The 112,463-nt window shown below is 67.9% G+C and carries 115 protein-coding genes and 1 pseudogene (2 of these 116 cut by a window edge); 57 read left to right on the top strand and 59 right to left on the bottom strand.

All coding sequences use genetic code 11. From position 1 onward, the window contains the following. The 3 genes in view from SLQ33_RS28650 to SLQ33_RS28640 are tightly spaced (at most 1 nt apart) and all read left to right on the top strand, a layout consistent with a single transcriptional unit that may run on beyond the window. On the top strand, window positions 1-274 hold the final stretch of the coding sequence (locus tag SLQ33_RS28650) for an MMPL family transporter (protein WP_319457294.1). 2,051 nt of this gene lie to the left of the window's left edge; the window shows 274 of its 2,325 coding nt (coding positions 2,052-2,325); its start codon lies beyond the left edge, outside the window; its stop codon occupies window positions 272-274. A 1-nt stretch (window position 275) separates the two neighbouring features. Then, window positions 276-959 carry a TetR/AcrR family transcriptional regulator gene (locus tag SLQ33_RS28645; protein WP_319457293.1) on the top strand — a complete coding sequence of 228 codons (684 nt, stop codon included), beginning with the start codon at window positions 276-278 and terminating at the stop codon, window positions 957-959. Further along, window positions 952-1,581, top strand: coding sequence for a class I SAM-dependent methyltransferase (locus SLQ33_RS28640; protein ID WP_319457292.1), 630 nt, complete (start codon window positions 952-954; stop codon window positions 1,579-1,581). The genes SLQ33_RS28645 and SLQ33_RS28640 overlap by 8 nt, the downstream gene beginning before the upstream one ends. Here SLQ33_RS28640 and SLQ33_RS28635 read toward each other — a convergent pair. Beyond that, the gene (locus tag SLQ33_RS28635; protein ID WP_319457316.1) at window positions 1,578-2,294 is read right to left on the bottom strand and encodes an NAD-dependent deacylase; all 717 of its coding nucleotides are present in this window, start codon (window positions 2,292-2,294) and stop codon (window positions 1,578-1,580) included. The genes SLQ33_RS28640 and SLQ33_RS28635 overlap by 4 nt on opposite strands. A 37-nt stretch (window positions 2,295-2,331) precedes the next feature. Between SLQ33_RS28635 and SLQ33_RS28630 the strand changes: the two genes are divergently transcribed. Beyond that, a complete protein-coding gene (locus tag SLQ33_RS28630) occupies window positions 2,332-2,697 on the top strand; it encodes a GntR family transcriptional regulator (RefSeq protein ID WP_319457291.1) in 366 nt (121 codons plus the stop codon). On the opposite strand, the gene SLQ33_RS28625 is transcribed toward SLQ33_RS28630, so the two are convergent. After that, on the bottom strand, window positions 2,694-3,521 hold the full coding sequence (locus tag SLQ33_RS28625; protein ID WP_319457290.1) for a class I SAM-dependent methyltransferase: 828 nt from the start codon (window positions 3,519-3,521) through the stop codon (window positions 2,694-2,696). The genes SLQ33_RS28630 and SLQ33_RS28625 overlap by 4 nt on opposite strands. After that, window positions 3,518-4,033 (bottom strand): DUF1697 domain-containing protein, encoded by a 516-nt coding sequence (locus SLQ33_RS28620; RefSeq protein ID WP_319457289.1) that lies wholly within the window; start codon window positions 4,031-4,033, stop codon window positions 3,518-3,520. Before SLQ33_RS28620 ends, SLQ33_RS28625 begins: the two co-directional genes overlap by 4 nt. Window positions 4,034-4,125: 92 nt before the next feature. On the opposite strand from SLQ33_RS28620, the gene SLQ33_RS28615 reads away from it, so the two are divergent. After that, window positions 4,126-4,569 (top strand): PPOX class F420-dependent oxidoreductase, encoded by a 444-nt coding sequence (locus tag SLQ33_RS28615; protein WP_319457288.1) that lies wholly within the window; start codon window positions 4,126-4,128, stop codon window positions 4,567-4,569. A 40-nt stretch (window positions 4,570-4,609) separates the two neighbouring features. Beyond that, a complete protein-coding gene (locus tag SLQ33_RS28610; RefSeq protein ID WP_319457287.1) occupies window positions 4,610-4,780 on the top strand; it encodes a DUF5302 domain-containing protein in 171 nt (56 codons plus the stop codon). A 12-nt stretch (window positions 4,781-4,792) separates the two neighbouring features. On the opposite strand, the gene SLQ33_RS28605 is transcribed toward SLQ33_RS28610, so the two are convergent. Further along, complete coding sequence (locus tag SLQ33_RS28605) at window positions 4,793-6,142, bottom strand: acyltransferase (RefSeq protein WP_319457286.1); 1,350 nt, start codon at window positions 6,140-6,142, stop codon at window positions 4,793-4,795. A gap of 70 nt (window positions 6,143-6,212) precedes the next feature. Further along, window positions 6,213-7,361, bottom strand: coding sequence for a flavin reductase (locus SLQ33_RS28600; protein WP_319457285.1), 1,149 nt, complete (start codon window positions 7,359-7,361; stop codon window positions 6,213-6,215). A gap of 206 nt (window positions 7,362-7,567) precedes the next feature. Between SLQ33_RS28600 and SLQ33_RS28595 the strand changes: the two genes are divergently transcribed. After that, complete coding sequence (locus tag SLQ33_RS28595; RefSeq protein WP_319457284.1) at window positions 7,568-8,557, top strand: Gfo/Idh/MocA family oxidoreductase; 990 nt, start codon at window positions 7,568-7,570, stop codon at window positions 8,555-8,557. A gap of 98 nt (window positions 8,558-8,655) precedes the next feature. Next, on the top strand, window positions 8,656-9,954 hold the full coding sequence (locus SLQ33_RS28590) for a PucR family transcriptional regulator (RefSeq protein WP_319457283.1): 1,299 nt from the start codon (window positions 8,656-8,658) through the stop codon (window positions 9,952-9,954). Window positions 9,955-9,968: 14 nt separating this feature from the next. Here the strand turns inward: SLQ33_RS28590 and SLQ33_RS28585 are convergent, their stop codons facing one another. Together SLQ33_RS28585 and SLQ33_RS28580 are read right to left on the bottom strand one after the other, a co-directional pair. Beyond that, the gene (locus SLQ33_RS28585) at window positions 9,969-11,249 is read right to left on the bottom strand and encodes an alpha/beta hydrolase (RefSeq protein ID WP_319457282.1); all 1,281 of its coding nucleotides are present in this window, start codon (window positions 11,247-11,249) and stop codon (window positions 9,969-9,971) included. Further along, the gene (locus tag SLQ33_RS28580; RefSeq protein WP_319457281.1) at window positions 11,242-12,327 is read right to left on the bottom strand and encodes an LLM class flavin-dependent oxidoreductase; all 1,086 of its coding nucleotides are present in this window, start codon (window positions 12,325-12,327) and stop codon (window positions 11,242-11,244) included. The genes SLQ33_RS28585 and SLQ33_RS28580 overlap by 8 nt, the downstream gene beginning before the upstream one ends. Window positions 12,328-12,614: 287 nt before the next feature. Here SLQ33_RS28580 and SLQ33_RS28575 point away from each other — a divergent pair, with 287 nt between their 5' ends. The 4 genes from SLQ33_RS28575 (at window position 12,615) to SLQ33_RS28560 (ending at window position 16,402) form a co-directional block, all read left to right on the top strand. Next, a complete protein-coding gene (locus SLQ33_RS28575; protein ID WP_319457280.1) occupies window positions 12,615-13,667 on the top strand; it encodes an ABC transporter substrate-binding protein in 1,053 nt (350 codons plus the stop codon). An 89-nt stretch (window positions 13,668-13,756) separates the two neighbouring features. Beyond that, on the top strand, window positions 13,757-14,596 hold the full coding sequence (locus tag SLQ33_RS28570) for an ABC transporter permease (RefSeq protein ID WP_319457279.1): 840 nt from the start codon (window positions 13,757-13,759) through the stop codon (window positions 14,594-14,596). After that, entirely contained in the window at window positions 14,593-15,666 is a 1,074-nt protein-coding gene (locus SLQ33_RS28565; RefSeq protein ID WP_319457278.1) for an ABC transporter permease, read from the top strand. Before SLQ33_RS28570 ends, SLQ33_RS28565 begins: the two co-directional genes overlap by 4 nt. Continuing rightward, window positions 15,659-16,402 (top strand): ABC transporter ATP-binding protein, encoded by a 744-nt coding sequence (locus SLQ33_RS28560; protein WP_319457277.1) that lies wholly within the window; start codon window positions 15,659-15,661, stop codon window positions 16,400-16,402. Before SLQ33_RS28565 ends, SLQ33_RS28560 begins: the two co-directional genes overlap by 8 nt. 16 nt (window positions 16,403-16,418) lie before the next feature. On the opposite strand, the gene SLQ33_RS28555 is transcribed toward SLQ33_RS28560, so the two are convergent. Both SLQ33_RS28555 and SLQ33_RS28550 read right to left on the bottom strand, forming a co-directional pair. Continuing rightward, entirely contained in the window at window positions 16,419-17,300 is an 882-nt protein-coding gene (locus tag SLQ33_RS28555; RefSeq protein ID WP_319457276.1) for a fumarylacetoacetate hydrolase family protein, read from the bottom strand. Next, window positions 17,297-18,358, bottom strand: a complete 1,062-nt coding sequence (locus SLQ33_RS28550; protein WP_319457275.1) for an Ldh family oxidoreductase — start codon at window positions 18,356-18,358, stop codon at window positions 17,297-17,299. Before SLQ33_RS28550 ends, SLQ33_RS28555 begins: the two co-directional genes overlap by 4 nt. Window positions 18,359-18,402: 44 nt before the next feature. On the opposite strand from SLQ33_RS28550, the gene SLQ33_RS28545 reads away from it, so the two are divergent. Beyond that, on the top strand, window positions 18,403-19,479 hold the full coding sequence (locus tag SLQ33_RS28545; protein WP_319457274.1) for an amidohydrolase family protein: 1,077 nt from the start codon (window positions 18,403-18,405) through the stop codon (window positions 19,477-19,479). Between the two features lie 47 nt (window positions 19,480-19,526). Here the strand turns inward: SLQ33_RS28545 and SLQ33_RS28540 are convergent, their stop codons facing one another. The 10 genes from SLQ33_RS28540 to SLQ33_RS28495 form a co-directional block, all read right to left on the bottom strand. Beyond that, a complete protein-coding gene (locus SLQ33_RS28540; protein ID WP_319457273.1) occupies window positions 19,527-20,621 on the bottom strand; it encodes a Gfo/Idh/MocA family oxidoreductase in 1,095 nt (364 codons plus the stop codon). A gap of 14 nt (window positions 20,622-20,635) precedes the next feature. Further along, complete coding sequence (locus SLQ33_RS28535) at window positions 20,636-21,784, bottom strand: Gfo/Idh/MocA family oxidoreductase (RefSeq protein ID WP_319457272.1); 1,149 nt, start codon at window positions 21,782-21,784, stop codon at window positions 20,636-20,638. Continuing rightward, entirely contained in the window at window positions 21,781-22,797 is a 1,017-nt protein-coding gene (locus SLQ33_RS28530; protein ID WP_319457271.1) for an amidohydrolase family protein, read from the bottom strand. The genes SLQ33_RS28535 and SLQ33_RS28530 overlap by 4 nt, the downstream gene beginning before the upstream one ends. Before the next feature lie 113 nt (window positions 22,798-22,910). Then, window positions 22,911-24,095 (bottom strand): MFS transporter, encoded by a 1,185-nt coding sequence (locus tag SLQ33_RS28525; protein ID WP_319457270.1) that lies wholly within the window; start codon window positions 24,093-24,095, stop codon window positions 22,911-22,913. Window positions 24,096-24,167: 72 nt separating this feature from the next. Beyond that, the gene (locus SLQ33_RS28520; protein ID WP_319457269.1) at window positions 24,168-25,799 is read right to left on the bottom strand and encodes a cation acetate symporter; all 1,632 of its coding nucleotides are present in this window, start codon (window positions 25,797-25,799) and stop codon (window positions 24,168-24,170) included. Beyond that, entirely contained in the window at window positions 25,796-26,146 is a 351-nt protein-coding gene (locus SLQ33_RS28515) for a DUF485 domain-containing protein (protein WP_319457268.1), read from the bottom strand. The genes SLQ33_RS28520 and SLQ33_RS28515 overlap by 4 nt, the downstream gene beginning before the upstream one ends. 196 nt (window positions 26,147-26,342) lie before the next feature. Continuing rightward, on the bottom strand, window positions 26,343-28,079 hold the full coding sequence (locus SLQ33_RS28510) for a cation acetate symporter (RefSeq protein WP_319457267.1): 1,737 nt from the start codon (window positions 28,077-28,079) through the stop codon (window positions 26,343-26,345). Beyond that, the gene (locus tag SLQ33_RS28505) at window positions 28,076-28,447 is read right to left on the bottom strand and encodes a hypothetical protein (RefSeq protein WP_319457266.1); all 372 of its coding nucleotides are present in this window, start codon (window positions 28,445-28,447) and stop codon (window positions 28,076-28,078) included. Before SLQ33_RS28505 ends, SLQ33_RS28510 begins: the two co-directional genes overlap by 4 nt. Continuing rightward, the gene (locus SLQ33_RS28500) at window positions 28,440-29,231 is read right to left on the bottom strand and encodes a LytTR family DNA-binding domain-containing protein (RefSeq protein ID WP_319457265.1); all 792 of its coding nucleotides are present in this window, start codon (window positions 29,229-29,231) and stop codon (window positions 28,440-28,442) included. Before SLQ33_RS28500 ends, SLQ33_RS28505 begins: the two co-directional genes overlap by 8 nt. Further along, entirely contained in the window at window positions 29,228-30,439 is a 1,212-nt protein-coding gene (locus SLQ33_RS28495) for a sensor histidine kinase (protein WP_319457264.1), read from the bottom strand. Before SLQ33_RS28495 ends, SLQ33_RS28500 begins: the two co-directional genes overlap by 4 nt. A gap of 48 nt (window positions 30,440-30,487) precedes the next feature. On the opposite strand from SLQ33_RS28495, the gene SLQ33_RS28490 reads away from it, so the two are divergent. Together SLQ33_RS28490 and SLQ33_RS28485 are read left to right on the top strand one after the other, a co-directional pair. Then, window positions 30,488-31,066 (top strand): HhH-GPD-type base excision DNA repair protein, encoded by a 579-nt coding sequence (locus SLQ33_RS28490; protein WP_319457263.1) that lies wholly within the window; start codon window positions 30,488-30,490, stop codon window positions 31,064-31,066. 144 nt (window positions 31,067-31,210) lie between these two features. Then, the gene (locus SLQ33_RS28485; protein ID WP_319457262.1) at window positions 31,211-32,776 is read left to right on the top strand and encodes a GMC family oxidoreductase; all 1,566 of its coding nucleotides are present in this window, start codon (window positions 31,211-31,213) and stop codon (window positions 32,774-32,776) included. 31 nt (window positions 32,777-32,807) lie between these two features. Here the strand turns inward: SLQ33_RS28485 and SLQ33_RS28480 are convergent, their stop codons facing one another. Further along, the gene (locus tag SLQ33_RS28480) at window positions 32,808-33,464 is read right to left on the bottom strand and encodes a nitroreductase family protein (RefSeq protein WP_319457315.1); all 657 of its coding nucleotides are present in this window, start codon (window positions 33,462-33,464) and stop codon (window positions 32,808-32,810) included. Between the two features lie 34 nt (window positions 33,465-33,498). On the opposite strand from SLQ33_RS28480, the gene SLQ33_RS28475 reads away from it, so the two are divergent. Next, complete coding sequence (locus SLQ33_RS28475) at window positions 33,499-33,648, top strand: DUF1059 domain-containing protein (RefSeq protein WP_319457261.1); 150 nt, start codon at window positions 33,499-33,501, stop codon at window positions 33,646-33,648. Window positions 33,649-33,734: 86 nt separating this feature from the next. Here the strand turns inward: SLQ33_RS28475 and SLQ33_RS28470 are convergent, their stop codons facing one another. After that, on the bottom strand, window positions 33,735-34,700 hold the full coding sequence (locus tag SLQ33_RS28470; protein ID WP_319457260.1) for a hypothetical protein: 966 nt from the start codon (window positions 34,698-34,700) through the stop codon (window positions 33,735-33,737). A 44-nt stretch (window positions 34,701-34,744) separates the two neighbouring features. Continuing rightward, a complete protein-coding gene (locus SLQ33_RS28465) occupies window positions 34,745-35,398 on the bottom strand; it encodes a hypothetical protein (protein WP_319457259.1) in 654 nt (217 codons plus the stop codon). Between the two features lie 150 nt (window positions 35,399-35,548). Between SLQ33_RS28465 and SLQ33_RS28460 the strand changes: the two genes are divergently transcribed. Next, window positions 35,549-36,763, top strand: coding sequence for a mannosyltransferase (locus SLQ33_RS28460; protein WP_319457258.1), 1,215 nt, complete (start codon window positions 35,549-35,551; stop codon window positions 36,761-36,763). Here the strand turns inward: SLQ33_RS28460 and SLQ33_RS28455 are convergent. Then, on the bottom strand, window positions 36,705-36,992 hold the full coding sequence (locus SLQ33_RS28455; protein WP_319457257.1) for a 4a-hydroxytetrahydrobiopterin dehydratase: 288 nt from the start codon (window positions 36,990-36,992) through the stop codon (window positions 36,705-36,707). The genes SLQ33_RS28460 and SLQ33_RS28455 overlap by 59 nt on opposite strands. A 37-nt stretch (window positions 36,993-37,029) precedes the next feature. On the opposite strand from SLQ33_RS28455, the gene SLQ33_RS28450 reads away from it, so the two are divergent. Beyond that, complete coding sequence (locus SLQ33_RS28450) at window positions 37,030-37,458, top strand: (deoxy)nucleoside triphosphate pyrophosphohydrolase (RefSeq protein WP_319457314.1); 429 nt, start codon at window positions 37,030-37,032, stop codon at window positions 37,456-37,458. Here the strand turns inward: SLQ33_RS28450 and SLQ33_RS28445 are convergent. Further along, window positions 37,455-38,237, bottom strand: a complete 783-nt coding sequence (locus tag SLQ33_RS28445; RefSeq protein ID WP_319457256.1) for a hypothetical protein — start codon at window positions 38,235-38,237, stop codon at window positions 37,455-37,457. The genes SLQ33_RS28450 and SLQ33_RS28445 overlap by 4 nt on opposite strands. 45 nt (window positions 38,238-38,282) lie before the next feature. Here SLQ33_RS28445 and SLQ33_RS28440 point away from each other — a divergent pair, with 45 nt between their 5' ends. Beyond that, entirely contained in the window at window positions 38,283-39,374 is a 1,092-nt protein-coding gene (locus tag SLQ33_RS28440) for a hypothetical protein (protein ID WP_319457255.1), read from the top strand. Between the two features lie 18 nt (window positions 39,375-39,392). On the opposite strand, the gene SLQ33_RS28435 is transcribed toward SLQ33_RS28440, so the two are convergent. After that, complete coding sequence (locus SLQ33_RS28435; RefSeq protein WP_319457254.1) at window positions 39,393-39,665, bottom strand: hypothetical protein; 273 nt, start codon at window positions 39,663-39,665, stop codon at window positions 39,393-39,395. A gap of 60 nt (window positions 39,666-39,725) precedes the next feature. Next, window positions 39,726-39,893, bottom strand: coding sequence for a hypothetical protein (locus SLQ33_RS28430; RefSeq protein ID WP_319457253.1), 168 nt, complete (start codon window positions 39,891-39,893; stop codon window positions 39,726-39,728). Between the two features lie 64 nt (window positions 39,894-39,957). Between SLQ33_RS28430 and typA the strand changes: the two genes are divergently transcribed. Both typA and SLQ33_RS28420 read left to right on the top strand, forming a co-directional pair. Further along, entirely contained in the window at window positions 39,958-41,853 is a 1,896-nt protein-coding gene (gene typA, locus SLQ33_RS28425) for a translational GTPase TypA (protein ID WP_319457252.1), read from the top strand. A 38-nt stretch (window positions 41,854-41,891) separates the two neighbouring features. Continuing rightward, a complete protein-coding gene (locus tag SLQ33_RS28420) occupies window positions 41,892-43,781 on the top strand; it encodes an ABC transporter family substrate-binding protein (RefSeq protein ID WP_413467727.1) in 1,890 nt (629 codons plus the stop codon). A gap of 451 nt (window positions 43,782-44,232) precedes the next feature. On the opposite strand, the gene SLQ33_RS28415 is transcribed toward SLQ33_RS28420, so the two are convergent. Beyond that, on the bottom strand, window positions 44,233-45,462 hold the full coding sequence (locus SLQ33_RS28415) for a chloride channel protein (RefSeq protein ID WP_319457250.1): 1,230 nt from the start codon (window positions 45,460-45,462) through the stop codon (window positions 44,233-44,235). Window positions 45,463-45,484: 22 nt separating this feature from the next. Here SLQ33_RS28415 and mshB point away from each other — a divergent pair, with 22 nt between their 5' ends. Together mshB and SLQ33_RS28405 are read left to right on the top strand one after the other, a co-directional pair. Next, entirely contained in the window at window positions 45,485-46,366 is an 882-nt protein-coding gene (mshB, locus tag SLQ33_RS28410; RefSeq protein ID WP_319457249.1) for an N-acetyl-1-D-myo-inositol-2-amino-2-deoxy-alpha-D-glucopyranoside deacetylase, read from the top strand. A 116-nt stretch (window positions 46,367-46,482) separates the two neighbouring features. Beyond that, on the top strand, window positions 46,483-46,929 hold the full coding sequence (locus tag SLQ33_RS28405) for a hypothetical protein (RefSeq protein WP_413467723.1): 447 nt from the start codon (window positions 46,483-46,485) through the stop codon (window positions 46,927-46,929). Here SLQ33_RS28405 and SLQ33_RS28400 read toward each other — a convergent pair. Continuing rightward, on the bottom strand, window positions 46,926-48,014 hold the full coding sequence (locus SLQ33_RS28400) for a hypothetical protein (RefSeq protein ID WP_319457248.1): 1,089 nt from the start codon (window positions 48,012-48,014) through the stop codon (window positions 46,926-46,928). The two genes, SLQ33_RS28405 and SLQ33_RS28400, sit on opposite strands and share 4 nt — an antisense overlap. A 184-nt stretch (window positions 48,015-48,198) precedes the next feature. Here SLQ33_RS28400 and SLQ33_RS28395 point away from each other — a divergent pair, with 184 nt between their 5' ends. From SLQ33_RS28395 to SLQ33_RS28380, 4 genes are all read left to right on the top strand, one after another. Next, window positions 48,199-50,778: a bifunctional FO biosynthesis protein CofGH gene (locus SLQ33_RS28395; protein WP_319457247.1), complete on the top strand. Its 2,580-nt coding sequence runs from the start codon at window positions 48,199-48,201 to the stop codon at window positions 50,776-50,778. A 164-nt stretch (window positions 50,779-50,942) separates the two neighbouring features. Beyond that, window positions 50,943-51,401 carry a DUF2231 domain-containing protein gene (locus SLQ33_RS28390; protein WP_319457246.1) on the top strand — a complete coding sequence of 153 codons (459 nt, stop codon included), beginning with the start codon at window positions 50,943-50,945 and terminating at the stop codon, window positions 51,399-51,401. 40 nt (window positions 51,402-51,441) lie between these two features. Further along, window positions 51,442-52,305, top strand: a complete 864-nt coding sequence (locus tag SLQ33_RS28385) for a carbon-nitrogen hydrolase family protein (RefSeq protein ID WP_319457245.1) — start codon at window positions 51,442-51,444, stop codon at window positions 52,303-52,305. Window positions 52,306-52,413: 108 nt separating this feature from the next. Further along, window positions 52,414-52,962, top strand: a complete 549-nt coding sequence (locus SLQ33_RS28380) for a YceI family protein (protein ID WP_319457244.1) — start codon at window positions 52,414-52,416, stop codon at window positions 52,960-52,962. 69 nt (window positions 52,963-53,031) lie between these two features. On the opposite strand, the gene SLQ33_RS28375 is transcribed toward SLQ33_RS28380, so the two are convergent. Continuing rightward, window positions 53,032-55,074 carry an NADPH-dependent 2,4-dienoyl-CoA reductase gene (locus SLQ33_RS28375; protein ID WP_319457243.1) on the bottom strand — a complete coding sequence of 681 codons (2,043 nt, stop codon included), beginning with the start codon at window positions 55,072-55,074 and terminating at the stop codon, window positions 53,032-53,034. Beyond that, entirely contained in the window at window positions 55,067-55,654 is a 588-nt protein-coding gene (locus SLQ33_RS28370; RefSeq protein ID WP_319457242.1) for a PadR family transcriptional regulator, read from the bottom strand. Before SLQ33_RS28370 ends, SLQ33_RS28375 begins: the two co-directional genes overlap by 8 nt. 271 nt (window positions 55,655-55,925) lie before the next feature. On the opposite strand from SLQ33_RS28370, the gene fdxA reads away from it, so the two are divergent. Together fdxA and dapC are read left to right on the top strand one after the other, a co-directional pair. Continuing rightward, complete coding sequence (gene fdxA / locus SLQ33_RS28365) at window positions 55,926-56,249, top strand: ferredoxin (protein WP_319457241.1); 324 nt, start codon at window positions 55,926-55,928, stop codon at window positions 56,247-56,249. 26 nt (window positions 56,250-56,275) lie between these two features. Beyond that, a complete protein-coding gene (gene dapC, locus SLQ33_RS28360) occupies window positions 56,276-57,358 on the top strand; it encodes a succinyldiaminopimelate transaminase (protein ID WP_319457312.1) in 1,083 nt (360 codons plus the stop codon). Here dapC and SLQ33_RS28355 read toward each other — a convergent pair. From SLQ33_RS28355 to SLQ33_RS28340, 4 genes are all read right to left on the bottom strand, one after another. After that, the gene (locus SLQ33_RS28355) at window positions 57,348-57,971 is read right to left on the bottom strand and encodes a response regulator transcription factor (RefSeq protein WP_319457240.1); all 624 of its coding nucleotides are present in this window, start codon (window positions 57,969-57,971) and stop codon (window positions 57,348-57,350) included. The two genes, dapC and SLQ33_RS28355, sit on opposite strands and share 11 nt — an antisense overlap. Continuing rightward, the gene (locus SLQ33_RS28350; RefSeq protein WP_319457239.1) at window positions 57,968-59,146 is read right to left on the bottom strand and encodes a sensor histidine kinase; all 1,179 of its coding nucleotides are present in this window, start codon (window positions 59,144-59,146) and stop codon (window positions 57,968-57,970) included. Before SLQ33_RS28350 ends, SLQ33_RS28355 begins: the two co-directional genes overlap by 4 nt. Before the next feature lie 9 nt (window positions 59,147-59,155). Next, complete coding sequence (locus SLQ33_RS28345) at window positions 59,156-60,637, bottom strand: carotenoid oxygenase family protein (protein WP_319457238.1); 1,482 nt, start codon at window positions 60,635-60,637, stop codon at window positions 59,156-59,158. Between the two features lie 83 nt (window positions 60,638-60,720). Continuing rightward, window positions 60,721-62,292 carry a PucR family transcriptional regulator gene (locus tag SLQ33_RS28340; protein ID WP_319457237.1) on the bottom strand — a complete coding sequence of 524 codons (1,572 nt, stop codon included), beginning with the start codon at window positions 62,290-62,292 and terminating at the stop codon, window positions 60,721-60,723. Between the two features lie 83 nt (window positions 62,293-62,375). Between SLQ33_RS28340 and pruA the strand changes: the two genes are divergently transcribed. Continuing rightward, window positions 62,376-64,004: an L-glutamate gamma-semialdehyde dehydrogenase gene (gene pruA / locus SLQ33_RS28335; RefSeq protein WP_319457236.1), complete on the top strand. Its 1,629-nt coding sequence runs from the start codon at window positions 62,376-62,378 to the stop codon at window positions 64,002-64,004. Continuing rightward, window positions 64,004-64,966, top strand: coding sequence for a proline dehydrogenase family protein (locus SLQ33_RS28330; RefSeq protein ID WP_319457235.1), 963 nt, complete (start codon window positions 64,004-64,006; stop codon window positions 64,964-64,966). Before pruA ends, SLQ33_RS28330 begins: the two co-directional genes overlap by 1 nt. Before the next feature lie 68 nt (window positions 64,967-65,034). Here the strand turns inward: SLQ33_RS28330 and SLQ33_RS28325 are convergent, their stop codons facing one another. The 5 genes from SLQ33_RS28325 to SLQ33_RS28305 form a co-directional block, all read right to left on the bottom strand. Further along, window positions 65,035-65,430, bottom strand: coding sequence for a YybH family protein (locus SLQ33_RS28325; protein WP_319457234.1), 396 nt, complete (start codon window positions 65,428-65,430; stop codon window positions 65,035-65,037). Window positions 65,431-65,648: 218 nt separating this feature from the next. Further along, window positions 65,649-66,884, bottom strand: coding sequence for a type II toxin-antitoxin system HipA family toxin (locus SLQ33_RS28320; RefSeq protein WP_319457233.1), 1,236 nt, complete (start codon window positions 66,882-66,884; stop codon window positions 65,649-65,651). Beyond that, window positions 66,881-67,099: a helix-turn-helix domain-containing protein gene (locus SLQ33_RS28315; protein ID WP_319457232.1), complete on the bottom strand. Its 219-nt coding sequence runs from the start codon at window positions 67,097-67,099 to the stop codon at window positions 66,881-66,883. The genes SLQ33_RS28320 and SLQ33_RS28315 overlap by 4 nt, the downstream gene beginning before the upstream one ends. A gap of 226 nt (window positions 67,100-67,325) precedes the next feature. After that, complete coding sequence (locus SLQ33_RS28310; protein WP_319457231.1) at window positions 67,326-68,174, bottom strand: endo alpha-1,4 polygalactosaminidase; 849 nt, start codon at window positions 68,172-68,174, stop codon at window positions 67,326-67,328. Next, window positions 68,171-68,737 (bottom strand): NUDIX hydrolase, encoded by a 567-nt coding sequence (locus SLQ33_RS28305; RefSeq protein WP_319457230.1) that lies wholly within the window; start codon window positions 68,735-68,737, stop codon window positions 68,171-68,173. Before SLQ33_RS28305 ends, SLQ33_RS28310 begins: the two co-directional genes overlap by 4 nt. A 42-nt stretch (window positions 68,738-68,779) precedes the next feature. On the opposite strand from SLQ33_RS28305, the gene SLQ33_RS28300 reads away from it, so the two are divergent. Next, complete coding sequence (locus SLQ33_RS28300) at window positions 68,780-70,186, top strand: acyl-CoA synthetase (protein ID WP_319457229.1); 1,407 nt, start codon at window positions 68,780-68,782, stop codon at window positions 70,184-70,186. After that, window positions 70,183-70,530: a VOC family protein gene (locus SLQ33_RS28295; RefSeq protein WP_319457228.1), complete on the top strand. Its 348-nt coding sequence runs from the start codon at window positions 70,183-70,185 to the stop codon at window positions 70,528-70,530. Before SLQ33_RS28300 ends, SLQ33_RS28295 begins: the two co-directional genes overlap by 4 nt. Window positions 70,531-70,540: 10 nt before the next feature. On the opposite strand, the gene SLQ33_RS28290 is transcribed toward SLQ33_RS28295, so the two are convergent. Next, window positions 70,541-72,043 carry an aldehyde dehydrogenase gene (locus SLQ33_RS28290; protein ID WP_319457227.1) on the bottom strand — a complete coding sequence of 501 codons (1,503 nt, stop codon included), beginning with the start codon at window positions 72,041-72,043 and terminating at the stop codon, window positions 70,541-70,543. A 172-nt stretch (window positions 72,044-72,215) separates the two neighbouring features. On the opposite strand from SLQ33_RS28290, the gene SLQ33_RS28285 reads away from it, so the two are divergent. Next, window positions 72,216-73,463 carry a glycoside hydrolase family 27 protein gene (locus tag SLQ33_RS28285; protein WP_319457226.1) on the top strand — a complete coding sequence of 416 codons (1,248 nt, stop codon included), beginning with the start codon at window positions 72,216-72,218 and terminating at the stop codon, window positions 73,461-73,463. Between the two features lie 10 nt (window positions 73,464-73,473). On the opposite strand, the gene dapD is transcribed toward SLQ33_RS28285, so the two are convergent. Continuing rightward, entirely contained in the window at window positions 73,474-74,418 is a 945-nt protein-coding gene (dapD, locus tag SLQ33_RS28280; protein WP_319457225.1) for a 2,3,4,5-tetrahydropyridine-2,6-dicarboxylate N-succinyltransferase, read from the bottom strand. Window positions 74,419-74,446: 28 nt separating this feature from the next. Between dapD and dapE the strand changes: the two genes are divergently transcribed. Next, a complete protein-coding gene (gene dapE, locus SLQ33_RS28275) occupies window positions 74,447-75,520 on the top strand; it encodes a succinyl-diaminopimelate desuccinylase (protein WP_319457224.1) in 1,074 nt (357 codons plus the stop codon). On the opposite strand, the gene SLQ33_RS28270 is transcribed toward dapE, so the two are convergent. Beyond that, entirely contained in the window at window positions 75,521-75,796 is a 276-nt protein-coding gene (locus SLQ33_RS28270; RefSeq protein ID WP_319457223.1) for a hypothetical protein, read from the bottom strand. Window positions 75,797-76,068: 272 nt separating this feature from the next. On the opposite strand from SLQ33_RS28270, the gene SLQ33_RS28265 reads away from it, so the two are divergent. Beyond that, a complete protein-coding gene (locus SLQ33_RS28265) occupies window positions 76,069-77,688 on the top strand; it encodes an ABC-F family ATP-binding cassette domain-containing protein (RefSeq protein WP_319457222.1) in 1,620 nt (539 codons plus the stop codon). Here SLQ33_RS28265 and SLQ33_RS28260 read toward each other — a convergent pair. Next, window positions 77,685-78,659, bottom strand: coding sequence for an ESX-1 secretion-associated protein (locus tag SLQ33_RS28260; RefSeq protein WP_319457221.1), 975 nt, complete (start codon window positions 78,657-78,659; stop codon window positions 77,685-77,687). The genes SLQ33_RS28265 and SLQ33_RS28260 overlap by 4 nt on opposite strands. A gap of 66 nt (window positions 78,660-78,725) precedes the next feature. Beyond that, a pseudogene (locus tag SLQ33_RS28255) lies at window positions 78,726-79,964 on the bottom strand (tetratricopeptide repeat protein); the annotation flags it as partial. 87 nt (window positions 79,965-80,051) lie between these two features. Here SLQ33_RS28255 and SLQ33_RS28250 point away from each other — a divergent pair. From SLQ33_RS28250 to SLQ33_RS28220, 7 genes are all read left to right on the top strand, one after another. After that, the gene (locus tag SLQ33_RS28250; protein ID WP_319457220.1) at window positions 80,052-80,621 is read left to right on the top strand and encodes a TIGR00730 family Rossman fold protein; all 570 of its coding nucleotides are present in this window, start codon (window positions 80,052-80,054) and stop codon (window positions 80,619-80,621) included. Between the two features lie 33 nt (window positions 80,622-80,654). Then, a complete protein-coding gene (gene fadD6, locus SLQ33_RS28245) occupies window positions 80,655-82,433 on the top strand; it encodes a long-chain-acyl-CoA synthetase FadD6 (RefSeq protein ID WP_319457219.1) in 1,779 nt (592 codons plus the stop codon). A 123-nt stretch (window positions 82,434-82,556) separates the two neighbouring features. Then, on the top strand, window positions 82,557-83,381 hold the full coding sequence (gene folP, locus SLQ33_RS28240) for a dihydropteroate synthase (protein ID WP_319457311.1): 825 nt from the start codon (window positions 82,557-82,559) through the stop codon (window positions 83,379-83,381). A gap of 50 nt (window positions 83,382-83,431) precedes the next feature. Continuing rightward, on the top strand, window positions 83,432-84,328 hold the full coding sequence (locus SLQ33_RS28235) for a glucosyl-3-phosphoglycerate synthase (protein WP_319457310.1): 897 nt from the start codon (window positions 83,432-83,434) through the stop codon (window positions 84,326-84,328). 58 nt (window positions 84,329-84,386) lie between these two features. Then, on the top strand, window positions 84,387-84,761 hold the full coding sequence (locus SLQ33_RS28230; RefSeq protein ID WP_319457218.1) for a DivIVA domain-containing protein: 375 nt from the start codon (window positions 84,387-84,389) through the stop codon (window positions 84,759-84,761). Beyond that, window positions 84,758-85,348, top strand: a complete 591-nt coding sequence (locus tag SLQ33_RS28225) for a DNA-3-methyladenine glycosylase I (protein WP_319457217.1) — start codon at window positions 84,758-84,760, stop codon at window positions 85,346-85,348. The genes SLQ33_RS28230 and SLQ33_RS28225 overlap by 4 nt, the downstream gene beginning before the upstream one ends. Before the next feature lie 178 nt (window positions 85,349-85,526). Then, window positions 85,527-85,694 (top strand): DUF3117 domain-containing protein, encoded by a 168-nt coding sequence (locus tag SLQ33_RS28220; RefSeq protein ID WP_003406247.1) that lies wholly within the window; start codon window positions 85,527-85,529, stop codon window positions 85,692-85,694. Window positions 85,695-85,701: 7 nt separating this feature from the next. Here SLQ33_RS28220 and glgA read toward each other — a convergent pair whose 3' ends face one another. Further along, on the bottom strand, window positions 85,702-86,865 hold the full coding sequence (gene glgA, locus SLQ33_RS28215; protein WP_319457216.1) for a glycogen synthase: 1,164 nt from the start codon (window positions 86,863-86,865) through the stop codon (window positions 85,702-85,704). A 135-nt stretch (window positions 86,866-87,000) separates the two neighbouring features. Here glgA and glgC point away from each other — a divergent pair, with 135 nt between their 5' ends. Next, on the top strand, window positions 87,001-88,215 hold the full coding sequence (glgC, locus tag SLQ33_RS28210; protein ID WP_319457215.1) for a glucose-1-phosphate adenylyltransferase: 1,215 nt from the start codon (window positions 87,001-87,003) through the stop codon (window positions 88,213-88,215). Window positions 88,216-88,379: 164 nt separating this feature from the next. Continuing rightward, window positions 88,380-89,288, top strand: coding sequence for an SAM-dependent methyltransferase (locus SLQ33_RS28205; RefSeq protein ID WP_319457214.1), 909 nt, complete (start codon window positions 88,380-88,382; stop codon window positions 89,286-89,288). A gap of 1 nt (window position 89,289) precedes the next feature. On the opposite strand, the gene SLQ33_RS28200 is transcribed toward SLQ33_RS28205, so the two are convergent. The 7 genes from SLQ33_RS28200 to SLQ33_RS28170 all read right to left on the bottom strand — a co-directional run bounded on the left by SLQ33_RS28200 (window position 89,290) and on the right by SLQ33_RS28170 (window position 94,873). Continuing rightward, window positions 89,290-89,880 carry a DUF4126 domain-containing protein gene (locus tag SLQ33_RS28200; RefSeq protein ID WP_319457213.1) on the bottom strand — a complete coding sequence of 197 codons (591 nt, stop codon included), beginning with the start codon at window positions 89,878-89,880 and terminating at the stop codon, window positions 89,290-89,292. A 16-nt stretch (window positions 89,881-89,896) separates the two neighbouring features. Next, entirely contained in the window at window positions 89,897-90,088 is a 192-nt protein-coding gene (locus SLQ33_RS28195; RefSeq protein WP_319457212.1) for a hypothetical protein, read from the bottom strand. Window positions 90,089-90,146: 58 nt separating this feature from the next. Next, window positions 90,147-90,821: an isoprenylcysteine carboxylmethyltransferase family protein gene (locus SLQ33_RS28190; protein ID WP_319457211.1), complete on the bottom strand. Its 675-nt coding sequence runs from the start codon at window positions 90,819-90,821 to the stop codon at window positions 90,147-90,149. A gap of 10 nt (window positions 90,822-90,831) precedes the next feature. Then, the gene (locus SLQ33_RS28185) at window positions 90,832-92,475 is read right to left on the bottom strand and encodes an ABC transporter permease (protein WP_319457210.1); all 1,644 of its coding nucleotides are present in this window, start codon (window positions 92,473-92,475) and stop codon (window positions 90,832-90,834) included. Next, on the bottom strand, window positions 92,472-93,398 hold the full coding sequence (locus SLQ33_RS28180; protein ID WP_319457209.1) for an ABC transporter ATP-binding protein: 927 nt from the start codon (window positions 93,396-93,398) through the stop codon (window positions 92,472-92,474). The genes SLQ33_RS28185 and SLQ33_RS28180 overlap by 4 nt, the downstream gene beginning before the upstream one ends. Window positions 93,399-93,401: 3 nt before the next feature. Next, window positions 93,402-94,055: a TetR/AcrR family transcriptional regulator gene (locus SLQ33_RS28175; RefSeq protein ID WP_319457208.1), complete on the bottom strand. Its 654-nt coding sequence runs from the start codon at window positions 94,053-94,055 to the stop codon at window positions 93,402-93,404. A 170-nt stretch (window positions 94,056-94,225) separates the two neighbouring features. Further along, the gene (locus SLQ33_RS28170) at window positions 94,226-94,873 is read right to left on the bottom strand and encodes an O-methyltransferase (protein ID WP_319457207.1); all 648 of its coding nucleotides are present in this window, start codon (window positions 94,871-94,873) and stop codon (window positions 94,226-94,228) included. 174 nt (window positions 94,874-95,047) lie between these two features. On the opposite strand from SLQ33_RS28170, the gene sigE reads away from it, so the two are divergent. The 6 genes from sigE to tatB all read left to right on the top strand — a co-directional run bounded on the left by sigE (window position 95,048) and on the right by tatB (window position 101,294). Next, the gene (sigE, locus tag SLQ33_RS28165) at window positions 95,048-95,842 is read left to right on the top strand and encodes an RNA polymerase sigma factor SigE (RefSeq protein ID WP_319457206.1); all 795 of its coding nucleotides are present in this window, start codon (window positions 95,048-95,050) and stop codon (window positions 95,840-95,842) included. Window positions 95,843-95,930: 88 nt separating this feature from the next. After that, the gene (gene rseA / locus SLQ33_RS28160) at window positions 95,931-96,326 is read left to right on the top strand and encodes an anti-sigma E factor RseA (RefSeq protein WP_319457205.1); all 396 of its coding nucleotides are present in this window, start codon (window positions 95,931-95,933) and stop codon (window positions 96,324-96,326) included. 57 nt (window positions 96,327-96,383) lie between these two features. Then, entirely contained in the window at window positions 96,384-97,820 is a 1,437-nt protein-coding gene (locus SLQ33_RS28155; RefSeq protein WP_319457204.1) for a S1C family serine protease, read from the top strand. Window positions 97,821-97,822: 2 nt separating this feature from the next. Continuing rightward, window positions 97,823-99,316, top strand: coding sequence for a S1C family serine protease (locus tag SLQ33_RS28150; protein ID WP_319457203.1), 1,494 nt, complete (start codon window positions 97,823-97,825; stop codon window positions 99,314-99,316). 84 nt (window positions 99,317-99,400) lie between these two features. Then, a complete protein-coding gene (locus SLQ33_RS28145; RefSeq protein WP_319457202.1) occupies window positions 99,401-100,888 on the top strand; it encodes a S1C family serine protease in 1,488 nt (495 codons plus the stop codon). Window positions 100,889-100,892: 4 nt separating this feature from the next. After that, the gene (tatB, locus tag SLQ33_RS28140; RefSeq protein WP_319457201.1) at window positions 100,893-101,294 is read left to right on the top strand and encodes a Sec-independent protein translocase protein TatB; all 402 of its coding nucleotides are present in this window, start codon (window positions 100,893-100,895) and stop codon (window positions 101,292-101,294) included. 10 nt (window positions 101,295-101,304) lie between these two features. Here tatB and SLQ33_RS28135 read toward each other — a convergent pair whose 3' ends face one another. The 4 genes from SLQ33_RS28135 to SLQ33_RS28120 form a co-directional block, all read right to left on the bottom strand. Beyond that, a complete protein-coding gene (locus tag SLQ33_RS28135; RefSeq protein ID WP_319457200.1) occupies window positions 101,305-102,447 on the bottom strand; it encodes an Mrp/NBP35 family ATP-binding protein in 1,143 nt (380 codons plus the stop codon). Between the two features lie 61 nt (window positions 102,448-102,508). Next, entirely contained in the window at window positions 102,509-103,726 is a 1,218-nt protein-coding gene (locus SLQ33_RS28130; protein WP_319457309.1) for a lytic transglycosylase domain-containing protein, read from the bottom strand. 132 nt (window positions 103,727-103,858) lie between these two features. Beyond that, window positions 103,859-104,359 carry a DUF1003 domain-containing protein gene (locus SLQ33_RS28125; RefSeq protein WP_319457199.1) on the bottom strand — a complete coding sequence of 167 codons (501 nt, stop codon included), beginning with the start codon at window positions 104,357-104,359 and terminating at the stop codon, window positions 103,859-103,861. Continuing rightward, window positions 104,356-105,681, bottom strand: a complete 1,326-nt coding sequence (locus tag SLQ33_RS28120) for a magnesium transporter MgtE N-terminal domain-containing protein (RefSeq protein WP_319457198.1) — start codon at window positions 105,679-105,681, stop codon at window positions 104,356-104,358. The genes SLQ33_RS28125 and SLQ33_RS28120 overlap by 4 nt, the downstream gene beginning before the upstream one ends. 25 nt (window positions 105,682-105,706) lie before the next feature. Here SLQ33_RS28120 and SLQ33_RS28115 point away from each other — a divergent pair, with 25 nt between their 5' ends. Continuing rightward, the gene (locus SLQ33_RS28115) at window positions 105,707-106,663 is read left to right on the top strand and encodes a CoA ester lyase (protein ID WP_319457197.1); all 957 of its coding nucleotides are present in this window, start codon (window positions 105,707-105,709) and stop codon (window positions 106,661-106,663) included. Here the strand turns inward: SLQ33_RS28115 and SLQ33_RS28110 are convergent. From SLQ33_RS28110 to SLQ33_RS28100, 3 genes are read right to left on the bottom strand one after another with little or no spacing between them, the layout of a single operon-like run. After that, a complete protein-coding gene (locus SLQ33_RS28110; protein ID WP_319457196.1) occupies window positions 106,660-107,202 on the bottom strand; it encodes a DUF4190 domain-containing protein in 543 nt (180 codons plus the stop codon). The genes SLQ33_RS28115 and SLQ33_RS28110 overlap by 4 nt on opposite strands. Then, on the bottom strand, window positions 107,196-107,477 hold the full coding sequence (locus SLQ33_RS28105) for a DUF4190 domain-containing protein (RefSeq protein WP_319457195.1): 282 nt from the start codon (window positions 107,475-107,477) through the stop codon (window positions 107,196-107,198). Before SLQ33_RS28105 ends, SLQ33_RS28110 begins: the two co-directional genes overlap by 7 nt. 43 nt (window positions 107,478-107,520) lie before the next feature. After that, on the bottom strand, window positions 107,521-108,087 hold the full coding sequence (locus SLQ33_RS28100; RefSeq protein ID WP_319457194.1) for a DUF4190 domain-containing protein: 567 nt from the start codon (window positions 108,085-108,087) through the stop codon (window positions 107,521-107,523). A 152-nt stretch (window positions 108,088-108,239) separates the two neighbouring features. On the opposite strand from SLQ33_RS28100, the gene SLQ33_RS28095 reads away from it, so the two are divergent. The 5 genes from SLQ33_RS28095 to SLQ33_RS28075 all read left to right on the top strand — a co-directional run. Next, window positions 108,240-108,740: a general stress protein gene (locus SLQ33_RS28095; protein ID WP_319457193.1), complete on the top strand. Its 501-nt coding sequence runs from the start codon at window positions 108,240-108,242 to the stop codon at window positions 108,738-108,740. A 157-nt stretch (window positions 108,741-108,897) separates the two neighbouring features. After that, window positions 108,898-110,295 (top strand): ABC transporter substrate-binding protein, encoded by a 1,398-nt coding sequence (locus tag SLQ33_RS28090; RefSeq protein WP_319457192.1) that lies wholly within the window; start codon window positions 108,898-108,900, stop codon window positions 110,293-110,295. Continuing rightward, a complete protein-coding gene (locus SLQ33_RS28085) occupies window positions 110,292-111,209 on the top strand; it encodes a sugar ABC transporter permease (protein WP_319457191.1) in 918 nt (305 codons plus the stop codon). Before SLQ33_RS28090 ends, SLQ33_RS28085 begins: the two co-directional genes overlap by 4 nt. Before the next feature lie 12 nt (window positions 111,210-111,221). Continuing rightward, a complete protein-coding gene (locus SLQ33_RS28080) occupies window positions 111,222-112,046 on the top strand; it encodes a carbohydrate ABC transporter permease (RefSeq protein ID WP_319457308.1) in 825 nt (274 codons plus the stop codon). Between the two features lie 3 nt (window positions 112,047-112,049). Further along, window positions 112,050-112,463: the start of a sn-glycerol-3-phosphate ABC transporter ATP-binding protein UgpC gene (locus SLQ33_RS28075; RefSeq protein WP_319457190.1), read on the top strand. The gene runs 762 nt beyond the window's last position; the window shows 414 of its 1,176 coding nt (coding positions 1-414); it begins with the start codon at window positions 112,050-112,052; its stop codon lies off the right edge, out of view.

Genomic DNA, 112,463 nt, shown 5'->3' with positions numbered 1-112,463 from the left:
CACGTTCGCGGCGCTCATCGCCGCACAGGTGTCGTTCATGAGGATGTTCGGCGTCGGGCTCACCTTGGCGGTGCTCGTCGACGTCACCCTGGTGCGGGTGATGCTGGTGCCCGCCTTCATGCACCTCGTTGGCGGTTGGAACTGGTGGGCGCCCAAGCCACTGGCCCGCCTGCACCAGCGGATCGGCATCAGCGAGTCCGGCCCGGACGACGATCAGGACACCGACCCGCCGAATTCCGACCGCTCCATGGTCTCCGTGACGGACACTCGATAGCGTGACGGTCCAGCCCCTGCGACGTCGGCGCGCCCCCCGTGGCTCGGGTGACCAGCTTCGCGACGAAATCCTCGACGCCGCAACCGATCTGCTGATGGAGACGGGTCACGCGAAGTCGGTGTCGATCCGCTCGGTGGCCCAGCGGGTCGGTGTCACGTCGCCGTCGATCTACCTCCACTTCGCCGACAAGGACGCGCTGCTGGATGCGGTGTGCGCCAGGTACTTCGAGCGTCTCGACGAGGTGATGCAACAGGTCGCGGACGATCAGCCGTCGAACCTCGACCGGCTCCGTGCGCAGGGCCTGGCATACGTGCGGTTCGCCATGCAGACACCTGAGCTCTATCGCATTGCCGCCATGGGGGAGCCCAGGCCCGGCAGCAACGTGGACGTTGCGCTGAACAGCTCGGCGTTCGTGCACATGTGCAACTCGGTGGAGTCGTTGATGGCCGACGGCATCTATCCGCCCGGTGATGCCATGACTGCGGCCCTGGAACTGTGGACAGTCGCACACGGGGTGGCCTCGCTGCTGATTTCGCGGCCGGACCTGCCGTTCGGCGACGCCGAGGAGTTCGCCGACCGGGTTCTGAGCGCGGTCTGCTGCGGGCACATCGCGTGGGGCGCGATGGGCCCCGACGTGTCACCACAGGAGGCCGTCGCGCGGCTGAAAGGATTGGCAGATGCCTGAGCTCGACAATCCGTTCTTCGCGCGGCTGTGGACGGCGCTGTCCACCCGCGAACCCGAGTCGATCCGACGGTTGCGGCGCGAGAACCTCGCCGGGCTGACCGGACGCGTGCTTGAGGTGGGTGCGGGCACCGGCACCAACTTCGAGCTCTACCCCGACACGGTCAGCGAGGTCGTGGCCGTCGAGCCGGAACGCAGGCTCGCCGACATCGCGATCCGGGCCGCCGAGAATACCCAGGTGCCAGTCACAGTCACCACGGACACCATCGAGCACTACGCGCCCGGTGAGCAGTTCGACGCCGTCGTGTGCTCGCTGGTGCTGTGTTCCGTTGGCGACCCCGATGACGTGCTGCGGCAACTATTTTCGCGCTTGCGGCCCGGCGGGGAACTGCGCTATCTGGAGCACGTGGCGAGTACCGGCCTGCGGGCCAATTTCCAACGGGTCGCCGACGCCACCGTGTGGCCGCGGCTCCTAGGCAACTGTCACACTCACCGCCACACCGAGCAGTCCATCGCGGACGCAGGCTTCGAAGTCCGCGAATCCCGGCGCGAGTGGGTGCTCCCGGCGTGGATTCCGGTGCCCTCCTCGGAAGCCGCGATCGGGCTGGCGGTCCGGCCCGCCTAGCCGAGCAGCGCGGGCAACCGCTGCAGCAATTCGGGCAGCGCCGTCGCCGCGTTCTCGCGCAACGAGATCGTCGCCCTGTCCGACAAGGGAGTCCGCTCCGGGTTGACCTCGATCACCGGAACGCCCTCCGCTAACGCCAGTTCAGGCAGGCTGGCCGCCGGGTAGACGATGGACGACGTGCCGACGACGACCGCCACGTCGGCCTCAGCCACGGCCGCGAGCGAACGGTCCCAGGCCTCCGTCGGCAGCTGCTCGCCGAACCACACGACGTCGGGCCGGATCAGCCCACCGCAAATGGGGCACGCTGGCGGCTGCACGGCCTCGACCGGCTCCGGCATTGCTGGAAGTTCCCCGTCGTACGCGGATTGACAACGGTCGCAACGGAAGTGGAACAGGCTACCGTGAAGGTGGTAGACCTGCGTGCTGCCGCCGCGCTCATGGAGGTCGTCGACGTTCTGGGTGACGACGTGCACGTCGGCGTAGTCCTGCCAGGCGGCCACCGCGCGGTGTCCGGCATTCGGTTGGACCGCTTTCATCATGTAGTGCCGCCACAGGTACCACGCCCAGACCTTCTCGGGATGACGTCGCCAACCGTCCGCACTGGAGATCTCGTACGGGTCGACGTGGGCCCACAGGCCGGTCTCGACGTCCCGGAACGTCGGGACCCCGCTCTCGGCGGACATCCCCGCGCCGCTGAGCACCGTTACTCGCACGTTCACCAAACTAGCGGGTTTTTGTGATACTGGGCACGTGGCCAATCTGGGGGATTGGGTGCGCATTGATTCTGAGGCTGCGAGGCCTCTGTTCGATCAGCTGCGGACCCAGATCATAGGGGGAATCAGGGATGGCCGGCTGTCGCCGGGCACCCGACTGCCGACGGTGCGCGAGCTCGCCGCCGAGTTGAACATGGCGGTGAATACGGTGGCGCGGGCGTACCGCGAACTGGAGAGCGCCAGCGTCGTCGAAACACGCGGCCGCTTCGGCACTTTCGTGGCGCGGGCGGATCCATCTGACGCCGCGATGGCGACCGCCGCGCACGCCTATGCGACGACCGCGAGGTCGTTGGGCGTCGCCAAGGCCGACGCGTTGCGCTACATCGAGACGGCGTTGAGTTAGCCAAACTCCAGCAGCGTGAACGCCGGACGGACCGGGTCGAACAGCGGGATTCGCTGCACGGCCCACGCCACGGTGTTCCACACCCGGCCACGGCCAGGGGGAAACGGGACGTCGCGGACGGCGCGGACACCCGGCACCGAGTTCACCAGGTCCGCGGCCTGCGCCGCCGACATGGTGAACGGCATCGGTGGAACGCGGTAGCGCGCCGTCGTCCGCACTCCGCGCCTGATCAGGCCTGCGAACCAGGGCGGGGGAAGGTCGAACATCATCTGGCCGCCAGGAAACCGGCGCGCGCACTCGGCGATCAGCCCCATGGCCTCTTCGGGTTGCAGGTACATCAGCAATCCCTCGGCGGTGATGAAGACGCCGTTGGAGTCGTCGACCCCATCCATCCAGGCGTAGTCCAACGCCGACTGCGCGCACACCGTCACGTGGTCCGACGGCGGCAAGAGTTTGTTCCTCAACTCGATCATGGGCGGCAGGTCGACGGTGAGCCAACGGAATTGGTCGCTGACCCCGCTGGCCTCGATCCGGTAGTAGCTGGTCTGCAGGCCCTCGGCCAGCGCGACGACCGTTGCTGCCGGATGGTCGACGAGATAGCGCCGGGTGGCCCCGTCGAAGGCCAACGCCCGCAGCGCCATGTCCTGGCGTCGGCTGAACCCGAACTTGGCGAAGTCGAACTCGATGGAGTCGACGAGCACGATCGCCATCGGGTCGTCGATGATCGAGTCGGGCCGCCGTGCCTCGTTCGCTCGCACCTGAAGGGTCAACAACGCCGTCTCGGACACCCCGGTCAGCACGGCGTCGACCTTCTTGGGGTTCACCGCAGCAGCTTTTCGACGGTGCGCAGGTTCCGCGTCGTCGTCGACGACTTGTATCGCTTCTTGCCCATGGTCTTGCCGATGGTGCTGTCGAGCGTGCTCATCTTGGGCACCTGCCAATAGACGACACCCTCGCCGCGCTCGATCTTCTCGTCGTCCCCCGCCGCCAGTCCGGCGAGCTCGTCGAGCACGTCGGGGTCGGAGACGAAGGTGACGTAGGACTGAATCCCTTCGACCTCACGCTCGAAGGGGAACCCTTCCGAGATCGCGCGCACGACGTCGAGGTCGTACGCCAGCACCCACGCGTCGTATCCGAACCCGTTGCGCAACGCGGTCTCGGCGGTCTTGCGCACCGTGGCCACCCCCGACCGGCTGGTCAGCAGCACGTTGCCGCTGGCCAGGATGGTCTTGACGTCGGTGAATCCCGCGTCCGTGAACGCCTTGGCGACGTCGGCCATCTTGAGGTTCACCCCGCCAACGTTGACCCCGCGCAACAGCGCGGCGTAGCGCGTCACCCGAAGTCCAGCTGCAGGGTCATGGTGTCAATGGTAGGGAGCCGACGCGCAAAGCCGGTGGGCCACGTGGCCGACAGTCGTACGCTCGGGGGATGACCCGTCACGTGTTCGACGACAAGCTGTTGGCCTTGATCAGCGGCAACTCGTTGGGAGTGCTGGCCACCATCAAGCGCGACGGTCGGCCGCAGCTGTCGAACGTGTCGTACCACTTCGATCCGCGCGGCGTCGCCATCGCCGTGTCGGTCACCGAGCCGCGTGCCAAGACCCGCAACCTGCGCCGCGACGGGCGGGCGTCGATCTACGTCAGGTCCGACGACGGCTGGGCCTACGCGGTCGCGGAGGGCGACGCGGTTCTGACGCCGCCCGCCGCCGACCCCGGTGACGACACCGTGGAGGCGTTGATTGCGTTGTACCGCAACATCGCCGGTGAGCACCCCGACTGGGACGACTATCGCCAGGCGATGGTCCAGGATCGCCGCGTGGTGCTGACCATTCCCATCAGCCACCTGTACGGACTGCCTCCGGGCATCAGGTAAACCACGCGACGCGTCCAACGCGGCGCGCTACGCTGCCGTCATGGCCGAAGAACCCGAGGACGAGACCAAGCGCAAGTTCCGCGAAGCGCTGGAGCGCAAGAAGGCCAACGCTGGCGGCGGCTCCGAACACAAGGACGGTGGCCGCAAGCACGGCCCACACTCGACCGGTCCCGCCGAGAGTCACCGCGAGTTCCGGCGCAAGAGCGGCTAGCCGCTCACCTTGTCATTGAGGTAGCGGTGGCTGCGCAGAAATGCGAGTAGCGGTGTCGCCTAGTGCTATCTCAACGGGATTCGCGGCCAGCACGCGTGCGGCGATCAGCCCGACGAGCATCACCGCGACACACCACAGGCCGTCGTCCTTCAGTCCCCACGCGCAGGACGCCAGGGTGGCCGCACCCGCGATGCAGAGCAGCACACCGACCGCGGCGCTGCGCATTCCGGGCCGCGCGACGTAGCCGCCATCCCACAGTGGAAGCGGATCGTTCTCCAGCTGGCGAAGCGCGACGAACGTCGCCGACATCAGCACGGCCATCAAAGCCACCTGGACCACGGCGAGCACCACGAAGTGCGGCTGACCCGGGAAGCGTGGCAGCCCGAGCCCGTCGAACACCAGGTGCATGCCCAGCAGCAGCGGCATGTGCCACAGGTAGAGCGTCATCGCGCCGGAGTTGCCGATGACGGCGAGCCGCCAGACGGGCGGGCTTTGGGCCCAGCGCCCGATGGCAGGTGCCGCGGCAATGGCGAACGCGCACAGCATGATTGCGTGCCCCGCAAGCAATAGCGACGGCGGTGTCATGTTCCGCAGTCCCTCCGCGTCAATCCCGACGAGGCTCAGCTGATACGGCCCGAACCAGAACAGCGCGACGTTGACGCCGAACATCGCCACCGCGAGGCCCCACGCGGCTCGCGGGGTCAGTAGCCCCCGCCGATAGGCCACCCCGAACATGCCAGGGATGAGCCATGCGACGAAGTTGACGTACGACAGCGCGCTCCAACCGGGGTCGGTGACGCGGATGACGTCGACGACGGCGATGACGCCATAGGTGCCCGCCACGGCCGCCGCGAGCCTCGGTGCAGTGTTGAGCTGGGCCAGCACCGGGACCGCCGCGAGCACCAGCACGTACGCACCGAGGAACCACAGCAGTTGGATGCTGATCCCCGCGACGGGCTCGTACACGTGCTCGGGCAGCACGTGGCGCAGCCCGACGAGTGCCACGCCCCAGAACGCGAGGTAGTAGAACACCGGGCGGTACAGCCGGGTGCAGCGCTTCAGCAGCCATCCGCCCCAACTGCCGCCGGTTTGATACGACCCGATCGACGCCGCCACCCCCGCGAAGAAGAACAGCGGCATGATCTGGAAGATCCACGTCAGCGCTTGGAACACCGGCGACGTGGTCAGCAGGTTGCCCCAGTGGAAGACCCCGTCGGTGATGATGCTGGTCGCCATGATGGTGTGGCCTGCGACGACGCCGACGAGGGCGGCGATGCGGATGACGTCGACGGCGCGGTCGCGGCTCGGTGGCGTGTTCGCCTCTAGCTCGGCGGCGGTGGGGAACAAGCGTGGAGCGGCCATGGAGCGAATCTAAGCCCGGAGGGCCTAGGTAGATTCACTCAAATTCTGGTGCGCGAGCCGCGGCCGAGCTTCAGACCTGTCCGCCGGTCAAGGCGAGCAGCTGGCGAGTCCTGGCCTTCGCCAGTTCGCAGTACGCTCGGGCGGCCGCCCTGGCCGCCGGGGCATTGGCCCCCTCCAGAGCGACGAGCAAGTCGCGCTGTACCTCGAGGAACGCGGCCGACGACTTCGCCGTGGTCCCGAAGCTGCGCATCATCACGTTCTTGATGCTGAGCGATTCGAACGCCGCGACGAGTAGGGCGTTGCCCGACAGCGCCACGATCGACTCGTGGAAGGCGTAGTTGGCATCGAGGTAAGCCTGAAAATCCAGGAAGCGATCGTCGACGAGATGGCGAGACATGGCGTCCAGATGTGTGCGCGCCGTGCCGAGCCGATGCGAAACATCTTGCCCGAGAACCTGATCGATCACACCGAGCTCGATCGCGAGCCGAGCCTCGAACGCCTCGTCGGAGGTCCGCACGTCGAACGGAGCGATGATGTAGCCCCGCTGCGGGTCGCGCTGGACCAGACCGTCCGAGGCGAGCTTCGTCAGTGCATAGAACGCCCGGGCCCGCTCGCCGCCGAGACTATCGGCGAGCTCGTCGACGGTGATCACCTGCCCCGCGGCGAAGACCCGGCTGAGCACCATGTCCCTGGCTTGCTCGTAGGCCTGGTCGTTGCGCTCGAACTCGAAGCGCCCGAACCCGCCGCGAAAATAGGTGAGGGGGGCCCCTTCTCGCGCGGTTGCCGCGATCACGTGACCGAGGAAGACGGAATGACTGCCGCCGATCACCTGTTCGGTCACCTCGCACTCGAGTGATGCGATCGCGTCGGCCAACACCGGAACACCGCCGATGCCCCGGTCGAAGCGGACGCCGGCGAACTTGTCCGGGCGCGGCGTGGCGAACTGATAGGCGAGATCGCCGTGGGACTGGCCGAGCACGTTCACGGTGTACCGCCCGCTGCGTTCGATCGCTGCGGCGGTGGGCACCGCATTGTTGATGCAGGCGAGCATCATCGGCGGCTCCGTCGACAACGACGTCACGGAGCTGGCGGTCATACCATGGTCGTGACCGTCCACCCTGGTGGTGACGACGGTGACACCGCTGGCCAGGTGGCCTACGACATGACGGAACAGGCCGGTGTCGACCGCCGATTCGGTGGTCGCAAACTCCTGCGTCATCGTGGTCTCCTCGTTGTACGTCGCGAATTCAATTGAACGCCGACGGGTTCCGACAATCACTCACGGAGTTCGTGAATCTGCCCGCAGCTCATTGGCGTCGGCGGACACGCCCTCGACGCCACCGTTGACGGATTGCGCCACCCGCACACTCGAACTTCACGTCCGCAGCCACTGCATCGGCACGGCTGCGGATCTTGACTGGTTCGGTGATCAACGCAGCCGTGGTGGGACTGGGGTGGTGGGGCCGCAAGGTAGTTGGCGACCTCGACGGAAGCGAGCACGTGCGGATCGTCGCCGGGGTAGACGTCAGTGCAGACTCCCGCCGGGCGATGCGGCCGTCGTTGGAACACGTCCATTCCGATCTCGACGCCGTACTCGACGACGACGCCATCGACGCCGTGATCCTGTGCACGCCGCACAAGTTCCACACCGACCAGATCATCGCCGCGGCCGCGCACGGCAAACACGTCTTCTGCGAGAAACCGCTCAGCACCTCGGGGCGCGACGCACAGCGTGCCGTCGACGCGATCACCGCAGCCGGCCTGCAATTGGGCATCGGCCATGAACGCCGCTTCGAGCCCGCCGTCGTGGCACTGCGGCGGGCGATCGTGGACGGAACGCTGGGCACGCCACTGGTCTTCGAAGGCAACTTCAGCCAGGACAAGTTCCTCGACCTGCCACCCGACAACTGGCGGCTGTCTGCAGTCGAGGCGCCGGTAGGGCCGTTGTCTGCGACCGGCATTCATCTCGTGGACCTCGCGATCAGCATCTTCGGGCGGCCAACTGAAGTCTGGGCGAGGCTGTCGACGCAGGCGACCACCTTCGCGAACGGGGACACGCTCGCGGTGACGCTCGCATTCGAGAAGGGGCAGACCGCCCTCATCACCGCGATTCTGGCGACCCCCTTCGTCGGGAGGGTAACGGTCCTCGGCTCGGAAGGCTGGGTCGAGATCCGTGACCGCAGCCACCCCGAGCAACCCCAAGGTTGGGACGTCACCCGGCAGCTTCGCGGCGAGCCCGTGGTGACGGAATTCTTCGCTCCGCACGCATCGGTGCGCGAGAACATCGAGTCGTTCGCCGCAGCCGCGGCAGGACGGTCCGTGTATCCGGTACCGCTGGAGGAGATGGTGGCAAATGCGCGAACGTTCGAAGCGATCACCCGATCGGCGCTCAGCGGCGTCGTCGAGCCCGTCTGAGCTCCGCCTCCATGACACTCGTCGAACGCACTAGGATCCACGATGTGTGAGCTCCGTCGGAACGCACACACCGCACGGCGAGACCGAGGTGCATCGCGATGTCCATGACCGTCGACCGAAGCCCGGACACGTCCACCGCAGAGGTGCACATGCCGGCGCCCCTGAACTTGTGGCGAGACGACCGGCCGCCACCCGCCTGGGTGCAGGATGTCGCGAAGGACTTCGACGTCGACGAACTCGTGCACGTCATCATCGGCCGTTGCGTGGCCATCGCGTTCCCGAACCATTCCCACGACGACGAGTTTCGGGCACACCTCACGGCGAGTACCCACGCGAACGCGCACTGCCTACGGTCGGTCATCGCCGGCGAGATCCAGCTCGGCGACGTCTACCTCGAACAGGTGCTTTCCTTCGCGAAAGTGCAAGCCCAGCTGCGTATTCCACAGAAGTCGATGCAACGTTCGTATCGCATCAGTTTCTTCACGATGTGGGAGGCCTGGAGCGCGCACCTGCGCGAGGTGATCAAGACGCACGACGTCGACCGTGACGAGGCCGCGCTGGCTCAACAGCTGCTCACCCAGACGATCCTCGGGTACCAGGACTTCGTGGCATCGCAAGTCGCCGAGACCTACACGCGCGACTACGAGGCACTCAACCGATCGCGGACCCACATGCGTCGGAGCCTGGTGAAGGACATCCTGCGCGGCGAAGGCGAGTCGCTCACCGGTTCGGACCTCGCGATCCTGTCCTACGAGCCGGGAAGTCGGCACATCGCCGTCCTGATGCCGAACGTCGCCGAGGGCGCGGCCACCCAACTCGCCGTTGGCCTGCGCGCCGCCGTGAGCTGCCAACACTCGCTGGTCTACCCGCTCACGCTGAGCTCGACCGTGGTGTGGCTGGGCCGGATCGGGGAGTGGAAGCGCCCGGTGCTCGAAGCGCTCGACGCCGTACTGAGCGAAGCGGGCGTGACGGCCACGCTGGGTGGGCCGCACGCCGGGATCGAGGGGTTCCGCACCACACTGGCCGAGGCGATGGATGCCGAGCGGATACGGGCCGCCTGGGGTGAGCTCGGCGCACCGTCGGTCGTGCATCACCATGACGTCGGCCTGGAAATCCTGCTGATGCGGGATCCGCAGACCGCACGCGAGTTCGTCGAGCGCGAGTTGGGGCCACTCGCGCTCGACACGCTAGAAGCGGCGCGATTGCGGGAGACGTTGGACGCGTCGTTCCGCTTCGGCTCCCACGTCGCTGCGGCCGAGCATCTGCAACTGCACGAGCACACCGTGCGCAACCGCCTGCACAAGGCCGAGGAGTTGCTTGGCCATCCGATCAACGAACGGCGGACCGAGCTGCAGGTCGCCGCGCGGCTGATGCGGCTGCGGTCTGGCTCCGAGTAGCGGTAGCGGTCGAGTCAGGCCGGTATCGCGGTGACCAGGAGGTCTGCAAACTCCGTCGGGAACTCCACGGCGCAGGCGTGCCGGCCGGGCAGCCAGTGCACGGTCCCGTCGCCGGTCTCTCCCGCCAGCCATGACGCTCCCTCGCGGAACGCCGGGGCGTCGTCGTGCCCGCAGACGATCGTCGTGGGCCTGGTCAACGAGGCCAGCCGCTCGCGCAGGTCCACGTCGGCCAGCACCTCGCACGAACGCGCATAGCCTTCGGGATCCGTTGCAGCGAAAGTGTTTCTGGCCTGTTCGACCCGTGGATCCGTCGTCGCTGCCAGGTCCGTCGAGAACCACATGGCCACCATCGGATCGACCAGCGAGGACAGGCCACTGCGTCGCGCCGTGTCGGCCCGCTCGCGCCAATTATGCTGCAGGGCCGCGGGATATACCGGCACGGTGTCCACCAGCACCGCGGAGGCGACCAGTTCGGGCCTGGCCACCGCGAGTTCCTGGGCGACCAGTCCGCCGAGTGACATGCCGACGACGTGTGCCGCCGTTCCCATGGTCGAGATCTGCTCCGCGACCGCCGCGGCGTAGAAGTCGATCCCTGCACCCACTGGCGGCGGTGGGGCCGAGCCGTGGCCGGGCAGGTCCGGCGCGACACTCGTCCGCGAGCCCAGCTCGGCGCGGACCGGATCCCAGAAGCGGCCGTCTGCGCCCAGCGGGTGCAGGAATACCAGCGGTGCGTTCATGGGAGCGGGAAGCCGCTCGTAGCCGTCGGGCACCGGCGTCCTGGCGACGTTCATCGTCATCGCCAGGGTCGTGTAATAGCCTGCTGTCGCAACGACTTCGACCACTCCAACGTCGCTGATCACCTCGACGGCGGCTGCGAATGTCGCGTCGGTGACCGAATGGCGGTCGCACAGCTCGCCGACCAGCCGCCATACCGCACGGACGTCCGCCGGCGCGGTGGGGATCACCTGGGCGCGACCGCGGATCGCGTCGATGGTCTGCTCGCTCAACCCGGCGGTGCGGGCCAACGGCACGTGGTGTCCCCATTCGAAGTCCTGGTCCCAATGACGCGCGATGAGGAGAATGATGAGCTCGGTCAAATGGGCGGGCAACACCGACCCGAAGCGCAGGTACTCGCCGACAAGCTGCAGCCGCGTCATAAGTTCAGGGCTGCGCAGCAGGGGGACGAACGGGCCGATTAGCGCGCCGCGCGGCCCCGACTCGATCATCTCCACCGCGAACGTCTGGCAGGGAGTCAGCGTCGCAGGCAGCGGCAACCGGTCCGGCCCCTCAGACATTGACGCGCGGCATGACCTGCTCGGCCATGAGCTCCATCGAACGCTGCGCCAGCGCGGGATCGACCCAGTCCAGCCCGGCGTAGACGAGCTCGCCGAAGTCGCCGGTCTGCCCGCGGAATTCGAGCAGCTGGTCGGCGACGGACTCCGGTGTGCCCGTGATGACCAGTTGGTCGAGGACGTGCTCGAGAGTGACCTCGTCGTCGGGTTGCTCGCGGTGCGTCTTGAACAGCTCGAGGCGCCCGATCTTGCGCATCTTGGTCAGCATCTTCTCGTAGTAGAACCGGTACGGACTGCCGGCATCGCTACGGCCGTACTGTTCGGCGACCGTAGGGTCGTCGGCGACGAAGATCGTGCGGGCCACCCGCCAGTCGTCGGTAGTCGCACGTTCACCGACCGACTCCTTGCCCTGCACGTAGTTGGGCCAGTGCGTCGCAACCCATTGCGGAAGAAGGAAGTTCGCCGACAGCGGGTGAAAGTTCCGAGCGCCCATGGCGATCACACCCTTGGAGAACGGCGCCACCACGGTGCCGACGATCTCCGGGCGCGGCCGTTGCAGCGTCTTCGGCAGTATCCCGACGCCGAGGTCGAGGTCGAGAGTTGTCTCGGTGGTGACGGAGAACCGGCCGCCCTCACGCACCAGGGCATAGGGCGGCTCGGTTTCCCAGATGGCCGTGATGACGTCGATGGCCTCCGCGAAGATCTCGTTGCGGTCCTGGTCGAGGATCCCGAGCGCTTCGGCGTCCGACGGCAGGGCACCGGGGCTGATGCCAAGGATGAATCGTCCGTCGGCGAGATGGTCGAACATCGCCGAGTTCGCGGCGACCAGCACCGGATGCTGCTGCGACAGGTTGGTGGTACCGGTACCAAGGCGGATCTGCTCGGTCGCGTGGATCAGCGTGGCGAGGAACACCAGGCTGTTGGTGATGTTCTCGTGGCGGTCGGTGAGGTGTTCGCCGATGAAGGCGTCGTGGAACCCCAGCCGGTCGGCCAGGATCACTGCCTCGCGGTCCTCGCGCAGCGTGTCGGACCACTTGCGGCCCGCGGGGTGCAGGGGCATCGAGAAGTAACCGAGTCTCATGGTCTTCCTCCGGTTCGCGACGGGACGTGCCTCTCTAGTGAAGGCTTGCGGAGCGTCGGGAACAGTGGCGTATGCGGCGAATTCAGGCACCCCTCGATCACGCCATTCGTCACCGCGCCGCCAGGCGACTCTGAGCAACGTCGGCTGGCGTCACAGTCCGCGACAGCGGTTGCAAGCGAAATTCACGGGGCACGACATAGTCCGCCCGCAGTGCCGGGGGCTGTACTTGGTGATACACGTCACAGGCATGATCAATCCAGGTTCGACGTGAACTGAGGAGGACCATCGTGAAGGTCACGAAGACAGTACGAATCGCCGCGGCGGCCATGGCGCTCACACTTGCCGCCGGGTGCTCGGGAGGATCAACCAGCGGCGGGGCCGACGACGCGCAAGTCATCCGCTTCGCGTTCGCGCCAGAGGCGGTGTGGGACATGATGAAGGACAACGGCACGTTGGCCAAGTGGGAGGAGGAGAACAACGTCCGCATCGAGACGAGCACGACGTGGGACGAGTTCACCTACTTCGCGGGTGGCCACGGCGACATCGTGTCGATGTCCACCCAGGAGACGCCGGTGCTCGAGGCGGAGACGGGCATCAAGACCGTCACTTTCGGCAAGTACAACTACCAGCGCGTTCCATTTTTCAAGCGGGCCGGTGACCCGTACGAGACGCTCGCAGACATCCCGAAGGGCTCGAAGATCTGCGTCTCGGGGCCGACGTCGAACGCCGCGTTCTGGGGAGTCCTTGCCAACGAGATGCACGGCCTGGACTACCGGGTCGGCGGCGGCGATTTCCAGCTCGTCGTCAACGACCACTTCGTGAACCCGACGAACCTGCTGCGCGGTGACTGCGAGGCAGCCGCGATCATCCCCGAGGCTGCCGTCCCGCAGATGCGCAAGGGCGAGCTGGAGCTCATGTACGACGGCAAGTCGCCGTTCCAGCTGTATCAGGAGTTCGCACCCAACAACGACGGCCTCAACCACGTGAGCGGCAACAACTTCGTCGCCACCCAGGAGTGGTACGACGCCAATCCGGAGCTCGCCGCGAAGTTCCTCGACCTGTGGCAGCAGGGCGTCGACCAATGGAAGGAACAGAAATCCGACGTCATCCGGAAGTACCCGCAGCACTTCTCGGTCGAGTCCGACGAGGACATCAACTACCTGATCGACTACATGTCCGGTGACGCCGACTGGTTCGTCGACAAGGTCGCGATGGACGAGGCGTGGATCGGCACCGAAACCGAGCTGTGGGAGCTGATGAAGAAACTGCACCCGGACAACCCGAACTACCTCGCCGCGGACGCGCCGACCCCGCGCTTCGAGGCCATCACACCCCAGTGACCGCGCGCCGGGGCCGCCCTTGGCGGCCCCGGTCCGTCACGACCCCGGCCGCCGCGGCCACGGCAACGACCATCAGACGAGAGGCGAACGTGGCGACGACCTTGAGTACACCCCCGCAGACACCCAAACGTGCCCGTGAGGAGGACGTGGTCCGCGCGGCAAAGCGCAAGGACCGCATTACCACCTGGGGATGGCGGATCGCTGGCTACGCCTTCTTCCTGGGCATCTGGGAGCTGGCGTCCGGGCGGTTGATGGACGAGAACCTGCTGCCCGGCCCGTCGACCGTCTTCAGAACCTTCGGAGAGCTGTGGGCCACCGGTGAGGTACCGGGAGCCTTCGCCACGACGCTCGGCCGCATCGCCGTCGGGTTCTTCATCGCGTTCATCGTGGGCGTCGGCGTCGGCATCCTGATGCAGAACCGCTTCCTCAACGGGTTCTTCCGCGACGCGGTGACCATCGGCGTGACGACGCCCGGCCTGATCTGGGCGCTGCTGACGGCGATCATCTTCGGCAACCGTCCGGCAGGCCCGATCATCGCGATCGTGCTGACGACGTTCGCGATCATCACCGTCAACGTGTCCGAAGGCATCAAGTCGCTGCCGAAGGACCTCATCGACATGGCCAAGTCGTTCGACGTCGGGGTGGTGCGGCGCAACCGGGAGATCGTGCTTCCGCACCTCGCGCCGTTCATCTTCACCGGCGTGCGGTTCGGCTTCTCGATTGCCTGGAAGGTCACGGTGCTGACGGAGGTGTTCTCGTCGTCGAAGGGAATCGGTTTCGAGATGCGCACGGCCACCCAGCTCTTCCGGCTTGACGAGTTCCTGACCTGGATCCTGGCGTTCTACGTCCTGGCGCTGTTCCTCGACAAGGTCGTGCTCGAGACGCTGGAACGCCGGTTCTTCGCCTGGCGCGGGGAGCTCAAGTCGTGACCGCCGACCTGCGCGACGCCGCACCGACCACGTCAGGACCGCGACGCACTTCGAGGAGCCGGCGCGCATGGCGCACCGGCTGGCGCAGCCCGCTGGCAGGCCGGCTCGCCTTCCCGATCGTGTGCCTCATCGTGTGGCTGCTGGCGATCAAGGTGGTCACCACCATCTGGCCGTTCGCGGTCGACGTGCTGCCGACGCCGTGGCAGGTGTTCGGGTTCATGTTCGACGAGCTCAGAGGCGACACTGTTGCTCCGCACAACATGTACGAGACGTTCGGGATCTCGTTGCAGCGCCTTGGCATCGGAATGCTCATCGCGTTGGCCATCGGCACGGTTATCGGCATCGCGATGGGGCTGTCCAAAGCGGTGAACGCGTTCTTCAACGACTGGGTGGTCGCGATCCTCGCGATGCCGAACCTGGCCTGGGCGCTGTTCTGCAGCCTGGCCTTCGGGTTCGGTGACATCGGACCGACCATCGTCGTGGTGCTGACCGGCGTCCCGTTCGTGATCATCAATGTCCGTGAAGGCGTGCGCAACACCCCGAGCGACCTGTTCGACATGGCGCGCGCGTTCCACGTTCCTCGGCAGCGAGTCATCACGCAGGTGCTCATCCCGTCGCTGCTGCCGTTCCTGTTCGCCGCGGCCCGGTACGCCTTCGCGCTCGGCTGGAAGGGGCTCGTCGTCGCCGAGGTGTTCGGCGGTCAGGACGGTGCCGGCTGGACCATCAAGTTCTGGTACGACGCGCATCGCGCGTACGGCGTCGTGGGCTATGCACTGCTGTTCGTGATCTTCGCGCTGATCTTCGAGAAGTTGATGTTCGACCAACTCTCCAAGCACCTGTTCAAATGGCGGCCGCCCATCGACGCCGCGGACGTGGTCGAGGCGCGGTTCGACGCTGCCGCACCGGTTTCGGCTTCCGTCGCCGCCGCTGCGACCGGAGCCACCGCAACCAGTGCGGCCATCGGCAGCATCACCCTGGCGACACTGGGTCCGCCCCCGCAATCCATCGACGACCCTTCCCCGTCAGCGCAGGGCGGACCCGATCACCCGAGGAGCAACGACCATGGCTGAGATCACCATTTCCGAGCTGCACAAGGAGTTCGGTGTCGGCACCGACAAGGTGGTGGCGTTGGAGAACGTGAGCCTGAGCATCAGCGGGCACGCCTTCGTGTCCGTGGTTGGTGCGTCGGGTTGCGGGAAGTCGACGTTGCTGAACATCCTCAGTGGCATCGACACCCCGACGAGCGGCAGCGTGCGGATCACCCAGAACGGCCGACCGGCCCGCGCCGGGTATGTGTTCCAGGCCGCCCGGTTGCTGCCGTGGCGCACCGTCATGGACAACATGCTGTTCGTCCAGCAGGACCGTTCGAAGGAGACCCGGGACCGCTGCCAGCACTATCTGGAGATGGTGCAGCTCGGCGACCGGGGCGACAAGTTCCCCGGCCAGCTTTCCGGCGGCATGCAGCAGCGGGTCGGCATCGCCAGGGCCTTCTCCACTGAGCCCGACGTGCTCTTCATGGACGAGCCGTTCAGCCACCTCGACGCCATCACGGCGCGCACGCTGCGCAAGGAGTTGAACACGATCTGGACCGAGACCGGCACCACGGTCGTGTTCGTCACTCACGACGTGGGTGAGGCCGTCGAGCTCTCCAATCGAATCCTGGTCTTCGCCAAGGGCGGTCGACTCGCCGACGACATCGACGTCACACTGCCCTTCCCGCGCGACGTCGCGGACACCCAGGTCGCCGTGACGAAGGCCGAGGTCTTCAAGACCTTCGAGGACATCGGCGCGCTGGCAATCAGCTGACCGGCGGCGCCCCGGGTCACACGGTCGGGTTGGCCAATGTCCCGATGCCCTCGATCGATACCTCCATGAGGTCGCCCGAGGCGAGGAAACGCGGGGGTACGAATCCCAGGCCAACACCCGCCGGGGTGCCCGTGGCGATGACGTCGCCGGCCTCCAGCCGCACCGCCAAGGCGATCGCCGACACCAGTCGTGGGATGTCGAAGATCAGCTCGGAGATCGGTGCGTCCTGGCGGAGCTCGCCGTTGACGCGCGTCTGGACCCGCAGCGCCGTGACGTCGGGGATCTCGTCTGCGGTCACCAGAACCGGACCGATGGGGCAGTAGGTGTCGGCGCTCTTGCCGACGAAGAACTGCACATGCCTCTTCTGGAGGTCGCGGATGGTCACGTCGTTGACGATCGTGTACCCGTAGACGTGGTTGAAGGCGTCGGCTTCGGCGACGTGATGTCCACCCGGCCCGATCACGACGCCGAGCTCGCCCTCGTAGTCGCTGGTGGTAGTCGGGTCGTCACTGACGCGCACCGCGTCCCCAGGTCCGACGATCGAAGACAAGGCCTTGGTGAAGATCACCGGCTCGTCGGGGAGCACCTGTTCCTGAGCGGCGTCGTAGCCGCTGCCGGCGAACTCACGGGCGTGTTCGACGTAGTTCTTGCCGACGCACATGACGTTGTTGCGCGGTCGGATCGGCGCGAGCAGCCGGACCTCGTCGAGGGGAATCCGCGGCCCACTGCACTGCACTTCGGCCGCGCGGGCCAGGCCCGCGGAGCCAAGGGCGACGAACTCAACCATGGTCTGCGGCAGTTCGGGATCGGTTGACAGCGGGGCGATCTCGTTGTCGATCAGGCACCCGATCGCTGATCCCGTGACCGCGGAGCGCGCTCGGTAGGTCAGGAGCTTCATGGTGTTTCCGCTGCGGAGAACGGTGAATCCACGCCGTGGGTGTGGGCCAACGAGTCGAGTTCGGCGGCCAACCCATCCGGAATGGGAACGCCGCGACGGGTGTTCTCGGCGCGTGTGCGGGCCGCTTCGTCGCCGGGCAAGCGCACCCGGTGCCCGTCGGTGCTGCCGGAGTCGCGCAGCGCGTCGAGGTGGCGGGTGAACGACTCGATGATCTCGTCGGCCGGGCGGAACAGATCGGTACGCAGCGCGAGCATCGCCTGGCCGGTGTTCGTCGGCGTTACCGCGTCGCGTCGATGGTCGACCACCTCCGCGCCGAACGCAGCTCCGTTCAGCACGCCGGCCAGCAGTCCGATCGCGATCGTCAGACCGGAGCCCTTGTAGCCGCCCATCGGCACCAGGAAACCCTCGGCCGCGCGATGCGGGTCGGTGATCGGTCTGCCTGCGCCGTCGACGACCCAGCCTTCCGGCAGCGAGCGGCCTTCCCTGGCAGCGACTTTGATCGTTCCGTGGGAGGCCGCGGTGGTGGCGATGTCGAGCAGGAACGGAGCGCCGGTAGTGGGCACGGCGATGGCGAGCGGGTTCGTTCCCAACAGTGGATTGGTTCCGCCCCACGGTGGCATCCCGTTGGCGTTGGCGACCGCGGTGTACACCCCGATGAGTCCGGCGTCCGCGACCAGCTCCGCGTAAAGACCAGCCGCTCCGGCGTGGTTGGAGTGCACGGTGCCCACCCAGGACACGCCGCGTTCGCGCGCCTTCGCGATCGCGAGCTCGGTGGCCCGGGTCATGACGACTTGGCCTAATCCGTTGTCGCCGTTCACCTGGGCGGAAACCGGAGTCTCGTGGCATACCTCGATGGCCGGCCGTACGTTGATGCCGCCTGCGCCGATCCGGTGCAGGTACGACGGAAGCCGGATTAGGCCGTGCCCCGAACGCCCGCGCAGATCGGCCTCCACCAGCCGGGCCGCGGTGACGTCGGCGTGCTCGGGCAGGACACCGGCAGCAACGAGAACGGTGGCCGCGAACTCGACGAGGCCACGCATGGGATACCGGTCGGTCATGCGAATTCCATTCGGGCAGAACGCATATCGGCTAGGATGACGACATGTCGACACCGGATGAATGGTGGCCCGAGCTGGCGCCGAGAATCGAGCAGTCTGCCGCGCCGCGCCCTCGCAGCCGGTGCATCGACGCGCACACTCACCTGTCGGTAGGGCCGGCCGCGGCGCTGGCGAAACCGTACTTCCGCCCCGAACTGGAACCGCGCTCGCTGCACTCCTCTGCCGAGACGACGCGCTACAACACCGAGTACCGGGCGAGCGCCCTGAATACGGCTCAATTCGAAGATGCCGAGCAGCGGCTGCAAGACATGGACGCCCAGGGCGTCGACATGCAGATTCTCTCTGTACCGCCCACGGAGTACTTCTACTGGCTGCCCGAGCGGGAGGCCAAGCGCGCCAATCGTCTTCAGCACGAACGGTTTGCGGAGGTCGTCGCGCAATGGCCGGATCGGTTCGCCGCCGTGGCGAACGTGCCGATGGACCATCCCGCGCTGGCGGTCGAGATGCTGCGCGAGGCCCGGCGGGACTTCGGTTTCGGAGGTGTGGAGATCAGCGCCGACGTGTTGGGACGTGAGCTCGACGACCGCCGGTTCGACCCCGTTTGGGAAGCCGTCGTCGAACTCGGCATGACGGTGATCCTGCACCCCCAGGGCTTCACCCACGGCCAACGGTTCAGCGACTACTACCTGGTCAACGTCATGTGCATGCCACTTGCCTCGACGCTCGCCGTCACCAGGATGATCCTCGGCGGAGTCTGGCAGCGGCACCCGGAGCTGCGCGTCATGGTGGTGCACGGCGGTGGCTACTTGCCGTTCTACGTCGCGCGGACCGACCACGCCTGGCGGGTGCGGCCCGAGCTTCGCCATGAGCTCGACGTGCCGCCCAGCGAGGTTATGCGCTCGATCTTCGTCGATACCAACGTGTTCGACGCCACGATGGTCGACCACCTGGTGCGTAGCCTCGGAGCCGATCACGTGCTCATGGGCACCGACTACCCGTTCGACATGAGCACGGTCGATCCGGTGGCGTTCCTGGCGGGCGTCCAGCTCGACGACGCCGATCGTGCGCTCGTGTTGGGAGGCAACGCAGCCCGGCTCTTCGGGATCGATACGGCGCGATGATGCGCGGCGTTGCGTTTGCGTGAGCATCTTCTGTCTGGGCGTGATGGTTACGCCTGGCTGACGTATGGCTCCGAGGGTGCCAATCCGGCGGCTCTGGGCAGTGGCAGTTCGACAACCTGGTTCAGCTCGGCCGAAAGGTCCGCCGCGAGGTAGACCTCCATCGTGATGCGGGCCAGGTGCGGGTCGACCATGACGGGTCGGTCGAGTGCGATCGCTTCGATGAAGTGCGTGGTCTCGCGTTCCATCGGTCCGGCGTACACGTGGTCGACGAACTCGCCGGGCATCGTCGAAAGGGGAAACTGCACCCCGTGCTGGACGGTGTTCACGACGATGTCGCGATGACTGGCGTCGGCGATCACCGCTCCGTCCGTTCCGATGACCTCGATCCAGCTGGTGGAAGCCCCCGGATACCCTGGAGGAAGCGACATTCCGGCTCCGATGGTCACGACCACTCCGTCGTCCATGGTGACGACGAGGAACTGCGTGTCGGGCACCCCCAGGGTGGCCGCGCGCACGCCCCACGCGTTCTGGGAGTAGACGCGCACCGGTCGACGTGGCTGCAGGCACCAGAACGCGAAGTCCAGGTCGTGCGTCGCCTCCATGGCCGCGGGGGACAACTTGGTTCGCGAGCCGATCTTGGCTCCCAGCGACCGGGTGATGTGCCTGCTGAGCAGGATGCTGGTGACGTCTCCGAGGGTGCCGTCGGCGATCGCACGCTTGATCATGGCCTGTTTGGCGTTGAACCGCTGCGAGTATCCGACGGTGAACTTGAGCCCGGAGGCGTCGGCGAGTTCGATGAGCTCATCGGCTTCGGCGAGGGTCAGCGCGATCGGCTTCTCCAGCAGCACGTGCTTGTTCGACTCCAGCGCCGCCTTGGTCATCGGATGATGCAGTTGTTCGGGGGTGGCGGACACGACGACGGCGTCGATGTCCGGATTCTCGACGATGTCCTGCCATCTGTTGGTCGTCTTCGTCGGCGGCACCTGTTCGGCGACATCGGTCTGTACGACCAGCTCCGCGAGCCGGGCCTCGTCGATTTCGGCCAGGTGCAGCTCGGCCACGTAGGGGCTGCGTGCGGCGGTGACGGCGCGGATGCCGCCGCACCATCCGGTTCCGATGATGCCGAGGTTGAGCTGCCGCATTCTTCTTGCCTCCGTTAGTCGTTGAGCCCGGCGAGCAGTTCGTCTGGGCTGATCGGCAGCGGGACCGGTCTGCCGGTTCGCGCCGAGAGATCCATGGCCATCGTGTTCAGCAGGTTCGCGTGCCCGTCGGCGGCCGTGGCGTGCGGGGTTTCGATCGCGCGGCATACCCGCGCGAACCACGTGGTGGTCTCCTCGCGCATCGGGCCCCACAGCAGCCCGTCGGAGACGTCACCCGGCGGGTAGCTGCCGACGAAGTCGACATGGCGCGGCGCGGGGGGCGCGAAGCCGCGACTGGTGTACCCGGCGGGCTGGGCCACTTCCGAGGCGAGGATGACGTCGCGGTGAGTGTCCTCGATGTCGATGACGCCGTGGGTGCCGACGATCCCGATCTCCAGCCCGTACACCGCGCCCGGCCACACCGTTGGCAGTGCCCAGTTGATGTTCATGCTGAAGACCACGCCGTCGTCCATCGTGAAGATGCCAGAGGTGCCGTCCTTGGTGCCGATCGGCCCGAGGGTCCGGTCGGTCGAGCGTGCGTACACCTCGACCGGTGTGCTGCCCTCCATGAGCCACATGCACATGTCGAGGCTGTGTGTGCCGGAGACGACCATGGGCGTCAAGCCGGCGGGGTCGGCGACCTTGCGCAGGGTCGCTTCGGGCACCATCCGGTTCATGAAGGCCCGGGTGATGACCGTCGTGACGTCGCCGATCTGGCCGTCGCGCAGCCGCTGTTTGACGGTCTGGAACCGTCGCCGGAAGCGTTGCGTGTACCCGACGACGGCATCGACGCCCGCAGCCTCGATGGCGGCCAGCACCCGGGCGGAATCGATCGGGTCAGTGGCCAAGGGCTTTTCGATGAACAGCGGGACGCCGAGTTCGACCGCCCGCAGGATTGGCGCGACGTGCTCCTGTTCGTCGGTCGCGATGATCACTGCGCCGATCTCGGGCCGCGCCAGCAGGTCCTCGAGATCGGTCGTGAGGTAGTCCGCCTGAGTGTCGGCCGCCAGTGCCTTCAGGGTCGGCTCGTCGACGTCGCACAGGCCCAGCCAGCCGATGCCGGGGTATTCGCGGGCGAGCATGGCGCGGATCCTGCCGACCGTGCCGCAACCGATGATGGCCAGCCCGACGGTGCCGTGCGCCCGAAGACCTCCGGGGCCGCTCATGCGAGCCCCAGCAGCCGGGCGGCGTTTCCACCGGCAACCAGCTCGAGCTGGCCCTGGTCGAGCCCAGCGGTCGAGGCGAGCAGCGCCAGGGGATCGTCGTCGCCCATGTCGTACGGATAGTCGGTGCCGAGCAGTACGTGATCGGCGCCGTAGGTGTCGATCAGGTACCTGAGTTGGCCTGGTTCGAACACCATCGTGTCGAAGTAGAACTTGCGCAGGTACGACGTCGGTGGCTGGGGAACCCCGTCGCGCACGTCTTCACGTGCCCGCCAACCGTGGTCGAGCCGGCCTGCGTACGCCGGTAGATATCCGCCGCCGTGCACGACGACGATCTTGAGGTTCGGATGACGCTCGACGACACCGTCGAATATCAGGTGTGCCGTGGCCAGCGTGGCCTCATAGGCGTGGCCGATGATGTTGACGAAGTTGTGGTCGGCCAGCCGTTGCGGGTGGGTGGCGCCGTGGGTGTGGATGACCACCACCAGACCGAGCGACGACACCTCGGCCCAGAACGGCTCAAGGCGTGCGCTCGAGATCTCCTCGCCCTCGACGTGGGTGCCGATCTCGATTCCGCGCATACCGAGTTCGTTTGCGAGGTAACGCAACTCCTGAACGGCCGCATCGGTGTCCTGCAGCGGCACGGTCCCGAATGGCAGAAATCGTCCGGGATACTGCGACGTCGACTCGACGAACTCCTCGTTGGCGATACGGGCGACCTTGGCCCCGAGTTCGGCGTCTGCCCAGTAGTAGTACTGGTACACCGCGATCGCGACCGCCTGAATGTCCACGCCCATGCGGTCCATGTCGGAGACGCGGACGTCGAGCACGTCCATCTTGGGTCTGATCGCCTCCAGCTGGCGCCGGTTCACCGCCTGGGTGATGGGGTTCCCGTGACCGAGCGCGACCTTGCCTGCGGCGAGGGCGGCGTCCTTCATGAACTCGGCCGCAGGCGCGCACTCCCGATGACAGTGGATGTCGATGACCGGACCGTCAGCGCGGTTCGCCCTGTTCATGGTCTCCTCCTGGCTCCCGTTCGAGAGTAGGCCCGGTGATATCGGCTGACACTGCCGTTCACCGTGAATGTCAATGCGCCGTAATCTCGTACGACGTTATTGGCACGCCTGCGTCAGCCAACGGGTTGGCGGCGCTCGCGGGACTCCTGTACCAACACCGCTGCGAGGCAGATCGCGGCGAGTACCGCTACGGCTATCGCGAACGCCAGTCCGCCAGTACGCAGGCCCCACGCCCGCGACGCGAATCCTTCGCCGATGACCGGCAGTGAGATCGCCACGTAGGCGACGACGAAATAGGTCGAGGTGACCTCGGCGCGACGGTCGGGCGGTGTGCGTTCGGCGATGGCGGCCAGCCCCCTGCCGAAGCTGATGCCCTGGCCGATGCCCGACACCACTGCGGCGGCGATCAACCCGACCAGCGACGAAAAGTGCAGTGCCACTGCGAGAATTGCCATGCCGACGACGAGAATGGCGCAGCCCAATGCGATCGCGCGCGCCGGCTCGATGCCACCGGCAGCCACCTGCGCCATCGCCGAGGCGGCGAAGATGGTGCACACGATGGCGCCGGCCACGGCGTGGTTGGAGATGCCGACCACATTGGCCAGGAACGATGGTGCCACCGCCGTGAACAGCCCCGTCACGGCGAATCCTGCGAACGCCGCGATGGCGGCGGTGATGAAGACCCCGCGAACCTCGATCGGCACCGACAATCGCTGCATCCCGATGCTGCCGCTGCGCGCAGACGTCTCGGGCACGACGAGCACGGCAACGCCGGCCAACAACGCCAGCACGATGTGCACGACGAAGCTCAGGTGCAGTGGCTCGGGCGCGTACTGCACCAGGAAACCTGCCAGCAGCGGCCCGGCCCCCAGTCCGCCGATGTTGGCGACGGTCGCGACCGCCGCCGCCCGGGACCGCCAACTGGGCGGCGCCAGCTCGATGACAGCGGCGGTGGCGGTGCCGCTGAAGATGCCCGCCGACAGGCCGGACAACAGCCTCCCGACCAGCAGCACTGGCACCGAGTCTGCGACGAGGAAGACTGCCGCGCTTGCGAGTGCGAACGCCACGCCCGCCAGCAGCACTGGACGCCGGCCCACGGCGTCGGACCACCGCCCGAACGCCAGTAGCGCGAACAACACGCCACCCGCGTACGTCGCGTAGATCACCGTGGTGGTCAGTACCGCGAAGTGCATGCGCTCGGCGTACAGCGCATACATCGGTGTCGGCAGCGTGGTGCCAAGCATGATCGCGGCGAACGCGTAGGCGAGCAGGGCAAACCCATAGCGGCGGGGCGTCACGCGTTGAGTGTCGGGCACGTCCGGTGTAAACGTCGACCGGACGCCCCGACTTCCCGGCGGCGTTCCCCGGTGCTAGTGCGCGACCGCCTTCTCCGCGCCGATGCCGGTGAGCGAGCGCACCTCCATCTCGGCGGCGAGCTCGGGGTCCTCGTCATCGGGAGACGACAGCGTGCCGACGATGCCGAGGATGAAGGCCAGCGGAATCGACACGATGCCCGGGTTGGCCAGCGGGAACCAGGCGAAGTCCACGTTGGGCAGCATTGCGGTCTTCGCGCCCGACACCGCGGGGGAGAACACGATCAGCACGATCGTCGAGATCAGGCCGCCGTACATGCTCCACAGTGCGCCGCGGGTGTTGAACCGGCGCCAGTACAGCGAGTACACGATGGTCGGCAGGTTGGCGGCCGCGGCCACCGCGAACGCCAGCGCGACCAGGAACGCGATGTTCTGCTCGGCGGCCAGGATGCCAAGCCCGATCGACAGGATGCCGATCACCACGACCGTGATGCGGGACACCCGCACCTGCTCGTCCTCGGTCACCTGGTGGCTCTTCAACACGCTGGCATAGATGTCGTGCGCGAACGACGTTGCCGCGGTGATGGTCAGGCCTGCGACCACCGCGAGGATCGTCGCGAACGCCACCGCTGAGATGACCCCGAGCAGGACCACCCCACCAAGTTCGAACGCCAGCAAGGGCGCGGCCGAGTTCTGCGCACCAGGGGCGGCCAGGATGGCGTCAGGCCCGACGAGGGCAGCGGCACCGTAGCCCAGCGCCAGCGTGAACAGGTAGAACGCACCAATGAGCACGATCGCCCAGACGACGGACCGCCGTGCTTCTTTGGCGGTGGGCACCGTGTAGAACCGCATCAGCACGTGCGGCAGGCCGGCCGTGCCGAGCACCAGGGCCAGCGCAAGCGAGATGAAGTTGATCTGCGAGGTCAGCGAAGCGCCGTACTGCGCGCCGGGAGCCAGCACGTCACGGCCTGCGACGGCCTCGTTGGTGGACCCGGACACCGCGGACTGCGCCGCGCCGAGCAGCTCGGAGAAGTTCACCCCGAACTTGGCCAGCACCATCACCGTCATCAACGCCGCGCCACCGATCAGCAATACGGCCTTGATGATCTGCACCCAGGTGGTGCCCTTCATCCCGCCGATCAGCACGTAGACGATCATCAGCAGCCCGACGACCGCGATGACCAGCGCCTGGCCGATGTCGCTCGAGATGTTGAGCAGTAGGGCCACCAACCCCCCTGCGCCGGCCATCTGGGCCAGCAGATAGAACAGGCATACGGCCAGGGTGGTGGTCGCTGCGGCCATCCGTACCGGGCGTTGCCTCAGCCGGAAGCTGAGCACGTCGGCCATCGTGAATTTGCCTGCATTGCGGAGCAATTCGGCGACAAGAAGCAATGCGACAAGCCACGCGACCAGGAAGCCGATCGAGTACAGGAAGCCGTCGTAGCCGTAGACCGCGATGGCGCCTGAGATGCCGAGGAAGCTGGCGGCGGACAGGTAGTCCCCGGATATCGCAACGCCATTTTGCGGCCCGGTGAACGAGCGCCCCGCGGTGAAGAATTCGGCTGCAGTGGCGTTCTTCTTGCTGGCGCGGATCACGATGAAGAGCGTGACGGCAACGAAGAGGACGAAGATGCCGATGTTGGCGACGGGATTCCCGATGGTGGCGCCGTCGGCGGCGAGGAGCGTCATGCTGCGGTCCCTTCGAACTCGGAGCGGATTGCTTCGGCCCGTGGATCGAGCTCACGGTTGGCGAACCGGACGTAGATGCCGGTGATGATGAAGGTCGACAGGAACTGGCCAAGGCCGACGAGCAGGCCGACGTTGACGTTGCCCCAGACCTCGATGGCCATGAAGTCGTGGGCGAACGCGCCGAGCATCACGTAGGCGGCGTACCAGATCAGAAACAGCGCGCTCATGGGGAAGACGAAGCGGCGCAATCTACTTCGCAGTTCCTGAAACTCGGGGCTGGACTGGATTTCTAGAAAGTCGACGCTGCTGCTGGTGGCTTCGCGGGGTGGAAGATCGGTTTCGGGCACGGTCACTCCTGACTTCGTTGGTGAGCTGGCTCTGGGGTGAAGTTAACTGAGATGCAGGTCACATACGCGTTCCCGCGGGTGCTCACGCGTCGAAGCCGGGGAGCGCTGCGGTGAACGGTTGATCGTCGGCGACGAACGGTGAGCGGTTCGGCGGGCTGGAGCGAAGCGACCGGGGAATGTTTCGGCGCTGGGCGCTTCAGCCCCGCGGGACGCGTTCGATGCCCATGCCGAGGCGTTCGGGGACATGCATTCTGGCGAAGATCTGCGCCACGTCGGGCGGTACGGCATTGCGGGTCAGCCGACTGACCACGATCATCGTCGCGAACGCCAACGGCACGCTGACCGCAGCGGGGTAGCCGATCATGACGGCCGGCCAGCCGCCAAGCGCCTGTTCATCGACGACGCCCGCGATGGCCAGGGTGACGGCCGTCCCCGAGGCCAGTCCGCCCACCGCCAGCCCACAGGCGGCGGCGATGGCAGTGAGGCCGCGCCACCAGATGCCCAGCACCAGTAGGGGACACAGCGTGGACGCGGCGACTGCGAACGCCAGCCCGACGCTGCGCGACAACTCCAGGCCGGAAACGATGAGCGACAGCGGAATCGGAATCAACCCGCCGACCACCGCGGCAACCCGGAAGTCGCGCACCCGGCCGCGCAGCACGTCGGTCGCCAGCGCACCCGCGATGCTGACCAGCAGGCCCGAGGACGTTGCCAGGAACGCCGCGATCGCGCCGGCCGCCACGAGCGCAGCCAGCAGCTGCCCGGCGGCTCCGCCGATGGCGGCGCCCGGCGCCAGCAGCACTGCGGCATCCGCGGTGCCGGTGATCAGCAGTTGCGGCACGTACAGCCGGGAGAACACGCCGAGCAGTGTCGGGAACAGGTAGAAGAGCGACAGCAGCGCGATCACCGCCAGCGCGGTGCGGCGGGCCCCGCGCCCGTCGGGATTGGTGTAGAAGCGCACCAATACGTGCGGCAGGCCCATGGTGCCGAGGAACGTTGCGACGATGATCGACAGCACCTGGTAGAGCGGATGGCTGCCGCCCAGGCCGCCCCCCGATGCGATCCAGTCCGTCCCAGCGCCCGGCGTGCCGGCCACCACCGGGGTGGCCGCGCCGGCGGCCAGGGTCAGGGTGCTGCCCGCGCCCAGCGTGTGTTCGCCGGCGGAGGGAATGGGCGCGGCGTCGACTGGTCCACCGTCGAGCGTGCCGGTGACCCTGATGCCCGCCGGTTCGGCGACCTGCACGACGACGTCGGTCTCGATGGCGACGGTGGTGTCCTGCCGCACGGTGGGCGGCATGGGGCCGCCGAGCTCACCACCGTCGGTGAAGAACAATCCCAGCAGCGCCAGCGCGGGGATCGCGATCGCGGTCAGCTTGAGCCAGTACTGAAAGGCCTGTACGAACGTGATGGATCGCATGCCGCCACCGACCACGTTGGTGATGACGATTCCGCCGACGACCAGTGGGCCGATCCAAACGGGAACGCCCAGAAGAGTTTTCAGTGCGAGTCCCGCGCCCTGGTACTGGGGGACCAGGTAGAACACGCAGATGACGACGACGACCAGCATCGCGACCTTGCGCAGCCGCGCCGAGCCCAGTCGGAACTCCGCGAAGTCGGGCACGGTGTAGGCGCCCGACCGCCGTAGCGGCGCCGCGACGAACAGCAGCAACCCGAGGTACCCGGCGGTGAAGCCCACGGGGTACCAGAGTGCGTCGGCGCCGTACTTGGCGATCAGCCCGGCCACGCCGAGAAACGATGCAGCCGAGAGGTATTCACCCGAGACCGCCGCCGCGTTCCACTGCGGGCCGATGCTACGCGAGGCCACCAGGAAGTCGGAGGTGGTGCGGGACAGCCGGATTCCATAGAAGCCGATCCCGATCGTGGCTAGCGCGGCAGCGAGTAGGGCCGCTGCCGTCAACGGTGCGCCCGTCATGGTTCGCCGTCGACGACGCGGACGAAGTCACGCTCCGCCTGTTCGGCCAGCCGCACGTACAGTCGCCCCACGCCGTACAGGACCGGGTAGACGAGGACCGCGAGGATCAGCCAGTTGAGCCGGATGCCGAACACCGGGACCTCGCTCAGTTCGGGAAACGCCCCCATCAGCAACGGGATTGCCGCCACGGCGCACACCGCGACCACGGCGAGTCGCAACGCCAGCCCGAGTTGGGCGCGTACCAATCCGCGCACCAGAGCGTCACCGACCTGGGTCTGCTCCTGTATCTCGACCCGAGTGCGGATGACCCGGGCGCCCCTGCGGTGGGCGAGGATCACGCGCTCGCGTTGCGGCCGTCCGCTAGTCATCGCCGCCGGCGCCTGGACGGAGGTTTCTCATCGGATCGCGGATCACGCGGTCACGGAGCTCGCGGGCCTGCCGTCGGCTCACCGGCAACTCCACGGCAGGGGACGCGCCGTTCGCGCGTAGCCGCACCAGTACCGCACCGTCCGTCGTGCGGACTCCGATGACAAGCCGCAGCGCCACCAGATAGGAGCGGTGTATTCGCTGGAATCCACGGTCGCGCCAACGTGATTCGAGAGTGCTCAGGGGTATCCGTACCAGGTGCGCCCCTGACGCGGAGTGCAGCCGCGCGTAGTCGCCCTCGGCTTCCACCCAGCCGATGCTGTCCCTCGGCACCAGGTGGGTGATGCCGCCGAGTTCGGCCGGGACGACGTCGGCATCCTCGTCATTGGGGTCGACGTCGTCGGCTGTGGTGTCGGCGCGTGCGGCGAGCACCCTTCGGACGGCTTCGTCGAGCCGGCTCTGCCGGATGGGCTTGAGCAGGTAGTCGACGGCGCCGACGTCGAATGCGTCCACCGCCTTGTCGTCGTGCGCCGTTACGAACACCACGGCGGGACGGTAGGAGAAGTTGGTCAGTACCCCCGCCAGCTCGAGCCCGCTCAGGCCAGGCATGTGGATGTCGAGGAAGACCGCATCGATGGTGCGCCCGTTCAACTCCCGCAGCGCGGACGTCGCGTCGCCCGCCCGGCACACCACGGCGATGTCCGGATGCTCGCCAAGCAGATACGCCAACTCGTCGAGGGCGGGGGCCTCGTCGTCGACCGCGAGGACCGTGAGTGGCCTGCTCACCCGAACGCACCTCCGCTGGCCCGGACACCCGACCGGAACTTCGGAACCCGCATGATGACCTTCGTGCCCGCGCCCATCGCCGTCTCGACCACCAGACCGTAGTCGTTGCCGAACGCCGCGCGCAGGCGATGGTCGACATTCGTCAGGCCGACGTGGGCGGAATGGTCACCGCCGTCCGGCGATCCGTCGGCAAGGGCGTCGGCGGGGCCCGACCGGAGGGCCCCGGGGTCCATGCCGACACCGTCGTCCTCGACGGTGATCACGCAGTCGGTGCCGTCGTCATGCGCGACGATCTCGACGGTGCCTCCGCTCTGACCGGCGAATCCGTGCCGGACGGCGTTCTCCACCAAGGGTTGCAGCGCGAGGAATGGCACGACGACCTGGAGCATCTCGGGGGCGACCTGAAGCCTGACCGTCAGCGCTTCGCCGAAGCGGGCGCGCTCCAGCGTCAGGTACCGGTCGATGTTGCGTAGTTCGTCGGACAGGGTGGTGTACTGGCCGGCCGCACGGAACGAGTAGCGGGTGAAGTCGGCGAACTCGAGGATCAGGTCGCGGGCGCGGTCGGGGTCGGTGCGCACGAACGAGGCGATCGTGTTGAGTGCGTTGTAGATGAAGTGCGGACTGATCTGGGCGCGTAGCGCGAGCACCTCGGCGCGGTCGAGGCGGGCGCGCGACGCGTCGAGGTCGGCGAGCTCGAGTTGGCTGGCCGCGTAGCTGGCGACCTCACCGATGGCGCCGAGCATCCCGGGCCCCGGCTCGCGTGAGATCACCGCAACCAGGACGCCCAGGGCGTCGCCGTCGTCGGCGAGCAGCGGCTGGGCGACCATCGCGCCACCGCGGTGCGTGGAAAGGATCCGTCGCCTACCGGTCAGCGCCTCGGCGGCGGCCTGCTTTGCTGCGGCGAGCGCGTCCGGCGCCCACGTCGAGCGGTCGGACGGATCGTGCGCCAATCGCTCGCCGGAGGCGTCGAACACCACGACGGCGTCGCCGCCGGTGAGCTGTCGCAGGAACGGCGCCGCGCGCTGTGCGGATTCGACGTCCAGCCCATGCCGCAGCGCGTGGGCCGCGAGTGACGCGGTGTGGAGTGCGGCGTGCACGGCCCGCTCGGTGGGGGTGGCGACGACGCGCCTCGTTCGCACCGCAACGACCGCCGCCAGCGCGGCCAGGATGAGCGCCGCTGCCAACGCAATCGCTATCTCGCCCGGCATGTCACCTCACACGTTCTGGGTGGGTGACCGTCACCTTAGACTGGCCGCATGGCGAAACTGCAGCTAGTGCAAGATCCGGCCGCCGATGAGCTGTTGGAGTCGAATCCCTTTGCGCTGCTGGTCGGCATGATGCTGGATCAGCAGATACCCATGGAGGTCGCGTTCGCGGGACCCAAGAAGCTGGCCGATCGCATGGGCGGACTCGAACCGAGTGTGATCGCCGAATACGATCCGGACGCCTTCATCGCGTTGTGTTCGGAACGTCCTGCCGTGCACCGGTTTCCGGGTTCCATGGGCAAGCGGCTGCAGACGCTGGCGCAGGCGATCGTCGACGACTACGACGGCGAGGCCGCAGCGATCTGGACCGCCGGCGAACCCGACGGGCCCGAACTGCTGCGTCGGATCAAGGCCCTGCCGGGCTTCGGCGACCAGAAGGCCAAGATCTTCGTCGCGTTGCTGGGCAAGCAGTACGGAGTGACGCCCAAGGGGTGGCGGGAAGCCGCTGGCGACTACGGCAAGGCGGGCACGCATATGTCGGTGGCCGACGTCGTCGACGGCGGGTCGTTGGAGAAGGTGCGGTCGTACAAGAAGCAGGCGAAAGCCACGGCCAAGGCCGCCAACGCCTAAGCGAATCAAACTTCGCCTCGACGCTGATCGCAAACGGTCGGCGATGAAGTTATTGACGCTGCCTAGTGCAAGAACACACCCTCTGTCGTAGTATCGCAAACTATTGTTCGATAGCTCGTAGACCAGGGGTAGGGGTGTTGCGGCATGTTGATCGATGCCCGCACCCTGCCTCCCCATGCGGAGCTGAGCTTCGATGTTTGCATCGTCGGCGGGGGGCCGGCCGGCTTGGCCGTCGCGGACGGGCTGCGCTCATCGGGCCTGCGCATCGCGCTCCTCGAGGCCGGGGGCTTCGAACAGACCGTGAGCGGACAGCGGCTGCTTCGGGGTCGGATGCTCGGCCGCACCACGTATCCGTTGCACACCAGCCGGTTTCGGGTGTTCGGGGGTAGTGGAAACAGATGGGGCGGTTGGTGTCGTCCGCTAGAACCGCACGATTTCGACAGCTGGCCGATCGCCGCGGAAAGCCTCGAGAAGTACAACAAGGCTGCGGCGGAGTTCCTTGGGTTGACCAGCCACGATTTCGACCAGTCGGGATGGGTGGACCGACTGCCGTCGCCGCTGCCTGTGGAGGGTAGCGCGTTCACAAACCAGATCTTCCAGATCAGCCCGTACCGGGACCTCGGACGCGACGTGGGCCATGCGCTGTTCGACGAGCAGTCGGTCACCACCATGCTCAACGCCGCCGTCACCGACCTGCGGTTGGCGCCGGACACTGGGCGCATCGACAGGGTCGTCCTGCACGGCGGGGCTCGGGTACGCGCGCGGGCCGTCGTGCTCGCCGCGGGCGGCGTCGAGAATGCCCGGCTGCTGCTGGCGTCACGGGCTGACCGGCCCGCCGGTCTCGGCAACGAGCACGACCAGGTGGGCCGGTACTTCATGGAACATCTGCACGTGCTGGCCGGACACCTGGAATTGGCGGGCCCGCGTGCCGGAACCGATTTCTACCTGGAGCAGAGCTACGGGGCCGCGCGGGTCCGCGGGCTGCTGATGCCGACCGTCGAGGCACAACGTGAGCGTGGGTTGCTCGCTGCCGCAATCGGTCTCGAACCTCCGCTGGTCGGTTCGAGCAAACCGTTCCTCACTGCCGCTCCTGAGCTGTACGTGTGGCCCGAACGTGTTCACCGCTGGCTCAAGCGCAGTTCCGGCTCGGCGTACAAAAAACGGCTGTGGGGCGGGGCGCAGGCGGCGTGGTATTTCAGCAGGGCAGTGTCGCGACGGGCGGTGCGTGCGGCGCGGCGGCCTTCGGACGCCGCCGACGGATCAGGAATCACCGTGCGGTCGTTGAACTTTCGCACTGAACAACTACCCAATCCGCACAGCAGGGTGACGTTGGGCCGCCGCGTCGACAGGCTCGGACTCCCGGAGGCCCAGTTGGACTGGCGGCTCAGCCACGACGACCTCGCCAGCGTCGAGGGCTGGTTGGACGAACTGGATCGAGTGGTCGGTGACCGCGGGCTGGGCAGCGTGATCCGGCTGCCCGACGGCTGGGTCCAGCACGTGACCGGCGGACCGCACCACATGGGCACCACCCGCATGTCGGCCAGCCCATCCGACGGCGTCGTCGATGCGAATTGCCGCGTGCACTCGGTGACCAACCTCTACGTCGCGGGCAGTTCGGTGTTCCGGACCGGTGGCTACGCGAACCCGACCTTTACCCTGGTCGCACTGGCGTTGCGAACCGCCGACGACCTTCGTCGCACCCTCGCGTGATCGGCGCGAACACGGCCGGCTCGTCCTGGACCTAGAGCGGCGGGCCGTCGAACCGCTCGCGGGTAGTGAAGTCCCGCACGGGCTTTCGGGTCAGCTTGCGCACCTGGTGCACCGGCTTGCCCAGCGGTACCACGGCGGCGACGGCGAACTCGTCGGGGATGCCCAGCAGTTGACGCACCGCCGGTTCCCGAGCGACGGCCATCGTGGTCGGAACGCCACCGAAGCCCTCGTTGCGTGCGGCCAGCAGCACGTTCCATACGAACGGGTAGACCGACGCTCCGCTGATGACGCCGATGCGGTCGAGGTCCTGGTCCGTCGCCGCCACCACGGAGAGGTCGAGACAAACGACGAGCACCACCTCGGCGCCGAGCAACGACGCGACCATGACGCTGCCGTCCGTCGCCGCCACCGTCGCGTCGTCGACACCGCGCGGTCGCAACGGATTCCACGGCGACTCTCCGTTGGCTGATTGGGCGAGGTAGCGCTTGGCGCCGAGCAGGCTCAGTTCAGCCAGCTCCTGGCGCGTACCCGGATCGCGCACGACGACCACGCGGATGCCCTGGCGGTTGCCTCCGGTCGGCGCGAAGCGGGCATTGTCGAGAATCCGCTCGAGCACGTCGTCGGGCAGCGGATCACCGGTGAACCGTCGGATGGCCCCGGTCGTGCGCATCGCGTCGTAGAGCTCCATGTGCACCATCGTCCACGTGTGGGATTCTTTGAACATGGCGAAGACACATCTCAACTGCCCCTGCGGTGAGGCGATCACCGGCACCGACGAGGACGACCTGGTCGAGAAGGCTCAGACGCACCTTGCGGAAGCGCATCCCGGCCGCGAATACGACCGGGACATGATCCTGTTCATGGCCTTCTGACCGCCTAACCCGGCGAGCGCGCGCATTGTCGGGTTGTCACGCGGCGTGTCGTCCTCAAACACGCGCGCTCGCGGATGGTGCGCGCGTCAGGCGGCGACTTCGGGTACCACCGTCGAGCCGATGGTGGGCATGAACTGGCACTGCTTCTCGGTCGTCGTGACCTGACCGAAGATCGTCGACATGACGCTGCCCGCACCGGTGTCGGCGATGGCGGTGAGCGTCGTCGGCCCGTCGGGGTTGATGTCGGACTGCGGCTTGAGCGTTGCGGTACCCGACTTACCCGTCGTGAGGTTGACCCAGGTGACGTTCAACGGCAGCTTCTGCACTGCCGCGGGAGCGGGGGTACCGATGGCCGTGAACACGTACGCCGTTTGACCCGGGCCCGGACCGGGCGCCGGAATCTTCGCGGGCCCGGCCACTGAGATCGCGGTCGCCAACACGTTTCCGCCGTCGGCGAGGCATCCGTTGCTGATCGACGGATACATGAAGTCCTGCGTGACGGTCGCATCCGGACCGGGACCGGGCGCGGGGGCGGCGTCAGGGGCAGGCGCAATCGCGGCCTCTGGCGTGGGTGCCGCGTCGGGCACGGGCGCCGCCTCAGGGGCGGGTGCCGGGGCGTCCGGTGCTGGAGCGGGAAGCGCCTCGGGCAGGGCAGCCGGCCCGACCGCGTGAGCGGGGTCGACGCCTGCCGGCAGGTGCGCTTCGGTGCCCGGCGTCGCGCCGACCGCAGGCACGTGCGCGACCTGCGGGTCGGCCGCGAAGTGGTTGACGGCAGCCGCCACGTTCTTGGAGCTCGGGGGAGCGGCGGCGTCTCCGGCGAACACCGCCGCCGCAGCCATCAACATCGATGCCGCGTTCGTCGGATCGGACGCCGCCTGCTGAATGGCCGGTCCCAGCGACTGCATCGCCGGGAGTCCCGGCGCCTGTAGCCCGTCGATGGGTATGGGCATCGGCAGCGGCGCGGCCGGCTCGGCCGTCGCGAGCGGCTGACCACTCAGCAGCACACAGGCGGTCGCACCAAGCGCGACCAGCAGCGTCTTCGTCGATGACATGTCTCTCCCCGCAATAGTTTTGGTAGCCGCCGGTTGCGTGTGGCTCAGGGCAGCGCGGACAGCGCCGAGGTCGGCATCAGTAGCGGCGCCAACCCGCCCAAGCCGGTCGTCGCCTGGGTCGCGCCCGCGACGGCCGGAACCGCGGCAGCCGCAACGGGCAGCGCGGCCGGCAGCGCGGCCGGCACCGTGGCCGGCACTGCCGCCGGGGCCTTCGGCAGCAGGTTGGCCAGCGGCGTGCCTGCAGGCATCAGCGAGGCCAGGTCGCCGGGGAAGTTCAGCTGCTGGGGCAGTGGCAGGGGAGCGCCCGGCACCTGCGGCAGGCTCACCTCGGCGGTCGGCACCAGGCCCTGCGCGGGAGCGGCCGCAGCGGCGGGCGTGGCCGTGGCGACGGCGGGCGTCGCGGCGGGCAGCGCGGGCGCCTGCGGCAGCGTGACGGACGCAGTGGCGGCGGTCGGCGCGGCGACGGGCGCTGCGGCGGCGGGAGCGCCGGTGAACGCCGACGCCATGCTCTGGATGAGCGCAGGCGCGTTGGCCGGCGTCAACCCGCTCAGGAAGCCCAGGTTCGGCACGCCGGGAATGGCAGGTACGGGGGCCGGGGCGGGTTCTGCCGAGGCGGTGGCGCTGAGCAACACCGCACCCGGGACCGCGCAAGCGACCGCGATCGCGCTGGTGGCGAACAGTTTTCTGGCGAGAGGCATGGGATTCCCGTTCCGTTGGAGGCAGTCCGGCCCGACGCTACGGAGTTACTGGAGTTACTCAAGTGACACGTGTGGCATTTACTGAACCGTGATGGATCAGACGGCATACGGTGACCGATCGCTAGAGTCGGATGGATCAAGGCCTCGCTCGTGCACACCGCTCCGCCGCCGACGAACCGAGTGGCGGCGATCGCGCCCTACCTGCTTCTGCTGAGCGTGGCCGCGCGGTTGTGCGTCACGTACCTGATGGCCAACGGCACCAACTTCATCGACCTGCACGTCTACGTCGACGGCGCCGCCGCGATCGATGACGGAGCGCTCTACGACTTCGTCTACCACCCGCCGGTGCCGCCGCTGCCGCTGCAGTTCACGTACCCGCCATTCGCCGCGCTGGTGTTCTATCCGCTGCACTTCCTGCCGTTCGAACTGGTCGGACTCTGCTGGCAGCTCGGCGTCGTCGCCGCGTTGTACGGCTGCGCAGTGGTGACGCTGAAGTTGCTCGGGCGGCCAGCCTGGCGCTCGGCGATGGCGTGGACCGCGCTGGCCATCTGGCTCGAGCCGATGCGGCACCTCTTCGAGCTCGGTCAAGTCGGTGCGCTGCTCATGGTTGCGGTGCTCGCCGCGGTGTACGACCGCCGGTGGTGGGTCTCGGGCCTGCTGGTGGGCCTGGCCGCAGGCTTCAAGCTGACTCCCGCCGTGGCGGGGTTGTACTTCCTGGGCGCCCGCCGGTGGGGCGTGATCGCGGTGTCGGCTGTGACGTTCGTCGGCACCATCGTCTTGTCGGTACTGGCGCTCGGTGCGCAGGGTCGCTACTACTTCACCGATCTGCTCGGCGACGCCAGCCGGGTCGGCAAGGTCGGCCTGCCCACCAACCAGTCGTTGCGCGGCGTCGTCGCGTTCGTCACCGGGCGCGACGACGCGTACGGTCCGCTGCTGATCGGACTGATCGCCGTCGCCGCCCTGCTGAGCCTGCTGGCGTGGCGCGCTATCGGCGCCGACGACGCGCTGGGTCGGATCCTGGTCGTGATGACCTTCGGACTACTGGTGTCGCCGGTCAGTTGGACGCACCACTGGGTGTGGCTGTTGCCGTTGATCATGTGGCTGATGCTGGGGACTCTGCGCGCTCACACGCGCTTCCTCGGCTGGTTGTGGCTCGCGGTGGCGTTGGTCGGCTCGCCCTGGTTGACCATGGTGGCGGGGGAGAGTGGCTGGATCGACGGGATGAGTTGGTACGTCGCGCTCGCGGGCGGCGCGTACGTGGTGGGGGCCCTGGTGACGTTGGCCTATTTGGCCGGGCTGCCCGTCGCTACGCGTCGCCGACGATCCGGTCGATTTCGGCAGCCAGTTCCAGATCCTTCTGTGTGATCCCACCTTCGGAATGGGTGGAGAGCGCAAAAGTCACTGTGCGCCAACGGATGTCGATGTCGGGATGGTGGTCCTTGCTTTCGGCGAGCTCCCCGACGCGGCGTACCGCGTCGATGCCTTCGAGGAACGCGGGAAACTTGATGGACCGGCGCAACTCGCCGTCGGTGCGTGCCCAGCCAGTCAGGGTCGGCAGCGCGGCATCCACTTCTTCGTTCGATAACACGGCCATGCCTGACGGTATACCTTCGCGGTCGATGTCCACATCAATGCCGACCCAGCTCGTCGTCGCCGGCGCCCTCATCGCCGGCGGCGCATTGCTCGTCGCGCAACGCGACCGGCCACCCGAACTCGCCGGGTTGTGGGAACTTCCCGGCGGCAAGGTGGCACCGGGCGAGCGCGACGACGCCGCGCTCGCGCGCGAACTCCACGAGGAACTCGGCGTCGAGGTCGCCGTGGGCACGCGCATCGGCGCCGACGTCGCGCTGAGCGCTGCGATGACGCTGCGCGCCTACCTCGTCACGCAGACGGGCGGCACCATCGAGGCCCGCGATCATCGCGCACTGCGCTGGGTGACCGTCGACGAACTCGCTTGTCTCCCATGGGTGCCCGCGGACCGCGGCTGGCTCCCCGAGCTGACTGCCGCGTTGCGGGCCGGAGGGCAGGAGCGCAGCGACTCGGGAAATGTGACCGGTTAGGTCCGCACCGTCCAGCCGTCGCGGAACTCCACGGTGACGTGCTCGCCGGACACCTCGAACCGAACTGGGTGCTCGCACAGCACGGCAGCGGAGTCCGTCGCCCACCACCAACTGCATCGCACGGCGAGCCGGCGGATGCCCTCGTACTCCGACACGTCGACGCCGCCCTCCAGGTGCATGGCGTCGAGCTGGGCCATCGCGCCCGCGCCGAATTGGCCCTCCATCATGTCGTCCGACCACGGTTCGAGGTTCTCCTCCAACCGCTCGATGGATTCGTGCGCGCGCTCGTCGAATCCACAGTTGGTGTAGACCGGGTCGCCGATGACCTGCCACACCCGATCCCAGGCGTAGTTGCCCATGTCGCGGGCCATCTGCTCCCACTGAGGACCCCGGGCCAACAGTTCGGCGGCCACCTGAGCGTGCACCGCGTCGCGGGCGCGCTGCACCGTCGCATCGACCTCGCGACGTACGCGCTGGGCACCGGGCACGGCGCGGGTGAGTCCAGCGGCCAGGTGCTCCTTGATCCGCGCGCCCATCGGATCGCCAAGTCCCCCACGGATGCTGGCCGCCGCGAGTACCCCCGCCATGGGGGACGGCACCCAGAGCGACAGGAACGAGTGGGTCTCACCGCCGACCGCTTCGATCGCCGATCGCACCGCCCATTCGCACCGCTCGCGTTCCCGCTCGCTGGTCTCCACGCATGCCGTGCCCAACTCCAGCCACTGGCTGCGAATCTCCTCGAGCGTGCGGCCGCGATCTTGATCCGGTGGATTCGCCACGAGTTTGCCCCCTTTGCAACCAGCACACATTATTCTTCGTTGATCATGGGGGTCTTCAGATTCGTCTGGCGCGGGGTGCTCGCATTCGACCGCATCGGCCGTCGGGTCCCGCAGCTGGTCCAGATATGGCTCGTAGAGTTCCTCTTTGCGATACCGCTGACGTTCTTCATCGCCAAGGTGATCGACATCCGTGGTGCGTTCGGCGTCCCTGGATCGGGGGATTCCCTCGGGGGCGCCTTCTGGGGTGCGCTGGCCGTCGCGCTCGTTTGCGGGTTCTTCTTCGTCAAGAGCCTGGTCCGTCCGCGGCTGGTGAAGACGACGTGGACGCCGATGGTGCACGCCGACGTCGGGCCGGTCACCGTCTACGGCGGCAATCGGGCATGGTCGGTCGAGTACGACTACCTCACCAGTCACCCGTCGTACATCCTGCTGCACGGCATCACGATCTGGATCCCGATCGTCATGGTGTGGATGACCATCGACCGCGGCGACGACGTCTTCTACTGGAAAGTGGCTGGCTACGTCGGGCTCGCTGTGCTGGCGCTCATGGCGCTCACCCGGCTGCTGACCTGGTACGTATTCCGGCTCGGCCGTGGACAATTGGACGCACAGCTGGCCGCTGACAACCCCATCTCGGCGCGCAAGCTGTCATGGGAGGTGGCATGGAAGCCGCTGCTGATGCTGCTGGTGCTCATCTACGCGTTCAGCGCGCTGCCCGTCGGCTACATGTGGTGGAAGGAACTGCGCACCATCGACGGGCTGCCGGTCGTCACCGCCGAGGACGGCACCGACCACGTCGGCGAGTACGTCCGCGTCGAGGGTGAACTCGCGGGCGAGCCCGTCTGGTGGGCGCCGCGGGGAACCGGCCGCGGCGGCAACAACTTCTCGGGCGCAGGCGTGCTCGTCAACCTCGAATCCGGCGGCGACGTCCTGCTTTTGGCGGAGTCGTTGTCGGTGCCCGACTTCCTTGGCGTCATGAAGAAGGTGCGCGGCGGCGTCGGCGGCGAGGTGAAGACACACGGCCGGGTGATCGACTACATCACCGAGGACCAGGAGCAGTACTACGGCTTCAGCGCCGACGACTTCGACGAACCACCTTCCGACGGCCGGGTGATGGTGCTGCTGGAGTACCCGTAGGACGCGACGCCCTAGCCGCTAGTACCGAAGGCGGTCACCGACGACGCGCACCTCGGAGCGGCTGCCCCGGTGGAAGGCGGTGTACAGCGGGTGCATCAGCACCGGGTGGCGGCAATGCGGGCAGGACTCCTTGGGCTTGTTGGCCGATGCGAACGTCAAGTGGTGACATGCGGCACACCGGACGACGAAGACTCCGCCGATCCAATTGAGCAGTCCGAGGTAGATCGCCACCGTCGTGGCCGCCGCCAGCACGGCGATCAGCGCGAAGGTCAGTACTTCGTAAAACGTCATGGTCGACGCCTCCCATCAATGCCGGACACATCCACGGTACGCCGGTGTTCGCCAAGCTAGTCAGGACTTTCTCGCCCTCTTGAAGACCTTCTCCAGGTCCTTGCCGCGCATCCCGTTGCGCTCCGCCTTGCACACCTTGTGCAGCACCAGTGGGCAGCGCTTGCAGCGCGGCTTGGAACGGCAACACTTCTTCTTGGGCTTGGCCTTGGCGAACTTCTCGAACTTCACGTGACCTCTCGTCTGCCAACCCACGTTTTCGCGAATGGATACCCACGCTGCGACAATCGTTGACGTGGATTTTCGTAACGTAGCCATCGTCGCGCACGTCGACCATGGCAAGACGACCCTGGTCGACGCGATGTTGCGCCAATCCGGTGCCTTGCACCACCGCGGCGACGACGCGGTCGAACGCTTGATGGACTCCGGTGACCTTGAGAAGGAAAAGGGCATCACGATCCTGGCGAAGAACACCGCCGTGCACCGCAAGAACCCCGACGGCAGCATGACAGTGATCAACGTCATCGACACCCCAGGCCACGCCGACTTCGGCGGCGAGGTCGAGCGCGGCTTGTCGATGGTCGACGGGGTGCTGCTCCTGGTCGACGCGTCGGAGGGCCCGCTGCCGCAGACCCGGTTCGTGCTGCGCAAGGCACTCGCCGCGCATCTGCCCGTCATCCTGGTCGTCAACAAGACCGACCGACCGGACGCGCGGATCGCCGAAGTCGTCTCCGAGAGTCACGATCTGCTGCTCGACGTCGCGTCGGACCTCGACGACGAAGCTCAGAAGGCCGCCGAGGATGCACTCGGACTGCCGGTCCTGTACGCCTCGGGCCGCGCCGGCATCGCCAGCACCAACGAGCCCGCCAACGGTGAGAATCCCGACGGCGAGAACCTGGACGTGCTGTTCGACGTGCTGCTCGAGCACATCCCGCCGCCGCAGGGCGATCCCGAAGCCCCCCTGCAGGCGCTGGTGACCAACCTCGACGCGTCGGCGTTCCTCGGCAGGCTCGCGCTGATCCGCATCTACAAGGGGCGCATCCGCAAGGGCCAACAGGTGGCCTGGATGCGCGAGGTCGACGGCCACCCCGTCATCACGAACGCGAAGATCACCGAACTCCTCGTCACCGAGGGCGTCGAACGCACTCCCACGGACGAGGCCATCGCTGGCGACATCGTCGCCGTCGCAGGCCTGCCCGAGATCATGATCGGCGACACGCTCGCCGATCCGGACCACGCCCATGCGCTGCCGCGGATTCACGTCGACGAACCCGCCATCTCGGTCACCATCGGCACCAACACCTCGCCGTTGGCCGGCAAGGTGTCCGGGCACAAGCTGACGGCGCGAATGGTGAAGTCGAGGCTGGACTCCGAACTCGTCGGCAACGTGTCCATCAAGGTCGTCGACATCGACCGGCCCGACGCCTGGGAGGTCCAGGGCCGCGGCGAGCTGGCGCTCGCCGTGCTCGTCGAGCAGATGCGCCGCGAGGGCTTCGAGATGACCGTCGGCAAGCCCCAGGTGGTCACCCGCACGGTCGACGGCAAGCTGCACGAGCCCTTCGAGGCGATGACCATCGACTGCCCCGACGAGTTCGTCGGCGCCATCACCCAGCTGATGGCCGCCCGCAAGGGCCGCATGGAGGACATGGCCAACCACGCCGCCGGGTGGGTCCGGATGGACTTCATCGTGCCAAGCCGCGGGTTGATCGGGTTCCGCACCGATTTCCTGACGATCACCCGCGGCACCGGGATCGCCAACGCCGTGTTCGACGGCTACCGCCCGTGGGCGGGGGAGATTCGGGCCCGGCACACCGGCTCGCTGGTCTCAGACCGAACCGGCAAGATCACGCCGTTCGCCTTGACCCAGCTGTCCGACCGCGGCCAGTTCTTCGTCGAGCCGGGACAGGACACCTACGAGGGCCAGGTCGTGGGGATCAACCCGCGCGCCGAGGACCTCGACATCAATGCGACCCGTGAGAAGAAGCTCACCAACATGCGTTCGTCGACCGCCGATGTCTTCGAGACGCTGGCCCGTCCGCTGGAACTGGGGCTCGAACTCGCCATGGAGTTCTGCGCCGAGGACGAGTGCGTCGAGGTCACGCCGGAGATCGTGCGGGTACGCAAGGTCGAGTTGACCGCGAGCCTGCGCGCCAGAAGCAAGGCCCGCGCAAAGAGCCGCGACTCCAGCTGAGCGTCGCCCGCCGAGCCGCCGGGGTGGCTCCCGATACCCTGAACGGCGTGCCGACGACCTTGCGACGCATCAGCGCCGTAGCCGGTGCGCTGATCGCGACACTCACGCTGATCACCTCGTGCACGGTGAAACCGCCGCCAGCCCCGCAGAGCACCGAGACGTCGCAGACCGCCGCGCCGCCGCCGCCGCGCGCGCTGCAGATCATCATGGCGATCGACTCGGTCGGGCCGGGCTTCAACGCGCATCTGCTGTCCGACCAGTCGCCCGTGAACGCCGCGATCTCGGCACTGGTGCTGCCCAGCTCGTTTCGCCCCATTCCCGACCCGAACTCGCCAACCGGTTCGCGCTGGGAGATGGACCCGACGCTGCTCGAGTCCGTCGAGGTGACCAGTGAGGACCCGTTCACCGTCACCTACAAGATTCGGCCCGAGGCGCAGTGGACCGACAACGCGCCGATCGGCGCCGACGACTACTGGTATCTGTGGCGCCAGATGGTCAGCGAGCCGGGTGTCGTTGACCCAGCGGGCTACGACCTGATCACCGGTGTGCAGTCGATCGACGGCGGCAAGACGGCGGTCGTCACCTTCTCGCAGCCGTACCCCGGCTGGCGCGAGCTCTTCAACGACCTGCTGCCCGCGCACATCGTCAAGGACGTGCCGGGCGGCTTCGCGGCGGGGCTGGTACGGGCGCTGCCCGTGACGGGTGGTCAGTTCCGCGTCGAGAACATCGACCCGCAACGCGACGAGATCCTGTTGGAGCGCAACGACCGGTACTGGTCGGTGCCTGCCAAGCCCGACGAGATCCTCTTCCGCCGTGCGGGTTCTCCTGCCGCACTTGCCGATTCGATTCGCAACGGTGACACGCAGGTCGCGCAGGTGCACGGCGGGCAGGCGACGTTCGCTCAGCTGGGGGCGATCCCTGACGTCCGTACGGCCCGCATCTCGACGCCGCGGGTGATGCAGTTGACGTTGCGCGCCCAACAGCCGGCGCTCTCGGATTCTGCGGTGCGCAAATCGATCCTTGGACTGTTGGACGTGGACCTGCTGGCCGCCGTTGGAGCGGGCAGCGACAACACGGTGACGCTCGCTCAGGCCCAGGTGCGATCGCCGTCAGATCCTGGATACACCCCGACCGCGCCGCCCGCGCTGACCCGGGAGGCGGCGTTGGAGCTGCTGAGCGACGCGGGTTACACCATCGAGCAGGAGCCGCCGTCGACCAGTCCTGGGCCGCCGCCAACCCCGGTGCCGCCGTCCACCCGCGGGCGCATCAGCAGGGACGGGCAACCCCTGACGCTGGTGATCGGTGTCGCGGCCAACGATCCGACCTCGATCGCGGTGGCGAATACGGCGGCGGATCAACTCCGCAACGTGGGCATCTCGGCGTCGGTGCTCGTGCTCGACCCGCCCGCGCTGTACGGCGATGCGATCAACCAGAATCGGGTCGACGCGATCGTCGGCTGGCATCAAGCGGGAGGTGATCTGGCGACCGCGCTCGCGTCGCGGTACAGCTGTCCGGCGCTGGAGGCCACCGCCATCGAGACCAGCACGCCATTCTCATCGTCGACGTCGACCACCACCACCCCGAGCACAACCGCGGCGCCGCCGCCAGGACCGCCACCGTCGACCGCGACGTCGGTATCGCCAGCCCCGGAGCCGGACCAGTTGGTTCAGGCGCCGAGCAACCTGACCGGGATCTGCGACCGCAGCATTCAACCGAAGATCGACGCCGCGCTCGATGGCCGTGAGGACATCGCCGCGGTGCTGGCCGCGGTCGAGCCGCGGCTGTGGAACATGTCGACGGTGCTGCCGATACTTCAGGACACCACCATCGTGGCGGCCGGGCCCAGCGTCCAAAACGTGAACCTGTCGGGTGCGGTGCCGGTCGGCATCGTCGGCAATGCGGGTATCTGGGCCAAGATCCCGCGCTAGAAACGGCAATCGGCGCCCTCCCTAGGGAAGGGACCGACGCCCGAATATTCAGTTGTTCCGCGTCAGGCGACAGACCCCTCGTTGCTGTCGTCCGTATTGGTGTCGGCGGGGACGTCCGAAATTACGCCCCCGATCGGGGAACGCACAGGGGAACAAGCAAAAATTATCGTTGACGTAACGTAGATATTGGTCGGTGTGAAAGCACTGGTCAGCCGCATATTGTTAGTGGTCAAGTAGATCTAGCAATTCGAACAGCTATCGTTCGTGAATTACGTCGCGAAAGCCACGGCGATACGTCGGACAGCGGCCGAGATAACTGTGATCGGCCTTTCGCGGAATGTTTGCCATTACACCGACGATGTTTCGTCGGCGAAGGAGCTTGCCGAATTTGCAGCTGCGGGGACGCCGCCTGGCCCGCACCGCTGAGCGGATGCCCAAGGCGTCGCGCTGGTTACCTCGGATCGGCCCGCCGCTCGCGCAGCAACCGGATTCCGTGCGCCGTGAACGCCGCCGCTACGAACGCCAAAAGCAACCAGTAGGGCGGACGGGCGAGCTCCCACACGAACAGCGCCGCGAACGCCGGGGCGCGCTGCGTGATCGCCAGCACTCCCGCCGCGCACGCCAACGACATGGCAGCCACCTCCAGGTGCGTCCCCGCGAGGTGGTTGAGTGCCAGCGTGGCGACCGAACCGGCCGCCGCGCCCGTCGCGAGCGCGGGCGTGATCATGCCGCCGACCGCGCCTGCGCGCAGGAAGGTCGCCGTCAGAAGTGGTTTCAGAAGCAGGATCACGGCCGCACCGGCGAGCGTCAGGTCGGCGTTCACGCTGACCGTGAGGACGCTGCGGCCGTTACCAGGTAGCTCGGGCCACCAGATCGACGCGATTCCCGTCGCGAGCCCCGCCAGCGCGATCGCGGGCACCAACGTCCAGGACCGAAGCTGAGGTTTCGGGCGGGCCCACGTCATCACCCTGTCGAATGCCAGCCCGATCACCACCGCGAGCGGGGCGATGACGACCGCCAAACCGATGTACAGATAGGACAGCGTCGGATTGGGCCACGACACCGGATGCTCGAAGTGGGTCACCGGCGAGGACACCGCCACGGCGAGGCTCGACGTGATGAGCGCGGTTCCGACGACGCGCGGGTGCCAGCTGTGCAGCAGGATGCTCGCCGAGAACAGCGCCCCGCCGAGCGGCACGCTGTAGACGGCGCCGAGGCCTGCGCCCGCCGCACAGGACAGCAGGATCTCGCGGTCACGCGGGGTCAGCGCCCATCGCGAGGTGCCTGCGTCGCCCAGGGCCGCCGCCAGCTGCCGCGGCGCGCCTTCTCGTCCGAGCGACGCGCCCGATCCGACGAGCACGACCTGAAGGATGGCGTCGATGGACATGCGCCAGCGGGGGATCGGACGATGCTCGGCGATCGTCGCCGAGAGCGAGGGGACATCCCCGCGGCGGCGCAGCAGCCACCACCCGAAACCGACGACGAGGCCGCCGATCATCGGGCCGACCGCCCGTCGAACGGGGCTGCTGCCGCCGACGCCGCTGAGCAGCGTCCCGAACGAGTAGTGGTAGGTGAGGTGTTCGACGAAGTGGATGAGCAAGGTGGTGGCCGCGCCTGCGACTCCTGCGAGCAGCCCGACGAGCAGCACGCCGCACGCGTACTCGAGGGTGCGCCGCGTCACGCGGTGAATCTATCTTGTGCTCATGGACTTCCCCCGGTTGTTGTTCGTGCACGCACATCCCGACGACGAGACGCTGACCAACGGCGCGACCATCGCGCACTACGTCGCGCGCGGAGCCACGGTTCGCGTCGTCACGTGCACCCTCGGCGAGGAAGGCGAGGTGATCGGCGAGCGCTTGGCGCGGCTGGCGGTCGATCACGCCGACCAGTTGGGTGGCTACCGCATCGGTGAATTATCTTCCGCCTTAAGGGAGTTGGGTGTCGACGAGCCCGTGTTCCTCGGCGGCGCTGGCCGCTGGCGGGACTCCGGCATGGAGGGTTCGCCGGCCCGCCACCAGCAGCGGTTCGCCGACGCCGACCCGGACGAGGCCGTCGGTGCGCTCGTCGCGATCATCCGGGAGCTGCGGCCACACGTCATCGTCAGCTACGACCCTCACGGCGGGTATGGACACCCCGACCACATCCAGGCGCACCGGGTCACCTCGGCGGCAGTGGTGGCGGCGGCCGAGCCCGCAGGCCCCGGCGATCCGTGGCAGGTCCCGAAGTTCTACTGGACGGTGATTGCGCGCAGCGCGATGGAGCGCGGCATGACCGCACTGCAGGACGTCGAGCTGCCGCCCGCGTGGCACCGCGTGCCCGCCCACGAGTTCCCGTTCGGGTACGCCGACGCCGACATCGACGCCGTCGTCGAAGCGCCCGAACATCTTGCGGCCAAGGTCGCCGCACTGCGCGCGCACGCGACGCAGGTCACCGTCGAACCGGGAGGACGGGCCTTCGCGCTGTCGAACGACATCGTGCTACCCGTCGGGGCCAGCGAGCACTACGTGCTGGCCGCCGGGTCCCCGGGCGCCCGTGACGACCGCGGGTGGGAGACGGATCTGTTGTCCGGTGTGAATGTGAGCTAGCGCCGCGGCGACGGGGTAGGCTGCCGGACGAACGCCCAGCGCGACGAAGGGACGGCGATGGACCCGGATCTGGATCCCAACCTGCAGCATTGGCAGGACCGCTTCGACAGCCTGCAGTGGGTGGAGGGGTCGCTGGTCGCGCTTCTCGACAGCATCCCGACCTGACGGCGTCGCCTTCGGAGTCCGGTCGCGTCGCGCCGTGGGCGCCGGGCGTCGTGCTCACCCTTTTGACGATCGACGGCGTGCTGTCGGCACTCGCTGGAGCGCTACTGCTTCCGCTGTATCTGGGTTCCGTCCCGTTTCCCATCAGTGCCTTGATCTGCGGGCTGGTCAACGCCGCGCTGGTCTGGGCCGCGCTGCACTGGACCACCTCGATGCGCGTGGCGGCCGCGCCGCTGTGGGCATTTCTCGCGACGGTGCTCGTGCTGACCTTCGGCGGGCCCGGCGGCGACGCCGTATTCCGCGGCCCCGGCATCATGGACTTCCGGTCGCTGCTGTTCATCGTCGTGGGCGTGGTGCCACCGGCGATGGTGCTGTGGCGCCAACAAAACCCGACGAGCTAGTCGGACGGCGCGGGCGTCTCGTCCTTGCCCTTATCGCCTTTGTCGTCGCCGCCCTTGTCGTCACTCGCGCTGGCGGACGGTTTCTCCGGTGCGTCGGCCTCGTCCGCGGCGGTGGTGTCGGTGACCTCCGAGGCCCCGGGCTTCGGGTCCGACGGCACTTCCGACGGCTCGTCGGCGGTGGGCTCGTCTGCGGTGGTGGTCTGGTGGCTCGTGGTCTGAGGCCCGGTGCGAACCTCGCCCTGGGCCTGGACCGTGCCCGCCGACGTTGTCGTCTCGGACTTCTCGGCGTCCGCGGTGACCTCGACGGTCGCGGCGACCTCGACGGTCGACGTCTCGTCCGGGGTGGCCGGCGTCGTCGGCGCTGCGGCGTCCGGCTCCGCCGCGAGTGCGACGTCCGGCGTCGTCGGCTCTTCGACGACGGGCTCCGTCGGCGCCTCGACCTCGGCCACCTTGAGCGTGGCGGGCTCGGCGGCGAGCGGCAGCGGCGGGATCGGTGGGATCAGCCAACCGAAGAAGTAGTTGAACTCGGCGATTCCGGTGTTGATCAGCGACACGACCGTCGCTTGACCCACGGCGACGGCACCGTTGATCCACGACCAGATGTTCAGCGGATCGTTGACCACGGGAACGACGAGGTCGTACACCACGCTGTCGGAGATGGGCCTGACCAGTTGGTAATAGATGATGCCAACCTGGTCACCGATCAGATACCCGTACGGGATGAACTGCAGCACGTATTGGCTGAGCGCGACGCCGTAGTCCACCCAGCCCTGAATCCACTGATAACCCGCGGTGATCCAGTCGGATGCGGCGTTCTGTGGCGCCGGAGCCGCGGCGGCGACGGGCAGTGCTCGTGCTGCGTCGGGATCGAGCCGGCCGATGGCTGCCCGGGCCGTTTCGAGTTGGCGGGTGCTGAGCGGCTCGAGCACCAGCGGCTTGACCGCCGCGGTCAGCTCGACCGACCGTGCGGCGTCCGCCGGGGCCGGGGGGTTCGGGCTTGGAATCCCCGTCGGTGAAAGCACGAGCGCGGTCGCTGCGGCGGCGGCGACGCCCGCGGTGAAGTGATTGCGCACGAAACCGCTCATATCTGGCCGCCCCTTGTAGTCGCTGTCCCGACGCGCTCAACTTACGCGGGCGTCAGGGCCGTCGTGGGGAGATGGCCCGCATCGGCGCGAGCGGCTCGGACTACTGTGACCTCTATGGCAGGCGCAGTGGTTTCAGATAGTGAGACATGCGGATGATTCTCGTCAACGTCGGGGTTACGGGGGAGTGGCTCTGAACCCGCAACGCGGCACTGCCCTGCCCGACCCGGTGGTTCCACCGAAGCTTCCAGTGCCAGGCCCGGCAGCGTTGAGACGTGTGTTGCGCCGCGCCCGCGACGGCGTTGCGCTCAACGTCGACGAGGCCGCGATCGCCATGACCGCCCGCGGTGACGAGCTGCTCGATCTGTGTGCGAGCGCCGCCCGCGTGCGCGACGCGGGCCTCGAGGCGGCGGGTCGCCGCGGCGCCACGGGCCGACTACCGGTCAGCTACTCGCGCAAGGTGTTCATCCCCGTCACCCACCTGTGCCGCGACACCTGCCACTACTGCACGTTCGTCACCGTCCCCGGCAAGCTGCGCGCCGCGGGCCAGGGCATGTACATGGAGCCCGACGAGATCCTCGACGTCGCCCGGCGCGGTGCCGAGTTGGGTTGCAAGGAAGCACTCTTCACTCTTGGCGACCGCCCGGAGACACGCTGGGACGAAGCCCAGCAGTGGCTTGACGAGCGTGGCTACGACTCCACGCTGGACTACGTCCGTGCCATGGCGATCCGCGTGCTGGAGGAGACGGGGCTGCTGCCGCACCTGAACCCCGGCGTGATGAGCTGGTCGGAGCTATCGCGGCTCAAGCCCGTCGCGCCGTCGATGGGCATGATGCTCGAGACGACGTCGCGGCGGCTCTTCGAGACCAAGGGGCTGGCGCACTTTGGCAGCCCCGACAAGGACCCCGTCGTACGACTGCGCACGTTGGACGACGCGGGCCGGCTGGCCATCCCGTTCACCACCGGGTTGCTGGTCGGCATCGGCGAGACGTTGACCGAGCGTGCCGAGACCATGCACGCAATCCGGCGCTCGCACAAGGAGTTCGGGCACGTCCAGGAAGTGATCGTGCAGAACTTCCGGGCCAAGGAGCACACGGCGATGGCCGGCGTTCCAGACACGGGCCTCGATGACTTCCTAGCCACCATCGCGGTGACGCGATTGGTGCTCGGCCCCAAGATGCGCATCCAAGCCCCACCGAATCTGGTGTCGCGCGACGAGTGCCTGGCGCTCATCGGCGCGGGCGTCGACGACTGGGGCGGCGTGTCGCCGCTGACGCCGGACCACGTCAACCCCGAGCGGCCGTGGCCCGCGTTGGAAGAACTCGCCGACGTCACGGCCGAGGCCGGCTACGACCTGGTGCAGCGGCTGACCGCCCAACCGCAGTACGTGCAGGCCGGCGCGGCGTGGATCGACCCACGGGTGCGGGCGCACGTCACCGCGCTGGCCGACCCCGAAACCGGATACGCGCTTGACGTGAATCCCGCTGGGCTGCCGTGGCAGGAGCCCGACGAGGCCACCGAGTCGCTAGGTCGAACCGATCTGCACACGGCGATCGACAGCGAGGGCAGGCTCACCGAGACCCGCAGCGACCTCGACAGTGCCTTCGGCGACTGGGAGTCCATCCGCGAGAAGGTGAACGAGCTTGCCGCCCGTGCGCCGGAGCGCGTCGACACCGACGTGCTCGCGGCCCTGCGCTCTGCCGAGCGGGACCCCGCCGGCTGCAGCGACGACGAGTACCTCGCGTTGGCGACGGCGGACGGTCCGGCCCTCGATGCCGTTGCGGCACTGGCGGATTCGCTGCGGCGCGACGTGGTCGGCGACGACGTCACGTACGTCGTCAACCGCAACATCAACTTCACCAACATCTGCTACACGGGCTGCCGGTTCTGCGCGTTCGCGCAGCGCAAGGGTGACGCCGACGCATTCTCGTTGTCGACCGACGACGTCGCCGAGCGGGCCTACGAGGCGCACCTGGTGGGCGCCACCGAGGTGTGCATGCAGGGCGGCATCGACCCCGAGTTGCCCGTCACCGGCTACGCCGACTTGGTCCGGGCGGTCAAGGCACGGGTGCCGTCGATGCACGTACACGCGTTCTCCCCGATGGAGATCTCCAACGGTGTCACCAAGAGCGGCACCAGTGTTCGCGAGTGGTTGACCAGCCTCCGCGAGGCGGGGCTTGGCTCCATTCCCGGCACCGCGGCGGAGATTCTCGACGACGAGGTCCGATGGGTGCTGACCAAGGGCAAGCTGCCGACGTCGGCGTGGATCGAGATCGTCACCACGGCGCACGAAGTCGGGCTGCGGTCGAGTTCGACCATGATGTACGGCCACGTCGACCAACCGCACCACTGGGTGGGCCACCTCAACGTGTTGCGCGGCATCCAGGACCGCACCGGTGGTTTCACGGAGTTCGTCCCGCTGCCGTTCGTCCATCAGTCCTCGCCGCTGTACCTGGCCGGTGGATCACGGCCGGGTCCGACCCACCGCGACAACCGCGCCGTGCACGCTCTCGCGCGGATCATGTTGCACGGCAGGATCGATCACATCCAGACTAGCTGGGTGAAGCTCGGCGTCGAGCGCACTCGGGTGATGCTCAACGGTGGGGCCAACGACCTCGGCGGGACTCTGATGGAGGAGACGATCTCGCGGATGGCGGGCTCGGAGAACGGCTCGGCCAAGTCCGTCGAGGAGCTCGTCGCGATCGCCGAGGGCATCGGGCGTCCCGCGCGCCAGCGCACCACCACCTACGCGCCGCTCGCCGCCTGAGCCCTTCTTCCTTCCCCGCGAGACCCTCCTTCCCCGCGAGCGCGCGTGTTTGCACGCGACACGCCGATGGATTGCGTGCATTTGCGCGCGCTCGCGCCGTGCAGAGTGCAACGCTGGGCGCGTCGAAGTACCGACCATCGCCGTCCTCGGCCCAGGAGCGCGCCATGACCACCGTCTTCGGACTGCCCGCCCACGCCCTGCTCGTGCACGGAATCGTCGTGCTCGCCCCGCTGACGGCTGCGCTGGAGATCCTGTGCGCGCTCTGGCCCGCGGCGCGGCGGCGACTGGTGTGGCTGGTGTTGGCGCTGGCGGCCGCCGTGACCGTGCTGACGCCGCTGACGGCATCGGCCGGCGAATGGCTATACGAGCAGAGCTCGCAGCATGCCCCGATCCTCGACACTCACGCGGGACGCGGTGGGTGGATGATCTACTTCGCCGTCGGGCTGCTGATCGTCGCGATTCTCCAGGCCTTTCAGCACTGGACGGAGTCGAAGTCGTCCGAGCCCAAGCGCGCGCTGGCGGTGGTCGCCGCGGTGCTCGCCGTCGTGATCGGGGTGTCGTCGATCGTCGGCGTGGTACGGATCGGTGACTCCGGCGCGCAGTCGGTATGGGGCGTGCGCTGAGTCCGCTGCCGAACGCCGCGCCACGAGTTCCAATGTCTGCATGGGAACCAACACGAGGTGTCTGCCCTTCGCGGCGCTGCAGGTATCGCCCGTCGTCAACGATCCGGAGCTGACGCTCGAGCGCTTCCGCGACCAGGTCGCCACCGTGCGGCGCATCCATCCTTCGGTGCGGCTGGTGATCGCACCCGAGGTGTACCTGATGGCCGAGGGCGGCCCCTTCGCCGTCGCGGCCGACTCCGCCGCGCTTGCGCAGGAGATACCGGGGCCCTTGACCGATGCGCTCGGCGACATTGCCCGCGAGTACGACATGTGGCTTGTTCCTGGCACCATGTACGAGCGGACGGCGGAGGGCACCTACAACACCGCGGTGGTGCTGTCGCCTGAGGGCAAATTGGTGGCCAGCTACCGAAAGTGCTTCCCGTGGTTGCCCTTCGAGGACACCATCCCAGGTGACCGGGCCGTCGTCTTCGACATTCCTGACGTCGGACGGCTCGGGTTGGCGATCTGCCACGACGGGGCGTTCCCGGAGATGTTCCGTCAGCTGGGATGGATGGGGGCCGAGGCCGTGATCCAGCCGGTGTTCACGACGTCCTCGGACCGTTCGGTCGAGCTCGTCCTGGCCCGCGCCAACGCGATCGCGAACCAGCTCCACGTGCTGTCCATCAACGCGCCGGGGCCTGCTGGCCTCGGCCGCAGCGTCATCATCGACCCGGAGGGCAACGTCCGCTACCAGGCGGGCTCGGGTGAGGAGATCATCACCGACGTGATCGACTTCGGCGCCGTCGACCGCGTCCGTGAGTACGGCACGCTTGGCCTGAACCGCATGTGGCACCAGCTCGAGACGTCGTGTCGGCTGGACCTGCCGGTCTACGGCGGCCGCTACCAGCCGCGACCGACCGACTGAGCTTCCCGCAGAAATTCGGACCGCAGTCCGGAACAAATGCGGACTATGGTCCGTTTGCATTGGTGAGGCGCCGCCGACGTCGGCGTCCGAAGCCAAGGAGACATCGACATGACCGCAGCAGTAGCCACCGACCTGACCACCGGGACCTGGGCCATCGACCCCGTGCACTCGTCGATCGGCTTCTCAGTGCGCCACCTAGTGGTGAGCAAGGTGCGTGGCAACTTCCGGAACTTCAGCGGCGCGGTCGTCGTCGCCGAGGACGGCACCCCGACGGTGACTGCGGAGATCGCGGTCGACTCGCTCGACAGTGGCAACGAGCAGCGCGACGCGCACCTCAAGGCGGCCGACTTCTTCGACGCCGAGAAGTACCCGACCGCCACGTTCGTCTCGACCGCGGTGGTCTCCAGCGGCGACGACTACGTGCTCGCCGGTGACTTCACGCTCAAGGGCATCACCAAGCCCGTCGAACTGAAGCTCGAGTTCAACGGCGTCAACCCCGGCATGGGCCACGGCGAGGTCGCTGGCTTCGAGGCGTCGGTGGTGTTGAACCGCAAGGACTTCGGCATCGACATCGACATGCCGCTGGAGACCGGTGGCGCCGTGGTCGGCGACAAGGTCACCATCACGCTCGACATCGAGGCGCTCAAGCAGGCCTGAGCTTCGTCGAACGTGACGCCAGCGTCACGCGCCCACGCGGTCGCGACGCTGGCGTCACGTTCGCGCGTGCTACAGCCGGGCGGCTAGTTCCGTGCCCTGGCGGATGGCGCGCTTGGCGTCGAGTTCGGCCGCAACGGCGGCTCCGCCGATGACGTGTGGCTCGATCCCGTTGCCACGCAATGCTTCCTCGAGCTCGCGCACCGACTCCTGGCCCGCGCAGATGATGACGTTGTCGACACCGAGCACGCGCGCGTCGGTGTGCTGGGGTCCGAAGCTGATGTGCAGCCCAGCGTCGTCGATGCGTTCGTAGTTGACACCCGAAAGCTGTTGCACGCCCTTTGCCTTCAGCGACGCGCGGTGTACCCAGCCCGACGTCTTGCCGAGCCCTCTACCCTGCTGTCCCTTGGTCCGCTGGAGTAGATACACCTCGCGGGCCGGCGGCAACGGGATTGGCGTGGTGAGCGCCCCGCGGGCGTCCTGCGGGTCGGCCACGCCCCACTCGGCCTTCCACTCCTTGAGATGTTGAGGCGACCTGATGCCGTCTGCCGGCTCCGCCGGCGAAGTCACCAAGAACTCACTGACGTCGAACCCGATGCCCCCCGCGCCGACCACCGCGACGGACTTGCCGACGGGCCTGCCGAGGATCGCCTCGGAGTACGACAGCACCATCGGATGGTCGATGCCGGGGATGTTGGGCATGCGCGGAGTCACGCCGGTCGCCAGCACCACGTCGTCGAACCCGGACAGTTCGGCGACGGTCGCGCGGGTGCCCAACCGAACGTCCACCCCGTGCTTGTCGAGCATGCGGGTGTAGTACCGGATGGTCTCGCTGAACTCCTCTTTGCCGGGAATCCTTCTGGCCAAGTCGAATTGGCCGCCGATGCTGGTGCCTGCCTCGAACAGCGTGACCGCGTGCCCGCGTTCGGCGGCGGTCACGGCAGCGGACAGGCCCGCAGGCCCGGCGCCGACGACCGCTACCCGCTTGGTTCGGCGCGGGGGCTTCAGTACGAGTTTCGTCTCGTGGCCCGCGCGCGGGTTCAGCAGGCAGGACACGGTCTTGTGGACGAACGCGTGGTCGAGGCACGCTTGGTTGCACGCGATGCACGTGTTGATGTCATCGGCGGCGTCGGCGTGTGCCTTGTTCACCCACTCGGGGTCCGACAGCAGGGGGCGCGCCATCGAGATCAGCGCGACGTGCCCGTCGGCGAGGATCCGCTCGGCGGCCTGCGGCATGTTGATCCGGTTCGACGCGACGACCGGGATCTCGACGTGTTCGGCCAGGGCATTGCTGATGTCGACGAATGCGCTGTTCGGCACCGACGTCACGATGGTCGGCACCCGCGCCTCGTGCCAGCCGAACCCGGAGTTGATGATGGTGGCGCCTGCTGTCTCGACTTCGGTTGCCAGCGCGACGATCTCGTCCCAGCTCTGGCCGTCCTCGACGTAGTCGGCCATCGACATGCGGTAGCAGATGATGAAGTCGCGCCCGACCGCTTCGCGGGTACGGCGGACGATCTCCACGGGGAACCGCCGGCGCTTCTCCGACGTACCGCCCCACGCGTCGTTTCGCTTGTTCGTGCGCGGGGCCAGGAACTGGTTGAGCAGATATCCCTCGCTGCCCATGACCTCGACGCCGTCGTAGCCGGCCTCGCGTGCCAGCAGCGCGCAGCGAACGAAGTCGTCGATGGTGTCCTCGACGCCGCGGGAGCTCAGCTTGCGTGGCCGGAATGGGTTGATGGGCGCCTTGATCGACGACGCGCTCACCGAGAACGGGTGATACGCGTAGCGGCCCGCGTGCAGGATCTGCAGCAGGATCTTGCCGCCCTCGGCGTGCACGGCCGAGGTGACGCGACGGTGTCTGCGTGCCTCGGACGACGACACCATTTGCGCGGCGAACGGAAGCAGCCAGCCTGCGCGGTTGGGCGCGTAGCCGCCGGTGATGATCAACCCGACGCCACCCCGGGCGCGTTCGGCGAAGTACGCCGCCAGCCGATCGATGTCGCGCGACCGGTCCTCGAGGCCGGTGTGCATGGACCCCATGACGACCCTGTTGCGCAAGGTGGTGAATCCGAGATCCAAGGGGGACAAGAGGTTTGGATAGGGGCTACGCACTGTCTCCTCCAACCGCGGTGGCCGCTCCCAACGCAGCCAGCACTTCGTCGAGCCAATCCACCGAACCCTCTTCGGCGCGGATGCCACCGCGCAACACCAGGTACTGGTGCAACGCGGCACCGCGCAGGGCCGACGGGTCGGGGAACTGGCGTTTCTCGAAACCTCGGTAGGTGTCCAGCAGTTCGGCGCGCTCGCTGCGCAGGGTCCCCACCTGCGTGCGCAGTGCGTCCAGCGCCGACGGGTCGCCATAGGCGATGCCACGGATCTTGACCGCCAATTCGCGGGTGCGTCCGTCGGAAACGGCGCTGCCACGGCCCGACAGCGGCTCGGCGATCCACCGGGTGAGTTCCGCCCGACCGTCGTCGGTGACGTCGTAGACCTTCTTGTCGGGCCTGCTCGTCTGCGCGACCACGTCGACGCTGACCCAGCCGTCGGCTTCCATCGTTCGCAGCGTGCGGTAGATCTGCTGATGCGTCGCCGCCCAGAAGTAGCCGATCGACCGGTCGAACCGACGGGCGAGTTCGTATCCGGAGCCGGATTGCTCGCACAGCGACACCAGGATTGCGTGGGGGAGGGCCACGGCAGCAGCGTAAGTGCTACCGCGGGTCCTATGCAACTAGTTGCACGGTGGAGCGCGCAAATGGCGGCGCGGCGACTAGCGGCTTGTATATGCAACGTCTAGTATCAGTTACTACGCGCCACCCTTACCGGGGTGGCGTGGAAAGTTAGGGCACACTGAGACAGGCGTCCTACTTTGCGCACCTCATACTGGCTGCGCATCGTGGACGACTTCGCGGAAGCCCCGACCACGAGCACAGCCCAGCCGCCCCACTGGACAGGAGAGACTTTCAGTGACGTACACGATTGCCGAACCCTGCGTCGACATCAAGGACAAGGCCTGCATCGAGGAGTGCCCTGTCGATTGCATCTATGAGGGCGCACGCATGCTGTACATCCACCCCGACGAGTGCGTGGATTGCGGTGCTTGCGAACCGGTGTGTCCGGTCGAGGCGATCTACTACGAGGACGACGTCCCCGATCAGTGGAGCGGTTACACGCAGCACAACGCCGACTTCTTCACCGAACTCGGTTCCCCCGGCGGTGCGTCCAAGGTCGGCCAAACCGACAACGACCCGCAGGCCGTGAAGGACCTGGCCCCGCAGGGCGAGGAGTAGATACGCCCAGGTCCGTCTCGGCGTCACTGCCGGTCTTTCCCTGGGACACGCTCGCCGATGCGACGGCCCGCGCGCGGGCGCATCCCGGCGGCATCGTCGACCTGTCGGTCGGCACCCCCGTGGACGACGTCGCCCCCGTCATCCGTAACGCCCTCTCGGCGGCCAGCAGCGCCCCCGGATACCCGACCACCGCAGGCACTGCGGAACTGCGTGCGTCGGCCGCCGGTGCGTTGCGCCGTCGGTACGGCATCACCGGGCTCGCCGACGACGCGGTACTACCGGTCATCGGCACCAAGGAACTCATCGCGTGGTTGCCGACCCTGCTGGGGCTCGCAGGCGACGACGCCGTCGTGGTGCCCGAACTCGCCTACCCGACCTACGACGTCGGGGCGCGGCTCGCGGGCACACAGATCCTTCGTGCGGATTCGTTGACCCAAATCGGCCCGCGCACACCGCGGCTCGTCTACCTCAACTCCCCGAGCAACCCGACGGGCGCGGTGCTGGGCGTCGAGCATCTCCGCAAGGTGGTGGGCTGGGCGCGCGAGCGAGGGGTGCTGGTTGCGTCGGACGAGTGCTATCTGGGGCTGGGCTGGGAGGCCGAGCCGGTCTCCGTGCTGCATCCTGCGGTGTCCGACGGCGACCACACGGGACTGCTCGCCATTCACTCGCTGTCGAAGACGTCCTCGCTGGCGGGGTACCGGGCTGGCTTCGTCGCGGGCGATCCTGCCGTGGTCGCCGAATTGCTCGCCGTCCGCAAGCACGCGGGCATGATGGTGCCGACCCCGGTGCAGGCCGCGATGGTGGCCGCCCTGGACGACGACGCGCACGAACTGGATCAGAAGCGGCGGTATGCGCGTCGGCGCGACGTGCTGTTGGCGGCGGTCCGCGGGGCGGGCTTCACCGTCGAGCACTCCGAGGCGGGGCTGTATCTGTGGGCCACTCGCGACGAGCCCGGCCGCGCGACGGTGTCCTGGCTGGCCGACCGCGGGATCCTGGTCGCGCCGGGCGAGTTCTACGGGCCGCGAGGTGCCGACTTCGTCCGGATCGCGCTGACCGCGACCGACGAGCGGATCGACGCGGCCGCTGCCCGGCTCACTGCTACCGATTGAGCAGCCCGAGGGACATCGCGGTGGTCACCGCCGCCGTGCGATCCGACACGTCGAGCTTGTTGAACATCCGCAGCAGGTGCGTCTTCACGGTGGCTTCGCTGATGTGCAACTGACGTCCGATGTCCGCATTGGTGTTGCCTTGGGCGACGAGGTCGAGCACCTCGAGCTCGCGTGCCGACAAGGTGGTCGGCGAGGGTTTGCGCACGAGGTGAACGAGGCGGTCGGCCACTGTCGGCGAGAGCACCGTCCTGCCCTTTGCGGCGTCGCGCACGGCGTCCGCCAGTTCGGCGCGGGAGGCGTCCTTGAGCAGGTATCCGGCCGCGCCCGCTTCGACCGCGCGCAGGATGTCGGTGTCGGTTTCGTAGGTGGTGACCACGATGATGCGCACGCTCGGCGTCCGTCGAAGGATGCGTTCGGTGGCGGTGACGCCGTCGACGTCGGGCATGCGCAGATCCATGAGAATCACATCGGGGCACAATGTCTCGGCCATCGCGACCGCTTCCGCACCGGACCCGGCCTCACCGACTACGTCCAGATCGGGTTCGGCGTCGAGCATCCCGCGCAGCCCCTCGCGCACCACCGGATGATCGTCGACGAGCATCACCGTCGTCATGCGGGCACCTCCACGGCAACCGTCAGCCCGCCGCCGGGAGTCGGCCCGACCGACATCGTGCCGCCGGCCTGCGCCACCCGCCCGCGCATGCCGCGCAGTCCGAAGCCATCGACGTGTTGGTCGTCGAGCCCGATGCCGTTGTCCGACAACGACAGTCGGACGGCACTGCCGGAGTTGATCAGGTCGACGTGCACCATCGTGGCGTCCGCGTGGCGGCGCACGTTGGCCAGTGCCTCCTGCGCGGCGCGCAACAGTACGACGTCGGTCGCCATGCCGAGCGATGGGATGACGCCGGCTGAGTTCATCGTGACCTCGATGCCGGTTTCGGCTGCGAACGCTTCGCACTGACGGCGGATCACCGCGGGCAACGTCGCACCGCTCAGCGCGGTTGGCGTCAGCTGCGTCACCATTGCCCTGGCTTCGGCGAGGTTCTCGCGTGCGGTCGTTTCGATGAGTTCGAGGTGACGGCTGGCCGCGGCCGGGTCGGCATCGACTTCGGCCCTCACCGCCTGCGCGAGGGTCACGATGCTGGTGAAGCCCTGCGCCAAGGTGTCGTGGATTTCCCGTGCGAGGCGTTCCCGCTCGGCTGCGACACCGGTTTCCCGGGACAGCCGAGAGGCCTCCGCGCGGCTCGACGCGAGCTCGACGATCACGGCGGCGAGTCTGCGGCGTTGCTCCATCGACGTGACGATCACCGTTCCGATGATCGGAGCCGCCACCACTCCGATCGCGGTAATGGCAATGGCCAGCGGAAGATTCGGCCAATGCGTTCCGTGCAAGGCCAGTGCGACGGCGAGTGGGAGGAGATTGACTGCCGTGATGCCGACCAGTGCCGCCCCGAGCGGCAGGGTGGCGAACATCAACGGGTAGAGCGCGGGTGCCGCGGCGACGGCGATCGGTGATGCCCACAAGGCGGCGATCCACAACCCGATGACGGCACCGAGCACGAGGTATGCGCGTCGATCGAGCGCCCGAATCACTTGGCGAAACCCGAGCACGCACACCGCGATCCCGGCCAGCGCCGCGACCGCCAGCGGGACGTTCCCGGGGAAGCGTTCGTCGAGCAGCACCACCGCCGCGATCGCCGCCACGCACAACCCGACGATGTACGCCTCCCACAGCCAGGTCCACTCGCTTCCCGTCCGCGAGCGCGTCCCGTCCTGAGCTGGGCTCATTCGGCGATGCTAGCCCTGGGTGGGGACCCAGTTGCCGTGGAATCCGTGCGGTACCCGCGCAGGGAGGTGCACCGTGCCGACGGTCTCCAGGGTCTGGGCGTCCAGGAGTACCAGGTCGCTGCGATCTGCGCCGCGGTCGTAGACGAAGCCCATTGCGACACCGTCGTCCTCGGCCGCATCCGGTGCGGACGGGACGAAGACGAACTCGCCCGGTTCGCGGCCGGTCCCGAAGGTGATGCGGCGCGTCTCGCCGTTGAGCAGGTCGTGTCGCAAGATGGCGTCCGGTGCCCCCGATTCGGCCGTCGTCGTGTGACCCACGGTGTACCCGAAGCGGTGGCGCCGGCCGACGAGGCGTTCGTCGACCCGCGGGAACTCCTGTCCGTGGTCGTCCAGACGCTGCTCGGTCACCTTGCCCGTGGAAAGGTCGACGATCCACCGATCTAGCGTGGGCTGCTCGAAGAGCCGTCGTCCGGTGGTGAACACCGACGGGTGGCGCACGACGTCGAGCACGATGCGGTCACCGTCGTCGAATGCGTTGAGCGGATGGAAGACGTAGCACTGAGGCACCTCGAACCAACGCATGTCCGCGGCCGTGCCCTCGCGCGGCATCACGCCCACTCTCGCCATCTTCTCGGGTGTCCAGCGATAGGGCATGCCGGACGGAGCGGCACTGCGCTCGGAGCCCCGCATGGCCGCCCGAAGCACGAAATCCGGTGCGGAGTGGCGGGCGACGAAGCGGCTGACCAACTCTGCCAACGAACGTCCGGGCTTGTTCTTCACCATGGTGCCGAAGTCCAGTGTCACCGGCATGTCGTAGATGACGACGAAGCGCTCGGTGAGCGAGAAGTCGTGCATCATCGTCTGGCTGTCCAACGCGATGTCGACGGTGCGGCGAACCCGCCCGTCGGTGCCGGTAACCGTGTACTGAACCTTGTTGCCGCGCATGGGGTGATACGAGACGGCGTGCAGCTCGTCGGTTTCCGGGTCGCGTTTGGGATGCGCGCTGTACCCGCCGAACAACGTTCCGCAGAAGTCCGACCCGCCGACGGTCTCGAGCTCGTCGGTGAGTTCGTATGGGCGGACACCGGCTTCGGTGAGCACGAGGGTGCGACCCGCATGCCCGACGATGTTGGTGTTGCCCGCGAAGTCGAAGCCGCCGAAATGCGGGCCGCCGGGCCAGGGCTCGCCGAGCGCGCGAGACAGCGCTGCGGAGCGGATCCACCGGTTGCGGTACCACTGCGCTTTGCCGTCCCGCAGACGCAGGCCGTGCGCCATCCCGTCGCCGAAAAACCAGTGGTAGCGATCTGGATCCGGATCGCGTAGCGGATTGGGCCCGACCCGTAGATAGCGGCCATCGAGGTAGTCGGGGATCGTCCCGCTCACCGCAAGGTCGGTGGCCGTGAGCTCCTCGCGGACGGGTGCGTAGTTACCACTCAGAAACGGATGGTCGGGCTGTTCGGACCGGGGAATGACTGACGTGACTTCGCTCATGGGTCGATCTTCGTCGTCGTGGCGCACCACCGCGACGACCGCAAGGCTGAATCTTCGTGTCCACCGATCGGTGGACACGAAGTTCACGCCGTGGCCCGCAGGCTCAGCGAAAGCAGCAGTCGTACGTCGGGATCGGCCAGCGACGTACCGAGCGTCTGCTCGAGGCGGCGGACCCGGTAGCGCACCGTGTTGGGGTGCACGTGCAGCCACTGTGCCGCCGCAGCGATGTCGCCGAAGCTGTCGAGGTAGGCGCGCAAGGTCTCGCTGAGCGACGGATCGAGGTCACCGACGCGCGGGTCGATCAGCCGCGGATTCGCGGCCACCATCGTGACGATCTCGTCGAGCAGCACCGTGGTCCGCGCCTCGTCCAGCGATGTGACTCGACCAAACGCCCCTGGGTGACGGGCGGCGCTGTCGAGCACTCGGTCGACCTCGCTACGCGCGCCCGCGGCGGCCGCCAATCCCGTTGCGGAGGTGGCGATCACGGCGCGCAGGTCGAGCCCGAGCTCCTTGCGCAGAGTGCCGATCGTGCCGCGCGTCCACGACGTGACCGAGCCGACCTTGCCCGTGTGCGGAAACAACACGTATACCCGTTGCCCGCGGGTAGCGACCTGCGCGTCGGGCCGAAAGGCGCTGGCGCTCAACGCCAGTACGTCCGCCAGTCGCGACGGTGCCCCGTCGGTACCCTCGACGCCGACGACCGAGGCTCGCCCATCGGTGGCGATGCCGAGCTCCCGCGCGATGTCGGGTACCTCGGTCTCCGTCTCGCGAAGCCCGAGCAGTTCGGCCGCCCGCACCGCGTGCGTCGACGGGGCGGCGGCCAGACGCACCATGATCCGGGCGGCCAGCACCGCACCACCGCGCAGCACGTCGTCCGCATCGTCGGCCAGGGGCCGTGACCCCTCCTGGACCCAGATGGTGCCCGCGAACTCGGGGCCCCGGCGGCGACCCGTTGCGGGAAGGTGAATCCCGACGGCTCGGCGCGGACGCAGCCCGAGTTCGGGTCGTTCGTCGACGCGGACGACGTCACCGCTCGCCCGGAGTGCGTCGAAGATGCCAGCGCGGCCTATCCATGCGAGATGCTCGGGCGGCCCCGCGCGCCCGAGGATCGACAGCCTGCGAAGTTCGTCGGCCTCGTCGTTGGATGCGGAGTACGCCAGCACGTGCGATTGCACGTCTTCGATGCTGACCATGCCGTGGGTGCGGTCGGCAATGGACTGCGCGAGCCCGAACAGGTCGGTGCTGGAGTCGTACAGCGGATCGGTCCGGTCGCCGTGATGCTCGAAGACGTGGTCGACGAGCCGGTACAGCCGCTCCCACCGGGCGCGCGGATCGACGGAGACCACCGCCGTACCCGCGCTCACCGCCCGGGCCACCACCGCGTCCGACGGCTCCTTGACGAAGATCGCCGCCGGGGTGCGCCGGGTCGTCTGCTCGTCGAGCCACGTCAGCACGTCGGGCTCGTCGACGCCGAGCAGGAAGAACACGTCCGCAGCCCCGGCCCCGGCGGCAAGGCCGAGCCGTACGTCGTCGGCGTCGATCAAGGCCGCCGACGCCACCAGGAGATCGAGTCCGCGCGGGGCGTCGACCAAGCTGACCATGGTGGCGTCCAGCGCCAACAGCAATTGACCGAGGCCGACGCCGACGGACTTCATGTTGGCTGATCCTACTAGCAGTGCCATCAAGTCTTGTCGGATCAGCCAAAGGTTGGACGGGTGGCGCGCGAGACTCTAATGGCATGGACGCGATCACCCATGTGCCGATGCCGGTCAACGAGCCGGTTCACGACTACGCCCCCGGATCTCCCGAACGCACCCGCCTGGCCGCGGCGCTCGACGCGCTGACCGCCGACGCCATCGACCTCCCGCACGTCATCGGCGGTGCCCACCGGATGGGTTCCGGTGAACGCATCGACGTGGTGCAGCCGCATCGGCACGCCGCCGTGCTCGGCACCCTCACCAACGCCGGGCACGCCGAAGCCGCCGCCGCGGTCGAGGCCGCCGTCGCAGCCAGGGACGACTGGGAGGCCACCCCGTTCGACGAGCGGGCCGCGGTGTTCCTGCGGGCGGCCGACCTGCTCGCCGGGCCGTGGCGGGAGAAGCTCGCCGCCGCGACGATGCTGGGTCAGTCAAAGACGGCCTACCAGGCCGAGATCGACGCCGCGTGCGAGCTCGTCGACTTCTGGCGGTTCAACGTCGCGTTCGCGCGGCAGGTCCACACACAACAGCCGGTCAGCGGCCCAGGGGTCTGGAACCGCACCGACTACCGCCCGCTCGAAGGCTTCGTCTACGCGATCACACCGTTCAACTTCACCGCCATCGCAGGCAACCTGCCCACCGCGCCCGCCCTGATGGGCAACACCGTGGTGTGGAAACCGTCCGTCACGCAGACGTTTTCGGCGTACCTCACCATGCAGCTACTCGAGGCCGCAGGGCTGCCGCCCGGAGTCATCAACCTGGTCACCGGCGACGGCTACGCGGTTTCGGACGTCGTCCTGACCGACCCGCGGCTGGCCGGCATCCACTTCACCGGATCGACGGCGACGTTCCAGCACCTCTGGCGTGAGGTCGGCACCAACATCGATCGGTACCGCACGTACCCGCGTCTCGTCGGCGAGACCGGCGGCAAGGACTTCGTGTTGGCGCACCCGTCGGCCCGCCCGGATGTGTTGCGCACCGCGTTGATTCGCGGTGCCTTCGACTACCAGGGCCAGAAGTGCTCGGCGGCCTCGCGGGCGTTCGTCCCGCGGTCCGTCTGGAACCAGATGGGCGACGACTTCCTCGCCGCCACTGAAGCATTGACCTACGGCGACGTCACCGACCTGTCCAACTACGGCGGCGCGCTGATCGACGCTCGCGCGTTCGCCAAGAACGTGAAAGCCATCGAGCGCGCCAAGAGTGCGCCTGGCGTCACCATCGCCGTCGGCGGTGAATACGACGACGCAGAAGGCTATTTCGTGCGTCCGACGGTGCTGCTGTCCGACGACCCGACCGACGAGGCGTTCCGGGACGAGTACTTCGGGCCGATCCTCGCGGTGCACGTCTACGACGACGACCGGTGGTCCGACGTACTCGGGGTCGTCGACGCCGGGTCCAGGTACGCGCTGACGGGCGCGGTGATCGCCGACGACCGATCGGCGGTATTGGACGCCGAACGCCGGCTGCGCCACGCGGCCGGAAACTTCTACGTCAACGACAAGCCCACCGGGGCGGTCGTCGGCCAGCAGCCGTTCGGCGGATCGCGCGCGTCGGGCACCAACGACAAGGCCGGCTCCCCGCTCAACCTGCTGCGCTGGACGTCGCCGCGGTCGATCAAGGAGACGTTCGTCCCGCCCACGAACCACACCTACCTCCACATGGAGCCCTGATGCCCAGCGTCTTCGACAAGGTGGCCCGGCCCGCGATCCTCGCCGCCAGCCGATCACACGGTCTGCGCCACATGGCGGAGCGGCTACCCGTCACGCGCGACGTCGTGCACCGGTTCGTCCCCGGCGAGACCGTCGCCGACGCCTTGACTTCGGTTGCGACGCTGCGGGAGTCGCGATGCTTCGTGAGCATCGACTACCTCGGTGAGGACGTGACCGACGCCGACGCGGCCAACGCCACCATGGCGGCCTACCTCGAACTGCTCGACGCGCTAGCCCGGCGAACCGAGCCCACCGCCGGACCTCGCCCGCTCGAGGTGTCGCTGAAGCTGTCGGCGCTGGGTCAGGCGCTCCCGCGCGACGGGGAGAAGATCGCGCTGGAGAACGCCCACGCCATCTGCGCCAAGGCCCGCGACGTCGGTGCGTGGGTCACCGTCGACGCCGAGGATCACACCACCACCGACTCGACGCTGTCGATCGTGCGCGAACTGCGCGCCGACTTCGGGTCGCTGGGTACCGTGCTGCAGGCATACCTCAAGCGCACCGAGGCGGACTGTGCGGAGTTCGCAGCATCCGGTGCGCGAATCCGGTTGTGCAAGGGCGCTTATGACGAGCCCGCGTCGGTCGCCTACCGCGAGCGAGCCGAGGTCACCGACTCCTACCTGCGCTGCCTGCGGGTGCTGATGGCGGGCAACGGGTACCCGATGGTGGCCTCACACGATCCGGAGATCATCGCGGCCGTCCCGGCGCTTGTCGACGAATTCGGCCGTGGCGTGGACGATTTCGAGTACCAGATGCTGTACGGCATTCGCGACGCCGAGCAGCGCCGACTGGTCGCCGAAGGCAACCACGTTCGGGTGTACGTGCCGTTCGGCACCCAGTGGTACGGCTACTTCGTCCGGCGCCTTGCCGAGCGGCCCGCCAACCTGACGTTCTTCCTCCGCGCGCTCGCCGAGCGGCGGTAGTCCCTTCGCCGAGACTGCGCACAGATCGCAAAATTACGCGAAATCGCGATCTCCCCGCAGGCTCGGCGTCAGAGCATCGGGAACGAATGATGCTCATGCACGACGGTCCACTGGTCGCCGATCTTGCGCAGCCCGACGGTGATCCGCAACCGGTTGTCGGGGTTGGCCTCGAAGTCGGCGGCCGTACCGCAGCGCAGCAGCGCGTAGCCGAACGCGACGTCCGCGCTGGCCTCGACGTGGAGTTCGACCAATTCGAAGATCGCGTTTTCGCTTCGCTGCCACTCGAAGAATGGCGCCCAACTGTCGCGGTAGTCGACGATGCCACGGATCCCGCGGTGCGGCGGCGGCACGTCGAACATGACGACGTCCTCGGCATGGTGCGCCACGACACCGTCAAGGTCGCGCGAGGCGACCGCGTCGACCCAACTGGTGACCAGCTCGCGGATGGCACTTTCGTCACTCATCGCGTTGGCGACCCTTCCCCTCGCCCTTACCCTCCGCTGACACGAGGACGTAGCCGGCGCTGGCGAACAGGATGGGCATCATCGCCATCATTCCGTATGCCGCGGTCATCGTGTCTCTCCTCTCGGTAGCCCCCCTTCGCCGAGACTGCGCACAGATCGCAAAATTCCGTGAAGTCGCGATCTCCCCGCAGGCTCGGCGAAGAGGGGTGACCCACCCGTCAGGTCAGGGTCGAGATCCTGGTGTCGAGCATGTCGGTGAGCAATTCGGTTTGCCGCGAGGGGAAACCGACGTCCCCGCAGCGGTCCGGCCATCGTCGAGCCGCATCGACCAGGGCATCCAGCATCCGCGACACCGCACGCTCACGAAGGCCCAAACGGTCGCCCGCCTCGATGAAGTGAGCTCGGTTCAACTTGTCTGCCCGGCCGTAGAGCGTCAACGCCATCGGGTCCTTCCAACCGGTGTATGGCTGGGTGGTCAGCAGGTCATAGGCGGGCGTCGGTTGCCAAAAGCCCTGCGCGGCGAAGATGGACAGGTTCTTGCCGTGCAGGTCGCCGTTGCCGATCACCCACGAGAACACCACGATTCGCAGCAGCTCGAGCAGCGCCGTTGCGCGTGATCCACCGCCGCGCGCGCACGCATCGGCGAGTGTGGTGAGCGCGGTCTCCATGTGAATGCGGTACTTCGAGGCCGGATACAGCCCGGCAACTTGGCACGCATCCTCCTGGGGCACGCGGACGTCGTACTTGCGATCGAATCGGTCCACTAGCAGCGCGCTACGCCCTTCGGCGTCGTGGAGCAATCGCGTTCTGGCGGTGCGGATTCCACAGTCGCGTGCCATTCGCATGAAGAAGTGTTCGTTCTCGACGAGTCGCGGAAACCCCGTCGGCGGGTTCAACTTCAGGATGGCGGGCCCCGACATGGTGGTGGCCGGCGTCGACCACATCGCTGCGCTTACCTTGGGTTGTACGCCGGGCAGCCCGACGGGGTCGGCTTCTACCGAGCCGGTGAGGCGTTGGAAGACCGCCCGAAAGTCGGAATCGCGCTCCGGCACGAACATTGGCGGTCGCGCGGGGGGCGCGGCGCCCGCGGGCAGTACCCGAACGTTGCCGATCGTGTCGGCGCCGATGGCCAGGAGCAGAGTCAGGTGGTCGTCGGTCGAGGTCTTCGTCGACGTCGTGACGATGCCTAGCCGGATACCTTCGGGGAGCAGACCGGCAAAGAACGGTGGAACCGCCCCTCCGGTGGTGACGACGGGTTGGTCGGCGTCGACGGGCAGCGACCACGAAACCGAGCGGTCGCGGACCGACCGTCCCGGCTCGGGCGACGATGTGCGGTACCTGAAGCCGATCTCGTCGCCAGGCAACCGCCGAAGGCTGGCCACGACGTCGTCGTCGAGGTACACGTCCGCATCGCCGACAGTGCGGAGGTCGAGGCCATCGGAATCGATGGTCATTGGGCGGCGCCGTCAGTGGGGGCGACATCGAGTCGGAGTCCCAGGATCTCCGCGAGCTGGATGATCGATCCAAGTTTGACGGATCCGGTGCCGTACTCGAGTGCTTGGACGCTGTATCTGGAGACGCCCGCAAGATCAGCCAGCAGGTGCTGTGTCAGGCCCAGCTGTATCCGCCTGGCGGCGAAGGTAGCCCCTATGCGTGTTATTTCAGGCATAGGAGATCGGGGGGAGGGGTTGGTCCTGCGCGGTTCCGCCATTCTTCTCCTTATGCGTGATTTTTCCGGCATAAGAGCGCTGACGGTTGGGGGTTCGTCGCAAACTGCATGGCCGGCGCTTCTATGCCTGAAGTTTCACGCATAGGGACCATACTTGGGCTCAACACCACCCGCGTCAAGGCTTATGCCTGAATTGTCATGCATAAGTCCCAGGGTTGGCGCCCGCCTAACGGCACTGCTCGTAGGCGTAGCCCACGGCACCGCGCGCAACGAGGTCACGGTCGCGCAGGACGATCTGCGGAGCGCGGTCGGGCGATGCGCAGACGGCGGCGAAGGGCTGAGGCAGGTTGTCGGTGTATTCGATTTGAAGCACGTGCGGCCCGTACGCCCGCCGGTAGAGCCCACATTCGCTGAAGGCCGAGCACTCCTCGGCGACGGCGAAGTCGAACCCCACCTCGTGGCGACCACGATCGGCCGACTCTGCCGCGTTCTTCTGACCGATCGCAAGGCCTTCGGCGTGGGCCAGCAACGTATACGAGCGTGCGAGCTCGAAGGCCCCCTGCTCCTCGATGTGGCCGGTATCCGCGTCGCGGAACCTCGTGAAGGTGTCGAAGTTGTCGAGCTCGACCGCGTCGAAGCCCTTGTCGGCGCAGCTGGCGATGAGCGGACCGACTGCGTCGAGGATGACCTGGCGCTTAGCTGGTGTCGACGGGTCGAGGACGTACTCGTCGGGCCAGTCCGGATCCACTACTGCAGCGCCGTGGCCGTCGCGCAGCACTGCGGTGCCGCGATGCTGCAGCCAGTTCTCACCGTCGCCCGGCTGTGTCTGAAACCCGTTGACGTAACACACGTTGTAGCCCCCGGCCAACGGTTGTGCCGACTCGCCGCGCACGATGACCGCCACGTCCTTCGTGTCGTAGGAGCCGCCGAGCTGATAGTCGAAGCCGCCGGCGACGGGTGGGAGTCTCACGGAGCGCTCAACTGTGGATGCCCCGTCACGCGGCGCTTGCCCGCACGCGGCGACGGCGAGCACCGCGACGACCAGTAGCGCGCCTACGCGCCTGGGAGCGCTCATCCCGGATCGGCTCGACGGTCCCGTTCGGCGAGCCGCAGTAGCGTCCACGCGGCGATGGTCTGCGCGTCGGTGATGGTGCCGTCGAGGATCATCGCCTCGACCTGCGCACCGGAGAACCACTCGCTGTGCATGTCCTGCTCCTCGGCCTCGCGTTCGTGCTCACCCTCGGTGATCCCGGTGGCGAGGAACACCCAGCCGCGCTGACTACTCATCCCGGGTGCGACGTCCAGCTGACCAAGCACCTCCATCGACTCGGCGCGCAGGCCCGTCTCCTCGCGGAGTTCGGCGGCGGCGAGTTCCGCTGGCGGCGGTTCGTCCCCGTCGAGGGTGCCGGGTGCCGTGCCTTGCGGAAACTCCCAGCGCCGCATCCCTATCGGATAGCGGAACTGCTCGACGAGTCGGAACCGGTCGCCATCCCGAGCGACGATCAGTGCATACGTCGGCTTGTCGACCACCCCGTAGATGCCGAGGCTGCCGTCCGGCCGGCGGACGTCGTCCTCGCGCAGGATCATCCACGCATTCCGGTACACCTCGCGAGATGAGACACGCTCGATGGGATCCACCGGTTCAGTATCGTCGAGCGGCCTGGGGGTAGCGTCGCGACCGTGCTGCTGGCCTCGCTCGACCCCGCAACCGTCGCCGCCGGTCACGACGTCGGCGACGCCGTCCGAATCGGCGGCACGACGCTGTCCCGTAGCGACCTGGTGGGCGCCGCGACATCGGTGGCCGAACGCGTGGGTGGCGCGCAGCTGGTGGCCGTGCTGGCGAAACCGACCGCGACGACGGTGCTGGCCGTGACGGGGTGTCTGATCGCCGGCGTGCCGTTCGTCCCCGTGCCACCCGACGTCGGCGTCGCCGAACGCCGTCACCTGCTCACGGACTCGGGCGCGCAGGCCTGGCTGGGGGAACTGCCCGACGATCAGGGCGAGCCTGCGCTACCGCACGTCCCGGTGCGGCTGCACGCGCGGTCGTGGCACCGCTACGCCGAGCCGTCCCCACGGGCGACGGCGATGGTCATGTACACCTCGGGTACAACGGGTCTGCCGAAGGGAGTGCCCATCAGCAGGGCTGCCGTCGCGGCGGACGTCGATGCGCTGGCACGGGTCTGGCAGTGGACGTCTGACGACACGCTGGTGCACGGGCTTCCCCTGTCTCACGTGCACGGGTTGGTGCTGGGGCTCCTTGGTTCGCTGCGCGTCGGAAGTCGCTTCGTGCACACCGGCAAACCGACACCGGCCGCCTACGCCGAGGCGGGAGGATCGCTCTACTTCGGTGTGCCGACGGTGTGGTCGCGGGTCGTGGCCGAGCGCGCCGCCGCCCTCGCGTTGTCGTCGGCCCGGCTGCTGGTGTCGGGCAGCGCGTCACTACCGGTTCCGGTGTTCGACGAGCTGGTGCGGCTCACTGGTCACGCGCCGGTGGAACGCTACGGAAGCACCGAATCGCTCATCACGCTGAGCACGTTGGCCGACGGCGAACGGCGACCCGGATGGGTCGGACTGCCGCTCGCGGGGGTCGATACCCGCATCGTCGACGACGGCGGCGCCGAGGTCGCCCGCGACGGTGAAACCATTGGGCGGCTTGAGGTTCGGGGCCCGACGGTCTTCGACGGCTATCTGAATCGACCCGACGCGACCGCCGAGGCGTTCGACGCCGACGGCTGGTATCGCACCGGCGACGTCGCGGTGGTGGACGGCGACGGCATGCATCGCATCGTCGGCAGGGAATCCGTCGACCTCATCAAGTCGGGTGGGTTCCGCGTGGGCGCGGGGGAGATCGAGACGGTGCTGCTCGGACACCCGGGCGTCGACGAGGTGGCCGTCGTCGGCGTTCCGGACGACGACCTGGGGCAGCGCATCGTTGCGTACGTGGTTGGTGAAGCGGAGCCGCAGACCTTGATCGACTATGTTGCACAACAGCTTTCGGCGCACAAGCGGCCGCGCGAAGTACGGCTGGTGGACGGGTTGCCGCGCAATGCGATGGGCAAGGTACTCAAGAAGGAGTTGATGACGTGACGCTGGTGTTCGACGAGATCTGCATCGACGCGCACGACATCACGGCGCTGGGCGCCTGGTGGGCCGACGTCCTGGGTTGGGAACGAAGCATCACCTCCGATGGCGACGTGATGTTGTCCGCCCCGCCCGGCGCCGGGCCGAACTGGCTCTTCGTCGTGGTACCCGACGACAAGGTCGTGAAGAACCGCATCCACTTCGACTTCCGGCCCGACGATCAGCAGGCCGAGGTCGAGCGGGTCGTCGCGCTGGGGGCGCGTCACGTCGACGTCGGTCAGGGTGACGAAACCTGGGTCGTGCTCGCCGATCCCGAGGGCAACGAGTTCTGCATCCTCGCCGCCGAATAGTTCCTGCGGGCTACGACGCGTACCCGGGCGGCGCCGCGTCGAGCAGGACCGTCTTGGTTTCGAGGTACGGCAGCATGCCTTCGCGTCCGCCCTCGCGTCCCATGCCGGACTGCTTGAAGCCTCCGAAGGCAATGCCGAAGTCGATGCGCATCGCGTTGTGGCCCACCGTGCCCGACCGCAGCCGCGCGGCGACGTCGCGGGCCCGCCCGGCGTCGGAGGTGAATACCGACGCGTTGAGCCCGTAGATGGTGTCGTTGGCGATGTCGACCGCGTGCTCCTCATTGTCGGCGGGGATGACGCTCAGCACGGGTCCGAAGATCTCCTCCTGGGCGATTACGTGCTTGTTGTCGACGCCGGAGAACACCGTCGGTTCGATGTAGTAACCGCGGTCGAGGTGCTTGGGCCGGCCGCCGCCGGTGACGAGGGTGGCGCCCTCCTCGATGCCCTTGGCGATGTAGTGCTCCACCCGGTCGCGCTGCCGTTCCATGGCCAGCGGCCCCATCTGGGTGGCGGGGTCGAACGGATCGCCCACCTGCACTGCCGAGAAGGCGGTGGCCAGTGCGTCGGCGAATTCGTCGTGCCTGCTGCGGGATACGACGATCCGCGTCAGCGAGCAGCACACCTGGCCCGACAGGAAGCATTCCCCGCCAGCGAGCATGGCTGCCGCATAACCGATGTCCGCGTCGTCGAGGATGACGGCCGCGGACTTGCCGCCGAGTTCAAGGGTGCAGCGGGCGATCCGCTCACCGCAGATCGCACCGATCTTCCGGCCCGCCGCGGTCGATCCGGTGAACGCGATCTTGTCCACTCGGGGATCACGCACCATCCGTTCGGAGACCTCGCGGTCGGCGGTGATCACGTTCACGACCCCGGCCGGAAGGCCCACCTTCTCGGCGATCTCGGCGATCAGATACCCGGCCCCTGGCGCCTCGGGCGACAGTTTGACGATCCCGGTGCACCCGGCGATCAGCGCGGGCGCCAGCTTGCTCAGGATCAAGGGCAACGGCGCATTCCAGGGAATGATCATCCCGACCACGCCGACGGGTTCGCGCACCAGAAGGCCGAACTCGCCACCTGGTAGCTCCGAAGGGCTGGGGGTCACCACCTCTTCGAACGGATAGTCGTTCGCCAGGTCGGCGTAGTACCTCAGGGTGATCGAGCTGCCGGGCTCCGAGGATCTTGCGGTCGAGTGCAACACCCCCGATTCGCGTGGCCAGATCTCGCTGTAATCGGGCGCTCTGGAGTCCATCTCGTCGGCCATCACGCGCAAGAACTCGGCGCGCTGAGCGTGCGTCATCCGCGGCCATGGTCCCCGGTCGAACGCGCGCCTGGCTGCCTCGATCGCGGCGTCCATGTCGGCAGGCTGAGCCTCGGCGACGCGGAAGTACAGCCGCTCGGTGCTGGAATCGATGACGTCGATGGTGGAGTCGGTGCTGGGTTCGACCCAGTCGCCACCGATGAAGAAGCGGTCCGGGCTACGCAGTGGTACTCGAGGGTCGGTCGTCAGCGTCATTGCTCACTCCTCACGGCGAAGGGCATCGATGTAGTGGAGGTCGCACGGCCACGTCCACGCCGTCAGTATCGACCCGCAGGTGGCAGGGGAATCCAGATCTGCTGAATCGGCCCCCGCGACGCGCTCAGGCGTTAGCCTGCCGACTCCCAGACTTCGCTGCCACGATGGCGGCGTGCGTCGACTTCTCAGCATCGTGGCCTGTGCCGCAGTGCTCGCTGCGTGCTCTTCGCCGACGGTGCCCCGACCGCCCTTGCTGCCGCCCATGGGCTGGAACTCCTGGAACTCCGGCATCGAACTGACCGAGCAGAGCGTCAAGGACACGATCGACGCGATGGTGTCGTCGGGCCTGCGCGACGCGGGCTACCGATACGTCAACCTCGACGCTGGATGGGCGGCAACGACCCGCGACGCCGACGGCAACCTGCGCGCGGACTCCGATCGGTTCCCCAACGGCATCGGCGACCTCGCGAAGTACGCCCACGATCGCGGCATGTACCTGGGGATCTACCACAGCCCGTTCAACCAGGGCTGCGGCCAGGATCCGCGAATCGGGGGAGCCGGCCACGAACGGGCCGACGCGCAGACGTTTGCGAACTGGGGCGTCGACTACCTCAAGTACGACTGGTGCCGCTCGAAGGCCGACCACGCAGAGCAGGTGCGGTACTTCGCCGCGATGCGGGATGCCCTGCGCGCCACCGGGCGTCGAATCTTCTACAGCATCAACCCGAACAGTTCGTCAGACCCGGGGGCGGGGGCCAGATACGACTGGTCGGGCATCGCCGACATGAACCGCAACTCCATCGACGTGGTGCCGGCATGGGGTGGCGACGCCCTCTGGGCCGAAGGACTCTCGGGCATCGCGCAGGGGCTGGACACGTCTATACCGCTGGTGCAACGCAGCACCCCGTCGCACGTCAACGATCCGGACATGATGGTGGTGGGCGTGGGCTGGAATGAGTTCGCGGTCGGTCACCCCACGATGTCGCTGGGACCGGCGCGCCCCGACCTCACCGCCGTCGAGCAGCAGGCGCACTTCTCGTTGTGGGCGATCCTGGCTGCGCCACTGCTGGCGGGCAACGACATCCGGTCGATGAATCCGCAAACCCGAGACATCCTGACCAACCGCGACGTCATCGCCATCGACCAGGATCCGCTTGTCGTCCAAGGACATCCGCTGTCGGCCGATCCCCGGATCGTCGTCAAACCGCTGTCCGGCGGGTCGGTCGCCGTCGCGATGATCAACGACGGCGATACCGCCACCACGATGAGCACCACCGCCGCCGCGGTCGGGTTGGCGTCGCAGTGCTACCGCGTGCGCGACCTGTGGGCCCACACGGATGCCCAAAGCGCCGGGGCCGTGGGACCGGTGGAGGTCCCGTCGCACGGCGTGGCGCTGATGCGGGTGACGCCCTGCGGGTGACGTGCAGTGGTTAGTTGGCGTGCAGCGCCTCGTTGAGCGTGATGCCGGAACCGTCGCGACCGACCACCTCGACCGCCCCGGACAGCGAATTACGCCGGAACAGAAGGTTGTTCGCGCCCGAAAGGTCTCGGGCCTTGACGGTCTGCCCGTCGGCGGTGGCGACCTTGGTGCCGCCCGTGACGTAGAGGCCCGCCTCGATCACGCAGTCGTCGCCGAGTGAGATGCCGAGTCCGGAGTTGGCGCCAAGCAGGCAGCGCTTGCCCACCGAGATGACTTCCTTGCCGCCGCCGGACAAGGTGCCCATGATCGATGCGCCGCCGCCGATGTCGGAGCCGTCATCGACCACCACACCCGAGGAGATCCGGCCCTCGACCATCGACGTGCCGAGCGTGCCCGCGTTGAAGTTCACGAAGCCCTCGTGCATGACGGTGGTGCCGCTCGCCAGGTGCGCGCCGAGTCGGACCCGGTCGGCGTCGGCGATGCGGACACCGGTGGGCAACACGTAGTCGACCATGCGGGGGAACTTGTCCACGCCGTACACCGAGACGGGTCCGCGCCGGCGCAGTCGCGCGCGGGTCAGTTCGAAGCCGTCCACGGCGCAGGGGCCGTAGTTCGTCCACACCACGTTGGACAGCACGCCGAAGACGCCGTCCATGTTGGCTCCGTGGGGTGCGATCAGCCGGTGTGACAACAGGTGCAGCCGCAGGTAGGCGTCGAACGCGTCGATGGGCTTGTCGTCGAGCGAGGCGATCGTCGTGCGGACCACGACCGTCTCGACGTCGCGTTCCTCGTCGCGGCCGGCCAGCACGGCGAGTTCCTCGGACACCTCGGCCACCGACAGCCGGTTGGTGCCGGACGGGCCGTCGCCGCTGAGCTCCGGTTCGGGGAACCACGTGTCGAGAACCGTTCCGTCGGCGGCGATGGTGGCCACGCCGACGCCTGATGCGCTAGTCACGTTGCCAAAGGCTACTGGACTAGCCTCAATGAGTGTGGGCCTGGACTTACGTGCTGATCCGATCGCGCTGACCGCTGCGCTGGTGGACATCCCCAGCGAGTCGCGCCAGGAACAGCGCATCGCCGACGAGATCGAGGCGGCCCTGCGCGCGCAAGCACCGGCCTTCGAGATCGTCCGCAACGGCAACGCGGTGCTGGCCCGCACACACCTCGGTCGGCCGTCGCGGGTGCTGCTCGCCGGCCACACCGACACCGTGCCCGCCGCGGACAACCTGCCCAGCTGGCTCGTCGACGGTGAACTGCACGGCTGCGGAACGTCGGACATGAAGTCCGGCGACGCGGTGTTCCTGCACCTGGCCGCCACCCTCGCCGAGCCCGCCCACGACATCACGCTGGTGATGTACGACTGCGAGGAGATCGAGTCGGCCGCCAACGGTTTGGGCCGGATCGAACGCGAACTGCCCGATTGGCTGCACGCCGACGTCGCCATTCTCGGCGAGCCGTCCGGCGGCTACATCGAGGCGGGCTGCCAGGGCACCATCCGCGTGGTCGTGAGGGCAGCGGGCACGCGGGCGCACTCCGCCCGAGCGTGGCTGGGCGACAACGCCATTCACAAGCTCGGTGCCGTCCTCGACCGGCTGTCGAGCTACCAGCCGCGCAACGTCGACATCGACGGCTGTACCTACCGCGAGGGGTTGTCGGCCGTGCGCATCGACGGCGGCATCGCGGGCAACGTCATTCCCGATGCTGCGTCCGTCACGGTGAACTTCCGGTTCGCGCCCGACCGTAGCGTCGAGCAGGCCCTGGCCCACGTCCACGACGTGCTCGACGGCCTGGACGTCGACGTCGAGCAGACCGACGCCGCCCCCGGCGCGCTGCCGGGGCTCACCAAACCCGCCGCGGCGGCCCTGGTCCAGGCGGCGGGCGGGCAGGTGCGGGCCAAGTACGGGTGGACCGACGTCGCGCGGTTCGCGGCGCTCGGCGTGCCCGCCGTCAACTACGGTCCTGGCGACCCGAATCTCGCCCACCGCTCCGACGAGCGCGTGCAGGTCGCGCAGATCACCGCGGTCACCGAACTGCTGCGGAAATATCTGCTTGCCTGACTACCAGTCGGACAAGCGGTGCGAGTCGAAGGTCAACTCGTCCCATTCGAGGTGCCCGGCGCGTGCCCGGCGCATGAGGTGCGCCGCCCGCGAGCGTTCCTGGCGGCAGCAGTCCTCGTCCCATTTGGGGTCATACGAGCTAAGCCACCACAAGTAGTCGAAGTCGTCGCAGACGCACGCGACGGTGGAGTAGCTACCGGCGGTGAGGTGGTGATTGCACACCGCCTGGTGGTGCTTGCGCACGTAGCGCTTGTGGTCTTTGTCGGTGTGAGCCATCGTGGCTCCTTCCATGTGGGCAATCACATGGGCATGGGCACCTCCCGGGTCGGTAGGACAAAAGCCTTGCAGGATAACAGAACACGCGACTGCTGGACAGGTGCGGAAATAATCACTTGCCTGACGGCGCTAACATGGTTGGCAGGCGTCAATGAACACGAGGTGGGCCGAAGACATGCTGGGAGACGACAACTCCGGATAACCGGAGCACATGTCGATCTTTCCCATGCCGTGGCCACGTCGTCACGGTCCTCACCCGAGAGACCTCTCGCATGTCTGACACATCCATCGTTTCTTCCCGGCTGTCCTTCGCATGGCCGGATGGCACCGTCCTGTTCGACGACCTGTCCTTCACCGTGCCGGAAGGTCGCACCGGTCTGGTGGCACCCAACGGCGCGGGCAAGAGCACGCTGCTGCGGCTCATCGCGGGGGAGTGCGCCCCAACCGCGGGCGCGGTCATCGTCGGCGGCACGATCGGGTACCTTCCGCAGACGCTGCCGTTCGACGCCCATCTCACGGTCGCCGAAGTGCTCGGCGTGGCACCCGTTGTCGACGCTTTGAACGCGCTGGCCGCCGGTGACTCGTCGGAAGCGGTCTTCACCGCGATCGGAGACGACTGGGACGTCGAGGAGCGGTCACGGGCCCAGCTCGCGCGGCTCGGGCTGGCCGACGTCGGGCTCGACCGCCCGCTCGGCACGCTGTCCGGCGGCGAAGTGAGCTCAGTCGGATTGGCCGCGCAACTGCTGAAGCGTCCCGACGTCCTGCTGCTCGACGAGCCGACCAACAACCTCGACCTCAGCGCTCGGCTTCGCCTCTACGACGCGCTCGACGACTACGGCGGCACCTTGCTGGTGGTCAGTCACGACCGCGTGCTGCTCGACCGGATGGACCGCATCGCCGAGTTGCACCGCGGCGAAATCATCTTCTACGGAGGCAATTTCACGGCATACGTGGAGTCGGTCGAGGCGACCCAGCAGGCCGCCGAGGCAGACGTGCGCAACGCCGAACAGCTGCTCAAGCGCGAGAAGCGGCAGATGCAGCAGGCCCGCGAACGCGCTGCCCACAAATCGAGCACCGCCGCACGGAACGTGAAGAACGCGGGCTTGCCGAAGATCGTGGTGGGCAAGCGCAAGCGCGACGCGCAGGAGTCGGCCGCGCGCTCCGACGACGTCCACGCCAAGCGCGTCGACGACGCGCGAGACCGGCTGGATCATGCCGAACGCCTGGTCCGCGACGACGACGCCATCGTGTTGGACCTGCCCGACACCCTTGTTCCGGCCGGCCGCACCCTCGTCGCCGCCCGCGGTGTGCGGGTCGCGCGAGGCGGGCGAGAGTTGTTCGTGGACAACGGCATCGATCTCGACGTTCGCGGCCCGGAACGGATCGCGTTGACCGGCCCGAACGGGGTGGGGAAGTCGACGCTGCTGCGCGTGCTCAGCGGCGACCTGGTTCCGGACGGCGGTGAGGTACAGCGGGCCGACGGGCGGATCGCCTATCTGTCGCAGCGGCTGGACCTGCTCGACCCCGACCGCACCGTCGCGGAGAGTCTGGCGTCGTTCGCGCCGAACCTGAGCCACACCCGACGCATGCATCTGTTGGCGCAGTTCCTGTTTCGTGGTGATCGCATACACCTGCCGGTGTCGGCGCTCTCGGGTGGGGAGCGGCTCCGCGCCACGCTGGTGTGCGTACTGTCCGCCGAACCGGCGCCGCAGCTGTTGCTGCTCGACGAGCCGACCAACAACCTCGACCTGGTGAGTGTTGCGCAGCTGGAGTCGGCGCTGAACGCCTATCGCGGCGCGGTCCTGGTGGTCAGCCACGACGAACGGTTCCTCGATGCGATCGGGGTGGACCGCTGGGTGCAGATGGTGAACGGGCGACTCGAAACGCCTTAGTCGGCAGCGGGATACGTGCGAGGAGGCTCGCGTCGCGGTGGCTGCGGCTGGGCCGGCTCTGCTTGGGGCGGTTGCGGCTGGGACGGGTCCCGCGGATCGCGTCGCGGATCGTCGTCGCGGGAGTGGTCGCGCGGGTCATCGGCGTCGGACCGATCACCCTTGTCGTCTGGTGAGTCGGGACGATGGCCGAGTTCCTCGGCGCCGGACGCACCTCCAGCGAGCGCTCCGTGGTCGCCCCCGCCGCCCAGCTCGCTGAATTGGGAGACGGCCTGCATGACCTGCTGCGGAAGCTGTCCCAGCGTTTGGGCCACGCCCTGGAAGCCTTGTCCGACCGCCTGGGCCATCGAGCCCACTTGTTGGCCGACCTGCCCGAGCACCTGGCCCATCGCTTGGCTGCCCGCTCCCGCGGAGTCGCCCGAACTGGTCGGCGCCGCAGGCAGCCCCGCGTTGGTCGGGGCACCCGCCGCGATCGGCGTGCCCGACGAACCCTGCGCAGTTGGCGCACCCGAGCCTCCCGCCGCGGACGGCGCGCCCGGTGCACCCGGCGCCGCAGCGGGAGGAGAACCCTGGCCGGGAACGGCGGCACCGGGAGCACCTTCGCCCTGGTGTTTGATGCCCAACGGGCCCGAACCGGGCTGGCCGCCTGATTGGTCATCAAATTCCTGGGCGGCCGACTTGATGTTGTCGGCGCCCTGCTCGTCGCGCCCGGAGTACATCTTGTTGGCCTTGCTGAGCAGTCCCGCGATCGTGTCGCTGGAGCGCTTAGTGGTCTGGATGGTTCCGGTGCGGCTCTGCAGCGCGCCGTCGAGCGACGTGTTCAGGTTCGAGGCGATGGTGCCGAACGAGCTCGCGACGTCCGACGCCTGCGGTACACCGGCGCCAGCCAGCTGCGCCAGCCCGCCCGCGACTTCGTCGTGGGTGCCCGCGAGCTGCGGAAGGCTCCCGGACTGCAGAAAGAACGGGCCGGTCATGTGGCATCCCCCTGGTGAAACTGGCTGTACATCGATCCTAAGTCCGGGCAAAGGGCGTCGGTGACACTAGTTGCTGGACCGCGCCGACTCCGCTTGAGCGGCAGCGTCAACAGCCACGCCCCGCATGCCGATGTCCCCGAAGGCAGCTGACGATGCGTCCAATCCCGAGGCGTCGCTTGCCGTGAACGCCCGCGCGTAGTCGAGCGCCAGCCGTCCGACCACGCCGTCGACCCCCAACCGTTCGATGAACTCGGTCGCCCGGATGTCGCCCAGCCGTACCGCATCGATCAACGCCCGCACCGCGACCGCGGACTGCCCGCCCCGCTCGGCCGCGCGGGCCGCATCGCGCGCGGCGTTGATGGCGCCTGGGCCGTCGCGGCGCGCGGCCGACGTCCACGCCCGCGCCAACGCCAACTCGGGCGCGAACAACATCGACTTGAGCCCGTGCTTCGATTCGGCACGCGCCAGCATCCGGCCCGCGTCCGACACCCGGCCGAGCTGAGCGAGCGCCTGCGCCAACAACATCCACGCCAGCGGGCCCCACGAGTAGCCCGTCGGCGCCAAGGCGACCGCAGCCGCCTCCAGCACCGGAACCGACGCGTCGATGTCCCCGCGGGCGATCAGCACGTCGGCCAGAAGCAGTTGGCCGATCGCATGGCTCGGCTGCTGCGACTGCGCCGCATCGACCAGTTCTCGAGCCAATGACTCGGCGCGGTCCAGCTCGCCGGACATCACCAGCGCCGTCGTCTGCCCGAACCCGGACGTAAACCGAAGCAGCCCAGGGTGACCCGCCGCGATCGCGCGGCCCGCCAGCTCGTCGACGTCGGCGAAGGTACCCATCCGCGCGTTGCACAGCGCGGCGGCGGCGGCCGCCCAGCCGATGGCCTGCTGGTCGGCATCCGGTGAGGCCAGCACCTGGCTCGCCAGCTCCATCGCCCGCTGCGGGCTACCCGCGTTCATCGCGAACGTGCCAAGCAGCGCGTCGAGCGTCGCCCCGGCCGGTGCAGACGTCACGTGACCTCGCGTCGTGCGCAGGAACGCCGTCGCCCGCTCCGGTTCGTTGAGCATCCAGAACTGGTTGGCGGCCGTCGGCAGCGCCCACGCCATCAACTCGGGCTCGCTCAGCGCGGCCGGATCCACCTCGGCCAGCACCGCGTCGGCGTCGCGGCCCCGGCCCTGCCAGGCCAACGCCTGCGCCAGCGTCAGCCGCGCCGCGAGCGAGTCGTCGTCGCGCAACGCCGCGCGGCCAAGCTCCTCGGCTTCCTTCAGGTCGCCGTTTGCCAGGGCCTGCTCGGCGGCGGCGATTCCTTCTGGCATCGCCGCAGTGTATGGCCGCCCGCGGCGCGGCTACCGGGAAACCTGAGTGTTGATCCCGCTCGGTAGGTTTCACTCATGCCTCCCGAATCCGACGAACCCGCCCGCGCGTGGGCCGTCTGCGTCTACTGCGCGTCCGGCCCGGCGCACCCCGAGCTCCTCGCGTTGGCGACCGCCGTCGGCGAGGCGATCGGCGACCGCGGTTGGGCGCTGGTGTCCGGCGGCGGGAACGTCTCCGCGATGGGTGCGGTGGCCTCCGCCGCGCGCGCGCACGGCGCGCACACCGTCGGCGTCATCCCGAAGGCCCTGGTGCACCGGGAGGTCGCCGACGTCGACGCCGCCGAACTGGTGGTCACCGACACCATGCGCGAGCGCAAGCAGATCATGGAGGACCGCGCCGACGCGTTCATCGCGCTGCCCGGCGGCATCGGCACGCTCGAGGAGTTCTTCGAGGCGTGGACCGCCGGCGCGCTCGGCATGCACGACAAGCCTCTCGTGCTCCTCGACCCGCACGGTCACTACGACGGACTCCTGGCCTGGCTGCGGGGCCTCGTCATGACGGGCTACGTCTCACCGGGAGCCATGGACCGTTTGGTCATCACCACCGACGTCGATGCGGCGATGAACGCATGTGCCCCGGGGCAGTGAGGCCGGTCACGCGCGCCACTAGGGTTGGTTGCCATGAGCGACCAGAAGTCGGGCACCCGTAGCAGCGTCGGCCTGCTGGACATCGCCCCGCGGCTGCCGGGCCTGCTGATGGATGCGCCCGCGATCGTGCGGGGCGCCGTCACCGGGTTCATGGCCCGGCCGACGGCCAAGACGTCGATCGGCAAGGTGTTCCAGGATCGCGCCGCGCGCTACGGCGACAACGTCTTCATCAAGTTCAACGACGAGCAGTTCACGTATCGGCAAGCCAACGAGACCGTCAACCGGTACGCCGCCGTGCTCGCCGCGCGCGGGGTCGGCCACGGCGACGTCGTCGGCGTGATGCTGCGCAACTCGCCGCAGTCGGTACTGCTGATGCTCGCCGTGGTGAAGTGCGGCGCCGTCGCCGGCATGCTCAACTACCACCAGCGCGGCAACGTGCTCAAGCACAGCATCGGGCTGCTCGCCGCCAGGGCCGTCGTCGCCGAAACCGATCTGATCGAGCCGATCAGCGAGAGCGGCGCCGACACCACCGGGCTGATCACCGTCGAGGAACTGCAGCAGTTCGCCGCGACCGCGCCCACCACCAACCCGGCCGCGACGGCTGCCGTGCTGGCCAAGGACAAGGCCTTCTACATCTTCACCTCGGGCACCACGGGGATGCCGAAGGCCAGCGTGATGACGCACTACCGCTGGCTGCGCGCGCTGGCCGGATTCGGCGGGCTCGGGATGCGTCTGACCAGCGAGGACACGCTGTACTGCTGCCTGCCGCTCTACCACAACAACGCGTTGACGGTCGCGGTGTCCGCGGTGCTCAACGCCGGCGCGACGCTCGCGCTGGGCAAGTCGTTCTCGGCGTCGAAGTTCTGGGACGACGTCATCCGCTACGACGCGACGGCGTTCATCTACATCGGCGAGATCTGCGCCTATCTGCTGAACCAGCCGCCGAAGCCGACGGACCGCGCCCACCGCGTCCGCGTCATCGGGGGCAACGGGCTGCGCCCGGCCATCTGGGACGAGTTCACCAGTCGGTTCGGCATCGACCGCGTCTGTGAGTTCTACGCCGCCAGCGAGGGCAACACCGCGTTCCTCAACGTCTTCAACATCGACAAGACCACCGGCATCTGCCCGTCGCCCATCGCGTTCGTCGAATACGACGGCGACACGGGCGAACCGCTGCGCGGCGACGACGGCAGGGTCCGCAAGGTCAAGACCGGACAACCGGGGCTGCTGTTGAGCAAGGTCAGCAGCTTCCAACCGTTCGACGGCTACACCGACAAGAGCGCCAGCGAGAAGAAGCTCGTCCGCGATGCCTTCAAGGACGGCGACGTCTGGTTCAACACCGGTGATCTGATGCGCTCGCAGGGCTTCGGGCATGCCGCGTTCACCGATCGGCTCGGCGACACCTTCCGCTGGAAGGGCGAGAACGTCGCGACCACCGAGGTCGAGGCGGCGGTGTCGCTCGACCCGCAGGTGGAGGAGGCCACGGTGTTCGGCGTCGAGGTGCCCGGCGCGGGTGGACGCGCGGGCATGGTGGCCGTTCAACTCAAGGAGGGCCAGGAGTTCGACGGCAAGGCGATGGCCAAGGCCGCCTACGAACACCTGCCCGGATACGCGGTGCCACTCTTCGTGCGCGTCGTTCAAACGCTGGCCCACACGTCGACGTTCAAGAGCCAGAAGGTCGACCTGCGCAAGCAGGGTTACGGCGGCGGGGACGACGATCCCGTGTACGTGCTCGGCGGCCGCGACGAGGGCTATGTGGCGTTCTACGACGAGTACCCGGCCGAGGTCGTCGACGGCAAGCGCCCCAAGTAGCGATTCGGGTGTGGAAACCCGCGCTGACCGCGGCTGAGCACGCCGAAATCGCAGGCCCGTAGCCTGGAAGGCGTGGAGTCGACGTTTCTCGGCCGTCCGGTGGCTGGCGATCGCGCGCTAATCATGGCGATCGTGAACCGGACGCCGGACTCGTTCTACGACCGCGGCGCGACGTTCACCGACGAAGCCGCGAAGTCAGCGGTGCATCGGGTGGTGGCCGACGGCGCCGACGTCATCGACGTGGGCGGCGTCAAGGCAGGCCCGGGAAGCACCGTCGACGCCGACGAGGAGATCGCCCGGGTGGTGCCGTTCATCGAATGGCTCCGCGATGCCTACCCGAACCAGCTGATCAGCGTCGATACCTGGCGGGCCGCGGTGGCCAAGGCGGCCTGCGCGGCCGGGGCCGACCTGATCAACGACACGTGGGGCGGCTCGGATCCGGGGCTACCCGAGGTGGCGGCCGAGTTCGGCGCCGGTCTGGTGTGCTCGCATACCGGTGGGGCAATTCCGCGGACGAGGCCCTTCCGCGTCAACTACGGAACCACCGAGCGGGGCGTGGTCGACGCCGTCATCGCCGAGGTGACGGCGGCAGCCGAAAGGGCGGTCGCCGCGGGCGTCGCGCGTGACGCCGTGCTGATCGACCCGACCCATGACTTCGGTAAGAACACTCATCATGGTCTTAGTTTGTTGCGCCACGTAAAAGATCTTGTAAATACGGGATGGCCGGTCCTGATGGCGCTGAGCAACAAGGATTTCGTCGGGGAGACTCTGGGCGTGGGGTTGACCGAACGCCTGGAGGGCACACTCGCCGCGACCGCGCTGGCCGCGGCCGAGGGGGCGCGCATGTTCCGAGTGCACGAGGTCGGACCCACACGGCGCGTACTGGAGATGGTCGCGTCGATCCAGGGGGTGCGCCCGCCGGCGCGAACCGTAAGGGGACTGGCATGACTGTGGTACCTGAGCTCTCCGCCGCCGACGCCGTCGCACGCCATCCGTGGATGGCGACGCACAGCTTCGGCCGCCCAACGTGGTCCATCGCCGAACTCGAGGCGGCCAAGGCCGGACGAACCGTGTCCGTCGTCCTGCCCGCGCTCAATGAGGAGGAGACCGTCGGCAGCGTCGTCGAGACCATCACACCGCTGCTGGGTGGGCTCGTCGACGAGCTGATCGTGCTGGATTCCGGCTCCACCGACGAAACCGAGATCCGCGCGATCGCGGCAGGTGCGCGGGTGATCAGCCGCGAGGTCGCGCTGCCCGAGGTCGAACCGCAGCCCGGCAAGGGTGAGGTGCTGTGGCGTTCGCTCGCCGCCACCACCGGCGACCTGGTGGTCTTCGTCGACTCGGACCTCATCGACCCCGACCCGATGTTCGTGCCGAAGCTGCTCGGTCCGCTGCTGACCACCGACGGCGTACACCTGGTCAAGGGCTTCTACCGGCGCCCGCTGAAGGTCAGCGGTAGCGAGGACGCCAATGGCGGCGGGCGCGTGACCGAACTGGTCGCCCGGCCGCTGCTCGCCGCGTTGCGCCCCGAACTGACCTGCTTGCTGCAACCGCTCGGCGGCGAGTACGCGGGCACCCGCGAACTGCTGACGTCGGTGCCGTTCGCGCCGGCGTACGGCGTCGAGATCGGGCTGCTGGTGGACACCTACGACCGGCTCGGGCTCGATGCCATCGCCCAGGTGAACCTCGGGGTGCGCACGCACCGCAACCGGCCGATCACCGAACTGGCGGCGATGAGCAGGCAGGTCATCGCCACTCTGCTGTCGCGCTGTGGCATCCCGGACTCGGGCGTCGGGCTCACCCAGTTCTTCGCCGACGGCAACGACTACACCGCCCGGACGTCGACGGTGTCGCTGGAGGACCGGCCGCCGATGATGACCCTGCGGCCGCGATAACCGGCACCGACCCCAGCTTGGTGCCGGCCTGTCGGCCGGTTAGGGCAGGATCGACGTCGTGACCATGATTCTCCTCTACCTGGTCGTGTTGATCTTGGTGGCCGTCGTGCTGTTCGGCGTGGGCAGCGTGCTGTTCGGGCGCGGCGAACGGCTGCCACCGTTGCCTCGCGGCACCACCGCCACCGTGTTGCCTGCCTCGGGGGTCACCGGCGAGGACGTCGACGCCCTGAAGTTCAGCCAGACCCTGCGCGGCTACAACACCAGCGAGGTCGACTGGGTACTCGACCGGCTGGGCCAGGAGCTCGACCTGCTGCGCGGCGAGCTCTCCGCGGTGCATGCCGCGTACGGCGTCGAGCCCGAGCCCGAAAGCGACGGAGAGGTTCGGCACGAGGGTGCACACTCATTGCCCGACGACGGACCCGAACAATCGTGACGGACGTCGTCGCGGACGGGAAGACGCGCTGCGGGTGGGCTGTCGCCGCCGGATCACGGCCTCCCACAGCCGATTCCATCATGTACCGCGACTACCACGACACCGAGTGGGGCCGCCCGCTGCACGGCGGGCAGGCGTTGTTCGAGCGCGTGTCGCTCGAGGCCTTCCAGAGCGGCCTGTCGTGGCTCATCATCCTGCGCAAGCGGGAGAACTTCCGTCGCGCGTTCAAGGGCTTCGACGTGGCGAAGGTGGCGCGCTTCACCGACAAGGACGTCGCGCGGCTGATGGCCGACGAGGGCATCGTCCGCAATCGGGCCAAGGTCGAGGCCACCATCGCCAACGCGCGGGTGGCGGCCGACATCGACCTCGACGAGTTGCTGTGGTCGTTCGCGCCGCCGCCGCGGCCCCGCCCCGCGCAGCTGTCCGACGTGCCGGCCACGAGTCCCGAGTCAACGGCGATGGCAAAGGAACTCAAGCGACGCGGATTCCGGTTCGTCGGTCCCACGACGGCGTACGCGCTCATGCAGGCCACCGGAATGGTCGACGACCACCTGGCCGCGTGTTGGGTGCCTTCGCCCGGGGCGTAGCGCGGCCCAGAGGGCCGTCAGCCGAGCACATCGCCGGGTCTTTGCACACTCAAGCCCGCGGATAGGGAACAATGGGGCTAGTTCAGATGCAGTTCAGCGCCGGGAGCTGTCGACGGGTGGGGTTCTCGGTCTCGACCGGATCCGTTGATGGGCCCGGCTCATGTGGAGGGAGCACTCGATGGCGGCGATGAAGCCACGGACCGGCGACGGTCCGTTGGAGGCAACCAAAGAGGGTCGCGGCATCGTCATGCGAGTACCGCTCGAGGGTGGTGGGCGGCTGGTTGTCGAACTCACCCCAGACGAGGCCGCCGCACTCGGCGACGAGCTCAAGGGCGTCACGAGCTAGCGAAGTGCTACCTGGAGACCTTTCGGTAGATCTCCAGAGTCTGTTCGGCGATGTGCGCCCAGGAGAATTCGTCGATGCATCGCTGCCGCCCGGCCCGCCCGAACCCGTCGGCCCGAGCGGGTTCGGCCACTAGGGCGTTGACGGCAGCGGCCAGTTCCAGTTCATACCGTCCGGTGTCGGCCTTGGTGTAGTGCACCAGCAGCCCGGTCCGACCGTCCGCTACGACCTCCGGAATGCCCCCCACGTCCGAGGCGACGACGGCCGTGCCGCATGCCATCGCCTCGAGATTCACGATGCCCAGCGGTTCGTAGACCGAAGGGCAGACGAACACCGTTGCCGCCGTGAGGATTTCGCGAATCTTGTCGGGAGCCAACATTTCCTGGACCCAGAACACCCCGGCGCGGTGGAGCGCGAGCGCCTGCACGGCCGTAGACACCTCGGCGGCGATCTCGGGCGTATCGGGGGCGCCGGCGCACAACACCAGCTGCACGTCGGGTGCGAAGTGGTGGGCGGCCGCGACGAGGTGCGCGACCCCCTTCTGGCGCGTGATCCTGCCGACGAACGCCACGATGGGCTTGCTCGGGTCGACGCCGAGGTCGGCGAGCACCGAACCCTCGGCCGACGGTGGCGCCGGATACCAGGCGTCGGTGTCGATCCCGTTGCGGACGACGTGGACGCGGTTGGGGTCGAGTGCGGGATAGGTGCTCAACACGTCGCCGCGCATGCCCTCGCTGACGGCGATGACCGCGTCGGCGCCTTCGACGGCGGTGCGCTCGACCCACGACGAGACCCGGTAGCCACCGCCCAGCTGTTCGGCCTTCCACGGGCGCATCGGTTCGAGCGAATGCGCCGTCAGCACATGGGGAATTCCATGCAGCAGCGCGGTGAGGTGACCGGCCAGCCCCGTGTACCAGGTGTGCGAGTGCACCACCGTTGCCGCGGCGGCGTCGTTGACCATGACGAGGTCGGCCGACAGCGTCGTCAGCGCCGGATTGGCGCCGTCCAACGCCGGGTCGGGTTTGGCGACGAACACATCGGATCGGGGCTGCCCCATGCAGTGCACGTCGACGTCGCACAGGTGTTTCAGTTGCGCGACGAGTTCGGTCACGTGGACCCCTGCGCCGCCGTAGACCTCTGGCGGATACTCCCGCGTCATCATGGCCACCCGCATGGCTACGACCGTAGTGGACCGGCCTGGCCCTCGCGGCCCGCTGCGCCAATTGCGTTGACCGCCAGCCCGACCGAAACGCGCGGTCAATCCCGCGAATGGCTAGCCGCGGTCCCTGGTGGCCGATAGGTTTGGACCATGAGGGAATTGCCACAGGTGCTCGGCATCGTCCTGGCCGGCGGCGAGGGCAAACGGCTCTACCCGCTAACCGCGGACCGCGCGAAGCCGGCGGTTCCCTTCGGCGGCGCCTACCGGCTGATCGACTTCGTGCTGTCGAATCTGGTGAATGCGCGCTACTTGCGGATCTGCGTTCTCACGCAATACAAGTCGCATTCGCTGGACCGGCACATATCGCAGAACTGGCGGCTTTCGGGGCTTGCGGGGGAGTACATCACCCCGGTTCCGGCGCAGCAGCGGCTCGGCCCGCGGTGGTACACCGGCTCGGCCGACGCGATCTACCAGTCGCTGAATCTGATCTACGACGAGGACCCCGACTACGTCGTCGTGTTCGGCGCGGACCACATCTATCGGATGGACCCCGAGCAAATGGTCCAGTCCCACATCGACAGCGGCGCAGGCGCGACGGTCGCCGGAATTCGGGTGCCCCGTGCGGAGGCCACCGCCTTCGGCTGTATCGACGCCGACGATTCGGGGCTCATTCGCGAGTTCGTCGAGAAGCCCGCGGACCCGCCGGGCACACCGGACGACCCGGAGCAGACGTTCGCGTCGATGGGCAACTACGTCTTCACCACCAAGGTGCTCGTCGATGCGATCCGCGCCGACGCCGACGAGGATCACTCCGATCACGACATGGGCGGCGACATCATTCCGCGGCTGGTGCGTGACGGCATGGCCGCCGTGTACGACTTCAACGCCAACGAGGTCCCTGGAGCCACCGAACGCGACCACGGGTACTGGCGTGACGTCGGGACGCTCGACGCGTTCTACGACGCGCACATGGATCTGGTGTCGGTCCATCCGGTATTCAATCTCTACAACCGGCGCTGGCCCATCCGCGGCGAGCCGGAGAACCTGGCGCCTGCGAAGTTCGTCAACGGCGGCTCGGCGCAGGAGTCGGTGGTCGGTGCGGGCAGCATCGTATCGGCGGCGTCCGTGCGCAATTCGGTGCTGTCATCCAACGTGGTGGTCGACGACGGCGCCATCGTCGAGGGCAGCGTGCTCATGCCGGGCGTGCGCATCGGCCGCGGCGCCGTGGTGCGTCACGCGATCCTGGACAAGAGCGTCGTCGTCGGTCCCGGTGAGATGGTCGGCGTCGACCCCGAGAAGGACCGCGAGCGGTTCGCCATCAGCGCCGGCGGCGTGGTCGCCGTCGGCAAGGGCGTCTGGGTATAGCCCCCGGTTCCTCCGCGAGCGTGCGTCTGCTCCGCGACACGCCGCTCACACTGGCATTTTGTGCACGCTCGTCCGGTCTGCTCAGCACCTGTCTCGCCGGTCGCCTTCAATTAAGTTATAGTGGCTAAATATTAGCTTAGTTAATCTTTGGTCGAGAGGGCGCGATGCCACGCACGGATGACGACACCTGGGATCTCACTGAGGGAGTGGGCACGACCGCGACGGCAGTGGCGGCCGCCCGTGCACTGGCCTCTTGCCGCCCGCATCCGCTGATCGACGACCCGTTCGCACGCCCCTTGGTGGCTGCGCTCGGAATCGAGCACTACGTACGGGTGGCAGACGGTGACACCGGCGACGACGCCGCGGGTATCGACTGGGATGCCGTCGCTGACGGCATGGCGGTGCGCACCCAGTTCTTCGACGAGTTCCTCACCGATGCGATGACGGCCGGCGTGCGGCAGGCGGTCATCTTGGCGTGCGGACTCGACACGCGTGCGTACCGACTGGCGTGGCCGCCTGGGACCACGATCTATGAACTGGACCAACCGGGTGTCGTCGAGTTCAAGGCACGCACGATGTCCGACCTCGGCGCAGCGCCGGCTGCGGACGTGCGCTGCATTGGCATCGATCTGCGGGACGATTGGCCGAATGCGTTGCGGGTAAACGGCTTCGACGCTGCGCAGCCGACGGCCTGGATCGCCGAAGGGCTGCTCGGCTACCTCCCGCCAGAGGCTCAGGACCTCCTGTTCGACAACGTGACGGAGTTGAGCGCGACGGGAAGCCGATTGGCCACCGAATGGCATCCGGATCTGTCGGTGACAGCCACGCCCTCGTCGACTGAAGTAACAAGGGCTGAACGAGACCGCTCGAACGGATCCGACATCCAGGACCCGGCGGACATGATCTACTTCGGCGAGCGCAGCGACGTCGAGGAGTACCTCACCGCGGCCGGGTGGAACGTCGCGACGCACACCTTCGCGGCGCGCGCCGAGGCCAACGGGATCGCGTATTCCACCGACGAGTCGGTGGCCGGCCTCTTCCGGGCGCACCTGACTGCGGCGATCCTCGGCTGAGTCAGCCGGTCGGCGCTGCCGCGCGGCGGCGCCGCCGTCGCCAAAGTGCGAACGCCGCCCATGCGATCAACACCAAGCCCACAAGCACGAGCACGGGCAGCAGGATTGCGGCGAAGACCAACCCGACGCTGGTGACGTCTTCGACGGTGCTCAATACCGGGGCGGCCAATCCGGCGGTCGCGACGTTGGCCACCGGCCGTACCGCCGTCTTCGTCAGGTGCATGACCAGTGCCACGACGACCCCGATCGCGATCGGAATCCATTGGCCCGACGTGACGAACGCCCCGGGATCGGCGACGGCGGCCGTCTGCGACGCGGTGCCCGCGCCGAACACGATGCCTCCGGCGGTGGGGCGGACGACGGTCTGAATCGCGTCGTTCACGCTGTCGAGCGCGGGGATCTTGTCGGCGACGATCTCGACCGTCAGCAGCACGGCGACGATCACCATCACCCAGCCGTTCTCCAGCCACGCCCAGCCCGGCGGCAGGTTCACCAGCTCGGTGAACCGGGCGAGCAGCCCCATCGCCAACAGCGGGATGTAGGCGTTGAGTCCAGCGGCGCTCGCGAGCCCGAGCCCGGTGAGCAGTTCCATCGAATCAGTATGAGCTCTAGCGGTCGCGTCGCGGCGGCCTTGCGTGCGGCGGCACTTTCGGCGTGTTGGCCACGGTCCGACCCTTGCCCGCGACGGTGGCGAGCGCGCGATAGCAGCGTGGGCATACCGGTTTGCCCTGAATGTTGACGGTCCAACTCTTGCCACCACCGGGGCATGGCTTGTCGATGGCCGCGTCTCGTTGTGACACGTTCACGCACGCTACCTTGCCGTGCGTACCGCGAACACGTTCGCGCGGCGCGGCGAACTCACCACACGTAGGGGATCAGCCGAGACCGGACGTGGGTGGTGTACTCGCGATAGCCGCCCAACTGCTCCGTGAGTAACTTCTCCTCGTCGACGATCCGGGCCGCCAGCACCGGTACCCCTAGGGCCATCGGGATCATTCCCCAAAGTGAGTCGAGCGCAAGGGGAGTACCGAACATCATGATGAGTGCGCCAACGTACATCGGATGACGAACCAGGCCGTAGAGACCGGTCGAGACGAGTGGTTGGTCGGCCTCCACGGTGATGTTCGCCGAGGCGTAGGAATTCTGGATCACCACGAGCTGTGCGAGTACGAGGCCGACGGCCACCAGCACGTTGCCGATCCAGACCACGGGCAGTGGCACAGACGACCAGCCGAACCGATGGTCGAGCGCGCTGACCACGAGTAGCACGACCACCATGAGAACCGTCGCGCTGATGATGATCCGTTGTACGGGACGGGTTTCCGCCGTGGGACCGGCGTTGAGTCGGCGCTGCAGGGCGGCCGGATTCGTGACCGCGAGGTAGAAACTTGGAACGATCGTGGCCAGCATGAACACCGCGATGAAGACCCACGCCTGCCAGTAGTGGAACGTCCCAGCGGGCACGAACAGTGCGAGCCCGAAGAACAGCAGGCCGGCCAGCGTCGATGCGATGGTTTGAATGGCGAGTTTCACTTCGTCCTCCTCAGTGAAGGTCGCGACGCCGAAACGCCGTGACACCCAATGCAATCAGTGCGACGTCGATGGCCAACAGCCATATCAGCGGAGTGGCCGAGAAGTCGTCGGAACCCACGCGCGGGGTATGTGCGAACGGTTCGAGGTCGAGCAGCCATTGCGGTGAGTTAGCCAGCGAGCCAAGCAGATACACCGCGATGAACGTGACCAGAACTCCCCACGCGACGGGGGTGAAGCGCGGGACGAGCCCGAACAGTGCGACCGTGATGGCCGCCATCGACCACACCGCGGGCAGTTGCACCGCCGCGGTGCCGAGCACGACGGGCAGCGTGCCTGCGACGTCGTCCGCGGCGGCGCCGTAGGTGAGCCCGGCGACGAGGCCCGCGACCATGATCGCGGCGGCCGAGCCGCCGAGCGCGATCAGCAGATGGCCGGCCAGCCACCGGGTGCGGCTCACCGCTCCGGCCAGCAGCGTCTCGGCGTGCTGGCTGGACTCCTCCTGATGCGGTCGCAGCGTCAGCGAGATGGCGAACGCGGCAGCCACCATGCCGAGCATGCTGAACGCGACGGCGACGAACGCCTGCTCCATGGCATCGGTACCGCCGAGCCGAGACACGATGTCGTGTGCGGTGGCGCTGTTGCCGATCTCGTCACCGATGCCATTGACGACGCTGCCTATCAAAATGCCGTATCCGATCAACCCGATCGTCCACAGCACCAGAGCGCCGCGGCTGAGCCGCCACGCCAAGCCGGTGGGCCCGTGCAGGCCGGCGCCGGCGCGGGGCGGACCGGGCCGGTCGGCGATCAGCCCGGCACCGAGGTCGCGTCGGGCCAGCAGTTGGTAGGCCAACGCAATCAGCACCATCGTCGTCGCGATGGGCAACAGCAGCACCCAGAAGCGATCTCCCGCATACGGGCGCACCTGCAACGCCCAACCCAGCGGCGAGAACCACGACAGCCCGCTGGCCGCGGAGCTCGCGTCTCCCACGGCGCGCAACGTGAATGCCGCCGCCAGCACGCCGAATGCGGCGCCGCGGGAGAACCGTGCGCTCGGGGACAGTTGAGCCGTCACGGCGGCGACGGCGGTGAACACCAGGCCCGTGCACGCCAGCGCCAATCCGAAGGCCAGTGAGCCGGTCGCGGGAACGTCGAGCGTCAGTAGCCCCGCGATGCCGATGGCGCCGGTGAGCAGCGACGCGCCGCAGGCGAGCATCAGCGCCGCCGTGAGGCTGGCGTAGCGACCGACGGCGGTGGAGTCGACGAGCTCCGAGCGCCCGGTCTCCTCGTCGGCGCGGGTGTGCCGGATCACCGTCAGGATGACGGCGACGGCGATCAGCACATGGAACATGCCGGCCTTCCAAATGCCGGTGGCGCCAAGGCTGTCGCCGTAGACGTTTCCGTACAGCGCCCGCTGGGCGGGACTGGCCATGATCGACGCCGCGAAGTTGGCCCGGTCGGCCTGCGTGGGATACACGGCCTCGACGCTGCCGACGTACACCGTGGACAGCGGGACGGAAAGCAGGAGCACCCACAGCGTTGCGACGATGCGGTCGCGACGAAGGTAGAGCCGAAGCAGCCCAAGGGTTCCCGAGAAGTTCGAGCCGCGCGGCGGAGCCTGATGGGCGGGCTGGTGCGGCCTGTCCAGGACGGTCATGCGGTCACCTTCTCCGGTTCGGACTCGCCCGTGTCGTAGTGGCGTAGGAAGAGCTCCTCGAGCGTGGGTGGCTGGCTGACGAGGCTGCGCACCCCCGCATTGCCGAGCGCCCTGATCACCTCCGCGAGGCTCTCCCCATCCACCTGAGCGCGCAGCGTGTGGCCCTCGAGGCTGACGTCTTCGACACCCTTGATTCTGGCCAGATCGCCTGGGTCGCCAATGAGTTCGGCCTTGATCGAGGTTCGGGACAGATGCCGCATCGACTCCAACGTTCCGCTCTCGACGGTCTTGCCCGCGCGGATGATGGTCACCCGTTCGCACAGCGCCTCGGTCTCGGCGAGAATGTGGCTGGAGAGCAGGACGGTGGCCCCGCGGTCGCGGGCTTCTCCAACGCACTGTTGAAAGACGTTCTCCATCAACGGATCCAACCCGCTACTGGGCTCGTCCAGCAGGAGCAGCCTGGCCCGCGAGGAGAAGGCGGATACCAACGAGACCTTCTGCCTGTTGCCCTTCGAGTAGGTGCGGGCCTTCTTGGTGGGGTCGAGGGCGAACCGTTCGATGAGCTCCGCGCGACGCTGTTCGTCGATGCCGCCGCGCATGCGGGCCAGCATGTCGATGGTCTCGCCGCCGGTCAGCGTGGGCCATAGCGTGACGTCGCCTGGTACGTAGGCGATGTCGCGGTGCAGGGCGACGGCGTCGGCCCACGGGTCGCCGCCGAGCAACCGGACGGTGCCCGCGTCGGCGCGCATGAGGCCGAGCAGGATCCGGATGGTCGTCGACTTGCCCGCGCCGTTGGGTCCGAGGAAGCCGTGCACCTCGCCTTCGGCGACCGTCAGGTCGAGTCCGTCGAGTGCCCGAACCGACCCGAAGTTCTTCGTCAGGTTCGAGACCTCGATGGCGTTGGCGCCGCGGTTCGTGGTCATGGATCACTCCTCTTTCGACGTGGGAATGGGCTTGCCGGTTGCTTGCTGGGCGGAGAACGCGTCGTACATGGTGGAGTCGGTCAACAGCCCATGCGTGTAGACCTCGAGCGAGGGCAGCATCATGTCCTGCGCGTAGTCGTGCAGCACGGTGCGAATGTCCGTCGGGTCGTCGTGCATCTGCAGATAGAGCAGGAAGCCGCCACCGCCGGTCATCGCCAGGAAGTGCGCTCTGGCCTTGGGGTCGTCGCTGGGCTTGATGGTGCCGGCCTGCACGCCCTCTTCGATGTATTGCTCGGCATTGTCGATCATGGTGCGCCACAATGACTTCGCCAGCTCGCCGCCGGTCTGCATGCTGCGGACCAGGTAGCCCATGAGCGGCGCGAACGACTCCATCTCGGCGACTTGTCCGAACCACGCGGCGGGGTCGGAGGTCTGCAACGACTCGCTCTTGGCGGTGCGGACGGACTCGGCGATGAATTCGTCGCACGCCTTGCGCAGACCGTCCTTGGATCCGAAGTGATGAATCACCAGCGCGGCGCTGACACCCGCGGCCTTCGCGATGGCGCGCAGGCCGACGTCGAACCCGTGCTGGCCGAACTGTTCGATCGCCGCGTCGCGAATCCTCGCGGTCGCAGTCAGATCGTCCGCTGAACGCATGTTCAACAGGCTAAACGCGCGTTCAGCGCGTGGTCAAGGATCAACGCCGTCAAGAACCCGTAAAGATGCGCCGAAATCCCGTTCCCTGTCGTTAACTCACGCGCTCAACGACAGGGAACGGGATTTCGGCGAAAGGTGAGGGCCGAACGGGGAGCGGCGAGGAAACGGGGTTAGTCGCGGGCGGCGGCCAGCAGGCCGTCGCCGAGGGGAATCAGGACCGGAGTCAGGCGCTCGTCCTCGGCGATCAGCCGGGCGGCCTCGCGGACCGCGCCGACCTCCTTGTCCGTGGCGGCAGCGTCGCCGGCGCGCCCACCCAGTGCGGCGCGGTGAATCACGATCGCCCCGCCGGAGCGCAGCAGACGCACCCCTTCGATGACGAACTGTGGCTGGTCGAGCGGTTCGGCGTCGATGAACACCAGGTCGTAGGAGTCGTCGGCCAGCCGCGTCAGCACGTCCTGCGCCCGCCCGCCGATCAACCGGGTGCGCGACGCGCCGATGCCCGCCTCCGAAAACGCCTGCTTGGCTAGCCGCTGATGCTCGGGTTCGACGTCGATCGTGGTCAAAACGCCGTCCTCGCGCATACCCGACAGCAGCCAGAGCCCGCTGACGCCCGCGCCGGTGCCGACTTCTACGACGGCCTTGGCGCCCGCCACCTTGGCCAGCACGCTCAGCAAGGCGCCAACTGCCGGGGTGACGGCTCCGGCGCCGCTGTCGTCGGCACGCTCTCGCGCGGCGGCCGTGATCGCGTCCTCGGATATCGACTGCTCGGCGTGGGTGACGATCGCCTCAGCACGGCTGGAGCGCGTGTCGTCGACCATGCCCGCAGCGTAGAGCGAACGCGCGGCGCCGGTAGAGCGACACGCCCGCGCGGCGCGCCGCAATCACGCCGATACGAGCCGGTTTGCGCAGGTCGAGTCGGGGCCACCCGCATTCTCAGGAAAAGTTCAGGTCGCTCATATGCGGACCTCACCAGGGTCCGCGACGGTATCCGCATGGAAAGTCGCGGAGTATTCGGCGCAAGCTCGCAATCCGGGAACAACCGCGTCGACTTTTCCGTTGCGGATTGTGTAGAGCCTTCGGCTCAGGCTGAGGGCTGCACAATCGATTTGGAGGATACGACGACCACCACCACGATGGGCCCCGTGTTCATGTCCCACCTCGAGCAGGCTGGCTCGCAATCGGGCGAGGCGGAGTGGTTCGAGCCTTCCGAGGAGCTGACGGGCACTGCGGTGTTCGACGCCACCGGCGACAAGACCACCATGCCGTCGTGGGACGAGTTGGTTCGTCAGCACGCCGATCGCGTCTATCGGCTGGCCTACCGCCTATCCGGCAGTCAGCACGATGCCGAGGACCTGACCCAGGAGACGTTCATCCGGGTGTTCCGCTCGGTGCAGAACTACCAGCCCGGCACGTTCGAGGGCTGGTTGCACCGCATCACCACCAACCTGTTCCTCGACATGGTCCGGCGCCGCAACCGCATCCGCATGGAGGCGCTGCCCGAGGACTACGACCGCGTGCCCGCCGACGAGCCGAACCCCGAGCAGATCTACCACGACTCGCGGCTCGGGCCCGACCTGCAGGCCGCGCTCGACTCGCTGGCGCCGGAGTTCCGCGCCGCGGTCGTTCTGTGCGACATCGAAGGACTGTCGTACGAGGAGATCGGCGCCACGCTCGGCGTCAAGCTGGGCACCGTGCGCAGCCGCATCCACCGTGGCAGGCAGGCGCTACGCGACTACCTGGCCAACCACTCGACCGAATACCTCGACGCCCAGGCCAAATCGGCCTGACGTCGCGCGTGTGGTCAGCCGCCCGTCGCGCTACATTCGAAGGTGTAACGCCGCCTTGAGCTACAAGTGATCAGAGAGGAGCTGGGTGATGGCCGACCCCGGACACGTGTTCCGTCGGGCGTTCTCCTGGCTTCCCGCTCAATTCGCCTCCCAGAGCGACGAGCCGGTCGGCCCGCGCCAGTTCGGCTCCACCGAGCATCTGTCCACTGAGGCCATCGCGGCGTTCGTCGACGGTGAATTGCGCATGTCGGCCCATCTGAGGGCCGCCCATCATCTGTCGCTGTGCCCTGCGTGCTCCGCCGAGGTCGACGCCCAGGGCCAGGCCCGCGCGGCGTTGCGGGACTCGTGCCCGATTGCCGTACCGAGTTCATTGCTCGGGTTGTTGTCCCAGATCCCGCATCATGCCCCGCCGGAACCTCCCGTGGAGCAGATCGATCCGCAGTTTGCTGACGGGGTTCCGCGTGCCCGGCGCAAGCGCCGTTGACGTGAACGAACCCGTCCGCCCATCGAGGCGGACGATTCATTTGGAGAGTGAACACGGGTGACCAACGACGACCAGTCCGCCAACAGGCCCCGCTTGGAGGCGCGCCCGGTGACACGGCCGGCCGTCGACCCCGCGGCCACCCGTGCATTCGGCAGGCCGGAGGGTTTCACGGGAGCCTTCCTCGGACGCGACCACTGGAGCGATCAGGGCGACTCCGCGCCGACGAACCAGCCTCCCGGTCCGGTGCTGGCCGAGTCGTTCGCCGCTTCGTCGGCCGACCTCTCCGACTCGCCCGCTGAGCCGCTGCCAGCCACCGCCGTCGCGTTGGCGGAGCCGCCGACGCCCGACGCGCCGCTCCCGGTCGCTCCCGCCGCTCAAAGACTTGGGCTGCGCGACGCGCTGTTCGGCCGAAAGTTGTCGTGGGTCGCGCTGGCGCTTTTGGCCATCGTCGTCTTGGTGATGGGCCTGCTCGGCGGATTCGTCGGACGCATGACCACCGAGGTGATGACGGCGTTCACCACGCCGAAGGTGGACTTGGCGCCCGCCGACCCCGCCGACTCGCCGCAGCGCGGGTTCGCCGCGGTGGCTGCCGCGGTGGCCGATTCGGTGGTGACCATCGAAGCCGCCAGCGACCAGGCGCTCGCTCAGGGGTCCGGTGTCGTCATCGACGGGCGCGGCTACATCGTCACCAACAACCACGTCATCTCCGAGGCCGCCACCAATCCGGACCAATGGACGCTGACGGTGGTGTTCAACGACGGCAAGGTGGTCCCGGCCAACCTCGTCGGCCGGGACCCCAAGACCGACCTCGCCGTGCTGAAGGTCGACAACGTCGATGACTTGACCGTCGCAAGACTCGGTGACTCCGACAAGCTGGTGGTCGGGGAAGAAGTGGTCGCCGCGGGCGCGCCGCTGGGACTGCGCAGCACCGTCACGGTCGGCATCATCAGCGCGCTGCACAGGCCGGTTCCACTGTCCGGCGACGGATCGGACACCGACACCGTGCTCGACGGCGTGCAGACCGACGCGTCGATCAATCACGGTAACTCCGGCGGCCCGCTCATCAACATGAACTCAGAAGTGATCGGCATCAATTCCGCGGGTAAGTCGTTGTCGGACAGTGCAAGTGGGCTCGGCTTCGCGATTCCGGTGAACGAGGTGAAGTTCGTTGCCGACGCATTGATCAGGGACGGCAAGATTGCCCACCCGACGCTCGGCGTGGCCGTCGGGTCGGCGGAGGACACCGAGGGTGACGACATACCGGACAGCGGCGCACTGGTCACCGAGGTCACCAAGGGCGGCCCGGCCGACAAGGCCGGCATCAAGAAGGGCGACGTCATCGTCAAGGTCGGCGACCGCACCGTCGCCGACTCCGACGAGATGGTCGTCGCCGTGCGTCGGCTCAAGGTCGGCGTGGATGCGCCGGTCGAGGTGGTGCGTGACGGTCACAACGTCGTGCTCACGATCAACCCCGACCCTGACAAGAAGGCGTAGCGGTGACCAATCAGGACCAGTCAGGGAGCGCCCCCCGCTTGGCGCCCCGCCCGGTCTCGCGGCCGCCCGTCGACCCCGAGGCCACGCGGGTATTCGGCAGACCGCAGGGCTTCACGGGCTCGACCATCGCCACCGATGAGCAGCTTGGCCGCGGAGAGTTCACGCCCACGAGCCACGAGCCGGCTCCCGAGGTGGCCGAGGCGTACGGTCGCCACGCTCCCGGCGAGACGTTGCAACGTCCCCCTGGCGATGCTGGCGCATCGGAGACCGACCGGGATGGCGGCCCTTCGGATTCGGAGGCCGACCCGTGGCGTGACGCGTCGGCCACCCCGTCGTGGGGGACGCCCGCGGTGCCCAAGACCGCACCCGTCGCGACGGCGGCACCCACCGGCAAGGTCGGCGTGCGCGGCTTGCTGTTCGGCCGCGGGGTGTCGTGGACCGCACTCGGACTCTTGGCGCTGATCGCCTTCGTGCTGGGCCTGGCCGGTGGAATCGTTGGCCGGTCCACCACCGACGTCAAGGCCGCGCTCACCAGCCCCAAGGGAGTGCTCGAGGCCGCGGACAACTCCTCGCAAGAGCCAACCAGCAGGTTCGCAGCGGTGGCTGCCGCCGTGGCCGATTCGGTGGTCACCATCGAGGCGAAGAGCAAACAGGTCAGCGAGCAGGGGTCCGGTGTCGTCGTCGATGGGCGCGGCTACATCGTCACCAACAACCACGTGGTCTCCGACGCCGCCAACAACCCGGACAAGTTCAAGCTGACGGTCGTGTTCAACGACGGCAAGGAAGTGCCGGTCACGCTCGTCGGCCGGGATCCGAAGACCGACGTCGCGGTGCTGAAGGTCGACAACGTGGCCAACCTGAGTGTCGCGAAACTGGGTGACTCCGACGCGCTGAAGGTCGGGGAAGAGGTGGTTGCCGCGGGCGCGCCATTGGGGCTACGCAGCACCGTCACCCACGGCATCGTCAGCGCGCTGCACAGGCCCGTTCCGGTGTCGGGCGACGGGTCCGACACCGACACCGTCATCGACGGCGTGCAGACGGACGCACCGATCAACCACGGCAACTCCGGTGGCCCGCTCATCAACATGAACTCCGAGGTCATCGGTATCAACACCGCGGGAAAGTCGTTGTCGGACAGTTCGAGTGGGCTCGGCTTCGCCATTCCGGTCAACGAGGTCAAGTCCGTTGTCGACGCGCTGATCAAGGACGGCAAGATCGAGCATCCGACGCTCGGCCTGACCGCCCGATCGGTCAGCAACGCGGTGGCGACGGGTGCGCAAGTCGCCAACGTCAAGGTCGGCGGGCCCGCGGAACGGGCGGGGATCCTGGAGAACGACATCGTGGTCAAGGTTGGCGACCGCACGATCGCCGACGGCGACGAGATGGTCGTCGCCGTGCGGCAGCTGAAGATCGGTCAGGATGCGCCGGTCGAGGTGGTGCGCGACGGCCGCCGGATGGTGCTCGTGGTCAACCCTGCCCCGGACACGAGTCCGTAGCAGGCTTCGCGTCGCACGCGTCGGTAAAGTGAAGAAACCAGCCGCGTCGGCCCACAGACGCTTCGATGGAGAGAGTGAATTCGGGTGACCAATCAGGACCAGTCCGGCCCTCGTCTGCCGCCTCGCCCGGTCTCGCGCCCGCCCGTCGACCCCGCTGCCACCCGCGCCTTCGGCCGGCCGAAGGGATTCACGGGTTCGTTCCTCGGTTCGGACCAGTCGGCCGACCAGCGTGAGTTCACGCCGACCCAACGGTCCTCCGACCCCGTACTCGCCGAGGCGTTCGGGCGCAACGGTGCAGTAGACGCACTGCAGCGTCACCCCGCCGACGCCGGCGGGATGGCCGCCGAGAAGGTGCGTCACCTCCCCGACGAGGTCGTCGACCCCTGGCGCGACCCGTCGGCCGCCCCGTCGCTCGGCGCGCCCGCAGTGCCCAAGACGCCGTCCGTCGACGCCGTGGCCGCGCCCGCAGGCAAGCTTGGCGTGCGCGACGTGCTGTTCGGTCGCAAGGTGTCGTGGATCGCGCTTGGTGTCGTGCTGCTGGTCGCGGGGGTCACGTGTCTGGGCGGCGTGCTGGTCAGTCGATACTCCGCTCAGGTCATGGCGGCATTCACCACCTCGAAGGCGACGGTGGCGACCGACGGATCGGCCGACGAGCCGACGGACAGATTCAGCAAGGTGGCCGCCGCCGTGGCGAATTCGGTGGTGACGGTCTACGCCACCTCCGCCGACCAGAAGGGTGTCGGCTCCGGCGTCGTCATCGACGGCGATGGCTACATCGTCACCAACAATCACGTCATCTCTGATGCCGCGAACAACCCGAGCCAGTTCAAGATCTCGGTGGTGTTCAACGACGGCAAGGAAGTGCCTGCCAACCTGGTCGGCCGCGACCGCAAGACCGACGTCGCGGTGCTGAAGGTCGACAACGTGGCCAACCTGAGTGTCGCGAAACTCGGTGACTCCGACAAGCTGCGGGTCGGAGAAGAGGTGGTTGCGGCGGGCGCACCTCTGCAGCTGCGCAACACCGTCACGCGCGGCATCGTCAGCGCGCTGCACCGCCCGGTGCCGATCTCCGGTGAGGGCTCCGACACCGAAACCGTCATCGACGCCGTGCAGACCGATGCGTCGATCAACCACGGCAACTCCGGTGGCCCGCTAATCAACATGAACTCAGAGGTCATCGGCATCAACACGGCGGGAAAGTCGTTGTCGGACAGCGCGAGTGGGCTTGGCTTCGCCATTCCCATCAACGAGGTCAAGTCGGTCGCCGAATCCCTGATCAAGGACGGCCAGGTTTCGCATCCGGTGCTCGGTGTCGAGGCTACGTCCGTAAGCAACTCCGCGACATCCGGTGCCAAGATCACCAAGGTGACCCAGGGGGGTCCCGCCGACCGGGCCGGGCTCATGCAGAACGACGTCGTGGTCAAGGTCGGCGACCGCCCCGTCGCCGATTCCGACGGGTTCGTCGTTGCGGTGCGCCAACTCAAGGTCGGGCAGGACGCGACGATCGAGGTGATGCGCGACGGTCGCCCGGTCACGCTGACGATCAAGCCCGACCCGGACAAGTCCTCGTAGCGCCATGTTCGCGAACGTGGGCTGGGGCGAGATGCTGGTGCTGGTGGTCGCCGGCCTGGTCATCCTGGGTCCCGAACGCCTACCGGGCGCCATCCGCTGGACCGCGGGCGCGGTGCGCCAGGCGCGCGAGTACCTGACCGGCGCGACGAGCCAGCTGCGTCAGGATCTCGGTCCCGAGTTCGAGGATCTGCGCGCGCCACTGTCCGAGCTCCAGAAGCTACGTGGCATGTCGCCGCGGGCGGCCCTGACCAAGCACCTGCTCGACGGTGACGACTCGATCCTCACCGGCAACTTCGACAAGCCCGTGTCCCCGAATGGGCCGACGCCCGTGCCCCCGACGCCGCCCGTCGAGCAGCCCGCGCCCGATCCGTCGAAGGCCACCCCGTTCGATAGCGACGCGACCTGACCGAGGGCGGCTAGCGAGCGACCGGGTCCAGGTTCAGCGACATCCCGACCAGCCCGCGCTTGCGCACGGCCAGCGCGTCGGCGATCTTGCGCAGTTCCTTGCCCGCCGCGGAGTCGGGTGCGCTGAGCACCAGCGGCACCCCCGAGTCGCCCGCCGTCACCAGCGCCGGGTCGATGGGAACCTGACCGAGCAGCGGCACGTCCGCGCCGACGGCCTGGCTGAGCCGCTCGGCGACCTGGCGTCCACCGCCCTCGCCGAACAGCGCCATGGTGGTGCCGTCGGGCAGTTGTAGTCCGGCCATGTTCTCGACGACGCCGACGATGCGCTGCCGGGTCTGAAGTGCGATGGCGCCCGCGCGTTCGGCGACCTCGGCGGCGGCCAGTTGCGGGGTGGTCACGACCAGGATCTCGGCGCCAGGGATCAACTGCGACACCGAAATTGCGATGTCGCCGGTGCCCGGTGGCAGGTCGAGCAGCAGTACGTCGAGGTCACCCCAGTACACGTCGGCGAGGAACTGCTGCAGTGCGCGGTGCAGCATCGGCCCGCGCCACACCACGGGCGTGTTGCCCTGGGTGAACATCGCGATCGAGATGACCTTCACGTCGTGCGCGACGGGCGGCAGGATCATCGACTCGACCTGGGTCGGGCGGTCGGTGGTACCCATCATCCGGGGCACCGAGTGGCCGTAGATGTCGGCGTCGAGCACTCCGACCGACAGCCCGCGGGCGGCCAGCGCGGCAGCGACGTTGACGGTGACGCTGGACTTCCCGACGCCGCCCTTGCCCGACGCCACCGCGTACACGCGGGTGAGCGATCCGGGCTGAGCGAACGGGATGACGGGCTCCCGCGAGTCGCCGCGCAGCAGCTTGCGCAGTTCCGTGCGTTGTTCGTCGTTCATCACGTCGAGGCCGACGGTCACTGCGCCGGTGCCGGGCACGTCGAGCGCGGCCTGCCGTACGCGTTCGGTGATCTCGGATTTCTTGGGGCACGCCGACGTGGTCAGGTAGATCTCCACGTGCACGGCGCCGTCGGCCTGGGCGGTGACGCTCTTGACCATGCCGACCTCGGTGATCGGCTTGCGCAGCTCTGGGTCTATGACCTTGGTCAGCGCGCCGCGGACGGCGGCTTCCAGGTCAGCGGGAGTTGTTGACATCGACTTCGAGTCTAGGCCGCGGTTGGGCGGCCCCGGGTTCGGCTGGGTCGGAGGTGACGGGTCAGCCGGGCGGGAGCAGCGCCGGTTCGCCGGGCAGCGGGCCGGGCGGACCCGGTTCGGGGGGCGGCGGCGGTGCGGGGGCCAACGGCGGAGCCGGCGGCGGGAACAGGAACGGCAGGCCGGGCAGCCCTGGTGGCGGGGCCTCGGGGGTGGGCGTGGGGACGGTCCCTTGGATGCAGAACACCGCACAGTTCTGCACCGGTTCGGCGGGACCGGGCAGTGGTCCCCGCAGTTGCCCCGGCGTCAGTCCCGGCACGCCGACCTGGCCGGCGAGGTCGGGTCGGCCAGGGCCGAGCAGCGGCATCAACGCCAGCGGATCGTCCGCGGGCAGGCCAACGGCGCTGAGCGGGAGCCCCGGTCCGAGGCCCTCGGGGTTGGCGTCGAGATGCGCGTCGCCGAGCGGGGCAGGCCCCGTGATCGGCGGCAGGTCCACGGGTGCGACGCCGGTCGCGTAGGCCGCGGCCCAGCCAAGCACGTTCCGCGCGTACGCGGTCGAGTTGTTGTAGCGCAGGATCGCGGCCATCACCTGTGACGCGTCGCGCAAGTTGAGGTTGCCACTGCAGAGGTAGCGCGCGGCGGCGAGCGTCGAGTCGTACAGGTTCTGCACGTCCGCCTTGCCGTCTCCGTCACCGTCGGAGGCGTAGCGCGCCCACGTGCCGGGGAGGAACTGCATCGGGCCCAGTGCGCGCGCGTAGGTGGCGCGACCCGCCTGGACGCTCTGGACGATGACCTCGTTGCCGGGCAGCGTGCCGTCGAGCGTAGGTCCGTAGATGGGGTTGATCGGGGTGCCCCGCGAGTCGGTGGCGCCGCCGTTGGCGTGCAACGACTCGATGCGCCCGATGCCCGCCAGCAGGTTCCAACTGATGCCGCAGGCCGGGTAGGCCGCCGCCATCATCCGTTCGGCATTGCGGTACGCGCTGAGTGCCATCGCCGGGATGCGAAGGCTGCCAATCGAATTAACGACGATCGGGGGCGGGGGAGCCGACATGCTGCCCGCCACGATGCGAAACAGCCGCAGCGGTCGCTTCGCAGCGATGACCTCCGGGCCCGAGTGATCGCCGCTGTCCGCGACGGCGGCCAACGGGGTGATCCCGTTGTCGCTGCGGGCGTTGATGTGCTGTGGCGCGGACGCCCCGACCGCGAGGACGAGGATGAGCGGAGCGATGAGCGCGGCGCTGAACCACTGGGCGCGTGCCGGGCGGGCGATGCCGCGCCGCATGGCCGCGAACGCAGCGGCTGCCCTTATCTGCACTCAACCGTCCTAGCTCTGCGATTACCGGACGCCGATTCCGGCAAACTCGTGAACCACGTCACCATACCTAGTCGTGATTCTTCCGTTGTCACATTGGGTCTAGCTGGTCGCATCGTCGCGTTTGGACTTCAACTCGTTGAGCAACTCGATCACTTCCTCGAGTTCACGACGCAGATAGTCCCTGGTGGCAACCTCGCCGACGGCCAATCGGACGGCGGCGAGCTCGCGCGCAAGGTACTCGGTGTCGGCCTTGGTCTGTTCGGCGCGGCGCCGGTCCTCTTCGAGCGACACCCGGTCGCGGTTCTCCTGCCGGTTCTGGGCGAGCAGGATCAGCGGCGCGGCGTACGCCGCCTGCGTGGAGAACGCCAGGTTCAGCAGGATGAACGGGTACGGATCCCACTGCAGCTTCAGCGCAAACAGGTTCAGCAAGATCCAGATGATGACGAGGATCGTCTGGATGGCCAGGTAGCGGCCGGTGCCAAGAAACCGTGCGATGGATTCGCTGAATGCGCCGACGGCCTCGATATCGACCCGGGGCGTGAACCGCCTACGTGACGTGCGCGGGGTGTCGAGGCGCTGACGGGCCGACAGGTCACTCACGACGTACCCCCCGGCGCGGGAGCGGTGACGTCGGAATCAACGCCGGCCGTGGGAAGTTCGGGCTCCTCGCGGACGCGCCAGTCGTGCGGAAGCAGGTGGTCGAGCACGTCGTCGACGCTGACGGCGCCAAGCAGGTGGTTTTCCGCGTCGACCACGGGTCCGCACACCAGGTTGTAGGCGGCGAAGTAGCGCGTCACGGCGGCCAGCGAGCTGTCGGGGCCGAGGGTGGGCAGATCGCTGTCGACGACGCCGCCGACCAGGGCCGCGGGCGGTTCCCGGAGGAGGCGCTGCAGGTGCACGCACCCCACGTACCGTCCGGTGGGCGTCGACGTCGGAGGGCGGACGACGAAGGCGAGCGATGCGAGCGCGGGGGTGAGGTCCGGATCGCGCACCCTGGCCAGGGCCTCCGCGACAGTGGTGCCCGGGCCCAGCACGACGGGGTCCGACGTCATCAGGCCGCCCGCCGTGTCCGGGGAGTGCTTGAGCAGCCGGCGCACCGGCTCCGAGTCTTCGGGGTCCATTCGGGCCAGCAGCGCCTCCGCCTGGGTGGCGCCCAGCTCGCCGAGCAGGTCCGCGGCGTCGTCGGGATCCATCGCCTCGAGGACGTCGGCGGCGCGTTCGGTGTCCATCTGGTCGAGCAGCTCGGCCTGATCGCTCTCGGGCAGTTCCTGAAGGACGTCGGCGAGTCGCTCGTCGTCGAGGGCGTTGGCGACCTCGTAGCGCCGCTTGGCGGGCAGCTCGCGGATGGCGTCGGCGACGACGATGGGGCGCTGGCCCTCGAACTGCTCGAGCAGGTGTGCGACGCCCTGGCCGGGCAGCGACAGCGCCGCGGGCGTCAGCCCCGAGACGTTCTGCCAGCTGACCACGTTCACGGCGGTGCGTCTGCCTAGCCTGCGATGGCTGCGCACGGCGACGCGCGTCACCATCCAGTCGCGGGTGCGGACCTGTTCGATGGCCAGGTCGACGACGACGACGTCGACGCCCTTGAGCTGTTCGAGTTCGGGATCGTCGACCCGCACGCGGGTGTCGAGCACCTGGCCGAAGACCAGGACCTCGCCGGGGCGTTGGGCGAAGCGGCGCAGCGACACGTTGGCGGTGGTCAACGTGACGGCGCTCGGTTCGATCGCGGTGACGCGCAGGATCGGGACGAAAATCCTTCTGCGGTTGAGCAATTCGACGACGATGCCGAGGACGCGGGGCTGCTGGCGGCCGTAGCTGATGCTGATCACCACGTCACGGACGCGGCCGATCGACTCACCGTCGGGGCCGAGTACCAGCATCCCCGACAAGCGGGCCGTGTAGACCCTGTTGACCGCCACCATGTCTCAAAGAGTAGAGACTGAAGCCGTGGACAACCGCTATCGCCCCCGTCGAACTTGCTTGTCGGTTCCCGGCAGCAGCGCCAAGATGATTGAGAAGGCCAAAGCCCTTCCGGCGGATCAGGTCTTCCTGGATCTCGAGGACGCCGTCGCTGCGGATGCCAAGGCCGAGGCCCGCACCCGCGTCGCCGCGGCATTGGCGGAGCCGGGGTGGGCGGGCCAGCTGCGCGGGGTGCGGGTCAACGACTGGACGACGCCGTGGACGCACGCCGACGTCATCGAGGTGGTCGCCGCCGCTGGCGCGCACCTCGACCTCATCGTGCTGCCGAAGGTTGTCGACGTCTCGCACGTGCAGGCGTTGGATCTGCTGCTGACCCAGCTGGAGGTCACGCATGGGCTGCCGCCCGGCGGGATCGCCATCGAGGCGCAGATCGAAACCGCGCAGGGCTTGACCAATGTCGATGCCATTGCGGCCGGGCCCCGGGTGGCTGCACTGGTGCTCGGGCCCGCCGATCTGATGGCGAGCCTCAACATGCGCACGCTCGTCGTCGGGGAGCAGCCCGAGGGCTACGACGTCGGCGACGCATACCACCACGTGCTTATGAAGATCCTCATCGCCGCCCGTACGCGCGGTATCGCCGCGATCGACGGGCCGTTCCTCAAGGTCCGTGACGTCGAGGCGTTCCGTCGGGTCGCGGGTCGCTCCGCGGCGTTGGGGTACGACGGCAAGTGGGTGCTGCATCCGGATCAGATCGCGGCGGGCAACGAACTCTTCAGTCCCCGTCAGGCCGACTACGACCACGCGGAATTGATTCTCGAGGCGTACGAATGGCACACCTCGCGAGCCGGTGGCGCCCGGGGCGCGGTGATGCTCGGTGACGAGATGATCGACGAAGCCAGCCGCAAGATGGCGCTGGTGATCGCGGGCAAGGGGCGGGCGGCCGGGATGGCTCGCAGCCCTGGGCGGTTCGAGCCGCCGAGCTAGTAGCTGGAGTAGTTGCTGTCGTAGAGGCTGGGGTCGAGGAACGCCAAGCCGATGACGATCACTCCGCCGATCAGGGTGACGATTCCGACGATCACCGCGGCGAGCGCGAGGCCGTGGCCATCCTGGCCGGTGCGCTTGGTCTCCGCCATCGCGATGAAGCCGAGGACCACTCCGACCAGGGACGGGATGAAGCATCCGCAGAGCGAGACGCTGACCAGGGACGTGACGAGCGCCCCGATGGCCTTTCCGTTGGTGCCGGTCGGTCGTCCCGTCGCGTAGGGGTCGTACGGGGTGTAGGGCGAGTAGCCGCCGGGAGGCGGCGGGTAGGGCATCGGATAAGGGGCGTAGCCGGGTGGCGGATAAGCACCGGGTGGCGGATAACCACCGGGTGGTGGGTACGGGTTCGGGGGCGGATAGCCGGGCGGTGGCGGTGCGTCGGCGGGGTAGTCCACCGGTGCGTACGGGTCGAACGGCGGAGTGCTCTCCAGCGGCGCGAACTCGCGACCGTGGGACGCCTCGTCGCGTTCCTCGTTCACCACGTTGTCAGTCCCATCACGACGAGGATCATGCTGATCAGCAGGGTGACGGCACCGACGAAAATCGACGCGTACGCCAGCCCGCGGCCGCGCTCCCCGCTGAGGCTGATCTGGTTGAGCGCGACGACGCCGAGGGCGACGCCGATGAGCGAGCCGATGCCGAACAGCGACACCGCCGACGCGACGAGCGCGACGATGGCAAGGGTGTTGGTGCGGGGCTTCGCGAGCGTGGCCCCGTCGCTGTCCGACGCCTGCGACGCGACGTCACCTGCGGTCATGGCTCCAAGGTAGCGGTCGCGGAGGTGTGGCGCCGTTGCATGCTCAGAAGTAGAACGCGGTGAAAACACCGACGCCGAGTAGGCCGACGGCGCCGACCACGATGCCGGCGATGGACAACTCCTTGCCCTTCTGGTGGGTCTGGTTGACCTGGTTGAGCGCGACGACGCCCAGCACGATGCCGAGGATCGACAGCGCGAAGCCGATGCAGATGGCGTAGGCCGGAAGGGCCAACAGCGAGCACACCAGCGACGCGATGGCCATGCCGTTCGTCCCAGCCTGGCCGCCGTACGGCGCGCCGTACGCGGGGTAGCCCGGCGCTGGGCCATACCCGCCAGGCGGTGGGTAGGCAGCGGGCGGTGGGTAGGCGCCGGGCGGCGGAAACGGGCCCGGTGGTGGGTACGCACCCGGCGGTGGGTACGCGCCGACCGGTGGGAGGTAGCTGGGCGGCAACGGAGGCGGCAACGGGGGTGGCATCGGCGGCAGTGAGTACCCGGGCGGGGGAGTCGGGGTGTACTCGATCGGCGGATATTCGACGGCCCCCGAGATCGGATCGACGCCCGGATTCGGTTCCTGCCCTGGGTCCCCAGCGGCGCCGGGCGGGTGCGACATGGCGGTCAACATACCTGGAGCCTGCACGAGCTTGCCGACATTGCCCGCTCGGCACCATCGTCGGGCCTCGCGCGTTGGACAATGCGGTGTGTCGAAGCGCTCGCCGTACTCCAAGGCGCGGACATGCCGACGGAAATGCTAAGGACAGGACCATGACGAACCCGCTACAGCCAGGCCAGACCCCCCGCCGCGGCGGTGCCGCTGGATTGCCGACCCCGCCGAAGGGTTGGCCGATCGGGTCGTATCCGACGTACGCCGAGGCGCAGCGCGCGGTGGACTACCTCTCGGATCAACAATTCCCGGTTCAACAGGTGACGATCGTCGGCGTCGACCTCATGCAGGTGGAGCGTGTCACCGGGCGGCTGACGTGGCCGAAGGTGCTCGCAGGCGGCGCGGCGACGGGCGCCTGGCTGGGCCTGTTCATCGGGCTGGTGCTGGGCTTCCTCAACCCCAATCCGTGGGGACCGCTGGTGGCCGGTCTGATCGCCGGTGTGTTCTTCGGCCTCATCACCTCAGCCGTTCAGTACGCGATGGCACGCGGCACAAGAGATTTCAGTTCGACGATGCAACTCGTCGCCGGCCGCTATGACGTGCTGTGCGATCCGCAGAGTGCCGAGACGGGTCGGGATCTGCTGGCGCGCTTGACGATCTGATCATGCCCACGCGCGCCGCCGGAGTTCGCTGAACGATACGCCGCAGGTCACGATTGCAATCTAAAATCCCGACGCGCGGTCGAAGGTGTTGCACATCACGCGTATCGCGCTCTACGGTTTGCGCGCGGGAGGTTTCCCGCCCGGACGGGAGGCTGCGGTGCGCGCTCGACAGCTGTGGGCTGCGGCGTTGGCTGCGCTGACGACGGCGTCGCTGGTGTCGGCATGTAGTTCTGGCGGCGGCGGAATCGTCATCAACTACTACACGCCGGCCAGCGAGATGGCGACGTTCACCGCCGTGGCGAAGCGCTGCAACGACGAACTCGGCGGCCGCTTCACCATCAAGCAGATCAGCTTGCCGAAGGCCGCCGACGACCAGCGTCTGCAGCTGGCCCGCCGACTCACTGGAAACGACAAGACCCTCGACGTGATGGCGCTCGACGTGGTGTGGACCGCCGAGTTCGCCGAAGCTGGTTGGGCTTTGCCGCTTTCCGACGATCCGGCTGGTGAAGCCGAGGCCGATGCACGCTCGAACACGCTGCCCGGCCCGCTCGCGACCGCGGAGTGGCAGGACCAGCTATATGCCGCCCCGATCACCACCAACACCCAATTACTTTGGTATCGCGCCGATTTGATGGACAAGCCGCCGGCCACCTGGGATGGCATGGTGGCCGAGGCGAATCGGCTGCACGCCGCGGGCGAGCCGAGTTGGATCGCCGTCCAGGCCAAGCAGTACGAAGGTCTGGTCGTGTGGTTCAACACGTTGCTGGTCAGCGCCGGAGGCCAGGTGCTCTCCGACGACGGAAAGACGGTGACGCTCACCGACACCCCCGAGCATCGCGCGGCCACCATCAAGGCGCTGCAGATCATCCACTCGGTTGCCACGGCTCCGGGCGCCGACCCGTCGGTCACCCAGACCGATGAGGGCACCGCGCGGCTGGCGCTCGAGCAGGGCAACGCCGCGCTCGAGGTGAACTGGCCGTTCGTGCTCCCGTCGATGTTGGAGAACGCCGTCAAGGGCGGAGTCGCCTACCTGCCGCTCAACGAGAACGCGGCCCTCGAGGGCTCCATCAACGACGTCGGAACGTTCTCGCCAAGCGACGAACAGTTCGAAACGGCATACGAGGCGAGCAAGAAGGTGTTCGGCTTCGCCAACTACCCCGGCGTGCAGGCGGGACAAGAGGCCAGGGTCACGATCGGCGGCCTGAACCTCGCGGTCGGCAAGAACAGCCAGCACAAGGCGGAGGCCTTCGAGGCGATCCGTTGCATGCGCAGCGTCGAGAACCAGCGCTACACGTCCATCGAAGGTGGGCTACCCGCAGTGCGAGCCTCGTTGTACGACGATCCCGAGTTCCAGAAGAAGTACCCGCAATACGAGATCATCCGCGAGCAGTTGACCAACGCCGCGGTCCGCCCGGCCACCCCCGTCTACCAATCGGTGTCCACCCGCATCTCGGCGACGCTGGCCCCGATCAGCGACATCGATCCGGAGAAGACCGCCGACGAGCTCGCGGTCCAGGTTCAGAAGGCCATCGACGGAAAGGGGCTCATTCCGTGACGGCCCCCGCCACACCGGCCCCCACGGCTGGCGCCTCGGACGACAAACGGTCGGACCGGCGACTGGCCTTCTGGCTCGTCAGTCCCGCCGTCGTGCTCATGCTGGCGGTGACGGCCTATCCCATCGTCTACGCGGTCTGGCTCAGCCTGCAGCGGTACAACCTCGCTGCTCCCGACGACGTCGAGTTCATCGGGCTCGGCAACTACCAGACGATCCTCACCGACAAGTTGTGGTGGACGGCGTTCGTCGTCACCTTGGCCATCACGGTGGTGTCGGTCGCCATCGAGTTCGCGCTCGGCATGGCGCTGGCGTTGGTGATGCACCGGACGATCTTCGGCAAGGGCGTGGTGCGCACCGCGATCCTGGTCCCGTACGGCATCGTGACGGTCGCCGCGTCCTACAGCTGGTACTACGCGTGGACGCCCGGCACCGGATATCTCGCCAACCTGTTGCCCGAAGGCACTGCCCCGCTGACCGAGCAGCTGCCGTCACTGGCCGTCGTGGTGCTCGCCGAGGTGTGGAAGACGACGCCGTTCATGGCGCTGCTGCTGCTGGCCGGGCTCGCGCTGGTGCCGCAGGACCTGCTGAACGCGGCGCAGGTCGACGGCGCGGGTCCGTGGAAGCGGTTGACCAAGGTGATCGTCCCGCTGATCAAGCCGGCCATCCTGGTGGCGTTGCTGTTCCGCACGCTCGACGCGTTCCGCATCTTCGACAACATCTACGTGCTCACCGGCGGCACCAACGACACCGGCTCGGTGTCGATCCTGGGGTACGACAACCTGTTCAAGGCCTTCAATCTCGGGCTCGGCTCGGCCATCAGCGTGCTGGTGTTCCTGTCCGTCGCGGTGATCGCGTTCATCTACATCAAGATCTTCGGCGCGTCCGCTCCCGGCTCGGATGAAGGAGGCCGCTAGATGGCCGAGCGAGTGAGCGGAGGCCGCGCCACCGGTTGGATCGTCATCAACGTGCTGGTGGTGCTCTACGCCTTGTTCCCGGTGCTGTGGATTCTGTCGTTGTCGCTGAAGCCGACGTCGACGGTCAAGGACGGCAAGCTGATTCCGACCGAGGTGACGTTCGACAACTACAAGGCGATCTTCCAGGGCGACATCTTCAGCTCGGCGTTGATCAACTCGATCGGCATCGGCCTGATCACGACGGTGATCGCCGTGATCATCGGCGGGATGGCCGCGTATGCGATTGCGCGCCTTGCCTTCCCGGGGAAGAAGGCCCTCGTCGGAGTTGCCCTGCTGATCGCGATGTTCCCGCAGATCTCGTTGGTGACGCCGATCTTCAACATCGAGCGCCGGATCGGGCTGTTCGACACGTGGCCCGGGCTGATCATCCCCTACATCACCTTCGCGCTTCCGCTGGCCATCTACACCATGTCGGCGTTCTTCCGGGAGATCCCTTGGGATTTGGAGAAGGCCGCCAAGATGGACGGCGCCACCCCGGCTCAGGCGTTCCGCAAGGTCATCGCTCCATTGGCTACGCCGGGCATCGTGACTGCGGCGATCCTGGTGTTCATCTTCGCGTGGAACGACCTGTTGTTGGCGTTGTCGCTGACGGCGACTCAGCGCGCCATCACCGCACCCGTGGCGATCGCGAACTTCACGGGCAGTTCGCAATTCGAGGAGCCGACGGGGTCCATTGCCGCGGGGGCCATGGTGATCACGGTGCCGATCATCATCTTCGTACTAATCTTCCAACGACGTATCGTGGCCGGTTTGACGTCCGGCGCGGTGAAGGGGTAATCGATGGCCGAGATCGTGTTGGATCACGTGAGCAAGAGCTATGCCAATGGCGCTGCGGCCGTTAGGGATCTGTCGATCACCATCGCAGACGGCGAGTTCATCATCCTGGTCGGTCCGTCCGGGTGCGGAAAGTCGACCACGCTCAACATGATCGCCGGCCTGGAGGACATCAGCGAGGGCGAGCTGCGCATCGGCGGCGACCGGGTCAACGAGAAGGCGCCCAAGGACCGTGACATCGCGATGGTGTTCCAGTCGTACGCGCTGTATCCGCACATGACGGTGCGCCAGAACATCGCGTTCCCGTTGACTTTGGCCAAGCTGTCCAAGGCCGACATCGCCGCCAAGGTCGAAGAGACGGCGCGAATCCTCGATCTGACCGAGCTATTGGAGCGCAAGCCCGGGCAGCTGTCCGGTGGC

Source organism: Mycobacterium sp. RTGN6 (assembly GCF_033804605.1).
Classification (GTDB): domain Bacteria; phylum Actinomycetota; class Actinomycetes; order Mycobacteriales; family Mycobacteriaceae; genus Mycobacterium.
Note: the sequence above shows the minus strand (reverse complement) of the source record. Positions and strands in the feature narration are given on the sequence as shown.

Excerpts from the sequence above, each read along its gene's own strand:
- SLQ33_RS28640 (WP_319457292.1), top strand. The coding sequence starts at position 952 with ATGCCTGAGCTCGACAATCCGTTCTTCGCGCGGCTGTGGACGGCGCTG.
- SLQ33_RS28615 (WP_319457288.1), top strand. The coding sequence starts at position 4,126 with ATGACCCGTCACGTGTTCGACGACAAGCTGTTGGCCTTGATCAGCGGC.
- SLQ33_RS28610 (WP_319457287.1), top strand. The coding sequence starts at position 4,610 with ATGGCCGAAGAACCCGAGGACGAGACCAAGCGCAAGTTCCGCGAAGCG.
- SLQ33_RS28605 (WP_319457286.1), bottom strand. The coding sequence starts at position 6,142 with ATGGCCGCTCCACGCTTGTTCCCCACCGCCGCCGAGCTAGAGGCGAAC.
- SLQ33_RS28600 (WP_319457285.1), bottom strand. The coding sequence starts at position 7,361 with ATGACGCAGGAGTTTGCGACCACCGAATCGGCGGTCGACACCGGCCTG.
- SLQ33_RS28590 (WP_319457283.1), top strand. The coding sequence starts at position 8,656 with ATGTCCATGACCGTCGACCGAAGCCCGGACACGTCCACCGCAGAGGTG.
- SLQ33_RS28585 (WP_319457282.1), bottom strand. The coding sequence starts at position 11,249 with ATGTCTGAGGGGCCGGACCGGTTGCCGCTGCCTGCGACGCTGACTCCC.
- SLQ33_RS28580 (WP_319457281.1), bottom strand. The coding sequence starts at position 12,327 with ATGAGACTCGGTTACTTCTCGATGCCCCTGCACCCCGCGGGCCGCAAG.
- SLQ33_RS28560 (WP_319457277.1), top strand. The coding sequence starts at position 15,659 with ATGGCTGAGATCACCATTTCCGAGCTGCACAAGGAGTTCGGTGTCGGC.
- SLQ33_RS28555 (WP_319457276.1), bottom strand. The coding sequence starts at position 17,300 with ATGAAGCTCCTGACCTACCGAGCGCGCTCCGCGGTCACGGGATCAGCG.
- SLQ33_RS28550 (WP_319457275.1), bottom strand. The coding sequence starts at position 18,358 with ATGACCGACCGGTATCCCATGCGTGGCCTCGTCGAGTTCGCGGCCACC.
- SLQ33_RS28545 (WP_319457274.1), top strand. The coding sequence starts at position 18,403 with ATGTCGACACCGGATGAATGGTGGCCCGAGCTGGCGCCGAGAATCGAG.
- SLQ33_RS28540 (WP_319457273.1), bottom strand. The coding sequence starts at position 20,621 with ATGCGGCAGCTCAACCTCGGCATCATCGGAACCGGATGGTGCGGCGGC.
- SLQ33_RS28535 (WP_319457272.1), bottom strand. The coding sequence starts at position 21,784 with ATGAGCGGCCCCGGAGGTCTTCGGGCGCACGGCACCGTCGGGCTGGCC.
- SLQ33_RS28530 (WP_319457271.1), bottom strand. The coding sequence starts at position 22,797 with ATGAACAGGGCGAACCGCGCTGACGGTCCGGTCATCGACATCCACTGT.
- SLQ33_RS28520 (WP_319457269.1), bottom strand. The coding sequence starts at position 25,799 with ATGACGCTCCTCGCCGCCGACGGCGCCACCATCGGGAATCCCGTCGCC.
- SLQ33_RS28510 (WP_319457267.1), bottom strand. The coding sequence starts at position 28,079 with ATGACGGGCGCACCGTTGACGGCAGCGGCCCTACTCGCTGCCGCGCTA.
- SLQ33_RS28505 (WP_319457266.1), bottom strand. The coding sequence starts at position 28,447 with ATGACTAGCGGACGGCCGCAACGCGAGCGCGTGATCCTCGCCCACCGC.
- SLQ33_RS28495 (WP_319457264.1), bottom strand. The coding sequence starts at position 30,439 with ATGCCGGGCGAGATAGCGATTGCGTTGGCAGCGGCGCTCATCCTGGCC.
- SLQ33_RS28490 (WP_319457263.1), top strand. The coding sequence starts at position 30,488 with ATGGCGAAACTGCAGCTAGTGCAAGATCCGGCCGCCGATGAGCTGTTG.
- SLQ33_RS28485 (WP_319457262.1), top strand. The coding sequence starts at position 31,211 with ATGTTGATCGATGCCCGCACCCTGCCTCCCCATGCGGAGCTGAGCTTC.
- SLQ33_RS28480 (WP_319457315.1), bottom strand. The coding sequence starts at position 33,464 with ATGGAGCTCTACGACGCGATGCGCACGACCGGGGCCATCCGACGGTTC.
- SLQ33_RS28475 (WP_319457261.1), top strand. The coding sequence starts at position 33,499 with ATGGCGAAGACACATCTCAACTGCCCCTGCGGTGAGGCGATCACCGGC.
- SLQ33_RS28470 (WP_319457260.1), bottom strand. The coding sequence starts at position 34,700 with ATGTCATCGACGAAGACGCTGCTGGTCGCGCTTGGTGCGACCGCCTGT.
- SLQ33_RS28465 (WP_319457259.1), bottom strand. The coding sequence starts at position 35,398 with ATGCCTCTCGCCAGAAAACTGTTCGCCACCAGCGCGATCGCGGTCGCT.
- SLQ33_RS28455 (WP_319457257.1), bottom strand. The coding sequence starts at position 36,992 with ATGGCCGTGTTATCGAACGAAGAAGTGGATGCCGCGCTGCCGACCCTG.
- SLQ33_RS28450 (WP_319457314.1), top strand. The coding sequence starts at position 37,030 with ATGCCGACCCAGCTCGTCGTCGCCGGCGCCCTCATCGCCGGCGGCGCA.
- SLQ33_RS28440 (WP_319457255.1), top strand. The coding sequence starts at position 38,283 with ATGGGGGTCTTCAGATTCGTCTGGCGCGGGGTGCTCGCATTCGACCGC.
- SLQ33_RS28435 (WP_319457254.1), bottom strand. The coding sequence starts at position 39,665 with ATGACGTTTTACGAAGTACTGACCTTCGCGCTGATCGCCGTGCTGGCG.
- mshB (WP_319457249.1), top strand. The coding sequence starts at position 45,485 with ATGGACTTCCCCCGGTTGTTGTTCGTGCACGCACATCCCGACGACGAG.
- SLQ33_RS28400 (WP_319457248.1), bottom strand. The coding sequence starts at position 48,014 with ATGAGCGGTTTCGTGCGCAATCACTTCACCGCGGGCGTCGCCGCCGCC.
- SLQ33_RS28390 (WP_319457246.1), top strand. The coding sequence starts at position 50,943 with ATGACCACCGTCTTCGGACTGCCCGCCCACGCCCTGCTCGTGCACGGA.
- SLQ33_RS28385 (WP_319457245.1), top strand. The coding sequence starts at position 51,442 with ATGGGAACCAACACGAGGTGTCTGCCCTTCGCGGCGCTGCAGGTATCG.
- SLQ33_RS28380 (WP_319457244.1), top strand. The coding sequence starts at position 52,414 with ATGACCGCAGCAGTAGCCACCGACCTGACCACCGGGACCTGGGCCATC.
- SLQ33_RS28355 (WP_319457240.1), bottom strand. The coding sequence starts at position 57,971 with ATGACGACGGTGATGCTCGTCGACGATCATCCGGTGGTGCGCGAGGGG.
- SLQ33_RS28350 (WP_319457239.1), bottom strand. The coding sequence starts at position 59,146 with ATGAGCCCAGCTCAGGACGGGACGCGCTCGCGGACGGGAAGCGAGTGG.
- SLQ33_RS28345 (WP_319457238.1), bottom strand. The coding sequence starts at position 60,637 with ATGAGCGAAGTCACGTCAGTCATTCCCCGGTCCGAACAGCCCGACCAT.
- SLQ33_RS28340 (WP_319457237.1), bottom strand. The coding sequence starts at position 62,292 with ATGAAGTCCGTCGGCGTCGGCCTCGGTCAATTGCTGTTGGCGCTGGAC.
- pruA (WP_319457236.1), top strand. The coding sequence starts at position 62,376 with ATGGACGCGATCACCCATGTGCCGATGCCGGTCAACGAGCCGGTTCAC.
- SLQ33_RS28330 (WP_319457235.1), top strand. The coding sequence starts at position 64,004 with ATGCCCAGCGTCTTCGACAAGGTGGCCCGGCCCGCGATCCTCGCCGCC.
- SLQ33_RS28325 (WP_319457234.1), bottom strand. The coding sequence starts at position 65,430 with ATGAGTGACGAAAGTGCCATCCGCGAGCTGGTCACCAGTTGGGTCGAC.
- SLQ33_RS28320 (WP_319457233.1), bottom strand. The coding sequence starts at position 66,884 with ATGACCATCGATTCCGATGGCCTCGACCTCCGCACTGTCGGCGATGCG.
- SLQ33_RS28315 (WP_319457232.1), bottom strand. The coding sequence starts at position 67,099 with ATGCCTGAAATAACACGCATAGGGGCTACCTTCGCCGCCAGGCGGATA.
- SLQ33_RS28310 (WP_319457231.1), bottom strand. The coding sequence starts at position 68,174 with ATGAGCGCTCCCAGGCGCGTAGGCGCGCTACTGGTCGTCGCGGTGCTC.
- SLQ33_RS28290 (WP_319457227.1), bottom strand. The coding sequence starts at position 72,043 with ATGACGCTGACGACCGACCCTCGAGTACCACTGCGTAGCCCGGACCGC.
- dapE (WP_319457224.1), top strand. The coding sequence starts at position 74,447 with ATGAGTGTGGGCCTGGACTTACGTGCTGATCCGATCGCGCTGACCGCT.
- SLQ33_RS28270 (WP_319457223.1), bottom strand. The coding sequence starts at position 75,796 with ATGGCTCACACCGACAAAGACCACAAGCGCTACGTGCGCAAGCACCAC.
- SLQ33_RS28265 (WP_319457222.1), top strand. The coding sequence starts at position 76,069 with ATGTCTGACACATCCATCGTTTCTTCCCGGCTGTCCTTCGCATGGCCG.
- SLQ33_RS28260 (WP_319457221.1), bottom strand. The coding sequence starts at position 78,659 with ATGACCGGCCCGTTCTTTCTGCAGTCCGGGAGCCTTCCGCAGCTCGCG.
- SLQ33_RS28250 (WP_319457220.1), top strand. The coding sequence starts at position 80,052 with ATGCCTCCCGAATCCGACGAACCCGCCCGCGCGTGGGCCGTCTGCGTC.
- fadD6 (WP_319457219.1), top strand. The coding sequence starts at position 80,655 with ATGAGCGACCAGAAGTCGGGCACCCGTAGCAGCGTCGGCCTGCTGGAC.
- folP (WP_319457311.1), top strand. The coding sequence starts at position 82,557 with ATGGCGATCGTGAACCGGACGCCGGACTCGTTCTACGACCGCGGCGCG.
- SLQ33_RS28235 (WP_319457310.1), top strand. The coding sequence starts at position 83,432 with ATGGCGACGCACAGCTTCGGCCGCCCAACGTGGTCCATCGCCGAACTC.
- SLQ33_RS28220 (WP_003406247.1), top strand. The coding sequence starts at position 85,527 with ATGGCGGCGATGAAGCCACGGACCGGCGACGGTCCGTTGGAGGCAACC.
- glgA (WP_319457216.1), bottom strand. The coding sequence starts at position 86,865 with ATGCGGGTGGCCATGATGACGCGGGAGTATCCGCCAGAGGTCTACGGC.
- glgC (WP_319457215.1), top strand. The coding sequence starts at position 87,001 with ATGAGGGAATTGCCACAGGTGCTCGGCATCGTCCTGGCCGGCGGCGAG.
- SLQ33_RS28205 (WP_319457214.1), top strand. The coding sequence starts at position 88,380 with ATGCCACGCACGGATGACGACACCTGGGATCTCACTGAGGGAGTGGGC.
- SLQ33_RS28200 (WP_319457213.1), bottom strand. The coding sequence starts at position 89,880 with ATGGAACTGCTCACCGGGCTCGGGCTCGCGAGCGCCGCTGGACTCAAC.
- SLQ33_RS28185 (WP_319457210.1), bottom strand. The coding sequence starts at position 92,475 with ATGACCGTCCTGGACAGGCCGCACCAGCCCGCCCATCAGGCTCCGCCG.
- SLQ33_RS28180 (WP_319457209.1), bottom strand. The coding sequence starts at position 93,398 with ATGACCACGAACCGCGGCGCCAACGCCATCGAGGTCTCGAACCTGACG.
- SLQ33_RS28175 (WP_319457208.1), bottom strand. The coding sequence starts at position 94,055 with ATGCGTTCAGCGGACGATCTGACTGCGACCGCGAGGATTCGCGACGCG.
- SLQ33_RS28170 (WP_319457207.1), bottom strand. The coding sequence starts at position 94,873 with ATGGTCGACGACACGCGCTCCAGCCGTGCTGAGGCGATCGTCACCCAC.
- sigE (WP_319457206.1), top strand. The coding sequence starts at position 95,048 with ATGGAAAGTCGCGGAGTATTCGGCGCAAGCTCGCAATCCGGGAACAAC.
- rseA (WP_319457205.1), top strand. The coding sequence starts at position 95,931 with ATGGCCGACCCCGGACACGTGTTCCGTCGGGCGTTCTCCTGGCTTCCC.
- tatB (WP_319457201.1), top strand. The coding sequence starts at position 100,893 with ATGTTCGCGAACGTGGGCTGGGGCGAGATGCTGGTGCTGGTGGTCGCC.
- SLQ33_RS28135 (WP_319457200.1), bottom strand. The coding sequence starts at position 102,447 with ATGTCAACAACTCCCGCTGACCTGGAAGCCGCCGTCCGCGGCGCGCTG.
- SLQ33_RS28130 (WP_319457309.1), bottom strand. The coding sequence starts at position 103,726 with ATGCGGCGCGGCATCGCCCGCCCGGCACGCGCCCAGTGGTTCAGCGCC.
- SLQ33_RS28120 (WP_319457198.1), bottom strand. The coding sequence starts at position 105,681 with ATGGTGGCGGTCAACAGGGTCTACACGGCCCGCTTGTCGGGGATGCTG.
- SLQ33_RS28105 (WP_319457195.1), bottom strand. The coding sequence starts at position 107,477 with ATGACCGCAGGTGACGTCGCGTCGCAGGCGTCGGACAGCGACGGGGCC.
- SLQ33_RS28100 (WP_319457194.1), bottom strand. The coding sequence starts at position 108,087 with ATGTCGCACCCGCCCGGCGCCGCTGGGGACCCAGGGCAGGAACCGAAT.
- SLQ33_RS28095 (WP_319457193.1), top strand. The coding sequence starts at position 108,240 with ATGACGAACCCGCTACAGCCAGGCCAGACCCCCCGCCGCGGCGGTGCC.